Genomic DNA, 115343 nt, shown 5'->3' on the forward strand with positions numbered 1-115343 from the left:
ATCCATATGTAATGGATATGCTAATTCCATGATCCATATATTTGATATTTGGAGCATCGCAAACTAGGTTCGGATCGAACACGACAAGAAACGGAGCCGATGCGGCGATGGACGCAGCACCCGCCACCCTCACCACCAAGCACGAGGCACCTGATGTCGGCGAGCTGTTCACGGGTTTCTTCATCCTCGGATTGACCGGCTTCGGCGGCGTGCTGCCGCTGGCGCGCCACATGATGGTGGAGAAGCGCGGCTGGCTCTCCAGTGCCGAGTTCACCGACCTGCTCGGGCTCTGCCAGTTCCTGCCCGGCGGCAACATCATCAACATGTCGGTCGCGGTCGGTTTGAAGTTTCGCGGCATTCCCGGCGCGCTGGCGTCGATCCTCGGCCTGATCGCGGTGCCGACCGCGGTCGTGATCGGGCTCGGCGTGATCTACAGCCAATTCGCCAACGACCCCGTGGTGCGCCATCTGTTCGGCGGGCTTGCCGCCGCCGCGGCCGGGCTGCTGATCTCCACCGCGATCAAGATCGCCTGGCCGCTGCGGCGCGATGTCGTCGGCCTGTTGATCGTCACGCTCGGCGTGCTGGCGATCGCGGTGTTGCGGCTGCCGCTGCTGCCGACGCTGCTGACGCTGGCGCCGCTCAGCATCTTCCTCAGGTCGAGGCAGGCGTCATGACCGCAACCCTCGTCACGCTCGCACTGATCTTCGCCGAACTCTCGCTGCTCGCTTTCGGCGGCGGCAACACCATCCTGCCGGAGATGCAGCGCCAGGTGGTCGACGTCCATCACTGGATGAGCGCCCAGGAATTCGGCGCGCTGTTCGCGCTGGCGCAGGCCGCACCCGGACCGAACATGATGGTGGTGCCGCTGGTCGGCTGGCATGTCGCGGGCTTCTCGGGCGTGCTGGTGACCTCGCTCGCCAAGTTCGGGCCGTCGTCGCTGGTCACCGGCTTCGCGCTGCAACTCTGGGAACGCTTCAAGGACCGGCCGTGGCGGAAGACCGTGCAGGCCGGGCTCGTTCCGGTCACCGCCGGCCTCGTCGCCGCCAGCGCCATCGTCATCACCCACACGTCCGTCTCGAGCTGGGGCACCATCCTGATCGCAGCCGGCGTCGCGATCGCGACCACCACGACCCGCATCCATCCGCTGCTCGCGCTCGCCGCCGGTGCCGTGCTCGGCCTGTCCGGCATCGGCCAGCCGTGACGCGCGACGCATGCGCGCTTTCGCCGCAATGGATGCGGCGTCGCGAGCCGCTATGTTGATGGTGCCATGATCGACATGTTGAGCATCGACACCCGAATTGCGCGCCTCGGCTTGCGCGCCGGACGTCTGCACGCAGGCAATTAGCCGGCCGGCGATCGCGCGCCGTCCGGATTCTCGACATCACCCAAATCATTTCAGCCCGTCGCGTCGCGCGAGACCTCCGCGCGCCGGCATTTGCCGCGTCTTCGATCAACAGCAAGGTCAAGTCATCATGACCCGACACATTCAGAACAGTTTTGCCGCCCCGGCATTGCCGCCGATCGTGATCACCGCGAGCGAAGCGCATCGCCTCAGCGCGCTGGCCGATTCCAGCATGGCGGTGTTTCCCCGCGTGGCCCAGTTCCTCGCGCGCGAGACCGACCGGGCGCAGGTCGTCGCCGACGACGCCGACCTGCATGACGTGGTCCGCATGGGCTCGCTCGTGCGCTACCGCGACGACGAGACCGGCGACGTCAGGGAAGTCGTGCTGGTGTATCCACACGAAGCGGACATCGCGCTGCGCCGCATCTCGGTGCTGACGCCGGTCGGCGCCGCGCTGATCGGATTGTCGGTGGGACAGACGATCGATTTTGAGACGCCGAGCCACCAGACCCGCGCGGTGACGATCCTTGCCGTGACGCATCAGGGTTAGCAGCGCGGCCTCGCGATCCTCGACACGAACGGCGTAAGGGAGCCACCAGCGGACGGGCTCCCTCCCCCCTTGCGGGGGAGGGTTGGGGAGAGGGGTGTCACACGGCGAACTCTTTCAATTTGAAGGACGCGACCAGCGTTGCGATAGCGGGCACACAGATCCATCATCTCGCCCGGAGCCACCCCTCTCCCCACCCTCCCCCGCAAGGGGGGAGGGAGCCTGACGAGTTTGCTCACCTCACGAAAGTAGGTCGCGATATGCGTGCGCTATGCGAACGCTCGCCGACCGCACCTCACGCCGCCAGGTGGCAGCCCTGCCCCATCTCCAGCCCGTGCCTGCGCCCGCGGGCGATGCCCTCGGCGATCGCTTTCACGACGAGTTCGGCATCGTCGGGCGAGAGGTGGTCGAGCGGCTGCCACGCCCGCAGGATGTCGCGGGCGCGATCGAGGTCCCCATAAATTCCCAAGGGAAGAAGCGGCTTGATCGACATGTCGGTGGCTCCCAACCGCAAATCTGGCGCGAGCCTATCCCAGCGGGACAGGCCGAGCCATGCGTTCGAGAGCTGCGATAGCGTGTTTCGCTGATCGCCGATGCATGGCGAGGGCGCGTGCCGCCCCCGCCATCAACGTGGCTACTCCGCGCCGGAGCCGCCCTGCACGATCTTCTCGTTCAGCTTCTGATCGACGGTCTCGACAGTGCGATCGATCTCGGCGCTGGGGTTACCGAGCTGATGCGAGATCAGCTTCACCAGGAGGTCGACGCGTTCGATGAACGGCGCGCCGGCCGCGACCGCGCGGGCCGCCGATGACGGCTTGAGCAGGCTTTCCGCCGCCTTGGCGTATTTCGCGAACGGCACCTGATCGGCCGGGTCGGCGCCGAGCTTGCGCGCAATGCCGTCGACATGGTCATAGATCGCCTGCGAGCGCGAGAGATCGCTGTGCACGGCATCGCGGATCGATTGCGGCTCGGTCGGCGTGATGCAGCGATAATTGCCGGTCAGCAGCATCGACCACTTGGCGAGCGGCACGAACAGCGACGAGAACACTTTCAGCTTCACCGGCACGTCCTGGCCGTCGAGCGTCACCGCATCGATGTCGGCTTCAAGCTCGCGCAGCACCTTGTTGTGCTTGTCGTCGGCGAAGGCGGAGGCCTTGAAGTTGGTCGGCAGGCCGACATGCAGCACGTTGGCCTTCTCCTCCGGCGGACGGAACGCCTGCGGATCCGGCGAGCACAGCGTCACCAGGCCCGGCTCGAAGCGCTCCCACACCTGCGCGTTGGTGTAGGCCTCCTCGAGGTCCATGCCGGCGAGCGCGGGAATCCGCTTCAGATAGGGCAGCGGCGGCATGTTCATGATCGACAGGCACGGCAGCTTCGCCGCCGCGATCTTGATCATCAGCACGCGCACCGTGTGGTTGGTGTATTGCGGCTCCTGCATGGCGAGACCGACCATGTCGTAGCGCGACACGTCGACATCGGCGGGCGTCACGGCGTCGAGCTTGCCCGGCAGGTCGCGCGAGAAGATCGAGCGATGCTCCTTCTCGTCGCGCAGCTTGATGCGGACCTCGGTGCCCTCGCGGTTGATCAGGTCGGCAGTGTTCTTGCGGCACACCAGCGAGACGTTGTGACCCGCCATCAAGAGCTTGGTCCCCAGCAGCGAGCCGTAGGAAGCTCCAAGGATCAGAATGTTGCGCGCCATGCTCTCTCCAAAAGACTGCTGGTGTATGGTATGCCACCGTCTATCGCAGATCGACAAGCGGCTGCCAAGGGGATTATCTCGGGTGCGGAATTTCGTTCCGCGATCAGGAAGGGCATTCGAGCTTGCAAGTCGCCGCCGACCCGACCGATCGGGCTGAAGAAATCCTCCTCTCAGCTTCCCGGCTGTTTGCCCGCCACTCCTATGCAAACGTGACGATGGAGCAGGTCGCGGCCTCGGTTCGGGCCGTGCCGGGCGCGCTGTACCACTATTTCCGCGACAAGGAAGATCTGATCTTCCACTGCTATCTGCGGGGGCTGGCGATCTACCGGCACGAGATCGAAGCCGCCGCCGAACCCGGCATCGATGGGCTCGAGATCATCAGGCGCTTCGTGCGCGGCCGGCTGCGGCCCGAAGGCCAGCGCATGATCCTGTTCACCGACATCGATGCGCTTGCCGCGCCCTACGGCAGCGAAGTCCATGCCAGGCGCTGGCAGAATGCCGCGCTGCTGGCGGACATTCTGGATCGTGGCGTGGCGGATGGCTCGATCGCCTGCGACGAACCGCTGCTCACCGCGGTGGCGCTGATCTCCATCCTGGACTGGGTGCCGTTCTGGCTGTCGGAACGCGACTACTACACGCGCCAGCAGGCGATCGATGCCATCGACGACATCATCACGCACGGCGTCTACCGGCGCGAGATCGCTGTTCCCGAGATGCCCGAACCGCTCAGCCTCGCGCCATTCCTCGAGTCGCGCGCGAGCTTGAACAAGCGGGCGGCGAAGTTCGACAGGATGCTTTCGATCGCTTCCGACAGCTTCAATCGAAGGGGCGCGTCGGGCACGTCGCTCGAGAGCATCGCTGCGGATGCGGGCATGACCCGCGCCGGGATCTACTATCACTTCAGCGAGAAAGAGAGCCTGCTGCTGGCCTGTCTGCGACGCGGGCTCGCCGGCGAGATCGCCATTCGCGAGCATCTGCAAGAGCAGAGCCTCGGGGCTTTCGAGCACACCGTTCAGCGGCTTCGCCTGCTGCTGATGCTGCACGACACGCCCTGCGGCCCCAAGGCGACCTACCACAACATCAACTATCTCAACGACGCTGACCGGAAGGAATATGTCTCACAGGTGCTGGCGACGATCCGGCAAAGCCAGAACAGCTATCAGGGCTGGATCGACGAGGGCCGCATCCGCCGCATCGATACATATTTCTCGGAGCGGATTTTGACCGGCATGGGGCATTGGTATCCGATTTGGTTCAAGACCAGGCGTGACTGGTCTGCCGTCGAGATCGCCGATCATTTCGCGCGACTCTTCCTCCTGGGCCTCAAGCCGCGCCGGCATCCGGCTTGAATCGCCAATTCGCGTCCAGCCGCTATAATGTCTCCGGCCTCACGAGGCCCGGGACGACGCCGGTTCCAAATGGCGACCGGCGGACGCCTCAGCCAAAAGTTTACTTCCGGTTCAAATCTGCGCCGGATCTCATGGCATCTCGAAAGCTTTATAGCCTATAACATTATAATACCTCCTGCTAAAACTTGACGCAGTATTCAAAGCGAAAGTTGCGGAGGCTCGGCAATTGAGGCTAAGAGACGGCCTCGATCGCTGAAGATCAAGAAACACAAGCAAGGGAGAAACCAGGATGCGTAAGCTGATCGTTGCTGCCACGGCAGCACTGACGGTGTTGGGAGGCGCGGCGTCCGCGCAGGAAACCATCAAGATCGGCTATATCGATCCGCTCTCCGGTGGCGGCGCGAGCGTTGGCGAGGGCGGCCTGAAGACGTTTCAGTACCTCGCCGACGAGTTGAACGCCAAGGGCGGCATCCTCGGCCACAAGGTCGAGATCGTCCCGCTCGACAACAAGACCAATCCGCAGGAAAGCCTGGTGCAGGCGCAGAAGGCGGTCGACGCCGGCGTCCACTACATCACGCAGGGCAACGGCTCGTCGGTCGGTGCCGCGCTGGAAGACTTCGTCACCAAGCACAATTCGCGCAACCCCGGCAAGGAAGTGCTCTACTTCAACTACGCCGCGGTCGATCCGAGCATGACCAACGAGAAGTGCAGCTACTGGCATTTCCGCTGGGACGCGAACTCGGACATCAAGATGGAAGCGCTGACCAACTACATGAAGGGCCAGCCGTCCATCAAGAAGGTCTATCTGATCAACATGGACTATTCGTTCGGCCAGTCGGTACGCACTGCTGCGCGCAAGATGCTGGGTGAAAAGCGGCCGGATATCCAGGTCGTCGGCGACGAACTGCACCCGATGCTCAAGGTCACCGACTTCTCGCCCTACATCGCCAAGATCAAGGCGTCGGGTGCCGACACCGTCGTGACCGGCAACTGGGGCCAGGACTTCGCACTGCTGTTGAAGGCGGCGGCCGACGCCGGCCTCAAGGTCAACTGGTACACCTATTATGCCGGCGGCGCCGGCGGACCGACCGCGATCAAGCAGACCGGCCTCGAGAACCAGGTGTTCCAGATCAGCGAAGGCGTCCCGAACTCCGGCAACAAGGCGGCGATGGACTTCGAGAAGGACTTCCGCGCCAAGACCGGCATTTCCGTCTGGTATCCGCGCGCGGTCAACGAGATGCGGATGTTCAAGGCGGCCGCCGAGAAGGCCAACTCGATCGACCCGGTGAAGGTCGCAGCCGCGCTCGAAGGCATGAAGTTCGACGTGTTCGACGGCGGCGAAGGCTTCATGCGCAAGGACGACCACCAGTTCTTCCAGCCGATCTACATCTCCTCGTTCGGCTCGCTGGCCGACAAGGCCAAGGAGCCGTTCGACGAGGAGAACACCGGCTGGGGCTGGCATATCGTCTCCAAGATCGAGACCGATCAGACGATGCTTCCGACCACCTGCAACATGAAGCGGCCCTGATCGGCCACTTGCGTCGCGCCTCCGCAACCTGCGACGGTGCGGAGGCGCTCGTCGGCCGCCGGCGCGCTCGATGCCGGCACCATTTCGTTCAGTAGGTCTTCACGTGAATCCTTCGGGTCTCAAACAGGTGCCCCGTGGCTGAATTGATCGTCATCTCGACGCTCAACGGCGTCTTGTTCGGCATGCTGCTGTTCCTGCTGTCCAGCGGCCTTACCGTCATCTTCAGCATGATGGGTGTGCTGAACTTCGCACATGCCAGCTTCTATATGCTCGGCGCGTTCTTCGGCTATCAGCTGACGCGCTGGATCGGATTCTGGCCCGCTTTGGTGCTGGCGCCGCTGCTGGTCGGCGCGGTCGGCATGGCGGTCGAACGCTACGGCCTGCGCAACACCCACAAGCACGGCCATGTCGCCGAGCTGCTGCTGACCTTCGGGCTTGCGTTCGCGATCGAAGAGATCGTCTCGATGATCTGGGGCAAGAGCCCGGTCGACTACCGCGTCCCGGCAGTGCTCGATTTCCCCGCCTTCACCATCTTCTCCACCAACTACCCCGCCTACAAGATCTTCATGCTGGTCGTGTCGGTGGTGATCTTCATCGCGCTGCTGGTCACGCTGAAGCGCACGCGGGTCGGCCTCATCGTGCAGGCTGCGCTGACGCATCCGAGCATGGTCGGCCATCTCGGCCACAATGTCGGCCGCGTCTTCATGCTGGTGTTCGGCGTCGGCAGCGCGCTGGCGGGCCTTGCCGGCGTCATCGCCGGTCCCTCGCTGGTGACGCAGTCCGACATGGCCGCGCTGCTCGGCCCGATCCTGTTCGTCGTCATCGTGTTCGGCGGCCTCGGCTCGCTGCCCGGCGCCTTCATCGCCTCGCTGTTGATCGGGCTGATCCAGACCTTTGCGGTCGCGCTCAACGGCTCGCTCGCCAGCGTGTTCGGCCCGCTCGATCCGAGTCTCGGCCCCTCGCCGCTCACCGACATCTGGAACGTCACGATCGCGCAGATCGCGCCGATCCTGCCCTATCTGCTGCTGGTGCTGGTGCTGATCTTCCGCCCGATGGGCCTGCTGGGGACGCGCGAGTCATGACCAACGCTCCCACGCCCTCCCTCGCCGCGGCCAAGCAGGAGCCCGGCAGCGCCCTCGGCTTCTATGGCGTCTGGCTGCTCGCGGCCATAGCGCTGATCGTGCTGCCGCTGATCTTCTCGTCCGGCGGCTCGCTGACTTCGTTCTGCCTGATCGGCATCGCGATCATCTTCGCGCTGTCCTACAACATCCTGCTCGGCCAGACCGGGCTATTGTCGTTCGGCCACGCGGTGCAGTACGGCCTCGGCGGCTTCCTTGCCGTGCACGTCATGAACGCGGTCGCGAGCCACAATTGGCCGATCCCGTTGCCGGTGATCCCGCTGGTCGGCGGCATCGGCGGCATGGCCTTCGCGCTTTTGGTCGGCTGGGTCATGACCAAGCGCGCCGGCACCGTGTTTGCGATGATCTCGCTCGGCATCGGCGAACTGGTCGCCTCGTCGTCGCTGATCCTGCGCAGCGTGTTCGGCGGCGAATCCGGCATCACCACCGACCGCACCTCGCTGATGCCGATGTTCGGCTGGACCTTCGGGCCGCAGATCCAGGTCTACTATCTGATCGCGTTCTGGGTACTGGTCTCGGCAATCGCGATGTACGCGCTGACCCGCACCCCGCTCGGCCGCATCTGCAACGCAGTGCGCGACAATCCTGAGCGCGTCGAGTTCATCGGCTACGATCCGCATGTGGTGCGCTATCTCGCCTACATGTTCGCGGGCTTCTTCGCCGGCATCGCCGGCGGCTTGACCGCGATCAATTTCGAGATCGCGAACTCCGCCTATCTCGGCGCGACGCAATCGGGCCTCGTGCTGTTCTCCGCCTTCATCGGCGGCACCGCCTATTTCTTCGGTCCGATCTTAGGCGCCATCCTGGTGACCTATCTGCAACTCGGGCTGACCAGCGTCACCTCGGTCTGGCAGCTCTATTTCGGCGTCATCTTCATCGGCATCGTGATGTTCGCGCCCGGCGGCATCGCCGGCATCCTGATGAAGCATCGTCCGCTGATCCGCGCCGGCACCCTCGGTACCGTGATCCCGTCCTATCTGGTCGCGGCGATCCCGACGCTGGCGTTTGCGCTCGGCATCATCCTGACCATCGAAACCGTCGCGCGCTTTTCGGGCGGCGACGTCATCAACCTGCTCGGCATCCCCTTCGTCGCAACCGCGCCGACGACCTGGGCGGCCGCCGCGGTTCTGGTGGTCGGCGGCTTCCTGGTCGCGCGCATCACCTGGCGGCGTGTCGCGGAAGCCTGGGACCGCGCCGCGACGGTGGCCCGTGATCGGGGGTATCTCGCATGACCGCTGCCATCCAAGTCAACGCCGTCGAGAAGAGCTTCGGCAATGTCCAGATCATCCGCGACCTCAATCTGAACGTCGCCAAGGGCGAGCGTCACGCCATCATCGGCCCGAACGGCGCCGGCAAGTCGACGACGTTCAATTTGATCAGCGGCCACATCAAGCCGACCTCGGGCGAGATCCGCCTCAACGGCGAGGTGACCTCGGGCCTGCGGCCGTTCGAGATCAACCGGCGCGGGCTGTCGCGCTCGTTCCAGGTCACCAACGTGTTCGCCCGCATGACGGTGTGGGAGAACGTCCGCTGCGCGGTGCTGTGGGCGACCGGTCACCGCTATGCGTTCTGGAAGAACGTCGACAACCTGCCCGAGGTGAGGCAGCGCACCGCGCAGATCCTCGACGACATCCATCTCAGCCATCGCCGCGACGTGCCGGCGGGCCTGCTCACCTATGCCGAGCAGCGCGAGCTCGAGATCGGCATCACGATCGCCGGCGGCGCCAGCGTCATCATGCTGGACGAGCCGACCGCGGGCATGAGCCACGCCGAGACCGAGCGCGCCGTGGCGCTGATCCGCCGCCTCACCGAGGGCCGCACCCTCGTCATCGTCGAGCACGACATGAGCGTGGTGTTCGGCCTCGCCGACCGCATCTCGGTGCTGGTCTACGGCCACATCATCGCCTCCGGGACGCCCGAGGAAATCCGCGGCAACCCGAAGGTCAAGGAAGCCTATCTCGGCGAGGAGGTCGACTGATGCTCGAGGTCAGGAATCTTCACGCCTATTACGGCAAGAGCCACATCCTGCAGGGCGTCGATCTCGACATCGCCGCCGGCGAAGTGGTCAGCCTGCTCGGGCGCAACGGCGTCGGCCGCTCGACCACCGTCAAGGCGATCATGGGCGAGGTGCCGCCGCAGGGCACCATCCGCTTCAAGGGCCAGGATATCGCCGGCCTGCCGAGCCACAAGATCGCCCGCCTCGGGCTCGGCTATGTGCCCGAGCATCGCGACATCTTCCCGAGCCTGACGGTGCGCCAGAACCTGATCCTCGGCATCAAGGACCCGCGCCGCCCCGGCAAATGGCGGCTGCAGGAGATGCTCGACATGTTCCCCAACCTCGCCCGCCGCGCCGACACGCCGGCCGGCGTGCTGTCGGGCGGCGAGAAGCAGATGCTGACCACCTGCCGCACGCTGCTCGGCGACCCCGAATTGATGATGATCGACGAGCCGACCGAAGGTCTGGCGCCGCTGATCGTGCAGCAGGTCGGCGAGCTGATCGCGCGGATCGCCAAGGCCGGCGTCGCCATCCTGCTGGTCGAGCAGAAGCTGTCGATCGCGATGAAGATCTCGAACCGGGTCTACATCATGGGCCACGGCCGCGTCGTGTTCGAAGGCACCCCGGAGCAACTCAAGAATAACGCCGCCATCCGCGAGGAATGGCTGGAGGTGTGAGGCGGCGCTGCGTGGCTACGCAGACGTCGCGTGCTCGATCAGCTCGGGGCGGCTCCGCCGGATCCCCTTCGCGCGAAGCGAACGCCGCGCGGTGAATCCCCGAAGCGGGCCCGGAACAAGCGATTGAAGTGCGAAACATCCGAGAAACCGACCTCCAGCGCGATATCGGAGATTCGCCGGCGGCCGGCGTGAGGGCGGGTCAGCAGCAGGAGCGCCCGCTGAAGGCGCAACTCGTTCAAGCGCTCGGTGAACGATGATCCCGATGACGCCATCAGGCGCTGCAGATAGCGGGGCGAGATGCCCTGGCAATGCGCGACCGATTGCACGCTGAGCCCGGGCTCCTGAAAGTGGATCGCGATGTAGTCGATTGCCGCATCATGCCGCGCGGCCACGACGGCACTCGCGCTGCTCTCGCCCAATGCCGGGCACTCGCCGATTGCGAGCGCGACCAGATCATGGATGTGGGCCACGACCGCATGACGAAGCTTGGGGGCAATCAGTGCTTTCGTCCTGAATACCGACTTCAGATATGCCGTGAACAGCCGGAATGCTTCCGCCTGGTGCCAGATCGGCCGCATGACCAGGCCTTCCACATTCGTCACGCGCTGCGCAAGCGCCTCGCGCGGCACGGCCAGACCGAATTGCAATCCTTCGACATAAGTCACGCTGACGGGCTCGGAATGCAGAATGGCGATGGCATCGCTGGCGCGAAGCTCGACGTCCTGGCCGCGCTGCGAAGGCCTGCTCCTGCCGGACGAGCAGAAGATGATGCCGACGGAGTCATCGCCATCGGCAAGGTTGGACCGCAGACGGTTGAAACGCATCGACGTGCCCTTCAGCGCGAGCGTCCGCAAACCCTGGACCGCGTGCAGCGACGCATCGGCCTGGAACGGAACCTCCGTTAGCGGTTCGATATCGGCGTGCACGATGCATCGTGCAAAATGCTCGCGCCATAGCGGGACCCGGATACGCTCCGGATGGTCGCGCGTCGAAAATTGATACGAGGCAAAATCGGCTGCGTCCGTAGCCATGGGGACCTCCAGCCTTCACAAAACATCAGAACGGAATGTTGCGGCACGCCACAATCAGTCTCTGCATTTTGCAAATGACGCACCGACCTTCGCTCGATCCGTGCGCATGAGTCCAAGAAGCCATGCTATCGGTCTGCTAGTCTCACTTGCCTGTGATTGTGCTGATGTGAACTGGTTCACTCGGTGATCAGAATATTACGGATATAGTGATTGCGAAAGTCGCGGCGATTTTTCTCCTTTAAGAGGAGGCGGCCGTGACGGCTCTATCTATAATTGCTGCCATCGGACTGAGTTTGGATATTCCTAGCAACGTGCAAAGCGCAAATCAGCTTCACGAACTTGCTGGAGATCGGTCGAACTCAAGGAGCCGCAGGCAGGCAAGTCAGTTTGAAATCGAATTTATTTTGCTGCCATAGCGACATCGCTGGCAGAGTTCATCGGACATAAACTAACCGCGGCACCGCTTTTGCCGCCGGTCGAAATGGTCGAAATCTGTCACGTGGGAAGTCAACCTCGGTGATCAAGAAGGCGTTCGATCATGTCCACCATATTCGACATGCTTTATCATGAGTACTGTCGTGCCCGCCTCGCCGAAATGCGGAAGCAGCTTTTGATACCGGTCATCGGCGAGATCTCGCGGACGCCGTCGGAAGACAGCGATCTTGCCGGCCCCCGTGATTGCGACTGCCCGACGAAAGCGTCGCCAACGCTCGGGTAGCCGGAGCACATCCCAAGAGTTGACCCAGGAATTGACCCAAGAGTTGGCCGGAGGCTGATCCGGCACGCGCGCGCCTCGGAGCATCCGGGCGCCTCATAAGCCAATGCCCGATGAGGCCGCGCGCACGCCGGACAGATCGACAAATGCATGATCGAACGCACTGCTCGAAGCGATTGATCGGCGAAATTCCGCCGGAGTTCAGATCGACCGGCCGCGATCCGCGCATCGACGTCTGTCGCGGGATCGCGTTGTGGTGGATCTTTCTCGATCATGTTCCAAATAACGTCGCAAGCTGGCTGACGCTGCGCAACTACGGCTTCTGCGATGCCGCCGAAATATTCATGTTCATCTCGGGCGTCACCTGCGCGCTGGCTTACGGCAGGGCATGTCAGCGCGAAGGCTGGAGCGGCATGATCGGCCGCTCGCTGCGGCGGGGATGGGACATCTATGCCGCCTTCCTGCTGCTTACGCTCGGTTGCATCGTCCTCGTCTACCTCGCGGGCAGCGCCGCCGACGAGAGCAATACGCGGATTTTCTTCGAGCATCCGGGCGAGGCGCTCGCCCACGCCGCGATCCTGCAATACCGCCCGGTCAACACCGATGTCCTGCCGGTCTTCGTGGTGTGTCACGTCCTGTTCGCACCGCTGTTGTGGCTGCTGCTGCGCGCGCCAAACGTGACGCTCGGCCTTTCGTTGTTGCTTTATGCACTGGTGCACATCTTCGGATGGCGGGTCCCTGCCTGGCCCGACGGCGCCTGGTTCTTCAATCCACTGGCCTGGCAGCTTCTGATCGTGCTGGGCGCATGGTACGTCATCGAGGGGCAGAAGATCCGAACATGGCTGACGTCGCGCCCTGCCCTGGTTCTGTCCGTGCTCTATCTGGCGTTCAGCCTGGTCCTTGCGCGCGGCCAGGACATCAAGCCGCTGGTCCCGCAGGCCCTGACGGACCTGCTATTGCCATTGGACAAATCGAATCTGAGTCCGTTGCGATTGCTGCATTTCCTGGCTCTCGCGATCGTGGCGTTGCAGCTCGTCCCCCAAGGCTGGAGGGGACTATCGACACCAGTGCTGCGCGGCGCGCGGAGCTGTGGCGAGAATTCACTGCCGATCTTCTGTCTCGGCGTCGTGCTGGCGCTCGTCAGCCAATTCGATCTGTTCGACGTATCGAACAGGCCTTCGATGCAAATCGCGCTCAGTCTTGCGGGCGTCCTGATCATGATCGTGTTCGCGACGCTCCTGAACGCGCTCAGTTCCAAGCGAGAGCGGCAGCCTCTGGCGAACGCAGCCGAAATTTCCGCCTCCGGTACCAGCCGGAACGTTCAGGATGACCCACGCAAGACCGCCCTTGATCCGCCTCTGAACGCGCACAACGTCCGCCTCCGCGCCATCATCGCGCGCTAGGCGGACTACGCCTCCGAATCGGGTCTACATCATGGGCCGCGGCCGCGTCGTGTTAGAGGGCACCCCGAGCAACTCGAGTCCATCGCCGCCATCCGCGAGGAATGGCTGGAAGTGTGAAGCGAGGCGGCCGGCCGGGCTGGAAGCCTCTTTCTCCATCACAGCGCTGGATCGACCTATTGATCTCTCGGCTCGTCGAAATACTGGCCGAGCAGCCGGTAGGCCCAGAAGGCCTCGTCATTCTCGGCACTCTTGCGCAATTGCTCCGGCGTGAAGCCGGTGTAGCGGCGCATCTGTCTGATCATGTGCGGCTGATCGGCAAACCCCGACGCAGCCGCGAGCCCGGCCCAGTCAACTTCACCGTCCTGGATGGCCTCGTGCAGCTTGGCATAGAGTTGCTCGGTGTGACCGAGGCCGTGCAGGTCCCGCTGGCTGGCCCCGGTCCATGATTTGACCCGCCGTGCGATTTGCCGCGCGCTGCGTCCGAGGTCGGTTAGCGCGGCCCTGACCGCGAGGCTTCTGCTCCAATCCTTCGTCCATCGCATCGGCCTGGCGCCAACAGGGCGCGCATTTGCCCACGTGACCGCGATCTCGTCCTTGAATGCCGAGAGCGCTGTTTCGGCTCCTCCGCCCTGAACGGCATCGAGGAAGTTGCGGCAAAGCGACAGCATCGGCGGTGGCAGCACCTGCTCTGCTGGCGCCGTGCGCCCGGTGAATGGGCTCAAGTCGAGCCCGGTCATCGCAGAGAATGCGTCAGGGTAGAATGCGATCGTAATCGCATAGGTCTCGCCGGGATTCCAGGTGACGACCGGCCCGAGCTGCGTCCCGGAGAAAGCAAGTGTGGGCATCACCGTTCCCGTCCAGGGTCCGGCTGAGCGATCAGGTGCCAGTCACCGGCGAGCACCCAGGTCAACGAGCAGAGCGGCGCCGCCGGGAAGAAATTGAATCTTTGGGTCCGATCCAGCGCGACGCCCTGCGTATCCCGAATGATCGTGTAGAACACGCACCCCGCGATCGGAGGCCCCGGCCATACGATCCGAGAGCTGGTCGTCGCAGTCACTGCAGAGCTTCCCGGTATTCCTGACATCGTTCGCGCATGTCCGAACCGTTCAATACACGACCAGTCGCCATCTGGCACGTTGAAAGCAATCGGGAATTATCCAAGAACCCGCCTCCATGAAGGGCAGGCTCAGATGGAATCGGCCGGCAATGATACGTCCTTCCTTGAAATCAACAACGAGCTTGCGGACAGGGGATTTTTCGTCACCTCAGTAGACGAGATGATTACGTGGGCGCGCACGGGGGCGGTCTATTGGGTGACCTTCGGACTTGCCTGCTGTGCCGTCGAAATGATGCACGTCATGATGCCGCGCTATGATATGGAGCGCTTCGGTTGCTTCCCGCGGGCTTCGCCTCGGCAAAGCGATCTGATGATCGTCGCCGGCACGCTCACCAACAAGATGGCGCCCGCGCTGCGCAAGGTCTACGATCAGATGCCGGAGCCGCGCTATGTGATCTCGATGGGATCGTGCGCCAATGGTGGCGGCTACTATCATTACTCATACTCGGCGGTGCGCGGCTGCGACCGCATCGTGCCCGTCGATATCTACGTGCCCGGCTGCCCGCCGACGGCGGAAGCGCTGCTATACGGCGTGATGCTGTTGCAGAAAAAGATTCGACGGACCGGCACCATTGGGCGCTAAATTCCCGGCGCCGAACCTGCACCGCAAGAACGGCGGACGGCCGGCACCGGCGCAACGACGATTGGATCTGGAGTTCGCATGAACGTTGTTGAATGCGACGTACCATCCGGCAGCCTGCTCGGTCGCGAGGTTGTCGAGCACGCTTATTTCCGTGACGGCTACCGGACGCCACTAAGCCGCATCGAGCTTGACGTCATCGCTATCTTCTTCGGCATTTTCGCGCATCATCCATTGTGGATGAAGCTGCTCCTGATCGTCCGCAACAAGGCCGCCTCGCTTGCTGGCCTGGACGTACCGACCGCGTCGGAAATCTTCCATGTCGAAATGAAGGACCGCTACGCCGTCGGCGGCAAGATCGGCGTTTGGCCGATCTTTGCGCTGAGCGAGAATGAAATCGTCGCCGGCCGCAACAACAAGCACATGGACTTCAGACTGTCGGTCCTCAAGGTGCTCGACGGCGACAGACCCAGCGTGGTCGTCTCAACCATCTGCACGGTCCATCATTGGTCCGGAAAAGTGTATCTTTTCTTCGTCGCTCCGTTTCACAAATATGGCGTCCGCAAGCTGATGGCGAACGCATCAATGGCTGGGAGGCTGTGACGTGCCTCTGACCTGGATGAGACAATGGCTGCTGTTCATCGACCTGACCTGAGCGATATTCACCCGGGCGACTGGGTCGATCGCCGATTGCCGTCCACCTGGCGGCCATTCGCACGACTGGCAAGGCTGGATCGCCCCGTCGGAATATGGCTGACGCTCTTCCCTTGCTGGGCTGCGCTGATCCAGGCCTCGCACGATTTCCCGGATCCGCGCCAGCTGGTCATCTTCTCCCTTGGCGCCCTGCTGATGAGAAGCGCCGGTGCCACGATCAATGACATTGCCGATCGCAAGTTTGACGGCCACGTCGAGCGGACTCGCTTTCGCCCCTTGGCCAGCGGTCAGATCGGCACACCACATGCCTTTGTCTTTCTCGTCGTTCAGCTCGCACTTGCGGCGTGTCTGCTGTTCTTTCTGACCCCGTACGCGCGGCTCGTCGCGGTCTGCGTTCTGCCGCTCGTGTTCATCTATCCGCTGTGCAAGCGTTTCACCCATTGGCCGCAGGCTGTGCTGGGTGCGGCGTTCAATTGGGGAATGCTGATGGCGTGGGCTCAGGTCGCAGGACATGTCCCGGCAGGAGCCGTGCTGATGTGGATCGGAGCCATCGCGTGGCAGATTGGTTACGATACCGTCTATGCCTATGTCGACGTGAAGGACGATACCCGCCTCGGCTTGAAATCGACGGCAATTCTGTTCGGCCGGCATGGCAAGGCCTGCATCGGCCTATTCTACGGCCTGACGGTCATGGCCTGGTCGATCGGAGGCTGGCTGGTCGGCATGTCGACGCCTTACGCCGTTGGAATGCTGGTGATCGCCGCGCATCTGGCCTGGCAGACCCGGCAGCTGGACCTTGCCCGACCCGAGGTCAGCTTCCGGCTGTTCCTGTCGAACATTCTAACCGGAGCGCTTCTGGCCTGCGCGGCATTCTGCGGAGCATGATATGAAGCATCCGCCCCCACGTCAGTCCGTCGACGACGCGGCGCTATTGACGAATCATGTGAGTGATCCGCGCACCGCCGTAGGGAAATGTCGTTCGTGGGTCCCAAATGCCGGATCTCATGCAGGCATGAAACACGTGAACGCAGAGGCTCTCCGACCCGAACGGTCCGTACTCGTGGCGGTAGCTGACGCACCTTTCGCGCTGGTCACTGCATGTACGCGGACCGAGATCCGCCTGCGCCGCATTGGCAGCGACGCTGGAGAACAACAAGGCTGCCGAGACGCCCAGCGCCTTCAAGAATACAGTCAATTGGCCCACGATACTTTCTCCATGCACCGAACCGCTCCCAGCGACATTAGCTGCGAAGGACTGCTCGATGCAACGGCCGCGTGCGGCCGTGGATAGAAGCAACCGCGCACAACCACCGCCGGGCTACCCCGGCCGGAGCAACGCCACGACATCCCCGGCGCGCAGCGTCTGGCCGGGCTTGACCGGCACCGACGCGATGCGGCCCGCCGCAGGCGCGAGCACAGAGATCTCCATCTTCATGGATTCGATGATCGCAAGTACATCGCCGGCTGCGACCGCAGCGCCCTCCTCGACCAGGATCTTCCAGATGTTACCGGGCACTTCGGAGAACGCCCCGATCTGGCCATCGGGAATGCCAGTCGTGACGGCGCCCGCGTCGAGCGTCTCCGCCGGTGCCTCGTCGAGCTTCATCTCGCGCCAACGCTGACGCTCGGCATCGAACGCCGCCTGCTGCGTCGCCTTGAACGCGGCGATCGACGGCTGCGCCGCCGCCAATGTCTTCGCATAGTCGGCATAGGAGAACTCGCCCTCGTCGATCCTGATGTCGTATTGCCCGTGCGGGAACGCGGCGCGTGCGTCCAAGAGCTCGTCGGCATCGACCGGGAAGAAGCGGATCTTGTCGAAGAACCGCAGCAGCCAGGGATGGCCGGGCTTGAAGACGGGCGTGGTGCGCCAGCTGTTCCAGACCTGGATGGTACGGCCGAACAGCTGGTAGCCGCCCGGCCCTTCCATGCCGTAGATGCACATATAGGCGCCGCCGATCCCGACCGCGTTCTCCGGCGTCCAGGTCCGTGCCGGGTTGTACTTCGTGGTCACCAGCCGGTGCCGCGGATCGAGCGGGGTTGCCACCGGCGCACCGAGATAGACGTCGCCGAGGCCGAGCACGAAGTAGTCGGCATCGAACACGATGCGGCGGACATCGTCCTCGCTGCCGAGCCCGTTGATGCGCCGGATGAACGCGACATTCGACGGACACCACGGGGCATCTGATCGCACCAGCTCCTGATATTTGCGCATCGCCAATTCGGCCTGCGGATCGCGCCAGGACAGCGGCAGATGCACGGTGCGGCTCGGCACCCGCATTGCGTCGACATCAGGCAATTCGCGTTCGATCCTGCGCAGCACGTCGAGTAGCTTGCCGCGCGACAGCGCGGTCCCGTCATAATGAATCTGCAACGAGCGGATGCCCGGCGTCAGATCGATCAGGCCGCCGAGCTTCGCCTCCTCCAGCGCCTGCGCCAGCACATGCACGCGCAGCCGCAGCGCGATATCGAGCTCCATCGGGCCATATTCGACCAGGAGGTTGTCGTCGCCGGCGCGGCGATAGACCACCGGGATCGGGCCATCGTCATGCCGTCCGACAACCGCCGAGCCGAGTTCCGGCGCCTTCAGCACCGTGGGCCCGGCAACCGGATCGTCGCGCGTCACCGGCACGAAGCGGACGGTGTCGCCGGGCCGGAGCTGGCCGACTTTCCAGAGCTCGTCGCGCGCGACCACCGCCGGACAGACGAAGCCGCCGAGGCTCGGCCCGTCGGGCCCGAGAATGATCGGCATGTCGCCGGTGAAGTCGATCGAGCCGACCGCATAGGCGTTGTCATGGATGTTGGACGGATGCAGCCCGGCCTCGCCGCCGTCGCTCCGCGCCCAACGCGGCTTCGGCCCGATCAGCCGCACGCCGGTGCGCGCGCTGTTGAAATGCACCTCATAGCTCGAGGCGAACAGCGTCTCGATGTCCTCATCGAGGAAGAAATCCGGCGCGCCATGCGGGCCATAGACCACGCCGATCTGCCACGCCGAGGTGAGCGGCGCGCGCTCGTCCTCGGTGGCGCGCCGCGGCGCGGTAAGGTCGGGTCGTTCAGAACCGATATGCAGCACGTCGCCCGCCTTCAGCGAACCCGTCGCATGGCCGCCGAAGGCGCCGAGCGCGAACACCGCGCGCGAGCCGAGGATCTCCGGCACGTCGAAACCGCCGCGCACCGCAAGATAGGTGCGCTGGCCGGGGCCCTTGATGCTGCCGATGGCGAGCGTCTGTCCTGCCCGCACCGCGACCGGTTCGTCATACCTGATCTCGTCGCCGTCGAGCGACGCCTTCATCTGCGCGCCCACGAGCGCGACGATCGCATCGGTGTTGAAGCGCAAGGTCGGCCCGTTGACCGTCAGTTCCAGCGCGGTTGTTACTTCGGGATTTCCGACCACGCGGTTGGCAAGGCGGAACGACCGTTCGTCCATCGGGCCGCTTGGCGGCACGCCGACATGCCAGAGGTGCAGACGGCCGGGCAATTCCTGCACGCCGCTCTGGGCGCCCGGCGCGACGACATCGATGGTGCGGGGGCGATAGCCGAACGCGCCAAGCACGCTGGTTGCGACCTGCCCGCTCCGGAACACGTCCGACGCCGCGATCGCACGCAGATAATCGAGATTGGTCTCGATGCCCGCGACGACCGTCTCATCCAGCGCCTTGGACAGCCGCGCGATCGCGACGTCGCGTGTCTCGGCCGACACGATGATCTTGGCCAGCATCGGATCGTAGAACGGCGACACCTCGGTGCCGGTCTCGATCCAGCCATCGATCCGCGCGTCCGGCGAAAAGCTGACCTGCGTCAGCCGGCCCGCGCTCGGGCGAAAGCCGGCGCCGGGATTCTCGGCATAGAGCCGCACCTCGATCGCTGCACCCTTTGGCGTGAGCGCGCCCGCAGCGCCCAGCACGTCCTCGCCGGCCGCCTGCCGGATCATCCATTCGACGAGGTCGACGCCGGTGACCTGCTCGGTGACGGGATGCTCGACCTGGAGGCGGGTGTTGACCTCAAGGAAATAAAAGTCCTCGCGCTCGACGTCGTAGATGAACTCTACCGTCCCTGCGGATTCGTAAGCCACCGCCTTACCGAGCGACACGGCGGCCGTATGCAGCCGCTGCCTGATGTCGGCAGTGAGTCCCGGCGCGGGCGTCTCCTCGAAGACTTTCTGGTTGCGCCGCTGCAGCGAGCAGTCGCGTTCGCCGAGCGCAACCACGTCGCCCTTGCCGTCACCGAAGATCTGCACCTCGATGTGGCGGGCCCGGGCGACGAACCGTTCGAGATACACCCGGGCATCGCCGAAGCTCGCCCGCGCCGTGCGCTGCACCGATTCAAAGCGTTCGCGCAGCGTCGCCATGTCGTGGCAGAGCTGCATGCCGATGCCGCCGCCGCCCGCCGTGCTCTTCAGCATCACCGGAAAGCCGATCATCTCGGCCTGTCGCACCGCCTCGTCGATGGTCTCCAGCAGGCCGGAGCCCGGCAGCAGCGGCACGCCGCTCCGCTCGGCGATCTCACGCGCCTTGTGCTTGAGGCCGAAGGCGTCGAGATGCTCCGGCCGCGGCCCGATGAACCTGATGCCGTGCTCAGCGAGCCGCTCGGCAAAGCGGCGGTTCTCCGACAGGAAGCCATAGCCGGGATGCACGGCCTCTGCGCCGGTCGCAAGGCACGCCGCCATGATCGCATCGACGTTGAGGTAGCTCTCGGCGGCGGCCGCAGGGCCGATGCGCAGCGCCTCGTCGGCCTCCAGCACCGGCCGGGTGAAGCGGTCGGCATCGGAATAGACTGCCACCGAAGAGATGCCCATGCGCCGCAATGTTCGGCCGATCCGCCCGGCGATCTCGCCGCGGTTGGCAATCAGGACCTTTCTGAACATGCCTCACGCCTCCGGCTCGAAGATCGCGACCTGTACCGGCGTCGGGAAGAAGCCGTTGCAGGGATTGTTGATCTGCGGGCAGTTCGAGATCAGGCAGAGCACGTCCATCTCGGCGACCAGCTCGATCGCGTCGCCAGGCCTGGAGACGCCGTCAACCACGGTGAAATTGCCGGCGGGATCGATAGGCACGTTCATGAAGAAGTTGAGGTTCGGCACGATGTCGCGCTTCGACAGCCCGTATTTCGCGGCTTCGATCACAAAGTTCTCGCGGCAGGCGTGCTGGTAGCGGGTCTGGTGCCCGAACCGCACCGTGTTGCTCTCGCAGGAGCAGGCGCCCGCCGAGGTGTCGTGCAGGCCGCAGCTGTCGGCGGTGACGCGCAGCATCACGCGGCCTTCATTGGACATGATCCTGGTGCCGAGCCCGACATAGGCCGAGCCCTGCGCGTGCAGCGTATCCTGGCCGCTGTAACGCTCGCCGAGATCACCGGCACAATAGAACAGCGTATCGACCGCCTGCTGGCCGTGGGTGTCCGTGATCCGCAGCGTCTGCCCTTTGCGGATGATCGCGGACCATGGCTGGCGCGCGGGAATTTCGACGTCGAGGACGATACGGCCGCGGGCCTGAACGGATTGCGTGGTCATTGCACCGCTCCTTCGCTGATCTCGCCGAAATACAGCGCGTTGTTCTCGAAGGCGCGGATCGCTTCCGCGGTCGCGGTGCGGCACAGATCATCCGCGGCAGGCGTGTCTGCGCGATAACGCACGATCTCTACGTCGGCCTGCGGGTAGGTCTCCGCGGGATCGAGCGGATGCGGACAGTTCGACAGCGCGACCAGCAAATCCATCTCGGCCCGCAGGTCAACGAAGTCGCCTTGTGCGCGGCGTTGCCCGCACCAGACGAACCTTCCGTCCGAATCGATCGCAACCGGTGCAAAGAAGCCGACGCAGGGATGCACGTCGCGGCGATCGAGCCCGAGCTTGGCCGCGGCAAGAATGAAGTTCTCACGCGTGTTGCGGAGACTACCGTCGCCGTAGTTCGCCCGGTTGGTCGCCGCGGTCGAGCCGCCGACCACGGCGTCATGCGCGGCGCTGGTGTCCTCGGTGATGGCGAGCAGCGCGCGCCCCATGTCCGACAGCAGCACGCGGCCCTTTTGCAGCCGCGCCGCCCACTGCACCTTGATGGTGTCGGCGTGGTTGAGCCGCTCGGCGGTGTCGGCGCTGTTCCAGGCGAGCAGGCTGACCGTGGAGGCCCCTGATGTGTTGACGATGCGCAGCGTATCGCCGCGGTTCAGCCGCGTGGTCCAGTACCAGCCGGCCGGAATCACCTCGCGATGAATGATCGCATCGGCAGAAATCGGCGCGGCGTCGCGCGCGGTCGGCGACGGCAGCGCCCGCGGCGCGTGCTCCAGCCCGGCGGCCTTCAGCTCATTGTAGCGTCGGGTATGCGCCGCGACCTCGGCCTTCTGTTCCTCTGTGAGGATCATGGTTGCTCCTTCAAGACGAGAGCGCCGGGCCGTCCCGGCTGATGCTCCTTGCCTGACCGGGTCGTCCCGATCGGAGCCGGTTGAACTGGCGACCGCAGCTCGGCGCTGCGGCGCGGAAAAATCTCGAGGTCGCGCGATATGGTGGCGCCGTAGCGCTCACGCTCCTCGGGCCGGTTGCGCTGACGTTCCAGCGCGATCACGCGCGTCGCGAGCCCGAAGGCCTCGCTGAGGTCATGCGTCACCATTACGACCGTGAGATGGGTCTCGTTCCAGAGCCGCTTCATCAACAGATGGATGTCGGCGCGGATACCCGGATCGAGCGCGCCGAACGGCTCGTCGAGCAGCAGGATTTTCGGGCCGCGCATGATCGCCTGCGCCAGCGCGAGGCGCTGCTGCATGCCGCCTGATAGCGCGGATGGATATTTGCTCTCCTGACCGGCGAGCCCGACCTCCGCGAGCAGCTTCATCGCCTCATCGGCGGCGGCGCGCCGCGCGGCGCCGAACAGGCGGCCGGTGAATCTGGCGTCGCGCAGCTCGCGGCCGAGCATCACGTTTTGCAGCACAGTCAGATGCGGAAACACCGAGTAGCGCTGAAACACCACGCCGCGATCGGCGTCCGGCTCGCCGGGCAGCGGCTTGCCGTCGACCAGGATTTGGCCGCGCGTCGGCTGCTCCTCGCCGAGCAGCATGCGGAGCAGCGTGGTCTTGCCGCAGCCGGACGGGCCGACCAGCGCGATGAAGGCGCGCGGCTCGACCTCCATCGTGATGCGCTCCAGCACGATGTGGTCGCCATATTCCTTCCACACGTCGTCGAAACGGATCGCGCTCATTCCGCCCTCACCGAGGCAAACCAGGGAAACGCCTTGCGTTGCAGGACGCGCAGGCCGACATCGATCAGGAACGCCAGCAGCGTGATCCAGGCGACGTAGGGAATGATGACGTCCATCGCGAGATAGCGGCGCACCAGGAAGATCCGGTAACCGAGCCCGGAATCGGAGGCGATCGCCTCGGCCGCGATCAGGAACAGCCATGCGGGCCCGAGCTGCAGCCGCAGCACGTCGATCAGCCGCGGCAGGGTTTGCGGCATCGCGATACGCAGCGCGATCTGCCAGGTCGAGGCGCCGAGCGTCTGCGCCTTGACGATCTGCTCACGCGGCAGTTCCTGCACCTTCATGGCGAGATCGCGGATCATGCAGGGCAGCGTCCCGATCACGATCAGCGCGATCTTCGAATTCTCCCCGAGCCCCATCACGATGAACAGGATCGGCAACAGTGCCAGCGGCGGCACCATCGAGGTCACTGAGACAAAGGGCCCGAGCAGTGCATTGGCGCCCGGCAGCAGCCCGATCACGATGCCGAGCACCAGCGCGGCCACCGTCGAAATCGCCAGCGCCGACCCCAGCCGTCCCAGGCTGGCGACGGTGTCGGAGGCCATCAGATAGCCGCCGGTGCGCGGGTCGACCTCGAACGCCATCTGCTTGACCGCCTGCACCATGCTCGGCAGCGCCGGCAGCAGCTTGTCGTTCGGGTTTTGCGCGAGCCGTGCGCCGGAGCCGACGAAATAGGCGATTGCGACCAAGAGGAACGGCAGCGCGAGCAGATAGAATCGCGTCTGCCGTCCCGGCCGTATGTTCACAAGTCGCATCGTCGGCTCCTGCGTGAGGCGTCGTGCTGCGGTCAGAGCTTGCCTTTGGCGGCTTCGTCCATGTAGGTCGGGTCGAAGCGCAGCTTGACGTTCGCCTTGTCGCCCAGCACCGACTTGTCGGCGAGCTCGATGCCGACGGCGTCGGCCGATTTCGCGCCCTTGCCGAGCAGGTCCTTCTCGAACAGGAATTTGCGCACCCGATCCATCGTCGCCCCGACCGTCTTGCTGCGCGTAAACGCTTCGGCGTCGGTTGCCTTGTCGAACAGTTTTGTGGTCGAGAGCTGGCTGTCGAAGCCGGCGAGATCGGTGCCGGAGGCCTTGGCCATCGCTTCTTTTGCAACCTTGGCAGCAGGATCGTTCGCCGTCATTTTCGACAGCGTCTCGTACCAGATGCCGACCAGCGCCTTGGCGAAATCCGGATTGTCCTTGGCGACCGCGGTGTTCACCACCATCAGGTCCATGATCTCGCCGGGGATCTGCGAGGAGTCGAACACCTTCCTGGCGTCGGGCGAACCGAGGATTTCCGTCACGATCGGATTCCAGGTCACGACCGCATTGACGTCTGATGTCTTGTAGGCGGCCGCGATATCGGCATCCGACGTGTTGACGACCTTGACGTCCTTCTCGCTCAGCTTGGAGGTCTCGAGCGCCCGCGCCAGCAGATAATGCGACACGGAGAATTCGACCAGATTGACCGTCTGCCCCTTGATCGCGGCGAGATCGGCCTTGTTCTTCAGGATCACGGCGTCGTTGCCGTTGGAGAAGTCACCCATCACGACCGCTGTGGTGTCGACGCCGCCGGCGGCGGGAATCGAGAGCGCGTCCATGTTGGTGATGGTGACGGCATCATAGCCGCCGGCGGTGTACTGGTTGATCGATTCGACGTAGTCGTTGAACTGCTTGACCTCGATCGCGATGCCGTATTTGTCGGCCCACTTCTTGACGATGCCGGTGTCGGCCGCATAGCCCCACGGCATCCACCCGACATAGATCGACCAGGCGACCTTGAAGCTCTTCTTCGGCGCGGCGTCGGCCGCAGGTGCGGCCGCGAGCACGACCGCACAGCCGATGACAACAGAGCGAAGGAATAAAGAGAACTTGTTCATTGCCGATCCCTCTTGCGAAACTTCACAAAAAGGGACTGGCGAAAAGACCATCGCTCCGCCAATCCCTTGGCTGACGAGGTCTCCCGGGCTTTTATCCCGCCGTGCACCTGCGGGGATGTCTCCCCCGCAAGCGGCTGCTCTCGGACCAGCATCTTGCGCGGCAAGATCGGAACCCTAGCGGCCAACTCAGCGCCTTTGATGCACGAGGCGTGCCACGGCACCGGCGTTTGAATCTCATAGGATTTTTGACCGCGCGTCGTTCGACGGCAAAGGCGCTTTGCTCAAAAACTGCGCAGGCCTGCCCACAAATGGCTCTGTCATTTCGCCGACGTCGTCAGCAGGATGACGTCGAGGGGGATGTTCGATGCGCAAGCTCTTGAGTGTCCTGTGCGCCGGCCTTTGGCGCGGGCTGCACGGCCGTTACGGCCAGACGCCGACATGCGATGTCGGCGGAGCAAGGAGGCCGTAGCACCGGTTAAGTCGTCACGGTGTTGACCGCGAGGCTTTCCTTGTAAGCCGGCCGTGCGGTGACACGGTCGAGATAGGGCGTCGCGACGTCGCAGACGCCGACCCCGTAATCGATCGCCCACACCAGGCAGGTCGTCAGCAGGATGTCCGCGCTGGTGAACTGATCACCCATCAGATATTTGCGGCCATCCGACAGCGCGACTTCGACGTGCCTGAGCTGCTGGCGGAAATACTCCGCGGCCTTGCCGACCACGTCGGGCGCATGGCCGTAGATGTGCGCGAGGCCCTGGAGGCCGTGGCGGCGCATCACGTAGAGGCTGGTCGAGTCCAGCTCAGCCACGATGAAGAAGCACCATTCCAGCCACCGCGCGAAATCGCGCGCTGCAACCGGCACCAGCGAGACATCGGGATTGGAGTAGGTGCGCGCCAGATAGGCGACGATCGCGGCGCTCTCCCCGATGGTGAAGTCGCCATCCTGCAGCAGCGGTATCTTCTGGCGCGGGTTCAGTTCGGTGTATTCAGGTGTCTTGGTCTCGCCCGAGCGCGGCAGGATCGGCCTGCAGCGATAGTCCAGTCCGAGTTCGTGCAGCGCCCAATGGGCCCGGATCGTCCGCGATGTCCCCACGCCCCACAGCGTCAAAGTCTCCGGCATGGCATCACCATTTCTCGACCGACGGCCGCAGATCGAGTTCATGACTCCAGCCGTCGCGGCTCTGCTGATGCACGAACCAATAGGCCTCGGCGATCGAGGATGTCTTCGTCAGGGAATCCGGCGCGATCTCCGACGCGTCGATACCCCTGTCGGCCATCCGCTGGTGAATGGCCGGGCTGTCGACACCGGCATCGATCAGGAGATGGGCGACATGGATGTTCTTCGGTCCCAATTCGCGCGCCATCGCCTGGGCGACCGCCCGCAGGCCGAACTTCGCGGATGCAAAGGCGGCAAAGCCGCTGCCGCCCCGCACGCTCGCAGTCGCACCGGTGAACAGCATGGTGCCGCTTCCATGCCGCAGCATGTGTCGCGTCGCCTCGCGTCCGACCAGGAAGCCGGCCATGCAGGCGAGCTCCCAGGCCTTGAAGAACAGTTTTTCGCTGGTCTCGTGCAGGTCCTTCTTGACGTTCGAGCCCGCATTGAACAGGCAGACCTCGATCGGTCCGACCTCGCGCTCGACCCGCTCGCACAGCTCCTGCACTTCGGTCTCGCGCCGCGCATCGACCGCGAATGCGTGCACCTTGCGTCCGGCGCGGGTCAGCTCCTCGACCAGGGCGCCGGATTTCGCCGGATCGCGCCGCGCGATGCAGACGGAGTAGCCGCCGGCCGAGAACCGCCGCGCGACCGCGGCGCCGATCGCATCGCCCGCGCCAACCAGCAAGGCAGTCTTGTTCATCTCGGCCATAGGACATCTCCCACCGACGGCGGTTTTCAGTTCGACAATCGTGACGTTGCGCGGCGCGGCCGTTCAGACCGCGCGCACGGCCTTCTGCGCGATCATCGCTTCGATGTCGCCCTCGCCGTAGCCGAGATCGCGCAGCACCTGCCGCGTATGCTGGCCGATGCGCGGCGCCGGGCCGCCGATCGCCGCAGTGTCGACCTCGAAGCGCGCCGCGGGCTTCGGCTGCCGCACGGTGCCGACCCCGGGCTGCTCCAGCTCGGCGATCAGCCCGCGGGCCACCACCTGCTCATTGGCGATGATCTCGCCGCGCCGCAGGATCGGCGCACACGGCACGTCAGCCGCGTCGAGCCGCGCCAGCCATTCGGCGGTGGTGTGCCTGCCGATATAGTCCTGCATCTTCTTGATGCGCGCGGTTGCATTGACCGAGCGTGAGGCCGGCGTCGCAAAACGCTCGTCCGCAGCAAGCTCCGGATCGCCGGTCGCCTTGCAGAAACCCTGCCATTCGGAATCGGAGATCGTGCCGCAGGTGAGGTAGCCGTCCGAGGTCTGGAACACGAGATCGGGACGATCGTTCGGATCCGACGCGGTCTGTTCCCGGCCGACCACGGTGTATTGCATCATGCTCTCCGGCCACAGATAGGCGATCATCGCGTCGAGCATCGCCACCTGGATGTGCTGGCCGCGGCCGGATTTCTCGCGGGCATACAGCGCCGCCGTGATCGCCTGCGCGGCATAGACCGCCGTCGTCTTGTCGGCGACGATGGTCCGGATCATCTGCGGGCGGTTGGTGACCGGCTGCGCCTGCACGTCGCAGAAGCCCGACAACGCCTGCACGATGGGGTCATAGACCCGCTTCTTGGCATAAGGTCCGTCCTCGCCGACGCCGCTGATCGAGACATAGATCAGCCGCGGATTGTTCTTGCGCACCTCGTCCGGACCGAGCCCGAGACGTTCCATCGTGCCGGGCCGGAAATTCTGCACCAGCACGTCGGCCTCTCGAACCAGCTTGCCCAGCACGTCGCGGCCGGCATCGGTCTTCATGTCGATCGAGAGCGAGCGCTTGCCGCGGTTCGACGAGATGAACAAGGCCGAGAACTCGCCGGTCTTGTCGACATTGGCCCGGCTGCGGCGGGTGATGTCACCGCCGATCGGCTCGACCTTCAGAACATCCGCGCCCTGGTCGGCCAGAAACATCGTCGCGAACGGGCCTGAGACGACCCCGGTCAGATCGAGTACGCGAACTCCCGCCAATGGCCCAGCCATGCTTGTTTCCTTCTCCGATGCGCGGACGCTACCAATCCCCGAGCGCAACCGGCTTACGACGGTGCAGCCATCGGCGCTTGCGGGAAATCGCCGCGACTTGCGGAAAAGCGCCGAAACTCAGGCCCGGCGCTGCTGCCGGAACACAGATGGGCTGACGCCTGTTGCCTGCCGGAACGCCGAGGAGAAATGCTGGGCGTGGCTGAAGCCCGACGCCAGCGCAATGCTCGTCAGGCTCTCGTCGGTCTCGCCGAGGCTTCGCTTGGCCGCTTCGATGCGCAGGCCGAGCACATAGCGATGCGGGCTCGTACCGGTGCTTTCCTGGAAGGCGCGCAGGAAATGCCGCTTGCTCAGGCCGGCGACATCCGACAGCGCCGACAGCGAAATCGTCTCGCCGAGATTCGCGCGGACGAACTCCTCGATCCTCCGCAGCTTGAGCGCCGGCAATCCGCCGCGGCTCACTGGCTTCACCGGCTCCGCGCCGCGCGACAGCCGCGCCAGATGCGCCAGCGCCTGGCTGGCCCAGCCCTCGGCAAACAGGTCGAACAGATTGTCGGGCGTCGCGGCCTCCTCGCTGAGTTCGGCGAGCCCGCGGCAAAGCTGGGCATGCCCGAACGCAATCGCCGGCCGTTCGATCAAACCGTTGAGGCGGCTCTGCACGAACGTTGGATCGAGGAACACGACAACATAGTCGAACGCGGGCCCGACTGACCATTCGCCCTGGATCTCGGTGCCGGCCGGAAACAGCGCGAGGTTTGCCGCTTCGGAGAACTCATGCTCGACCGGCCGGCCGTTGATGGTGGCCCGCAACCGCGAGCAGCCGTTGCGGAACCAGAACAAGGTCAGCTCGGGCTGGCGGAAGTGCCAGTTCATCCGTGGCCGGGAGGTCCGGCTGAGCAGCTCGACCCTGATCGGCTTTGACCTGGCGATAACGGAAGACACAAGTTCACCGCCGACGTGGCGGACAAACCGCTCCGGACGCACTTCCTCCATGGGACATCTCCTCCGCGTTTGGCACGGATGGTAAGTTCCAAATCAGAATTGACTATCCGACGGCGAAAATCCAGCCCTTTGTCGGCTGATCGCCAAGATGTTAGCGGGCGGATGCAGGGAACAACGGCGCGAACCCGATCACGGGCACCGGTATCACCATCGAAGACGGCGACGTTTACCCGGCGACGCGCAGCGCGGTCACCGCGACGCAGGCATTGCCGAACGGAATCAGCACCACCTGCGCGCCGTTCGGCAGTGCGATGGTCGCGAGTTCACCGAGCGCGCCGCTTTGCCCGCTCAGCTTGGCGAGTTCGGCGGAAACCGTCGCGCAGTTTTCCGCCCGCGGCGTCACCCGCACCAGATTGCCCTCGCAGGACGATCCGACCGGTGCGGCAAACACGACGCCGGCGGCCTGCTGAGCAGGATTGCCCTGGCTGGGCTGGTTGGGTGCGAGCGCGACCAGCGACTGCACCGAATGCGAATTGCCGGCCTTGGCGTCCCACTGCGACTGCGCGGTGTAGTTGGAATTGGTCGCGAGCCCACGGCCGAGCGTGCCGAACAGATTGGCGCAGGTGACGATGTTGGCCTGCCGCGCCTGATCGTCGAACACGGTCGGCTGTTGCCCGGCCTGCTGCGGCGGAACGGATGCCGCGGCGGCAGGCGGCGTCTGCGCCTCTGGACGCTTGTGCGGCTGCGGCTTCGCAGCGGCGGCGGGCTTCTTCACTGGCGCCGGCGCGGCCGGCTGCAACGGCACCGGCTGCGTCTGCTGGGCGTAGACCACGACGCCGGCGGCACCGAGCGCGGCCACCACGACCGCGACAAAGATCAGTCCAAGGGTGCGCCGCATCGACCATCCGTCCTTTTCACTTCGCGCTTCAGTTTCGAGCCGGATCCCGGAATTCCACATCCGCATCTCCGACCCCGTTTCATTTCAGTTTCGCCAGCACGCCTGACAGTCCGTCGAGCGGCGCTTCCAGCACGACCGGCCCTTGCGGGAGCTGATAGGACACGCGGCACGGTGTCGCCGCGCGGATGTGCCGGCGGAGCACATTGCCGATCGCGATCGTGGCGAAGCAGAAATTGCCGTCGCAGCGATCGGTCCGCGCGACGATGCGGTCCACACTGTCACCCATGGCGAGTTCGATCTGCGCACCGACGCCGGCGGCCGCGGGAATGCGCATCGCCATCAGCGGCTTGCCGTCGGCGGTCGCGATCAGCGACCAGTTGAAGGCGACCGCGCCCTGTGCGTTGACGATCGTTTGCGTGACGTTGCAGACCCGGCGCTTCGACTTGAGAATCTCGTCGCAGATCAGGGTCCAGTTCTTGAACGGCTGGATCATCCGCCTGAACTCGCCGAGCATCTCGCCTTCCGGCACCACGACGTCCGACGGCTTCACGGTGTAGGCGGGTGCCGGCGCTGGCTGCGCGGCGGCGCTTGCCGCCGCCCCGAGCCAGATCGCCAAAGCCAGACACGCCAGCCGCCTCGTCGCCGTCAGGGTCAATTGAGCGTCAGGCTCACGCCGGCGCTGAAGCCCCAGTCGCTGCCGGCGGTGGTCGCCGCCGCGTTGGTGCGCAGCTTGCCGTTCTCGCTGGTGTAGCCGAGGCCGAAGGCGAGCGCGCCCTGGCTGCGCCAGACGCCGCCGCCGGCCGAGGCGCTGACCTTGCCGGGCCGGTCGTCATAGCGCAGCGACGCAGCGGCCATGCCGATCGCCGCCGCACGCCAGGCGTCCTGCCGCACCTCGCCGATCTGGCCGTTGAGCTGCTGGAACGCGCTGTTGAGCTGGTTGACGTTGACCGCGTCGGTGCCGAGGACGCCGGGCGCCACGTTGCTGATGGTGACCGGCGCGCCGTTGCCGCTGTTCAGCGTCAGCTTGTTGGTGGTGCCGCCGGAGCCGTCGCTGTCGTAGCGGATCGAGCTGTTGGCAAGCGCCTGGAGCTGGCTGACATTGACCGCATCGGTCGCAGCCGAGCCGGCGGCGACATTGGTGACGCGGCGTTCGGCGCCGGACGAGCCGACCGACACTTCGCCGGTCGCGACGCCCGCGACCGTCTTGCCGACGACAGGCGTATAGGCCGCATCGCTCAGATTGGCCGTGGTGGTGGCGTTGGCGCCGAGCGCCAGCGAGTTGGCCGCCGTTGCCTTGGCGCCGGCGCCGATCGCGACCGAATTGTCGGCCGAGGCGGCCGAGCCGTTGCCCATCGAGATCGCATTGGCGCCGCTCGCGACCGATTGCGGTCCGATCGCGACGCTCTCAGCACCGGTCGCAATCGAATCCGCCGCGGTCGAATTGGCGTGGAAATATTTGACGCCGCCGCCGCCGGTCGAGATGTTGTTGACGGTGGTGTAGAGAGCGGCGAGCGAGGTGTTGGTGGCCCACAGCTGTGAGCCGTTGATCGCGTCCGTCGAAGTCGAACTGATCTGGCCCGCGGCGACATTGGTGATGGTGCGCTCATTGCCGGCGCTGCCGACGCTGACAGTCGATGTCGGATTCGTGCCGGCGAAATTGTAGGTGGTGCCGGCGATCGTGGTGTTTGATGTCTTGACCACCGCCGAGGTGGTCGAGTTGGCGCCGAGCGCGACGTCGCCGGCCTGCGCCGAGGCATTGGCGTTCGGACCGAGCGCGACGCTGGTCGGGTTGGAGGTCTGGGCTCCCGCACCGATCGACACCGACTGGATGCCATTGGCAACCGAGTTGGTTCCGAACGCGATCGAATCGGCGAAGTTGGACAGCGAGTTCTGGCCGATCGCGATGCCGCCGGGCGCGGTTTGCTGCACGGTTGCGCCAAAGCCCATGCCGATGCCGTTGTCGCCATTGACCACGGTCTGCGGTCCCACCGCGACCGAATTATTGCCGACCGCGAGCGAGTCGGCGAGCGTCGAATTGGCGTGGAAATATTTCGTGGTCGTGGTCGCGAACGACGACAACGCACCGGTCAGCTGCCGCACCGTGACGGCGTCGGTCGACTGGGTGCCGTCGGCCACGTTGGTGATCTGCCGATAGCTGGTCGCATTGCCGACCGACACCGCACCGAGCAGCGTGAGGTCGGTGGTGTTGTAGGGGATGACGGTGCCGCCGATCGTGCCGGAGGCCGGCGCGACCGCGCGGTTGGAGATCGAGCCCGAACCGATCGCGACGCCGTCGGCGACGGTAGCCTGGGTGTTGAAGCCGAGCGCGGTGGAATTCGCCGCCGTTGCCGACGCGGCAACGCCCACCGCCATCGAATTGGTCCCGGTCGCACCGTTGTTGTTGTAGTTGGCCTGCTGGGTGCCGCCGTCATTGACGCCGTAATAATGCGTCAGGCCGTTGCTGACCACGGTCGAGAGGCTGTCGATCGCCGAGGTGGCGGCGAACAGCTGCGAGCCGTTGATCGCATCGGTCGAGCCGTTGCTGATCCGGCCTGCGGCGACATTGGTGATGGTGCGCTCGTTGCCGACCGAGCCGACGCTGACCGTCGAGCCGGGCGTGGTGCCGGCGAAGGCGTAATTGGTCGTGCCGATGGTGATGCCTGATGTGCCGACCGCGGCGGCGGTGACGCTGCCGAAGCCGAGCGCGACCGCGTTTGCGTTCGAGGCGTTGGCGTTGGCGCCGAGCGCGAGCGCATTCGCGGCACCGGCGCTCGAATTGACACCGAGCGCGGCCGCCTGAAAGCCCGCCGTAGCCGCGTTCTGGCCGATCGCCGTGCTGGAGTCGGCCGAGGCCTGGGCATTGGGGCCGACCGCGGTGCTGTATTGGCCTGTCGCCTTGGATATGAATCCGAGCGCGACGCTGTCGAGTGCCGATGCGGTGGAGGAGTTGCCTACGGCGATGGCGTTCGCGCCGGTCGCCGTCGACACCGGTCCAACCGCAATCGAATCGGTCCCAACAGCAGAAGAATCGGCCAGCGTCGAATTGGCGTGGAAATATTTGATGCCGCCGCCGGTATTGATGTTGTTGACGGTGGTGGCGAGGCCGTCGACGGCCTGGTTGGTGGCCCAGAGCTGCGAGCCGTTGATGGCGTCGGTCGAGGCGTTGCTGATCCGGCCCGCCGCGACATTGGTGATGGTGCGCTCGGCGCCCGGCGCACCGACGCTGACGGTCGAGTTCGCCGCTGTGCCGGCGAAGTTGTAGGTGGTGCCGTTGATGACCGTGCTCGGCGTATTGACCGCGGCGGCGGTCACGCTCCCGAAGCCGAGCGCGACGGCGCCCGCATTGCTGGCGTTGGCATTGGCGCCAAGCGCGAGCGAATTCGTAGCGCCGGCACTCGAATTGACACCGAGAGCGGTCGCCTGAAAGTCGGCTGCCGCCGCATTCTGGCCGATCGCGGTGCTGGATCCACCTGAAGCCGTCGCATTCGGGCCGACCGCGGTGCTGTAAGTGCCCGTCGCCTTGGCGATGTATCCCAAAGCTACTGCGTCGAGCGCCGACGCAGTAGAGGCGTTGCCGACGGCGACGGCATTGTCGGCGCCGGCGGCCGAGGAGTTGCCAACTGCGACGGCGCTGGTGCCGGACGCCGCAGCACTCACGCCGGCTGCAAGCGCATTCGCTCCCGTCGCGCCGAGGTTGTTGTAATTGGTATCGGTGCCCGGGCTGATGCTGTTGACGCTGAAGTCGTGATGGGCACTCGCAGTGATCTGGCCCGAGAGCGTGTTGGCGACGCTGTAGAGCTGCGAGCCGTTGATGGCGTCCGTGCTCGACGTGCTGATCCGCCCGGCCGCGACGTTGGTGATGGTGCGTTCGGCGCCGACCGCACCGACGCTGACCGTCGAGCCCGGCGTGGTGCCGGCGAAACCCGAATAGGTGATCCCGTTGATCACCGCGTTGGACGTACGGACCGCCGCGGTCGTCAAGCTGCCGGAGCCGAGCGCGACATCGCCAGATTTTGCCGCCGCCGTGGCGCCGTCGCCGAGTGCGATATTGCCGGCAAGACCGGCCGCACCGGCGGTGGAGCCGTTGCCGAGCGCCACCGAGCCCTGCCCGATCGCCTTGTTGTTGTTGCCGATCGCAACCGCACCGTTGGCCTGGTTGGCGGCGGTGGCGCTGGCCGTGCCATCACTGTTGGCGATGTTGTTCGCACCGCCGGTGAAGGCGCCGGTGCCGCTGGCGTAGCTCGGATCGCCGATCGTCACCGCACCATTTCCATAAGCGACGTTGTTCGCACCGATGGAGACCGCCTGGCCGCCGGTGGCCGTCGAATTGGTGCCGACCGCAATCGCATTGGCGGCATTGGCCACCGCATTGGTGCCGACGGCGATGGCGCTCGTGGCGCTGGCAGCCGCCTGCCCGCCGACCGCGATCGCATTGTCCGCTGACGCATTGGCGCCAGCGGTCGCGTTGCCGCCGAGAGCCAGCGAGCCCGCGCCCGAGGCGGTCACTCGCGTTGCCGCGCTGGTCCCGCCGGACCCAAGCGCGGTCGCATTGTTGCCGGTGGCTTGGGCCAGATAGCCAGACGCGAGCGAACTCGCACCACTGGCATTGGCTCCGGCGCCTGTGGCGATCGAAAAAGTGCCGCTGGATGCCGCATTATTGCCGAGCGCGATGCCGCTGGTCGCCGCATTATTGACGATCGCGCCCGATCCGATTGCGACCGAGCCTCCGGTAGCCTGCGCCTGCGCCTGGTTGCCCACCGCGACGGAGAAATCGGCCGACGCGATGGCGAGGTTTCCCCCGGCGAATGAGCCGCTGCCAGACGCGGCGGCTTGCTTGCCAATGGCGGTGGCGTTGACGGCGCTCGCGACGGACCCCCAGCCTCCAGCAAATCCGTAGTTGGCACTGGCCGTGGAGCTCACACCGACCGCAGTAGAGTTCCCGGCCGAGGCAACGGCGAAGGTGCCCAAGGCGCTGGCGCCGGCTGAGGTGGCACTGGCATTGACGCCGATCGCAACCGAATTGACGTTGTTCGAGACCGTGTTGGAGCCCAGCGCGATCGCACCGCCGGTGCCCGACGCCTGCGCATTCCGCCCGATTGCCACCGTGTATTGTCCCGACGAGCTGGCAAGGTACCCTTGGGCAATCGAGTACACACTGCTTGCGGTCGCGCCGTTTCCGATCGCGGTCGACTGATCCCCGGTCGCGCTGGCGGAGGTGCCGAACGCGCTCGAGCCGGTCCCGCTTGCAGTGGCTGTGGTGCCGACAGCGGTGGACCATGGCCCGGTTGAGTTCGTGCCGGTGCCGATCGCAATGGCCTCGAAGCTGAAGCCGGCGGGCGCGACCCCGCTCGCATTCGAGGCAGCGCCGATCGCGATCGGAGAGCCTTGGCCGGTCGCGTTCGCCTTGGCGTTGGCACCCATCGCGACCGCCGAGCCGGACGAGGACGTCGCCGATGCATTGGTGCCGACTGCCGTTGCGCCGCCGCCTGAGGCAGCGCTACCGGTTCCGGCGTTGTAATTCTGTGCGCTCGCGGCCGAAGTGCCGGCGACCATGATTGCGAGCGCGGCGCCTGCAATACCCAGCGAGCCGAGCCCAAGCCGGTCGCGCTTCATGCCCAGCATCCGATGCGCCTGTCGCAGCACCGCCAGCAACCGGCGCCGCAGCGAGCGGCTGTCCGCGTCACCTGACGCGACCCAGCTCCGCACGAAGCCGGTGCGGCCTTGACGCTTCAGCAATGCGATTGGAGTCTGTGCGACAACCATGGTGCGCCCCCTTTGTGACATCTTGTCCAGACGTCCGGGGTACCGCGCCGCTGCAGACCGAATGCGGACCCGTCGGGCTCGCATGTAGAGAAATCAGGAGCGCGCGATGCGCACTCGGCTTCCGGTCTTGGTCGATGATCTCCAGCGTTCAGCAAGCGCGCTATGCCACCCAGCGCTTGCTCGACCACCCCACCATCGTTGCCCCGAGTCGTCATAAAGGAAAATGATAGACACATATTTGACAACGTCACTCAGCAGGCCGTCCAAATAGATGGCAGATCGTCTCACAAGTTGAACGATCATTAAGACACACGGTGCGCGGACGTGGTTATATGAATCCGACCGTGCACAACGCGTGTCCCACCCGCACATCTTTGCCATCGGGTGATTCGCGGAAGAGCTCAACCTGCGCTCGAACTGCGGCGCGCCTGTTCGCGCATCTCGCGCGGGCTGACGCCGAACTCGCGCCGGAATGCGCGGGTGAAATCGGACGCGAGCTTGAAGCCGTGGCGATAGGCGACATCCTGCACCCGCCGGTCGGGACTGCCGACGAGTTCGGCATACGCCGCATGCAGGCGCTTGCGCATGATGTAGCCGGCCACGCCGCCGACGCTTTCGAATGCCCGGTATAAGTTTGATCGCGAGATCTTCAACTTTTGCGCGATTCGATCCGGCGTCAGATCGAAGTCGCCGAGATGCGCCTTTATATAAAGACGCGCACGCTCGAACAGCACCGACTCGATCGCGCCGCGCGCCTGCTCCAGCCGATCCGACGACAGCTGAATGCAGGCCGCAATCATCTGCGCGGTCGCCCGCCCCGCCTGCCTCAACTCTTCCGGGGACATCAGGACCAGGCGGGTTTCGAGCCGGTCCAGATAATCGGTCAACAGCTCGATCAGATTGCCCGAGAGCAGGATGGTGCTGACCTCGCTGAGCTGATCTGCGACGCCTGCGAACGACCTGCGCGGCAACGCCAGCACCAGCCCATCATAATTCGTGATGCTGCCGCGAAAATCGTCGTCGAGCGCGATCAGGAACATCGCGCCCGGCCCGGCCTGCAATCGCCGGTCGGCGGTTTCGAAGGCGGCTTCACCGGAGCGCACCCGGAACAGCCACCAGATGTCGACCGGCGCGCCCTGCGACGGCTCGGCCGCACGCGCGAAATTTTGCGCGGCAAAGCGGCCCGACGTGAAGACGACATCGGCCATGTTGCAGGTCAGGTACTCCACCTCGAAGCCCTGCGCAGGACTGTGGCCCTCGGGCGGCGCGACGTCGACCAGCGAGGCCATGCGCGTCTTCCAGACCTCGAATTGCTCCGACGGCGGATAGGACCGTGTCGTAAAACGACGCGGTGCCGCCGGGGCGATATCCCTGATGTTCCGGGGTTCACGTGGCAAGGGAACTTGTTCCAGGAGCTTCGCTGCGCTCACCGGCATATTGTCGTCTTGTTGCATGTACTCTCGTGCCCCGTTGTCGCAAACGACGAGCGTCATCTCAACGGAGGCGCATTCCCAAGGTTGCGTCGCCGGCCGCTTGCGGGCAGGCGAATTTTCGGCGGACAAGGAAGCTGCATTTTTCGATGCGGACATGACCCGCTTACGCCGGCCGCTCCTGATAGGGCCGACGGGTCCTGCGGCAGTCGTGCTCACACATGGCGTTCATCATTGTCGCGTCGCGCCGCATTCGGCGCGGAAGCCCCGTCACCGAGTCGGCCTGGCTGATCTAGATAACAATCTGTGTGAGAACCAGACAGACGGCAACGAGCGTCGCGCGGAAATCCAAAATTGCTTTCATGCGATGCGATCGGGCAACGCATCATCACAAAGTCTTCGGAAGATTTTCTCGATCTCCGCGCTGAAGCGGGATGAATGTCACAAGAAGGATGCGACCTAAGCACGGTAGATGACATATCGATAATGCCCTGCACCGATTCTCACTGGCAACGCGAGGACGCCTGCCTAATCATGCGGCAATTCACCGCGAGAGAAGTGAATGCAATCCGTGCAAACGGAAAACACCCACGGCGCACGGCCTACATGCCGTTGCACATTGTCGCATTCACATATCAGGGTCGAGATGACGAAAGTCACAACGCCTCATCACATCCCTGATGAAAGAAGCGTTCGAGCGGCGGCACGAGCCGGATCATGGACATCGAGACATCACGTCAAGCAAGATCAGTTTCGCTGAGCGGCCATCCCGCGTTGTCTAAGCCTTGCGTTGCCCGAGCCGGTCGAGCCATGCCGCAAAGCGCGGATGCCTGGCGAACCGGCCCTGCACGGCTGTCAGTTCTTGTTGAAAGACCGGCAGCGAGAGAACCCGTTCGATATCGGGCTCCCTGATCTTCCAGATCCCCGGCGGAATGAAGCCATGTACATAGAGTTCATAAAGCTCGTAGATCGAGTAGATGACTTCATGCACGATCCGGCGCTCTTCGAGCGACATCTCGATGGTGCCGGCAGCTCCCTCGTCGTGGAACGCGGCCATCGGCAGGCGGCGGCGCAGATCGGAAATGCGATCGGAGTATCTGAGGAAAATATCGGCACCGAGGCGCCGGTTGTTGGTATGGAGCGCAGTGTAGATCGCCGTGACGCCAACGATAATGGTCCCGAGCGTCATGAACTTCAGGATATGATCGAGCACCGTGGTTTCTCCCCTCTGCCGCGTCGCAAGGCCGTGAGCACACTCTGACACGCAGCTTGATGGAAGGCACGCGCCGGCCCCGCTTCGGGGCGCCGTGCCAATTGACCCGCTGGCGAGCGAGCCTTGAATCAACCTTGGCCGACCGCACGGTCAGGGGGCGGGACACCTCAAGTAAACCTCAAGAAAAGAGCCCCGCCATGCGGCGGGGCTCTTGCTCGAATATCCCATTTCCGATCCGAACATCCTATTTGCGATCGGAGTTTTGCGCCGGCGCCTGCGTGCCCTAGCCTGCGCCTCTCTTCATGATTCTGTTCTGCATTGCTAATTCCTCCTGAAATTTGGCGGCCATTCAGTGCGCGAAAGTTGATGCCAATGGCTGGCGCTCGCTCCGGCCGCTTTCCAACAAAGCCCGGCGAGATGCGCGGCACTGGCGTGCGCGCTATTCACCGGTGAACCTGCCTTCTGAGGAAACAGCGTCGCCGCCCGTGCCGTTCCTAGACGCATGCGCGACGCGACATCCCGCACCAGGGAACCGCGACAGGATCCCGCTCAAGGAACCGATTGCCGCCTCCGCGCAGGCGCGCGGCGATCAGCAACCATTGCCACCCGGCCCCGTTGACCGATTGGGCAATCACTGGTCGAGGAGGAATCTCATGAGGAAGACAGCCCTTGTTCTCGCAACAGTCGGTGCGCTTGGGGTGGGCGCCATCGCAGCCCCGGCGCCCGCCGAAGCGCGGTGGGGACACGGAGGGTGGGGAGGATGGGGTCCCGCGCTCGCAGGCGGATTGATTGCCGGCGCAGTCGTCGGCGGCCTCGCCTCGTCAGCCTATGGCTACCCCGGCTATGGCTACGGCTACCCCGGTTACGGCTATGGCTACGGCTACGCACCCGCCTACTATGCGCCCGGTTACGCTTACGATGACGACTACTATGGCGCGCCGTATCGTTGGGGCGGCGGATACACCACGACATATTATAGCGCCTACAGGCCGGCCTATTACGGCTACCGCTATCGTCACGTGGTGCGGCCGGCCTACGCCTATTATCGCGGGCCATATCCGCGCTGGCATCACCGTTGGCACCATCGCTGGCATCATTGGTGAGACGGGTCGAAGCTCACCGAATTGCGCGCGGGCATGGCTCATGCCCGCGGCCGTTTCGTCCAGCGTGATGACGCTTGGCGCCACCGACGACGGCGACATCGCGGCCGGCGACGCCGCGAGCCTGCCAAGGCCTGGAACCATTGGGTCGTCGATCACTCGTCGAACCGCGAGCGTTCCGAATTTCCATGCGTCGGAACCCCGGTAATTTTACCGTCGACGAAAGTCTCAATAAATGGACTGTGCGCCCCTCGTAGATTTGTAACCATCTTGCAAATCGTTATCGCGCAAAAGTCGCGCACCGCCTTCACGCAACCTCTTGCAGACTCCACACTGGCTACCGTCGCCGGATATTACAGTGCCGATTGGGGACAGGGAGATGGTTGGACTGCGGCCGAATATTTCAATACGGCTTGGGGCCGCGATCAGGGAACAACGCAGGGACCAGCATTCGGGCGTTGAGGTTGATCCCCTGGTTCCGTCGATCGGAACAAACTCCGAGGTCGAGCGCCTTCGCGGCGTCATTGCACGCCTGATGCATACGGCGGCGCATGACCAGCTGACCGGACTTCCGACGCGCAGCCTGCTGCTTGAACGACTGGATCGTGAATTGGCGCGCGAGGCCGATGACGGCGCGCGCATCGCGGTTCTGTTCGTCGATCTCGACAATTTCAAGCTCGTCAACGATTCACTCGGCCACAGCAGCGGCGACAAGGTGCTGACCGAGATGGCCCGGCGCATCGTTGCATGTCTTGATCCGGACGATACGGCGAGCCGGTTCGGCGGCGACGAGATGGTGATCCTGCATCCGCGTGCCTCGGACTCCTCCGGAGCGGCGCTCGGCAGACGGATCCTTGCCGCCCTGGCCGAGCCGATCCTGCTCTCCGGCAAGGAAGTCGTGGTCTCGGCAAGCGTCGGGCTCGCGCACTGCACGCCGGGCACCAAGTGCGCCGAGCAATTGCTCCGCGAGGCGGACACCGCGCTCTACGCGGCGAAGGTCCGCGGCCGGGCGCGGCTGGCGGAGTTCAACGACGAGCTGCATGCCCGCGCCGAGAAGCGCGTCCAGATCGAATCCGATCTGCGGGCGGCGCTGCGGGAGTCACAGCTGTTTGTCGAGTATCAGCCGCAGGTCCGCTTGAAGGACGGATGCGTCGTCGGTGTCGAGGCGCTGGTGCGCTGGCGGCATCCCGAACGCGGCATCATCTCGCCCGCCGACTTCATTCCCGTCGCCGAGGAATGCGGGCTCATCGTCAAGATCGGTCGGCAGGTACTGCGGGAATCCTGCCGCCAGCTCGCCGAGTGGACCAGGCAGATGCCGGGCTGCCGGCTGGCCATGACCGTCAACGTGTCGCCGCGGGAGATCGCGGAGCCGACTTTCATCGACGAGCTCAGCCAGGTTCTCGCCTCGACCAATGTCGATCCGACCGCCTTGTGCCTCGAAATCACCGAAAGCGTCATGATGAGCGCACCTGAGGAGGTCGTTCGGGTTCTCGATCAGATCCGGCAGCTTGGTGTGTTCGTCGCGATCGACGATTTCGGGACCGAACACTCGTCGCTGTCGCGGCTGCGCGACATGCCGGCCGAAGTCTTGAAGATCGACCGCAGCTTCATCGACGGTCTCAGCAGCGAGCCCGGCGATACCGCGATCGTGTCGTCGATCCTGAGCCTGGCCTACGCGATGGGCAAGCACACCATCGCCGAGGGCGTGGAACGGAGCGAGCAGGCCGCCATGCTGCTCCGCATGGGATGCGACGTCGCGCAAGGCTATTTCTTTTCGCGGCCGGTTGCGGCCGAACAGATCGCGCCGATGCTGAGCAAGGCACTCTGGCACCCGAGTTCGGGACGCGCGCTGCACGCCGCGCAGCCCGTGGAAGGACCGGTGCGGCGCGGCCATCATTATTTCATCGATGAATTCCTTGATCACATCGGGGCGCCGATGGGCACCAAGGCCACGGTGTCGCGATGATGTACGCGGTCATCGGCCTCAGCAATCTGGCGATCGGGCTGGCCTACGCGGGCCTCGGACTGTTGTCGGCCTGGGAAACGGTCAGCCTGCATCGTTACCGGGGCTGGTCGCGCTTCGGCATCGGATTTTCGATGATGGCCGCGAGCTGCGGCCCGCATCATCTGGTGCACGGCTTCCAGGTGCTGCAAGGCGAAAGCGTGTCCTGGTCGATGTTCGCCGTCACCCTGCTCGGGCTGCCGGCGGGACTGACCTTTGTGTTCCTGCGGTTCGAGACCATGTTGGGCGGCCAGGGCGAGCGCTTGATCGCCCTCTCGCCGCATCGCGCGATGTTGCTGGTCGGCGGCTTCGCCATCACCGCGGGCTGGCTCGCGGCCTGGGCGATGGCCGAGCCCGGCGCAAACGTCCCCTTCCTCTGCACATCGGCCGATCTTGCCGCGCGCGTGACGGCTCCAAGCACATGGATCAACGTCGCGTCGGTTACGTTCTTCGCCAACGTGTTCGTGACCGTGACCTACGGCCTGGTCGGCTGGTATCTCGGTGACCATCAGGTGCGCCGCCATCTTGCGACCGGCGTCTGGTCGCTGTCCGGTGCTGCGCTGACGGGTGTGTTCTTCAGCTGCGGACTGATCCACCTCATCGATGCCACGACACAGGGCAGCGGCTCGATGCTCGTGTTCGACCTGATCGGTATTCCCGCCTCGGTCTACTTCCTGTGGGTCGTCGAGCAGCTGCACAGCGATTCCGTGCTGGACTGGAATCGGCGTCCGCTGGTCGGCGCCGCGGCCGCGCCGGCGCGGCCCTCACCCTGGAGCGGCAGCAACGTGCAGCCTTGACCGGCCTTGTTGTTGCCGAGGCTCTTGAGCTTAGGGGTCCGTCACTCGCTTGGTTCAGGCCGCCGCGAATTGTCCGGCGGCGTCATGACCACGACGAACAACATGTTGATCAGCACCCAGATCGAAAGCAGGCTCAGAGCGGTGTGCACGGTGGCATCCAATGAAGCGGGAGGCGTCGATCAACCGACGCCGTAGCCAACGGGGTAGCAGCACCAACGACGAAATGCGACGCGTAGTAGCCCGGGCGTGATTCTACGGGGTATCATCGGGCCTGCGCGCGCCTCGCGCGAACCACGAGCGGTCCATATGTCGCCGTTGCCTTGGAGAGCAGGCAGTCCGCGTGGCGGAACTGCAAGGCGCGCTGCCGGATCGCTAACGCGCGAAACCAGACAGTCTATCCATCTGGTGCCAATCAGGCATACCCCAAACGGGTCATTCAGGCACCGAACGCCGCCTCCGCGATGACTGGGCCCATGCGCCGCGCGTGGGTTGTCTCACACCGCTGCGAGACGGTAGCGTTGTGGATGCGGTCCATTCGCGTGGTGCCGCGTTCAAGGGCACTGCTGATCACAGCGCCAAAACTTCCAAGTGAAAACTTGACCCCGGCGCTTCCCGCTGGGGTCTTTTCTTTTTGATCGGCGCGCCTCCGCAATCCGCGCGCGCCCGTCACGTGGCGGCTGGTCGCGACGCGGAAGAGATCGCAAATCGCTCAGACATGAGGCTTCTCGGCCTTGTCGGAAGCGGCCTTGTCGGTTGCGCCGCCTTCAGCCATTGCCTCGACAGCCTCGATCACACGCCACCGCTCCGCTCGATCCTTGATCGAGCGAAATGCTCGCAGCAGCCGGAAAATATCTGCGGCGTCTCGAGCGAGTTGCTCCTTCGTCAAAATGAATCCTCGTGATCGGTCTCGCGGAATGCTCACTCCGCAGCCGGCTGAAAAAACGCCGCTGGCAGTTCTGGAAATTGAGACATGATCAGGCGAAAAAGCCCGCTATGCAAGTCTCGCCATACCAGCCGCACGAATGCGAGCGGCTCAGATCGCGCCGGCGATGAGGAGGACGTTGTTGATGACGGGCGTGGAGCAGAACGCCGCGACAAGGGCGATATTGAAAACGTTCTTGCTGCGCCAGAGCAGCGCCATGACGACAAACGTCAGGCCCAGTTTCGGTATCATCCACCAGGCTCCGAACCATGTCTGAGCCATGTGCATGAACGGATTCGCTTCATTGAAGCCGAGTTCAAGAATCTTGTTGGTGGTCGCGAGATCGGCGCATCCGAGCAGCAGCACGAAGAGCACCAGCAATACCTTAACGAAATTCATTTCAGCCTCTCGGTACGGACCGCCGGACTGTCAAAGAGGCCCTACGTAACACCGATTCATTAATTGTTCGTTCGGCCGGCAGATTGCAACGGAGGACGGCTGGATAGGTTCCATGCAGCCTGATCTCACCATGATTCCTGCGCATGCAGATCGCGATTCAAACCGTGTCGCGAGAGCGCGGATGTTGGACTCGCAAGCCCGTGCAACACATTCGGTGTCGTCCCGGCGCAGGCTTGGAGGGAGTCATGGCCTAGCGGAGAGGTGTCTGCGCAACTGCGCATCCGGTGAGCCGCGGCCTCCCGGCTCAAACACTGCCGTCTCTGGAATGCTGGATCACCCGCATGCACGGGTGATGACATCGAACCAGGTTTGACAGGCCCGCCGACGCCCCGTTGGGCTTCGGTGCCGTCGTCCGTCTTCGCTTTCACTTCGTTCAAGCTACGCCGGACACGCTTCGCTGGCGGTCTCCGGCGTGGCTGCGCCACGCGAAGCCACGATAGTGATGAGGCCTGGCTTGCCGAGCCGAAGCTCGCGGCCACAGCCCGCCTTCGCCCTTTGGGCTTCGGCGCGGCATCCTTCTCTCGCTGCGCGAGCGAAGGATGGTGGGTGCGACAGGGATCGAACCTGTGACCCCTACCATGTCAAGGTAGTGCTCTCCCGCTGAGCTACGCACCCAAAGCCATGTTTGGATCGGGACCCTATAACGGACCGCGGCGGGGCAGGCAAGGATACAAAGTGAAGGTTTTTTGGCGAATCAGGCCGCCAGCAACTTGTTCACTTCGCTAACCAATTCCCTGAGGTGCACCGGCTTGGCCAGCACCTTGGCGTTTTTCGGCGCCTCCGAATCGGAATTGAGGGCCACGGCGGCGAAGCCGGTGATGAACATGATCTTGATGTCGGGATCGAGTTCCGAGGCGCGGCGTGCCAGCTCGATGCCGTCCATCTCGGGCATCACGATGTCGGTGAGCAGCATTTCGAACGGCTCCTCGCGCAGCCGCTGGTAGGCCGACATGCCGTTGTCGTGCGGCGAGACCTTGAAACCGGCGTTTTCGAGCGCCTTGACCAGGAAGCGGCGCATATCAGTGTCGTCTTCGGCGAGAAGAATTTTCGGCATGGCAGGAATCGTCGAATCCGGCTGGAGGATCAGTCCGAGCAGTAAGCCCGACAGACAGTAAATTTCGAGTGAAATTGGCGTCAAGCCTGAGGCGGCGGGCGCCGGCTATTTGTGGACCTTACCACGCGTCGGATCGATCGGGTGCGGCATTTCCTGCTCTTAAGACGCGTTCCAGCGGAAACCGCGCTCTTTTCACTTGGCAGAATGATCGCGATTACCGACAATGCCCGCCCATAAATCTCCGCTTTTCCGGCAGAATCAGTTCTTGCGGGGCAAGGCGGACGCAAGGGACGGCGCCAAGGGAATGACCGAATTTGCTGGCGAGTTGTCGCCCCCGTTCGAGATCGTTGAGCCGCAGGCTTGGCGCGCGCCGATCATCTTCAATTCCCCGCATTCGGGCTCGGTCTATCCTGCCGAATTCCTCGAGGCGTCGCGAATCGATGTGGCCGCGCTGCGCCGCTCCGAAGACTCTTTCATGGACGAGTTGATCGCAGGCCTCAGCGATCGCGGCTTCCCGATCGTCCGGGTCAACTTCCCGCGCTCCTATGTCGACGTGAACCGCGAGCCCTATGAGCTCGACCCGCGGATGTTCACCGGGCGGCTGCCGAGCTTTGCCAACACGCGCTCGATGCGGGTGGCCGGCGGGCTGGGCACCATCCCGCGCGTGGTCGGCGACGGCCAGGAGATCTACCGCGAGCGGCTCGACGTCGACGAGGCGCTGCGGCGGATCGAGGTGCTCTACAAGCCCTATCACCGCGCGCTGCGCCGGCTGATCAACAAGGCGCACCAGGCGTTCGGCGCCGTGATCGTGGTCGACTGCCACTCGATGCCGTCGGTCGGCGTGTCGCGCGACGAGCCGCGCCGCCCCGACGTCGTGATCGGCGACCGCTACGGCACGAGCTGCGCGCCGCTGCTGCCCGACCTGGTCGAGGAGATCCTGAGCTCGCTCGGCTATTCGATCGGCCGCAACAAGCCCTATGCCGGTGGCTTCATCACCGAGCATTACGGCAATCCGGCAAGCGGCCTGCACACCGTGCAGATCGAGCTGAACCGCGCGGTCTATATGGATGAGCGGCGCCGCGAGCGCGGGCCGCGCTTCGCCCAGGTGGCGGCAGACTTTGCGACGCTGGCTGATGCGCTCGCGAAAATTCCCTTCGGAGATCTCGGCCCGTTCCAGGCGGCCGCGGAGTAGCCGCGTCTTTGGACCGGTGCCGTGGTGACCGGCGAAGTCGTGAACGGCGAATTCAATTGGTGGCGCAGCGAGCGCTGGAATTGGATTCCAGGTTCATGCGTGGAAACGTTGAGCCAAGGAAAGGCCAAGGAAGGGCTAAGCAAGCGCCAAGAAAAAAGGGCCGCTTGAATGAACAAGCGGCCCAAGTCTAGGGAGGAAACGCCCAAGGAGGGCAGCGATAGCGCGAGGCGCTACCGCACCGCAACAATATGCGACCGCGCTGCACAAAACGCAAGAACTTTCGAAACATTTCCTGCGTATTTGTTAGTAGGCTGTCGAATTTGTCACAGGCCAACTCGGTAAAATTAGTTACAGCAAAATCAAATAGTTACACGAGAAAACGGTAACGGCCGGCGCTTTGCGCATAGCTTGTATACCAGAACTCGCAACTTCGTGATCCGCTCTGGAGCCTGGGAGGCTTTCGAATCCGAAGCCAAACGAAAGTCCGGAACCCGACATCGGGGCGGGATAACACTCCGTTAACCGTGCGCGCTGCATCGGATTGAGCTAGAGCGTTTTCAAGCGAAGTGGATACCGGTTCGCGCAAAGAAAACGCGTCAAACAGAGATCTCGAGCCTCGTTCCGATTTCATCGAAACGGAAAAGGCTCTAGGCAAGAGCGTATCCGGTTTCTACCGCGTCGTTTGCGCATTTCAGGGACATGCCGTGACGGTCATCGACTTTACCGCCTTCATCGGCCGCCTCGCGACCGCGTCCGGCGAAACCATCCTGCCCTTCTTCCGCACCTCGCTCTCGGTCGACAACAAGAGCTCGAACGATTTCGATCCGGTCACCGAGGCCGACCGGGCGGCGGAAGCGGTGATGCGGCGGCTGATCAAGTCGAACTTCCCCCAGCACGGCATCGTCGGCGAGGAATTCGGCACCGAGCGCGAGGACGCCGACTACGTCTGGGTGCTCGATCCGATCGACGGCACGAAGTCCTTCATCGCCGGCTTTCCGATCTGGGGCACGCTGATCGCGCTGCTGCACAAAGGTACGCCGGTATTCGGCATGATGCACCAGCCCTATATCGGCGAGCGCTTCTCCGGCGACAACGGCTCGGCGCATTACTCGGGCCCGTCAGGCGAGCGGCGGCTCTCGGTGCGGCGCTGCGCCTCGTTGAAGGAGGCAACCGTCTTCACCACGAGCCCGCTGCTGATGAATCCGGATGACCGCGCCCGCTTCGGCCGCATCGAGAATGCGACGCGGCTGTCGCGCTATGGCGGCGACTGCTATTCCTACTGCATGCTCGCGGCCGGCCATCTCGACCTCGTGGTCGAGACCGAGCTGAAACCCTACGACATTGCCGGCCTGATCCCGATCATCACCGGTGCCGGCGGCATCGTGACCACCTGGGACGGCAAGCCGGCGCAAGGCGGCGGCCGCATCATCGCAGCCGGCGACCCGCGCGTGCATGAAGCCGCGATGAAGCTGCTGAACGCCTGATCTTGACTTGCCGCGCGACTGATCCGCGCCCATCCTGACGACAACGAGAAAAGTCAGGGATGGGCGCACATGACGACTAGCGGCGGGCTGCTGGCAGCCCTTCTCCTGCTTCTCGTGCCCGTTGCGGCTTCCTCCCAGGAGTTCCCGGCCAAGCCGATCCGGCTGATCGTGCCGTTCCCTCCCGGCGGGCCGAACGACATCATCGCGCGGGTGATCGGGCAGAAGATGTCGGAACTGGTGAAGCAGCCCATTATGATCGACAATCGCGCCGGCCAGGGCGGCGTGCTCGGCACCGACGCGGTCGCGAAGGCGGCGCCCGACGGCTACACGGTCGCGATTGCCAGCGCCGGCGCGCTGGCGATCAGCCCGAGCATGGAGAAGGTCGCCTACGACACGCTGAAGGATCTCGCGCCGGTGACGCTGGTCGCGACGGTGCCGGAGATGCTGGTGGTCGCAACCGACGTGCCGGCAAGGAACATGAGCGAACTGGTCGCGCTCGCCAAAGCCCAGCCGGGCAAGCTCAACTTCGCCTCCTCCGGCCCCGGCAGCCTGCCGCATCTGGCCTGCGAATTGTTCAAGCTGACGGCGAAGATCGACATCGTGCACGTGCCCTATCGCGGCGCGGCGCCTGCGGTGAACGACCTTCTGGGGCAGCAGGTGCAGATGACCTTCCTCGACCTGCCGGTGATCCTGCCGCAGATCAAGGCGGGCGCGCTGCGGCCGATCGCACTCGGCGGCCGCGCCGACGGCGCCCGACGTGCCGACCACGGCGGAGGCCGGCATGCCCGACCTGATCATCGAGAACTGGTACGGCATGGTCGCGCCCGCCGGAACGCCGCCGGCGATCGTCGCGAAGCTGAACAAGCTCGCCACCGATGCGATGGCTGATCCGGCGGTCAAGGCCAAGCTCGCCGAGCAGGGCCTGACGCTGGTCGGCGACACGCCGGAGCATTTCCGCGACTTCGTCGCCGCCGACATCAAGAAATGGGCGAAGGTGATCCAGGACGCCGGCGTGGTGACGACGAAGTGAGCATGCCGTCAGCGCTGCGCTTCGGCGCGGAGATATTCCACGAGCTGCTTGGCCGCGCGCGGCAGCGCCTTGAAGCTGCGGGCGCAGATCGTCAGCCTCCGATTGGCCCAGGAATCGCGAATCCGGATCGTCGTGATCGGCATCGCCGATGCACAGCGGCGCGCCGCGGTTTCCGGGATCACCGCGATGCCGACATCGGCGGCGACCATCTGGCAGATGGCGTCGAAGCCGCGCAGGCGGGCGCGAAAGCGCAGCCGCGCACCGAGCTTTGCCGCGTGGCGGGAAATATGAACCTGCAGCGCCGACGTTGCCGTGAGGCCGACGAAGTCGCGGCCGACCACTTCCTGGAAGTCGATCTGGCGCCGGCCGCCGAGATCGCTGCGCCGCGACGCCACCAGCATCAAGCGGTCCTCGCTGAACAGAAACCGTTCGACGCTGTCGGGCAGCGCGTGTTCCGCAGCGAAGCCGAGATCGGCGGCGCCGCTGGCGATCGCGGTCGCGATGTCGGTGCTCTCGCGCTCCTCGACATCGACGCTGATATCGGGATGCTCGTGCAGGAACGCGGCCAGCGCGCGCGGCAGATGCTCCGACAGGCCCGAGGTGTTGGCGAGCAGCAGCACGTTGGCGCGCACGCCGCTGGCATAGGCGGCAAGATCGCTCTGCAACGCCTCGACATTGTGCATCACGATGCGGGCATGGCCGAGCAGGCTCTCTCCCGCCGCGGTCAATTCGACGCCGCGGCGGCCGCGCTTGAGCAGCGCGACGCCGAGCGCCTCCTCGAGGCCCTTGATTCGCTCGCTCGCCGAGGCGAGCGCCATGTTGGCGCGCGCCGCGCCCTGCGTGATACTGCGCGCATCCGATACCGCGATGAACAATTGCAAATCGATCAGGTCGAACCGCATGATTTTTCCCGCCCCATACCTTCGGGCAACCCGAAGGCTAACTCCGTAACCTCCAGATTGTGCCGAACGCATCGATCGGTCAATGTGCAGCCATGCTCGACCATCTCCTGATCTTCATCGCCTTCGCCTTCCTGCTCGCCGGCTTCGTCAAGGGCACACTCGGCCTCGGTCTGCCGACGGTCGCGATGGGGCTGCTCGCAACCACGATGGCGCCGGGCCAGGCGATTGCGATCGTGATCGTGCCGGCGATCGTCACCAATATCTGGCAGACCTTCGTCGGCCCCTATCTGCGCGACATCCTCAAGCGGCTGTGGCCGCTGATGCTCGGCACCGTCGCCGGGATCTGGATCAATGCCGGACTCTTGACCGGGCCTTACGCGGCCTACGGCACCGTCGTGCTCGGCGTGCTGCTGGTGATCTACGCGATCGTCGGCCTGAGCAGGTTCAACTTCAAGGTCGCGCGGCGCGACGAGAAATGGGTCGGCGGCATCGTCGGCGTCATCACCGGACTGATCTCGGCCGCAACCGGCGTTCAGGTCATCCCCTCGATGCCGTTCATGCAGGCGATCGGCATGGAGAGGGACGAACTGGTGCAGGCGCTCGGCGTCTTCTTCACCACCGCGACCCTGGCACTTGCCTTCAACCTCACGGCCTCGGGCCTGCTGACGGCGGCCACCGCGCTGCCCGGCGCGGTCGCGATGGTGGCATCGTTCACCGGCATGTTCATCGGCCAGGCGGTCCGCACACGGATGCAGCCCGATGTCTTCCGCCGCTGGTTCCTGATCTCGATGATCCTGCTCGGTATCTATCTCGCCGGCAGCGCGCTGCTCAAGATCCACGGCTAGATTTTTGTTTGACGCGTTTTCTTCACGCGAACCGGTTGGCCACTTCGCTCGAAAACGCTCCAGTAAAAGCTAGCGCGCTTCCAGCATCGCGACGCGAACGCCGAGATAGATGAAGAGCGCGCCGAGCGAGCGATTGATCCAGGCGATCACGCCGGCCGATTGCCGGATGCGGCTGGCAGCCCGCGCCGCAAAGGCCGCGAGACCGAGGCACCACAGCGTGCCGCAGGTGATGAAGATCAGCCCGAGCACAAGGAAGGCCAGGGCCTTGTGGGCTGAGTCCGCCGCCACGAATTGCGGCAGGAACGCCAGGAAGAACAGCGCCACCTTGGGATTGAGGATATTGGTCAGCGCGCCCTGCCAGAACACGCGCGAGATCGAGGTCGTATCGCCCTGCCCCGCGATCTCGGCAATCGGCTTGGCGCGCGTCAGCAGCATCTGCAGGCCGGTCAGCACCAGATAGGCCGCGCCGATCAGCTTGACGGCGAGGAAGGCGGTCGAGGACGCCATCAGCAACGCCGACAGTCCGATCGCCGCACCCATCACGTGAACCAGGCAGCCGCAGCTGATACCGATTGCCGCAGCGGCGCCGCCGCGCCATCCGAGCTGAATCGTGCGCCCAATGATATAGGCGGTATCCGGCCCCGGCGTGATGTTGAGCAGCAGGCCGGACAGGACGAAGAGCCAAAGTTCGTGAATTCCCAGCATGTCAGCGACATTAACCTATGTAAGTAACCGTCCGGAAAGGACCATCAGCCAGACCTGCGCCATCCCAGCGACACACGAATTCAGTAGAGAAACGGCTCTACGATCCGTTGGTCGCATGCCAATTCCTGCTACTATGCATTATAGGTGCCTGCAAACCGAGCTTCCGCCGGACCCGGCCTGTCTTGTAAGTATCGGATTCGGTCACATTGGCTAGGTGGCCATTCCAGGGCACAGGAGACATGGAAAGACGGCTCGCTGCCATTCTTTGCGCTGATATCGCCGGCTATTCCCGCATGATGGGGGTCGACGAGGCGGGGACGCATGCCTCGTTCAAGGCGCACCGCAGCGCGATCTACCCCATCATCCTCAACCATGGCGGCCGAATCGTCAAAAACACCGGCGATGGCTTCCTCTTGGAATTCCCCAGCATCATCGGCGCGATCGAAGCCGCCGTTGCGATGCAGACCCTGATGGCCGAGCGCAACGAACATCTGCCGGCCGACCGCGCCATGCATTTCCGGATGGGCGTCCACATGGGCGACGTCATGGCCGACGAGGACGAGGTGTTCGGCGACGACGTCAACATCGCCGTCCGGCTCGAGACGGTCGCGGTGCCCGGCGGCATCGCGGTATCGGACAAGGCCCGCACCGAGGCCGGGCGGCGGCTTGCCGTCAGCCTGGTCGATGCCGGTCCGCACCGCTTCAAGAACATCACCGAGCCGGTCAATGTCTGGACCTGGGCGCCGGCCGGCTCCGACAAGCAGGAGCAGGTCCCGGAGGACGGGCCGCATCTGCCGGGGCAATACCGGACCGCGATCGTCGGCGTGCTGCCGTTCGACAATCTGAGCGGCAGCGCCGACGAATATTTCTCGGACGGCCTGACCGAGGACCTGATCCACGCGCTGTCGCTGCAATCCTTCTACCGGGTGCTGAGCCGCAACTCGACCTTCGCCTACAAGGGCAAGAACCTCTCGACGCGTTTGATCGCGCGCGAGATCGACGCGACCTATCTGATCCAGGGCTCGGTGCGCCGCGCCGGCAACAAGATCCGCGTCACCGCCGAGCTGATCGCGCCCGAGAAGGGCGAGCAGCTGTGGACCGGCCGCTACGACCGCGACATGGGCGACCTGTTCGCGATGCAGGACGAGATCACTGCGAACCTCTCCGCCGCCGTCGCGCAGGAGATTTACCGCGCCGAGGCCTCGGCGCCGGCGCGCTCGCCGAACTCCGAGCTGACGGCGTGGGACCGCTTCCTCAAGGGTCTGTCGCACTACTATCACCAGACCAAGGACGATTGCGAAACCGCCATCGCACTGTTCAAGGAGGCGATCGAGCTCGATCCCGCGCTGTCGATCGCGCGGGCCTATCTCGCGCTGATCCAGATCCAGAGCGTGCAGTTCGGCTGGATCCCGAGCACGCGCGACCTGTGGGCCTCGTCGGTCAGCCTGGCCGAGAGCAGCGTGCGGCTCGACCCGCGCTCCTCGTTCGCATTCTCGCTGCTGGCCTATCTGCACGCGATGCAGGGCCACTACGAAGCCGCGATGGACGCCATCAAGCGGGCGATCGAGCTCAACCCCTACGACATGGGCGCGCGCGGCGTGCTCGGCATCTGCCACATGGTGATCGGCGATCACCGTCAGGCGGTCGAATTGTTCTCGACGGCAGTCCAGCGCGGCAACAGCGATCCGCGCTACCAATGGGCCGCGCTGAACGCCTTCAGCCATTATCTGCTCGGGCAATACGACGCGTCGCTGTCGTGGTCGCGCGAGGGACTCTATCTCAACCCGAACCACCTGCAGTGCCTTGCGGTGCGCACCGCGGCGCTCGCCCAGCTCGGCCGCGCCGACGAGGCCGCGCAGGCCGCCGAGGCGCTGCTCGCCAACCATCCCGAACTGACGGTCGAACGGCACCTGCGCAATTTCCACTGGAAGAACCCCGCCGACATCGCGCATTACCGCGACGGCCTCTTGAAAGCCGGCCTCCCCTTCGGCAAACTCGCTCTGGTTGCATCCTCATCGAAATTCGCCGTCGACTCCTGAGCGAATTCATCCACCGGTAATGGATGCTTTCTAAGCTGAAGCTTTTCAGGATGTGGTTTGATGTCCGATACGGCTGCAAGCGAGGCGCCCGCCCCGCAGATTTCCGAGAACAATCCCTGCCCGTTCCTGCGCGCACTGGTCGCCGGCAACTATGTCGGCGGGCATCTCGTGCCGTTGCCGGAACTGACCGGGACGATCGGGCGCGCCACCGGCAAGACGGGGTTCGAGGGGTTCTCCGCGCGGGCGAAGATCTTCATGGTCGCGCAGATGGCCAACGGGATCGGTCCGTTCAGCCTGGTGCGCAGCCTGTTGCAGGGCGCGATCCTCGACGAATTGCGCAACGGCCCGCTCGACAAGCACGGCGCCGGCTCGCGCATCCTCGACCAGCATGCGGTGGTGCACGAGGACGAGATCGCGCGGCTTGCGACCTTCGGCCAGGACTACAAGGCGCCCGACGGCAGCGTCGAACGCGGGCTGTCGGCCGCCGAAATCAAGACCTTCATGGCGGCAAACTTCCAGCGCGCCAAGGACGAGCATCCGCCGTCCTACGGCATCCTGCACTGCTATTATCCGCTTCTGATGCTCGGCGAGTGGCCGGTGCTGCTCGACATCATGGGCAAGGGCGAAGGCAAGGACCGCTATCTCAGCGTCGCCGAGGTCAGGACGCTGTTCGTCGAGAAGCGTTTTCCGGACCGCATCGTCGCGCTGCTCAACGGCTGAGCCCAAATCCTTTTGAGGAATGGGGTTCGCGCTAATACCTGTTTACTTGAACAGCGGCGTGCCCGGCACGAAGGCGTCGAACGCCGCCCAGAATTGCCCGCGGTAGCGATCCTGCTCCTGCAGGATCTCGTGCTTGGAGCCGGCGATCACCAGATGCGAGCCGGCGCGCAAATGATACGCAAACTCCTCGATCGCGGCCGTCGACACCACCTCGTCATTGCTCGCCGCCAGCATCAGGATCGGCTGCCGGATTTCGGACGGATATGACATGCCGCGGAAGGTGCGCATCGCGGTGAACGCGGTGTCGGCCCAGGCGATCGTCGGCGCCGCGATGCCGAGCGTCGGGTCTTCGTCCAGGATCGCGGCGTTGCGGGCGTGGCGCACCGGATCGCTGGTCACGGGATTGCCGATGAAGGGCGCAAGACCCACCAGTTCGCTGCTGCCGCCCGGCACGTAGTTGCCGCCCTGCCCGGTCCAACGCATGATCCGAAGCAGCGCGCTCGGAAAGAACGAGACGCGCTTGCGCGGCAGGTCGATCATCGGCGCCGACAGCACCATACGGTCGAACCAGCGCTTGCCGGCATGCGCGACCCGCAGCATGACCGCACCGCCCATCGAATGCGCCAGCGCGAAATAGGGCGGCGGGCAATCCGGCAGCACCACCTGCTGCACGAAGGCTTCGACGTCGATCTCGTAGTCGGCGAAGTCGCGCACATAGCCCTTGCGGGGATCGCGCAGCCGGCGCGAGGAATGACCTTGCCCGCGCCAATCGATCATCGCCACGGCAAAGCCGCGGTCGCGCAGATCGCGCACCGTCTCGAAATACTTCTCGATCATCTCGCCGCGGCCGCCGAACACACAAACGGTACCCTTGCGGCCGCGCGGCGGCGCCCAGCGCGCAAAGCGCAGCTCGGCGCCGTCGGATGTCTTGATGGTGCCACTGACAACGTCGTCCGGAACCGGATTGGCGGGAATCGAGACGAGCGTCATGAAGGAGACCGGACTGGTGAGACAGGATGGAGACCAAGGGCGCCTGCGCCAAAAAAGCGACGCGGCTTCCGCCTCTTGAACGCGACATGACCCCTCCCATATCACCTCAGTACAGGCCGCTACCAGTGTTTCGGACCCGGAACACGAGGCTGCACACATCTAAGCCCGGCCCGATGGCGGGCGGGTAACTGAAACAGTCGCTCATTGGAGGACTACCCTATGCGTAGCTACGACCTCACTCCGTTCTACCGTTCCACCGTCGGCTTCGACCGCCTCTTCAACCTGCTCGATCAGGTGACCTCGGACGGCAGCCCCGGCTATCCCCCCTACAACATCGAGCGCACCGGCGAGAATGCGTACCGGATCAGCGTTGCGGTCTCCGGCTTCTCGCAGGCCGAGCTTTCGATCGTCGCAAAGGAGAACACGCTGACGATCAAGGGCGAGAAATCCGCCAACGAGAACTCCGGCAACGGCTCCGAAGTACTCTATCGCGGCATCGCCTCCCGCGCCTTCGAGCGCGTCTTCCAGCTTGCCGACTTCGTGCAGGTGAAGAACGCCTCGCTCGAGAACGGCCTGCTCCACGTCGATCTCGTGCGCGAGATTCCCGAGGCCAAGAAGCCCCGCAGTATTCCGATCGGCGGCGGCGAGAAGGCCCCGCAGGTGGTTGACGGCTCGGCGAAGGTCGCGGCCTAAGGAACGCCCCCCGCGTCAGCAGATATTGGCTGCACGCGAAAACGCCCCGGGAAACCGGGGCGTTTTTTGTGGGCTTCGTAGCCCGGATGGAGCGAAGCGCAATCCGGGGGCCGTACTGCCGGTCAGGAGAGATTCCCGGATTTCGCTGCGCTCCATCCGGGCTACGGACCTCACTCCAATCCCTGTACCTTCGGCATCTCCTGCGTCGGCAGGAGCGCAGGCGCAGGCGCCGCCGGCGCTGGAGCGGCCTGCCCCACGGTCGGGACCTCGGCCCGCTGAACGGGCTGTGGCGCGGCCGCTTGGGTCTCGGCCGGCTTCGGTGCCCCTGCGGTCTGCTCGGCCGGCGCGGGGGCTGCCGCCTGGGTGGGCGACGCGGCGGTCGGCGGGACGGCAGCCTGAACTGCCGCAGCAGGGGTCGTCGGAGCGGCGGCCTGGGTGGCCGGGGCCGGAGCCGGTGCCAGACCTTGTGCAGATTTGGCCGAGAGCGGGCTCCGCTTCGGCACCGGCACGCGGCTTGCGACATGGGGGATCGGGGCCGGCGGCCGCGGCACCCTCGCCTGGATCGGCCGCGGCATCGGCCCGACCGGGCCGTAGGTCGCGCTCATCTCCTCCTCGTAATTGTCGCCGAGCCGGTAGGCCGGGGTGAAACGGATGATGTGCCCGTCGCGGGCGTCGATCACCAGCCGGCCATCGTCGCCGCCCCGGTCGATCACCGAGATCGTGTAGACGAAGCCGCGCTGCTGGGGCGCGCCGAGCGGCAGATAGCCGTTCTCGCGCAGCACGGTGTAGACCTCGACCGGCGGCAACAGGCTCGGGACCCGGCCAAACCGCGGCGGCGGCGGAACCTCGGGCATGGCGGCGTAGGGTCCGTCCATGTCGGACACCCTGACGAAAGCCGGGCTGCTGATCCGGGCGGACGTCGCCAGCTGGGCCTGGGCCGAGGCTGCGCTGAGCGCGAGGGCGGCGGCTGCAACCGAACCTGTGAACAACTTCATCGCCGTAACTCCTGTCTGCCCCGCCCTGGGAGCGTTCCCGCTCTCTTGCCGGCTTGCCCGGGGCAAAACTTCAGTTTCAAATTCGGCGGTCCTTGGTCGCTCCTTGGGCCAGATCACGGCGTGTTTGCTTCGAATCGGGGGCGCCGCGCAGCCCGCCGAGCCGTTCGATCCAAGCATGCGGGCGAGGACTTCCTCGCGCTTGTGTGATAGACAAAAATTTGGCAAGGTCGAAGTTAGGACAGTAAAGCTGTCTCAATTTCGAGGCCATCCCGGCATAGGGATTGCAACGAGAACCTTCGCGAGGAGGACCTCGGCGCCCCGAGCTCCGAGAATGCTGCAGGCAGGGCCGTCCCCTAGGGGACGTTGAAACGCCCGTCGTCTGAATTTAGGAAAATGCGGCTCGCGGCGGACGAGCGGTGGCCCGGTGGGTGCCGCAACGTCCAAGGTGCGCCAAATACGGTGAGGCCCCTTACGCAAGGGAGAGGACACATGAGCGGGTCGGAATTCGAGCGCGAAAACATCGTGGCAGGAACGCTGTCGGCGACCGCGGACTCGAAAGCCGCCGAACCCGCGCGTGAGCTCCATACTCCTGAGCTCCATACCTGGCGCCCTGAGGCCGAAGGCCTCTACGATCTGAGCCTGGAAAAGGATTCCTGCGGCGTCGGCTTCATCGCCAACATCAAGGGCCAGAAGTCGCACCAGATCGTCTCCGACGCGCTGAGCATCCTGTGCAATCTCGAGCATCGCGGCGCGGTCGGCGCCGACCCGCGCGCCGGTGACGGCGCCGGCATCCTGGTGCAGATCCCGCACGCCTTCTTCGTGCGCAAGACCGCGGAGCTCGGCTTCAAGCTGCCGCAGCCCGGCGAATACGCCATCGGCGCGCTGTTCATGCCGCGCGATGCCGCGTGGCGGAACGTGATCAAGAGCATCATCGCCGACGAGATCAAGAACGAGGGCTTCAAGCTGCTCGGCTGGCGCGACGTGCCGAGCGACAACTCCTCGCTCGGCGTCACCGTGAAGCCGACCGAGCCCTACCACATGCAGGTCTTCATCGGCCGCAACGGCGGGGCCAAGAGCGAGGACGATTTCGAGCGCCGGCTCTATATCCTGCGCAAGTCGATCTCGCAGGCGATCTATCAGCGCCGCGACCGCGGCATGGCGGGCTATTACCCGTGCTCGTTCTCGTGCCGCACCGTGATCTACAAGGGCATGTTCCTGGCCGACCAGCTCGGCAAGTACTATCCCGACCTGCATGAAGCCGACTTCGACAGCGCGCTGGCACTGGTGCATCAGCGCTTCTCGACCAACACCTTCCCGACCTGGTCGCTGGCGCATCCCTACCGGATGATCGCCCATAACGGCGAAATCAACACGCTGCGCGGCAACGTCAACTGGATGGCGGCGCGGCAGGCCTCGGTGCATTCGGAGCTCTACGGCAAGGACATCAGCCGGCTCTGGCCGATCTCCTATGAAGGCCAGAGCGACACCGCCTGCTTCGACAACGCGCTCGAATTCCTGGTGCAGGGCGGTTACTCGCTGCCGCATGCCGTGATGATGATGATTCCGGAAGCGTGGGCCGGCAATCCGCTGATGGATGAGCAGCGCCGCGCCTTCTACGAATATCATGCCGCGCTGATGGAGCCGTGGGACGGCCCGGCCGCGATCGCCTTCACCGACGGCCGCAAGATCGGCGCCACGCTCGACCGCAACGGCCTGCGCCCGGCGCGCTATCTCGTCACCAAGGACGACCGCATCGTGATGGCGTCCGAAATGGGCGTGCTGAAGATTCCGGAGGACCAGATCGTCACCAAGTGGCGGCTGCAACCCGGCAAGATGCTGCTCGTCGACCTCGAGCAGGGCCGCCTGATTCCCGACGACGAGATCAAGGCCGACCTCGCCAAGAGCCACCCCTACAGCGACTGGCTGCATCGCACCCAGATCCAGCTCGAGGAGCTGCCGGATGCGGCGGCCAAGGGCGTGCGCTCCAACCTGCCGCTGCTCGATCGGCAGCAGGCGTTCGGCTACAGCCAGGAAGACATCAACATCCTGATGACGCCGATGGCGTCGACCGGCGAGGAAGCCGCGGGCTCGATGGGCAACGACACGCCGATCTCGGCGCTGTCGGACAAGCCGAAGCAGCTGTTCACCTACTTCAAGCAGAACTTCGCGCAGGTGACCAACCCGCCGATCGATCCGATCCGCGAGGAAATCGTCATGAGCCTCGTATCGATCATCGGGCCGCGGCCGAACCTGTTCGACCTGCAGGGCGTCGCCTCGACCAAGCGCCTCGAGGTGCGGCAGCCGATCCTGACCGACGCGGATCTGGAGAAGATCCGCTCGATCTCCGACGTCGCCGAGACCCATTTCAAGTCGCGCACGCTCGACACCACCTTCCACGCCGGCTTCGGCGCGGCGGGCATGGAGCAGGTGCTCGACGAACTCTGCGCGCGCGCCGAGGGCGCGGTGCGCGAGGGCATCAACATCATCATCCTGTCGGACCGCATGACCGGCACCGACCGGATCCCGATCCCGTCGCTGCTGGCCTGCGCCGCCGTGCATCACCATCTGATCCGCACCGGCCTGCGCACCTCGGTCGGCCTCGTGGTGGAATCCGGCGAGCCGCGCGAAGTGCATCACTTCGCCTGCCTCGCCGGCTACGGCGCCGAAGCGATCAACCCCTATCTCGCGTTCGAAACCATCCTCGCGATGAAGGACCGCCTGCCCGGCGCGCTCGACGACTACGAGATCGTCAAGCGCTACATCAAGTCGATCGGCAAGGGCCTGCTCAAGGTGATGTCCAAGATGGGCATCTCGACCTACCAGTCCTATTGCGGCGCGCAGATCTTCGACGCAGTCGGCCTCAAGGCGGACTTCGTCGCCAAGTATTTCGCCGGCACCCACACCCGCATCGAGGGCGTCGGCCTCGGCGAGATCGCCGAGGAGACGGTGCGGCGCCACAACGACGCGTTCGGTGACGGCCAGATCTACAAGACCGCGCTCGATGTCGGCGGCGAATATGCCTACCGCACCCGCGGCGAGGACCATGCCTGGACCGCGGAATCGGTCTCGACCCTGCAGCATGCCGTGCGCGGCAATTCGCAGGAGCGCTACCGCGCGTTCGCCAAGATCCTCAACGAGCAGTCCGAGCGTCTCTTGACGCTGCGCGGCCTGTTCCGGATCAAGAGCGCCGAGGACGACAAGCGCAAGCCGGTCAAGCTCGAGGACGTCGAGCCGGCCAAGGACATCGTCAAGCGGTTCTCGACGGGTGCGATGTCGTTCGGCTCGATCTCGCGCGAGGCGCACACCACGCTCGCGATCGCGATGAACCGGATCGGCGGCAAGTCGAACACCGGCGAAGGCGGCGAAGAGTCGGACCGCTTCAAGCCGCTGCCCAACGGCGACTCGATGCGCTCGGCGATCAAGCAGGTCGCCTCGGGCCGGTTCGGCGTGACGACGGAATACCTCGTCAACTCCGACATGATGCAGATCAAGATGGCGCAGGGTGCCAAGCCCGGCGAAGGCGGCCAGCTGCCCGGCCACAAGGTCGACGCGACGATCGCGCGCGTCCGGCATTCGACGCCTGGCGTCGGCCTGATCTCTCCGCCGCCGCACCACGACATCTACTCGATCGAAGACCTCGCCCAGCTGATCTACGACCTCAAGAACGTCAATCCCGACGGCCAAGTCTCGGTCAAGCTGGTGTCCGAAGTCGGCGTCGGCACGGTTGCCGCCGGCGTCGCCAAGGCACGCGCCGACCACGTCACCATCGCGGGCTTCGAGGGCGGCACCGGTGCTTCGCCCTTGACCTCGATCAAGCATGCCGGCTCGCCGTGGGAGATCGGACTTGCCGAAACCCACCAGACGCTGGTGCGCCAGCGGCTGCGCAGCCGCATCGCGGTGCAGGTCGACGGCGGCTTCCGCACCGGCCGTGACGTCGTGATCGGCGCGCTGCTCGGCGCCGACGAGTTCGGCTTCGCCACCGCGCCCCTGATTGCGGCGGGCTGCATCATGATGCGCAAGTGCCATCTCAACACCTGCCCGGTCGGCGTCGCGACCCAGGACCCGGTGCTGCGCAAGCGCTTCACCGGCCAGCCCGAGCACGTCATCAACTACTTCTTCTTCGTCGCCGAGGAAGTGCGCGAGATCATGGCGCAGCTCGGCTTCAAGAAGTTCGACGACATGGTCGGCCAGGTCCAGATGCTGGACCAGACCGCGCTGGTCTCGCACTGGAAGGCCAAGGGCCTCGATTTCTCCAAGCTGTTCGTGCGGCAGAAGGAGGAGAAGGGCCAGACGATCTATCACTCGGAGAGCCAGAACCATCATCTGGAAGCCGTGCTCGACCGCCGGCTGATCGAGCAGGCGCAGGCTGCCCTCGATCGCGGCGCGCCGGTCAAGATCGAGGAAGAGATCAACAACACCGACCGTTCCGCGGGCGCGATGCTGTCGGGCGCGGTGGCCAAGATCTACGGCCATGCCGGCCTGCCGCTCGACACCATCCATGTCGGCCTGAAGGGCACGGCGGGACAGGCGTTCGGCGCCTGGCTCGCCAAGGGCGTCACCTTCGAGCTCGAGGGTGAAGGCAACGACTATGTCGGCAAGGGACTCTCGGGCGGTTGCATCATCGTCAAGCCGCCGAGGATATCCGGCATCGTGCCGGAAGAATCGATCATCGTCGGCAACACCGTGATGTACGGCGCGATCGCGGGCGAGTGCTACTTCCGCGGCATCGCCGGCGAGCGCTTCGCGGTGCGCAATTCCGGCGCGGTCGCAGTCGTCGAAGGCGCCGGCGATCATTGCTGCGAATACATGACCGGCGGCATCGTGGTGGTGCTCGGCAAGACCGGGCGCAACTTCGCGGCCGGCATGTCCGGCGGCATCGCCTATGTGCTGGACGAGACCGGCGACTTCGACAGGCTCTGCAACCTGTCGATGGTCGAGCTCGAGCCGGTGCTGTCGGAGGAGATGATCAACGCCGACACCTATCACCACTCCGGCGATCTCGAGGCGCATGGCCGGGTCGACGTGTTCCAGAACCTGCTCGACTCCGACGTGGAGCGCCTGCATGTCCTGATCACGCGCCACGCCAAGCTGACCGGCTCGAAGAAGGCGGCGGAGATCCTCGCCAACTGGAAGGCCTGGCTGCCCAAGTTCCGCAAGGTGATGCCGGTCGAGTACCGCCGCGCGCTGAAGGAAATGAAGGCCAACGCCGACGCCGAACCGAAGATCGCGATCGGCGCGTAATATCACCAGGCGTCATTCCGGGCCGCGCCAGGCGCGACCCCGGAATTGCGCAAAACCACTTCGAGACTTCGGGTCTGCGCCCCGCGGCGCAGCCCGGAACGACGGACAACTGAGATGCAGGGGCATCGGGTTTCAATGGGTAAGATCACAGGTTTTCTCGAGATCGAGCGGCATGACCGCAAGTACGAGCCGGTCTCCGATCGGCTCAAGAACTTCAACGAGTTCGTCATTCCGCTGAGCGAGAAGGACACGCGCGATCAGGCCGCGCGCTGCATGAATTGCGGCATCCCCTATTGCCACGGCACCGGTTCGACCGCGCCGGGCACGCCCGGCTGCCCGGTCAACAACCAGATCCCCGATTTCAACGACCTCGTCTATCAGGGCAACTGGGAAGAAGCCTCGCGCAACCTGCACTCGACCAACAATTTCCCCGAGTTCACCGGCCGGATCTGCCCGGCGCCGTGCGAGGCGTCCTGCACGCTGAACATCGACGACAACCCGGTGACCATCAAGACGATCGAATGCGCGATCGTCGATCGCGCCTGGGACAATGGCTGGCTGAAGCCCGAAATCGCTCCCCAGAAAACCGGCAAGAAGGTCGCCGTGATCGGCTCGGGCCCCGCCGGCATGGCCGCAGCGCAGCAGCTCGCGCGCGCCGGCCATGAGGTGCATGTCTACGAGAAGTTCGCCAAGGCCGGCGGCCTGCTCCGCTACGGCATTCCCGACTTCAAGATGGAAAAGAACGTCATCGACCGTCGCGTGGCGCAGATGGAAGCCGAAGGTGTCACCTTCCATTACGGCAAGGCGGTCGGCGGAAGCACCCCCGGCGCGATCGATCCGCAGGAGCTCGCCAAGCAGTATGACGCGGTGGCGCTGACCGGGGGCGCGGAAGCCCCGCGCGACCTGCCGATCCCCGGCCGCGACCTCGCCGGTATCCACTTCGCGATGGACTTCCTGCCGCAGCAGAACCGCCGCGTCTCCGGTGAGCCGCTGAACGGCGCCGCCGACATCCTCGCTGGCGGCAAGCATGTCGTCGTGATCGGCGGCGGCGACACCGGATCGGACTGCATCGGCACCTCGTTCCGCCAGGGCGCGAAGTCGGTGACCCAGCTCGAGATCATGCCGGCGCCGCCCGAGCACGAGAACAAGGGCGTGACCTGGCCGAACTGGCCGCTGAAGATGCGGACGTCGTCGAGCCAGGCCGAAGGCGCGGTGCGCGAATACGCCGTGCTGACCACCAAGTTCGAAGGCAAGGACGGCAAGGTCACGAAGCTGCATTGCGTCAAGGTCGACGACAAGTTCAAGCCGCTGCCCGGCACCGAGTTCACGCTCGACGCCGAACTCGTGCTGCTGGCGATGGGCTTCGTGCATCCGGTGCACGAGGGCCTGCTCAAGACGCTCGGCGTCGACCTCGACCAGCGCGGCAACGTCCGTGCCTCCCTGCACGACTACCAGACCTCGCGCGCAAAAATCTTCTCGGCCGGCGACATGCGCCGCGGCCAGTCGCTCGTGGTCTGGGCGATCCGCGAAGGCCGCCAGTGCGCGCGCTCGATCGATAGCTTCCTGATGGGCAAGACGGACCTGCCGGGGTAAGTGCCCCGGCCGTTTCGGCAAGTCATACCCACACACTGAACTGTCATCGCCCGCGAAAGCGGGCGATCCAGTATTCCAGAGACGTCAGAGATCAAACGGAGAAGCCGCTGCGTACTGGATGCCCCGCCTCCCCGGGCATAACGACCGATGGCTGATGGAACTACAGCGAACTCCGTGTCACGCATTCCCGCATTGTCTTACCCATCACGTTGACGTTCCGGCACACGGCACCGGAGCCGGGAATCTCCGGATTATCGCAATCGTTGTGGCACACCCGCATTCCGTTCTCGGTGTGCCAACCGACCGACGGGTCCCGCGAGTCGCGATTGTAAACGGTCGCGGGCCGCCCACTGCGCTTCAGCGTGTCGGACATGAAGCGGTAGCCGAAACCGCGCATGCAATCCTTGAAGGTCTCGGGAATATAACCCTGATCCGGTTCGCCCAGACGCCGATTGCAGGCGCTCACGGCGGCCATGCCGACGGCATTCGGCCGCTTGTGTCCGTGCGGCCTGATGGTGTCGTACCACCTGACCGTGAGTTGATCGGCGTGGGCCTGAACGACTGCGCTCATTAGCAATGCGGCAACGATGATGATGCGTTTCATGTCACTCTCCAGCTCTGCAGAGAGTGGTGGGTCCCGACGCGGGCCTGGTTCAAGACCGGCGGATTACAAGTTGGCAACAAGGCGCTGCCGACGTCCGGTCCGGGCGGCGGAAGGGAGGGGGAACTAGTTCTGCACCCGCACGCCGAGCATCACGACCGTCGATGCCGAGCTCTGTCCCGGCTGGTTCGAATCCAGCCAGTCGCGGCGCACGGTGCCCTTGATCCAGAGGCTGCGGGTCATCTTGTAGATCAGATCGGCGGACACCGAGTAGATCGTGTCGGTGCGGTTGTCGCCCTGGTAGTCGAGCGTGCCGTAGGTGAACTTGCCGATGCCGGTCAGCCAGCGGCGGAAGTCGTGGTCGACCTCGACGGTGTAGGTGCGCGACAGCACGCCGGAGGTGCCGGGCAGCGTGGTCTCGCCGAGCTGGGTGTCGGAATAGAATTTGGCCGTGGTCAGCGGCGTCGCGGTCCAGGTCAGCGATGCCGTGGTGAGCAGGCCTTCGAGCCGGCTGAGCCGCGGGTCGACATAGTCGCGCGCCGCATAGCCGATCGAGATCTCGCCGAACAGCAGCCGCGTGAACTCGAACGACGTACCGATCTTGGCATAACCGCCCGACGAATTGCGCGCGTAGCCGTTGCGGTCGAGATAGAGATCGTGGAAGCGGCTGTCGCCCTCCACCTCGACGAACGGCTTCACGGCCGGGTTCAGCTCATAGCTGAAGCGGCCGACGCCGCCATATTGCGTGAAGTTGCGATCGTCGTTCGACGACGAGGTGCCGTCGGTGAGCTTCGACCATTGGTAATCGGTGCGGTCGACAGTGCCACCCAGCGAGACCTGCATGCGGTTGAAATTCTGGTCGATGCCGAAAGTGCCGCCGACCGTGGTGTAGATCGGATATCTGGCGAGGCCGGCCTGCACGTTCGGGCTGCCGGGATTGTCGGTCGAGACCAGCAAACGGGCCTGTCCCAGCAGATGCGTGTCTCGGGAGACATCGAGACGGCCGTCGATATGGCCGGTGAAATTCGGGCGGTCGACATCGAGCGGCGCCGACAGCGGCGTGCCATCAATCGGCGTCAGCTGGGAGCCATAACCGGTGAATGAGCCGCGCAGATCGGCGACGACGGCGTGACGCTCCCAGTCCGACACCGCGAGGAATTCCGGCGCCACCATGTAGAACGCCTTGCCCTGCGGCGAGTTCAGCCGGCCCGGATTGGTGTCGTAGCCGGCCATCACCTCGACCGCGGTCTTGACCATGAACGAGCCGGCGTAGTCGCCGACCGCGCCGAACGGATCGTCGTCGATCTTGAGCCGCTTGCGCGGCGGCTGGCCGACGATGGTACCGGCCATTGCCGGCGGCAGCGGCGGCTTGTTGGCGGTGTCCGACGGCGGGATCGACAGCCGCAACTGCCCGGCCGCGGTCAGCGGCGGCGACGTGGGCACCGGCGAGCCCGGTCCCGGCGGCGGCTTCGGCTTGGCCTGGCCCGGATAATATTTCGGCTTCACGCGCTTGCGGTTCAGCGAGTCATAGCCCGACGTCGCAGCACCGTTGGCGGCGGGCAGCCCATAGGTCGGGACCTGTCCGATCCGCGTCGTGGTTGACGTCGATGACGACGAAGACGGACGCCGGGCGGGATCGGCGTCGGGCAACCGCAGGCCGTTGAGCGGATCGAGGGCTTCGGCCGTGGTCCGGCGCAGCGGCGAATCCGGGTTGATCACCTGGCTCTGCCGGTTCGGGCTGAACAGATCAGGCGTCACCGTCTGGGCGGCGGCGAGCCCCGAGGTCGCAGTCAGCACAAGGCATGGCAAAACCACGCGAACGAAACGTCCGCGCCGATTTGGGCCGCTTGCTGGCCGCCGCCACACGATGGAAATACTCCAACGAATTCATGCGCTTGACGTACGCATTCCACCGGGTGGCGGAAAACGTCCTTAATGGAGTTAAAACAATTATGGTTAATGAGCCGTTGAGGATCCGCGCCCGCGCGTCGCATCGCGGAATCGAACGTGCTAAGGGAGACGCCCGGGTGCAAAACCCCTCCCCTGGAATCCGTAATGGCCAAACCGAAACCGCTGATGACCAAATCATCCGGCCCCGATGACGGCGCCGTTCAGTCGGCGCTCCGCACCCTCGATGCCGAAGCCAGCGGCGTCGCTGCGCTGTCGGCTGCGCTCAAGTCCGACCTCGGCGCGCCGTTCACGGCGGCATCCGAACTGATCGGCAAGGCCAAGGGGCGGCTGATCGTGACCGGGCTTGGCAAGTCGGGCCATATCGGCCGCAAGATCGCGGCGACCTTCGCCTCGACCGGCACGCCTGCGTTCTTTGTGCACGCGGCGGAAGCGAGCCATGGCGATCTCGGCATGATCACCGTCGACGACGTGATCCTGGCGCTGTCATGGTCCGGCGAGCAGCCGGAGATGCGCAACCTGATCGCCTATGCCGCGCGCTTCGGCATTCCGCTGATCGCGATGACCGCCGACAAGGATTCGACGCTGAGCAAGGCCGCCGACGTGCAGCTGACGCTGCCGAAGGCCCGCGAGGCCTGCCCGCACAATCTGGCGCCGACCACGTCCTCGCTGATGATGCTGGCGCTCGGCGATGCGCTGGCGATCGCGCTGCTCGAGGGCCGCGGCTTCACCTCGACCGATTTCAGCGTGCTGCATCCGGGCGGCAAGCTCGGCGCGCTCTTGAAATATGCCCGCGACCTGATGCACAGCGGCGACGCGTTGCCGCTGAAGCCGCTCGGCACCAGGATGTCGGATGCGCTGGTCGAGATGACCTCCAAGGGCTTTGGCTGTGTCGGCATCGTCGACCGCCATGGCCATCTCGCCGGCATCGTCACCGACGGCGACTTGCGCCGGCAGCTGACGCGCCCCGACTTGCTGACGCTTTCCGTCGACGAGGTCATGACCAGGACCCCGAAGACGATCAACCGCGACACGCTGGCCGGCGAAGCGCTCGAGCTGCTCAACGCCTCGAAGATCACGACGCTGATCGTGACCGACGCCAAGAAGCCGGTCGGCATCATCCATCTGCACGACCTGCTGCGCGCAGGCGTGGCGTAACCTTTCACGGCGTCATTCCCCGCTGCGCAATTGCGCATCGGGGAATGACGATTACCCCGGAAACCGCGCCGCCGTCGCCTCCAGCGGCAGGGCCAACGCGTTGGCGAGGTAGGAGACCGTGCGGTAGAAGCCGCACAACAGGATGATCTCCAGCACCTGATCGTCATCATAATGCGCCGACAACGCGGCGTATTCCGGCTCGCTCAGCGTCGCGCGGGCATGCAGCGCGTCGACCGCCGCGATCATCGCCTGTTCGGCCGGCGACCAGCAATCGGCATCGGCCGCACCGTGCACGGTGGCGTGGACCTGCCGCTCGGATAGCCCAGCGGCAGCGCCGAACGCCGCGACATGCACGCCCCATTCATATTCGCAGGCGTTGAGCGCGCAGGTGCGGTCGATCACGATCTCGCGCGCCCGCAACGGCAGCGGCCCGCGATCCAGCAAGCCCCCGCCGCGGAATTTCTCCCAGGCGCGCGGATGGGCCGCCATCGTGCGGAACAGCACAAGTGGCGGCTTGCCGCGCATGATGCGGTCGAAATGCTGTTGAACGTCCGCCGCATAAGGCGGATCGAGCGGCGCGATGCGTGACATGGGCTGATCTCGTTGCTACATTTAATGTAGCGATACGCTACAATATCTGTAGCATGACGCAAGAGAGATTCGAGAGGGAGCAGCGACATGCCGAAGCAGGTTCCGGCGACGAGACCCGGCGTCCGCGGCTCGCGGTCCGGCCGCCCGATCATGGCGCTGCTCGATCTGCTGGGGCGGCGCTGGACGCTTCGCATCGTCTGGGAGCTGCGCGAGGGGGCGCTGACCTCGCGCGCGCTCCGCACCGCCTGCGACGAAGCCTCACCGACCATCCTGCAGACGCGATTGACCGAGCTGCGCGAGGCCGGCTTCATCGAGCTGACGGAGGATGGTTATGGCCTCACCGCGCTCGGACGGGAGCTGTTCCAGACCTTCACGCCGCTCAATCGTTTCGCGGAGCGGTGGAGCAAGCGTTGATCCTCCCTCTCTCACCGTTCTTTAGGGGAGGGTTGGGGTGAAGACGCCAGAAAACCTCGGACGATTCATATCGTGAGAACGAGTATGATTGAAAAGCAGCAACAAACTCGCTGTCGTTCCTGCGAACGCAGGGACGACAAGAGATGAGCGCTAGACCGCGGCCACCGTCAGGCTGGCGCCGTCGGCTCGGACCACCTTCACCCGGCTGCCGGCCGGCGCATCGGGGCCGGCGACGCGCCAGACCGTGTCGTCGATCCGCACCGTGCCGGAGCCGTCGACGATCGGCTTCTCCAGCGTGAATTCGCGGCCGACCAGGGCTTCGTTGCGGCGGTTGAGGAACGGATTGGATTTGCTTGCGGCGGTCGCGCCCCTGGCGAAATGCCGCCAGGCCGGCACCGCCAGCGCGGCGAACACCGCGAACATCAAAAGCTGCATCTGCCAGGACGGCGTGAAGACGAACGACAGCAGGCCGACCAAGAGCGCCGCGAGCCCGAGCCAGAACAGGAACACCCCGGGCGCCGCAAGCTCCAGCGCCATCAGGATGACGCCGAAGATCAGCCAGTTCCAGGTACCCAATGTCGAAAACATCTCGGCCATGACGACCTCTCAACAGTCAAAAGCCCCTCTCCCCTTGTGGGAGAGGGATTGGGGTTGAGGGTTAGCAGTCCCTCCGCGGAGAGAGACCCCTCACCCGGATCGCTGACGCGATCCGACCTCTCCCACATGGGGAGAGGTGCAGGGAGTGTGCGGCACCGATCATCGTCGATCTCTACCGCTGCGACGGCACCGGCGGTGGCGGCGTCGGGCCGGCCGGCGGCACCGAGCCGCCACGCCGCGCCGCAGCCGTGGCGGACGCCGCGCTCTCGCCAAAGGTGGCGCGAGCGATCTCGCCGATGCCGGCGAGCGAGCCCAGCACGCTCGAGGTTTCGATCGGCAGCATCAGGACCTTCTGGTTCGGTGACTCCGCGAGCTGGCCGAACGCCTTGATGTATTTGTCGGCGATGAAGTAGTTCAGCGCGGCGACGTCGCCCTTGGCGATCGACTCCGACACCATCTGGGTCGCCTTGGCCTCGGCCTCGGCGAGCCGCTCGCGCGCCTCGGCGTCGCGGAAGGCGGCCTCGCGGCGGCCCTCGGCCTGCAGGATCTGGCCCTGCTTGGCGCCCTCGGCGCGCAGGATTTCCGATTGCCGCTGGCCCTCGGCCTGCAAAATGTCGGCGCGCTTGACGCGCTCGGCCTTCATCTGCCGGCCCATCGCCTCGACGAGGTCGGCCGGCGGCACGATGTCCTTGATCTCGATGCGGTTGACCTTGACGCCCCAGGGCGACACCGCGGCGTCGACCACGCGCAGCAGCCGCTCGTTGATTTCGTCGCGATGCGACAGCACCTGGTCCAGATCCATCGAGCCCATCACCGAGCGGATGTTGGTCATGGTCAGCACGGTGATCGCCTGGTTCAGGTTGGCGACCTCGTAGCTCGCTTTGGCCGCATCGAACACCTGGTAGAACGCGACGCCGTCCACCGTGACGGTGGCGTTGTCCTTGGTGATCACCTCCTGCTCGGGGATGTTGATCACCTGCTCCATCATGTTGATCTTGCGTCCGATGCGATCGAAATACGGCACGATCAGATTGAGGCCGGGCGACAGCGTGCGGGTGTATTTGCCGAACCGCTCGATGGTCCAGTCATAACCCTGCGGGACGGTCTTGATCCCGGCGAACAGCGTAACGATGACGAGAAGAACGAGCGCGATCGCGAAAACGTCGAAACCAGTCATAAAGTCCTCCAGTGCCGGCGAGACCGTCGCCAGGCGCGGTCGTGCATTGGTCGGCAGGACCGCTGCGCCGGTTCAGCCGGCTGTCGGTCTCCCTAGCACATCGGAAGCTGCTGTGAGACTACCAGATGGAGATGAATAGCAGTCTCCGGTGTCACTGATCGTTAACAATCAGCTTCAGCCTCGTTAGATCAGGCCCCGTCAGAGCCAGCTTCGCTAGATCCAACCCTGAAGCTCGCGCAGCACGAGCTGGCGGATCACGTCCATGCCGCCGTCGCTGTCGTTGAGGCAGGGGATCGCCGCGAACTGCTCGCCGCCATTGTGCCGGAAGATCTCGGCATTCTCCTGCGCGATCTCCTCCAGCGTCTCCAGGCAATCGGCGGAGAAGCCGGGCGTGACCACGGCCATTCGCCGCACGCCGTCCTTGGCCAGCTTCTCGACCGTCTTGTCGGTATAGGGCTGCAGCCACTCGGCATTGCCGAAGCGGGACTGGAAGGTGAGGATCAGCCGCGAAGGATCGAGCCCGAGCCGCTTGCGCAGCGCGTTGGTCGTGGCGATGCACTGCGCCTGATAGGGATCGCCTTTGTCGACATACTCCTTCGGCATGCCGTGGAACGAGGCGAGGATGACCTCGGGCTGGAACGGCAATGTCGCGAGATGCGTATTGATCGAGACCGCGAGCGCCTCGATGTAATCGGGGTCGTCGTAATAAGGCGGCGTCACCCGCAGGATCGGCTGCGCGCGCATGGCGGCCAGCACGCGAAACGCCTCGTCGCAGACGGTCGCCGAGGTCGCGGCGGAATATTGCGGATAGAGCGGCACCACCAAGAGCCGGCCGCAGCCCTGCGCCGCCAGCGCCTCGATGCGCTCCTTGATCGACGGGTTGCCGTAGCGCATCGCCCAGTCGACCACGACGTGGTCGTGATCGGCGATCGCCTCCGCGAGCTTGTCGGCCTGCGACCGCGTGATGGTCTTCAGCGGCGACTCGTTCTTCTCGGTGTTCCAGATCTTCAGATAGTCGCGCGCCTTGCGGGCCGGGCGGACGCGCAGAATGATGCCGTTGAGGATCAGCTTCCAGACCAGGCCCTGATCCTCGATCACCCGCGGATCGGATAGAAACTCCTTGAGATAGACCCGCACGCCGGCGGCATCGGCCGTATCCGGCGTGCCGAGATTGACCAGCAGCACGCCGACGCGTTCCGGCTTCGGCGCCGCGGCAGGCTTCGCGCTCTCGAAGGGGATCACCGTGCTCATGCTGGCCTTGCGCTTGAAATCCTTCGCTTGGGGGCTTTGGGCTTCGCGCGTTGCTCCAACCTTGTCAAGCCGAGTGCGGGTTGGCTACGTTCCCGGCCGGAATATGGGAGGAACCATGACGATCGCCGAATGGTGCGTCTTCGGGACGCTGATGCTCTCGCTCCTGACGATCGTGTCGGTGAAGTGGACGAGCTTCCGCAGCTTTGACAATGCCGCGCCGCGCGATCCCGGCTTCTACGACGACCCGATCCGCTCGCGGGCACTCGGCGCCCACCAGAACGGCATCGAGGCCTTCCCGTTCTTCGCCTTCGCCGTGCTGCTCGCCGAATACCGCGTCGGCCCGCTGCGGCTGATCGACGAGCTCGCCGTGCTGTTCCTGATCGTGCGGATCGCCTACGTCTTCACCTATATCGGCAACCGCCCGACCCTTCGCTCGATCCTCTGGAGCATCGGTTTCGCGATCAACATCGCGATCTTCTTCCTGCCGGCGATCAGGGGATATCTGACGAGCTGAGCCCCAACCCCAACTCAACTCTCTCCCCGCCTCCGTTCTTACGTGAGGTGAGTACGCCGGTCAGGCTCCCTCTCCCCTTGCGGGAAAGGGTGGGGAGAGGGGTGGCCCCGGGTGAGATGTACGAGGGCGAGCAAAGCTCCATCAGCCAACATCTCGCTCGCCGCCTGGCAAGCGCTCGCACCGAACAAGCAGCGGAGCAAGCGGCACCCCTCTCCCTAACCCTCTCCCGCAGGGGGAGAGGGAACCCTCGCAGCGATGCGTCCCTCACTCAGGCGACCTCTCCCGCAAGCGGGGGGAGGTGACCTTACAAACACGTCGCCCGCTCGGCCGCGACATAGCCGAACAGCAGTCCGAGCCCGAACAGCAGCACGAGGCCCGCGGCGGCGAATTCGAGGCCGCGCATGATGACCATGCCGCCGCCGTCGCGGGCTGCGCTCAGCCGCTCGGCGACACCGCGCGCCGACACCGCAACCAGCGCGATCGCCGCCACCGTGATCGCGGTGCCGAGCCCCATCACGAAGGTCGCGGCGATGCCGGCCCAGAACAGGCCCTGCGCCAGCGCGAACACCAGGACCAGGATCGCACCCGAGCACGGCCGGATCCCGACCGTGAGGATTGCACCGAGCCCCCGCCGCCAGCCGCCGGGACCGGCAAGCTCGGCCGGCGTCGGGCCGTGCGAATGGCCGCAATGCTCGTCATGGACGTGGTCCGCGTCATGACCGTGATCGTGGCCGTGATGATGATCGTGGTCATCATGAGCGTGACGATGATGGTGATCATGTCCATGGTCGTGGTGAGCGTGGTCGTGATGGTCGTGATCGTGCCGATGCGCGCCGGCCATCGCCAACGCCGGACGCGGCACCTGCAACGCGCGAAAGAAGCCGCCGCCCTTGACCCAGACCAGCCGGGCGCCGAACGCCGCGATCAGGGCGTAGCTGGCGATCTCGATCGCCTTCTCCGCCCCGCACATCGTCTTCGCCGTCGCGTTGAGCAGCCAGGCGCAGACCCCGACGATCGCGACCGCGACCAGCGACTGCATCAGCGCCGAGGCGAACGAGAGCACGATGCCACGCCGCGCGGTCTCGCGATTGGCGACCATGTAGGACGAGATCACCGCCTTGCCGTGGCCGGGGCCGGCGGCATGGAAGATCCCGTAGGCGAACGAAATCGCAAGCAGCGTCCAGACTGCCGAGCCGTCGGATTTCGCGGCGCGGATCGCCTGCGAGATCTCGCGATAAAACTCCGACTGCTTGGCCAAGAGCCAGCCGACGATGCCGCCCTGCGGCTCGGCCGCGCGCGGCGCGCCGAACGGATTCTGCGCCAGCAGCGCATGAACTGCGCCATCCAGCAGCATGAATGCCGCAAGCACGGCGATGCCGCGCATCACGCGGGAGGCGATCGGCGTCATGGGCAATCCACCGTGATCTTGTTGGCGAACATCATGCCGAAATTGGCGTTGCCGCCGTCGAGGAAGTTCTGCTCGCCGAGCTTTTGCGCGGCGGCGGAGCCGTCGTTCGGCCGTTCAAACTGCATCTTGCAGTCGGAAGCGGCGCCGACCAGCTTGACCGGCTCCTTCTCGGCGAACTGGAAGTCGATGAAATAGGTCGGGTCGAACACTTCGAGCGCAAGCTGCTTGGCCTTGAACGGCGTCTTCACCGGCAGCGTGAAGTGCAGCGTCAGCGCCGAGTCCTTGTATTCGAGGAAATAGTCGACCGGCTCGGTGAACTTCTGCTTCTTGCCGTCGCCCTTGGCGAAGGTGAAGTAGGCGTATTCCTTCAGCGACTCGACATTGGTCTGCGCCAGCGGCGCCAACTCCTCGCGGCTGTAGGCACCCTTCACCTTGGTCTCGAGCCCCTGCAGCGCATAGGTCGAGAACATGTCGTCGAAGGTCCAGGCGTGGCGGACCCCGGTGATGGTGCCGTCGGGCGCGTAGATCACTTCGCTCCGGGCGACGATCCAGACATGCGGATGGGCCCAGGCCTCCGCCGTGCCGAGCACGACGGACACCACGAGCACAAGCCAGGCGATCGGCCGGCTGAGGGACGGCCGCACCTTCAGGCCGCCTCTGGCGTCTCGAGCAGGCCGCGCCGGCGCAGCAGCGCATCCGGCTCGGGCTCGCGGCCGCGGAAGGCGACATAGGCCTCCTCCGGATCGCGCGAGCCGCCCGACGAATAGATGTCGTCATGCAGCCGCTTGGCGGTGGCGGGATCGAAGATGTCGCCGGCCTCCTCGAACGCCCCGAACGCGTCGGCGTCCATCACCTCCGACCACATGTAGCTGTAATAGCCGGAGGCATAATGGTCGCCGGAGAAGATGTGGCCGAACTGGGTCGGCCGGTGCCGCAGCGAGATCTCGGCGGGCATGCCGATCTTCTCCAGCTCCTTCTGCTCGAAGGCGCGGACGTCCCAGCTCGCCGCCGCCGGCTGGGTGTGGAATTCGAGGTCGACCAGCGCCGAGGAGACGAACTCCACGGTGGCAAAGCCCTGGTTGAACTTGCGCGCGGCGAGGAAGCGCTTGAGCAGGTCGTCCGGCAGCGCCTCTCCGGTCTGGTAGTGGCGGGCGAAGCGCTGCAGCACCTCGGGCCGCTCCTGCCAGTGCTCGTAGAGCTGCGAGGGTAGCTCGACGAAGTCGGTGAAAACAGACGTGCCCGACAGTGACGGATAGGTCACATTGGAGAGCATGCCGTGCAGGCCGTGACCGAACTCGTGGAACAGGGTCCGCGCGTCGTCGGGCGACAGCAGCGACGGCGCGCCGTCGGCGCCCTTGGCGAAGTTACAGACATTGATGACCAGCGGCGCGACGTCGCCGTCGAGCTTCTGCTGGTCACGCAGCGAGGTCATCCAGGCGCCGGAGCGCTTCGAGGACCGCGCGAAGTAGTCGCCGTAGAACAGCGCCTTGTGCTGGCCGTCGCGGCCCTTGACCTCCCAGACCCGCACATCCGGGTGCCAGACCGGCACGTCCTTGCGCTCCTCGAAGGTGACGCCGAACAGGCGGGTGGCACAGTCGAAGGCGGAATCGATCATGTGATCGAGCACCAGATAGGGCTTGATCGCGGAATCGTCGAAATTGGCTTTGGCCTGACGCAGCTTCTCGGCGTAGTAGCGCCAGTCCCAGGACGCCAAGGTGAAATTGCCGCCTTCCTCGGTGATCAGCGCCTGCAATGCGTCGCGGTCGGCGAGCGCCCGCGCCCGCGCCGGCTTCCAGACCCGCTCCAGCAGGCCGCGCACCGCCTCCGGCGTCTTGGCCATGGAATCCTCGAGGCGATAGGCGGCGTAGGTCGAAAAGCCCAGGATCTTCGCGGTCTCCTCGCGCAGCCTGAGGATCTCGACGATGGTCGCGTTGTTGTCGTTGGCGTTGCCATTGTCGCCGCGGGCGGTGAAGGCCTTGTAGACCTTCTCGCGCAGGTCGCGCCGCTGCGAGCTCTGCAGGAACGGCTCGACCGAGGAGCGCGACAGCGTCACGATCGCCTTGCCCGGCATGCCGCGCTCTTCCGCCGCAGCCTTAGCCGCCGCCACAAATGTGTCGGAGAGGCCGGCGCGGTCGCCCTCGCCGAGCTCCATGGACCACTCCTGCTCGTCGCCGAGCAGATGGTGGCTGAACGAGGTGCCGAGATGGGCGAGGCGCTCGTTGATCTCCGCCATGCGGGCCTTGGCGGCATCGTCGAGCCCGGCCCCGGAGCGGTGGAAGCGGGTGTAGGTGCGCTCCAAGAGCCGCATCTGCTCGCCGGTGAGGCCGAGCGAGGCGCGCTTCTCGTGCAGCATGGCGATGCGGCCAAACAGCACAGCGTTCATCATGATCGGATTCCAGTGCCGCGCCATTCGGGGCGACACTTCCTTGTCGATCTCCAGGATCGCAGGGTTGGAATGGGCCGAGACCAGGTCGTAGAACACGGCCGAGATCTTCGACAGCAGCTTGCCGGAGCGCTCCAGCGCCGTGATGGTGTTGTCGAAGTCGGGCAGCGCCGGATCATGGGTGATCGCAGCCACTTCCGCCGAATGGTCGGCGAAGGCCTGCTCAAAGGCGGGGAGGAAATGCTCCGGCTTGATCTCGGCGAAGGGCGGCGTCTCGAGCGGCGTCTGCCATGCCTTCAGGAGGGGGTTGGCGAGAGCTTCTGCGCTGGTTTCTGACATCGAATATCCCGTTTTTCGCCTTGAAAATGCGGCCCAATCTATATCACGCGATACGGCATTTTTGGGCCTTTTGCGCTTGATAGATGGGCACTTTTCGGAGAGATTGCGCCCCCTGAACAGGACCTATTTCATGACCATGCAGCCCTCTTCCTCAGGTAACCGCACCATCGCCTGGCCGAGCGTCATCACCGTGATCTCGGCGGCGATCCTGATCGGCGCGGAAGTGTTCGGCGCAGCGTTCGCCGGCGGCTGGGCGCTCGCGATCCTGCTCGGGCTCAACGACACCGGCGCGCACATCCTGCAGGCGGTGCTGTTCGGCGTCGGCGTCCTGATCATGATCGCCTTCATCCGCGGCGCGCAGCGCGTCGAGCCGTTCACGCGCCGCGCGTGAGTTCAAGCGATTCAAGAAAGCGCTGCGGCGCAGGGCTAAAACGCGCACGCTTCGTTAGTCATTCTTAACAGCCGTTCATTTTCAACGCGTGCTGCGCGCGAGATCGCAAGCACGCGTTAGGGAAATTTGTCGCGATCTCAAAAAAATTCTTGCACCGCGAAGTCAAAAGACTTATTTCCTGCCTTGCCCAATTTCGCACGTGCCTGTGGTCGTGTGTCAGTCGGTAGGTATCCGGACAAGAGGCCGGACAGCCGCCAAGGGGTGGAAGAACCGAGGGTCGCTTACGTCCGAGAGGACACGAGGCGGCCAGCATCTCTCTCCAGGGATGCCGCGTTGAAGGTCTCGCCACTCTTTGCAACCGTGACTGGCAGCCGGAGGCGAACCGGCGCACCCCGCTCTCCACGGGGGACGCGACTTAAAGCAACGACGGATCGGGCTTTTTTGGTCTCTACCGGCGGTCCAACGCCGGCGCGGGCTACTGAAAAGGCTTGTCCTTCATTGCCAGGTGAGCGGGCGGGAAACTCTCCCAACCAATCCACGGCAGCACAGTCTGGTTTGAGTCTCGTGGCTTCATTGCGCCTCCATCGCGCGATGTGGCCGGAGCGCTCTCACCCGACGTCACGTTGATGCGGACCCCGTCGCTGGGGCCGTTGGAGAGTGCCATGACTGAACGTATCCAGGAATTCCTGCGCAACCGCCGCCAGGATGGTCTCGACAACGAGCCGTGCCTCGTCGTCGACCTCGAAGTCGTGCGCGACAATTACCAGACGTTTGCCAAGGCGCTGCCGGACAGCCGCGTGTTCTACGCTGTCAAGGCCAACCCGGCGCCCGAAGTGCTGTCGCTGCTGGCTTCGCTCGGCTCGTGCTTCGACACCGCGACCGTCGCGGAGATCGAGATGGCGCTGGCCGCCGGTGCGACGCCGGACCGCATCTCCTATGGCAACACGATCAAGAAGGAGCGCGACATCGCGCGTGCCTTCGCGCTCGGCATTCGCCTGTTCGCAGTCGACTGCGCCGCCGAGGTCGAGAAGGTCGCCCGCGCTGCTCCCGGCGCCAAGGTGTTCTGCCGCATCCTGTATGATTGCGCCGGCGCCGAGTGGCCGCTGTCGCGCAAGTTCGGCTGCGATCCCGAGATGGCGGTCGAGGTGCTCGACCTCGCCAAGCGTCTTGGGCTGGAGCCGTGCGGCATCTCGTTCCATGTCGGCTCGCAGCAGCGCAAGGTGAAGGCGTGGGACCGTGCGCTCGCGATGGCGTCGACCGTGTTCCGTGACTGCGCCGAGCGCGGCATCAACCTCACCATGGTCAACATGGGCGGCGGCTTCCCGACCAAGTATCTCAAGGACGTTCCGCCGGTGCTGCAATATGGCCGGTCGATCTTCCGCGCGCTGCGCAAGCATTTCGGCAACCAGATCCCGGAGACGATCATCGAGCCGGGCCGCGGCATGGTCGGCAATGCGGGAATCATCGAGACCGAAGTCGTTCTGATCTCGAAGAAGAGCGACGAGGACGAGGTGCGCTGGGTCTATCTCGACATTGGCAAGTTCGGCGGTCTCGCCGAGACGATGGACGAGTCGATCCGCTACGCCATCCGCACCCCGCATGACGGGGCGGACATGACGCCGTGCGTGCTCGCGGGCCCGACCTGCGATAGCGCCGACGTGCTGTACGAGAAGCTGCCGTATCCGCTCCCGGTGACGCTCGAGATCGGCGACAAGCTGCTGATCGAAGGCACCGGCGCCTATACGTCGACCTACTCGTCGGTGGCGTTCAACGGCATTCCGCCGCTGCGGACCTACCACATCTAAGCCGCCTCCTGATCGAGGCCTGACTAAACCGGGAGCCGGCCCCGCCGGCTCCTTCCCGATCATTTTTGATTTTTCTGAACGACGCTTGCCGCGGCGTACGCCATGCCGTTGCAAGCGGGGACTGACGTGCCATGACTGCAAAACGGAACACCCCCGTTGCCCTCATCCGACAAGCCGCCCCGTTCGCGATCCGTGCGGAGCGTGCCTCGGACGTCGTCGCGCGCGAAGCGCTGCTGGATGCCTGCTTTGGCGAGAACCGCCATACGCGCACCTGCCAGCGCCTGCGCGACGGACGCGCGCCCGCGCAAGGCCTGAGCCTTGCGGCCGTGCGCCAGGACGGCCGGTTGGTTGGAACCGTGCGGCTGTGGCACGTCAGCGCGGGGGGCCGCAGCGCGCTGATGCTGGGGCCGCTGGCAGTCGATGACGGCTGCCGCGGCCTCAGCGTCGGCGCCGCGCTGATGCGGCGTGCGCTGGCGGTCGCCAAGGGGCGTGGCCATGGCGCGGTGATCCTGCTCGGCGATGCGCCCTACTACGCCCGTTTCGGCTTCACCGCCGCCAAGACCGGCGAGCTGTCGCTGCCGGGCGCCTTCGAGCGCGAGCGGCTGCTCGGCCTCGAGCTGGTCGAGGGCGCGCTGGACGGCGCCTGGGGCATGATCACGCCGACCGGCGCGGCGCTGCCCGAGGCCAAGGAATCCCAGAAGGCACCCCGGATCCGGAAGGCACCGCTCGCCGTGCCGCACGCGGCGTAAGGCGGGCGCCATGGCAGAGAACCTTCCCGCAATCGATGGCGCGCGCCCGCGTTGGCGCGGCCTCGTCACCACGGTGATGCTGGTCCTGATCTCGGTGATGATCGTCCGGGACATCCTGATCCGGCGCTGGACCGCCACGCCGCCGTCGCCGCCGGACACCACGCAGCAGTCCCACTAAAGCGCGATGAGATTGGGTTGAATCGTCATCGCGCTTAAGCTCCTTGTTTGAGCATGATCTTTTCGGGAAACCGCTTCACACTTTTCCGGATCATGCTCTAGCGCCGGCCGCGAGGCCAAAATCGCAGGTCCAATCCAAGGGGTTGCGCGGGCGGCAAAAATGCCCGTAAACCCCGCGCAACGCCATTTTCAGTCGAGGTCCAGCATGTCCCGCCGCCTGATTTCCACCGGCTCGCCGTTCGAGAAGACCGCCGGCTACAGCCGCGCCGTGATCGACGGCGACTTCGCCTTCGTCGCGGGAACCACCGGCTACGACTACACGACCATGACCATGCCTGATGATGTCACGAGCCAGTCACGGAACTGCTTCAAGACCATCGAGGCCGCCCTCAACGAGGGCGGCTTCACGATGGCCGACATCGTCCGCGCGACCTACTACCTCACTGACATCGGTGACGCGGATGCCCATTTCGCGGTCTGCGGCGAGGTTCTCGGCGACATTCGCCCGGCTGCAACGCTGCTGATCGTCGCGGGACTCTACAAGCCCGAGATGAAGGTCGAAATCGAAGTTACCGCAAAGCGACGCAACCCCTGATCCACTCTATCCGCCGCTCGGCGCTCTCCTGGAGAAAATGATGAGCCCCTCCTCGCAGATCTACGCGAAAATCACCGGCCCCATTGTCATGATCGGCTTCGGCTCGATCGGCAAAGGCACCTTGCCGATGATCGAGCGGCATCTCGATTACGACAAGTCGCGCATCACCGTGATCGATCCCAAGGACGAGGGCCGCAAGGCGCATTGCGAGAAGCAGAACGTCAAGTTCATCCAGAAGGCCGTGACCAAGGATAATTATCGCGAGCTGCTGACCCCGCTGCTCACCGAAGGCGGCGGCCAGGGCTTCTGCGTCAATCTCTCGGTCGATACCGGCTCCACCGACATCATGGAGCTCTGCAACGAGGTCGGCGCGCTCTATATCGACACGGTCAACGAGCCCTGGCTCGGCTTCTATTTCGATGCCTCGAAGGGCCCGGAAGCGCGCTCCAACTACGCGCTGCGCGAAGTGACGCTGGCCGCCAAGAAGGCGCGCCCTGCGGGCTCGACGACGGCCGTCTCCTGCTGCGGCGCCAATCCCGGCATGGTCTCGTTCTTCGTCAAGCAGGCGCTGCTCAACGTCGCCGCCGATCTGAAGCTCAATGCGCCCCGGCCGAAGACCAAGGCCGAGTGGGCGGACCTGATGCGGCAGGCCGGCATCAAGGGCATCCACATCGCCGAACGCGACACCCAGCGCGCCAAGTCGCCGAAGGAGCCCGACGTCTTCGTCAACACCTGGTCGGTGGAGGGCTTCCTGTCGGAAGGCGTGCAGCCGTCCGAACTCGGCTGGGGCACCCATGAGAAATGGATGCCCGAGAATGCGCACACCCACGAAGCCGGCTGCGGCGCGGCGATCTATCTGATGCAGCCCGGCGCCAACACGCGGGTGCGGACCTGGTGCCCGACCCGCGGCGCGCAGTACGGCTTCCTCGTCACCCACAACGAGTCGATCTCGATCTCCGATTACTTCACGGTGCGCGACGCATCGGGCAAGGCGATCTACCGGCCGACCTGCCACTATGCCTATCACCCGTGCGACGACGCCGTGCTGTCGCTGCATGAGATGTTCGGCCGCGCGGCGAAGATGCAGGAAAAGCATCACATCCTCGACGAGAACGAGATCGTCGACGGCATCGACGAGCTCGGCGTGCTGCTGTTCGGCCATGACAACAATGCCTACTGGTACGGCTCGCAGCTCTCGATCGAAGAGACCCGCGAACTCGCGCCCTACCAGAACGCCACCGGCCTGCAGGTGACCTCCGCCGTGCTCGGCGGCATGGTGTGGGCGCTGGAGAACCCGAACGAAGGCATTGTCGAAGCCGACGAGATGGATTTCGACCGTCTGCTGGAGATCCAGCTGCCGTATCTCGGCCCGGTGAAGGGTTTCTACACCGACTGGACCCCGCTGACGGATCGTCCGGGATTGTTCCCGGAAGACATCGACACCAGCGATCCCTGGCAGTTCAAGAACATCCTGGTGCGCTGACAAGCGCACCTTTCGCCTCCCACGATTGCCTTTCGGCTTATGGCCTTCGGCCGGCCGCGGTGCTAGCGAACCGGCCGGCCGCAAGCCATCTGGGAGGAACGCATGAAATACCTTGCCTGCATCGCGGGAACCGTTGGCGTCCTGATCGCGTCCAACGCCCTGGCGGCGGATACCGGGCAGTTGCCCTGCAAAACCACGCAGGAGTGCAACGAGAACGCTGCCAAAATCGGCGCCAATGCGCCGAGCGACGCGCTGCCCTCGACCAGCAAGACCGACGCCGCCGAGGACCAGTTCTACTGGCTCAACAAGATCAACAAGGCCTCCACAGTCATGCTGGTGGAGGAAGACATCTTCCCGAAGGACGTCGGCCAGCTGATCGCCAAGGGCGTCGACTACACGATCCGTCAGGCCCAGCAGCCGGACGGCAAGCGCCCGAGCGACGTCCTCCAGATCGAGAAGATCATGACCGACAAGGTCGGCGAGGAGGCCTCCGTCATCCACGCCGGGCGCAGCCGTCAGGACATGTACGCGACCTATCGCGCGGCCAAACTGCGCAACCAGACGCTCGATTTTGCCGAGGCGTTGCTCGGCTTGCGGGCCAGGCTGCTCGCCAAGGCGGCCAGCAATCTCGACGCATTGATGCCCGGCTATACCAACGGCGTGCAGGCGGTGCCGATCACCTACGGTCATTACCTGCTGGCCTATGAGGAATCGTTCCAGCGCGACCAGCAGCGCATCAGCGACGCCTGGGGCCGGCTCAACCTCAGCCCGATGGGCGTCGGCGTCATGTCCGACTCGATCTGGCCGCTGAACCGCACACGCCTCGCCCAGCTGCTCGGCTTTGACGGCATCGTCGAGAATTCGATGGACGCCAATCAGGTCATCCCGTTCGACAACCAGCTCGAGGCCACCGCGATCGCCAACTCCGCCGCGATTCGGATCGGCGTGATGATGCAGGACCTGCATACGCAGTACGCCGAGGTGCGGCCGTGGCTGTTGCTGCAGGAAGGCTCGACCTACACCAGCAGTTCGATGCCGCAGAAGCGCAATCCGGGCCTGATCATGCAGGCGAGGATCGCTGCGTCGGACGTGGTGGGGCTGTCGGGGGCGGTGTCGATCCGCGCGCACAACGTCATGTCGGGCATGGTCGATTCCAAGTCCCAGTCCGAGGACATCGGCCTGTTCCCACGTGCCATCAAGATGGTCAGCGCCACCGACCGGGTGTTCGATGCGATCGTGGTCAACAAGGCGCGCGCCAGGGAGGAGCTGGAGAGCGACTGGACCTCGACGATGAACCTCGCCGAGCTGTTACTGCAGGCGCACCAGATTCCGTTCCGCGTCGGGCACGGTTTTGCGTCGCAAATGGTCAGCTATGCGCGGCCGCTGGATCTCACGCCCAAGACCATTCCCTTCAGCGAAGTGACCGACCTGTTCGCCAAGACGCTCGCCAAGTTCAACATGCCGGCGCGGCCGTTCCCGATGAGCGAGGCTGAATTCAGGGAAGTGATGTCGCCGGAATGGATCGTGACGCACACCAAGGGCGTGGGCGGGCCGCAGCCTGACGAGACCGCGCGCATGCTCAAGCAGGCCCAACAGCGGCTCGATGCCGACAAGGCCTGGCTTGCCGCGCAGCGCGACAAGCTCGCGAAGGCCGACGCCGCGCTCGATCAGAGCTTTGCGGCGCTGCTGCCAAAGGACAACGCGCAGTAGCTTTCGGCGCAACGGGGCGCGCGTCATGGCGCGCCCCGTCGCCGCATCACCTCGCCATGTAGTCGAATGCGACCGACCCGAGGCCGAGCGTCAGGTCCACCTTGTAGTGCAGCGCCGACACCACCTCACGCACCGGCAGGCGGGCGACGTCGCACAGCGCGTGCGGAAACAGGCCGAGCGCGGCTGGGCCGGTCCATGCCTCCTTCAACGTGATGTCGTCGAGATGGAAGCGCACCAGCTCGCAGATCCGCGCGCTGCCGTCGACATGCGGGATGATCTTCAAGATGAAGTTCGGCGCCTTCATCGCGTTCAGGACCGTGTCGTGGTCGACCTTGCGGTACTTGTAGCCCATGGTGGCGGAGGCGCAGAGCACCGAGCCGTAATGCAGCGAGCCGACCAGGACGTCGCTTTCGACCGCGATCTTGGGTTTCGCGAGTTTCTTCGGAAATCCCCACAGCTCGCGGCCGCCCGCAATCGGGGCCTCGTCATCGAGATACATCGCGTGGGTGTAGGCCCCGAGTTCGCCCTTGAAGCGGACCGGGATCACCTGCCCGGTCTCGGTGTAGTCGCCGAAGCCGGTCGAGTCCGGCATGCGGATGAATTCATACTTCACGACAGGCTCGGCGACCTCGAGCGGCTCCGGCACCACGGCCTGGAGCGCTTCAAGGTCGGTCTTGTAGGTGATGATGAAATATTCGCGGTCGTAGAACCGATACGGCCCCGGCGGAAACGACGGGTTGGTGAGCGGCATCGAATAGGCGGTGCGCCGGACGTCCTCGATCTTCATGGAAGGCCCCATCTGTCGTTGGCGAGACGACGGATTATGACGGGCGGGGGCGACGGAGGCGAGACCGTATAATCGGCAGCATCAGTCAAATGCGCGTCACAATGCGGGCCGGTGGGGCGGCTATTTCTTCTCGATCGGCGGCGCGGTCTTCTCGGCGGGCGCCGGCGGCAAGACCGGCTTGGCGCCGGCCTTCTGCGCCTCATCGTCGGGACGCGCGGGCTGCGGCGCCGGCGTGGTCGGCCGCTCGCCGCCCGGCTTCGACTCGGCCGGCGTGTTGGTCTTCTGCGGCTCCGGTGACGGCTGCAGCGGCTGGGTCGCCTGCGCGATCTCCTGCGGCGGGGCCGCGTTGATCGCATGCAGCGACAGCACCGCGATCGCAATGCCCGCCGCCACCAATGTGGAGGCGATCAGCATGTCTTTCCGCAGCCTGGTCCGATCCACAGCCATCTCGTTCACCCGCGCATTGTCAGCGAGGTCAACGATCCCGCCACGGCATGGTTCCTGAGCGCAGCCCGTGGGAACCTGGTCTCAATCCGTGGTGCTGATTTCCCAGGTCGCGTGCCGCACGCCTGGCTGGTGCTGCAGGTCGACCACCACGGCGTTGAGCTCATTGGGCTCGACCGCGGTCGAGACCAGCGTCGCCACGATCTCCAGGAAATCGTCGCCGGCTTCGACCACGTCGACATCGGCGACCGGATAGTTCGCGGCCTCGAGCTTCTCGACCAGTTGGTCGCGCATGTCGGGCAGCGCCTCGGGGGTGACCGCGAGCTTGAAGTAGTAGGTCGCCTCCGAGGCCTTCTCGTTCAGCGGAATGCGGTTGATGGCATTGACCAGCGGACGCAGCAGCGTGTTGCCGGCGATCACGAATACGGTCAGCGCCGCCGCCTGCGCCACGAGGTCAGCGCCGGCGCAGGAGCCGACCGCGGCCGAGGCCCACAGCGTCGCCGCGGTGTTGAGGCCGCGCACGTCCATACCCTGCTTCATGATGACGCCGGCGCCGAGGAAGCCGATCCCCGACACCACATAGGCGATCACCCGCACCGCGCCGTCGGCCCCCGCCAGATGCATCGCGAGGTCGACGAAGGCGGCGGCCCCGACCGCGACCAGCACATTGGTGCGCAGCCCCGCGGTGCGCTGCCGGTACTGCCGCTCGGCGCCGATCAGCGTGCCGAGCACGAAGGCTGCCGTCAGGCTGATCAGCGTGTCGAGGAAGTCGGCAAGCTGGAATGTGGTGAGAAATCGCATGGCGCTGCCCCGGCGCGTGGCTCTTCTTTTGACACGTTTTCTTCACGCGAACCGGTACCCACTTCGCTCGAAAACGCTGCGTCTGCCGCGATCTCTTACATTTCCAGGATGCCCGCGTCACCATCTTCCGTGCCGAAAGCAAGCAGCGTGCCCTTGGCATTCCATCCCAGCGCAGACACCGCCGCACCGGTATTCCGTCGCACCAGGATCTCGGCGCCGTCCTCGAGCCGGACGATCAGCACCGTGCCGTCGGCATAGCCGACCGCCATGATGTCGTTCTTCGGATGGCAGGCGACGACAGCGACCCGCGCCGGCATCGGCGCCAGCATCGCCGGCTCCTTGCCCATCGGGCCGTCCTTGCTGGTGAAGGGCCAGACGATCACGGTATCGGCGCCCGAGGTCGCGAGCCCTTTGCCGCCGACGCTCCATGACATCGAGCGCACACGGCCGGGATAGCCGCTCATCCGCATATGCCTGTTGTCGGCGAGCCGCCAGCCATGCATCGCGGCCTCATGCATCGCCGTGACCAGGAACTTGTTGTCCGGACTGAAGGACACCGCGAGATGAGAGCCGGCCCATTCCAGGAATTCCGGATTCGCCGCCATGTTGGGGAACCACAGCGTCACGCCGCCGTAATGCGCGATCGCAAGCCGCAGGCCCTTCGGCGCGAAGGCCAGCCCGCCGACGGTCGACGGCACCTCGAAGGTCTTCTCCTCGCCCTTCGGATTGCGCACAAAGGCGGTCTTGCCGGCCGACCACGCCAGCGTGCCGTCGCTGTGCAAAGCGACATTGTCGATCCAGCGCCGCTTGGCGTCGGTCGCGATGACAGACGTCTCGCCCTTGGCATCGATCGCGATCAGCTTGCCGTCGTCACCGCCGGTGACGAGCCGCTTGCCGTCGGAGACCGCGCACAGGATCGCGCCGAAATGCGTCTCGGTCCGCGTGATCTCGCCGTCGGCGGTCGCGATCGCAACGCTCTCCTCGGCGCCGACAAAGAATGCGCGGTCGCCGAGGAAATGCACCGAGCCGACCGCCGCGCCGAGCGGCAGCGGCTTGACGCGGTCGGTGATCGACACGATGGAAGAAGGGGCCTCGCCCGGATCGAACTCTTTCATCACGTGGTGATGCACTGCTCGAAGCCGTCGCGGATCGCCTGCTCCGGCAATTCGCGACCGATGAACACGACACGGCTTTCGCGCTTCTCGCCGTCCTTCCATTTCCGCTGATGGTCGCCCTCCAGCATCATGTGGACGCCCTGGAACACGTAGCGGTCGTCATCGCCGGTGAAGGCGAGGATGCCCTTCGAGCGCAGGATCTTCTGGCCCTCGGTGGCGACGAGGTTTTGCAGCCATGGCATGAACTTGGTCGGATCGAGCGGCTTCTCCGAGCGCAGCGACAGCGATTGCATGTCCTCGTCGTGATAGTGCTTCAACCCGCCATGGCCATGGTCGTGATCATGATGATGGTGGTGGTCATGATCATGATGGTGATGATCGTGATCATGGTCGTGATCGTCGCCGGCCTCGAGGAAATCGGGCTCGATCTCCAGGATGCGGTCGAGGTCGAACGCGCCGCGCTCCAGCACGTCGGTCAAGCCGACCTGGCAACGCTCGGTGCGGTGCAGCTTGGCGTAGGGATTGATGCCACGGATGCGGGCCTCGACCTCGGCGAGCTCGGGCTTGGAGACCAGGTCGGTCTTGTTCAGCACGATGACGTCGGCGAACGCGATCTGGTTCTTGGCTTCCGGCGCATCCTTGAGGCGGTCGCTCAGCCATTTGGCGTCGGCAACCGTCACCACCGCGTCGAGCCGGGCGTTCTTCTGCACGTCCTCGTCGACGAAGAAAGTCTGCGCGACCGGCGCCGGATCGGCAAGGCCGGTGGTCTCGACGATGATGGCGTCGAATTTGCCCTTGCGCTTCATCAACCCATCCATGATGCGGACGAGGTCGCCGCGTACCGTGCAGCAGACGCAGCCATTGTTCATCTCGAACACTTCCTCATCGGCGCCGATGATGAGGTCGTTGTCGATGCCGATCTCGCCGAATTCGTTGACGATGACGGCGTACTTCTTGCCGTGGTTTTCCGACAGGATGCGGTTCAACAGCGTGGTCTTGCCGGCGCCGAGATAGCCCGTCAGCACGGTCACTGGAATTTTTTGCGAAGCTTCAGCCATAACAACTCCGGGAACTTGGGATCGCGCTCAATCCCCGGCAGGGAGGCCCCTGCCCCTAGTTGGCGAGCGCGCTGGTCAGGGCCTTTATATTGTGCCTGACCATATCAATGTAAGTGGGTGCTTGGCCCTTTTCGCCCGTCAAACTGTCCGAATAAAGCGTCCCGCCGACCCTGGCGCCGGTCTCGGCCGCGATCCGCTCGATCAGCCGGGGATCGCTGATATTTTCGAGAAAAACTGCCGGAATTTTCGCATCCCTGATCTGGGCGATGATGGCGGCGATATCGCGCGCGCTGGGCTCGGAATCGGTGGAGACGGACTGCGGCGAGAAGAACGTGACCCCGTAGGCATCGGCGAAATAGCCGAAGGCGCCATGGGTCGAGATCACCTTGCGCCGCGCCTCCGGCACGCGTCCCACCGCATCGTGCACCTCGCGGTCGAGCGCCTCGAGCTTGGCCAGATAGGCGTCGGCATTGGCCTTGAAGACGGCTGCACGGTCAGGGGCCACGGCGATCAGCCCGTCGCGAATATTGACGACATAGATCTTGGCATTGGCGACCGATTGCCAGGCATGCGGATCGTCATGGCCGCCCATCTTCCGCGGCATGATGCCCTTGGTGGCCACCGCGACCGGCGCCTTGCTGCCCGACGCCTGCAGCAGCCGCGGCATCCAGCCCTCGAAGCCGAGACCATTGATGACCAGGAGCCTGGCGTCGGCGACCTTCTTGGCGTCCGCCGGCGTCGGCGCGTAGACATGCGCGTCGCCATCGGGCCCGACCAGCGCCGTCACGTCGACGTCGTTGCCGCCGACATTGCGCACCATGTCGGCGAGGATCGAGAAGCTCGCGACGACGTTGATGCGATCGGCGGCGCGCGCCGGTCCGCTCGCCAGCACCAGCGCCAGACAGATCAACCCAAACAATCGCCGCATCGTCGTCATGCCTCGAGATGGCGGCCGGGAAACAGCTGGCGCACCAGGCCGCTGACATTGCCGAACAAGAGCGACACAATATAGAGCCCCGCCGCAACCAGGATGATCGCGGGGCCGGATGGAATCCGGGTCTGGTATGACAGCACCAGCCCGGCATAGCCCGACAGCATCGCGCTCGCGACCGCGATGCAGATCATGGTGGTGATGTCGCGCGACCAGAACCGCGCAATGCCCGCGGGCAGGATCATCAGCCCGACGCCAAGCAGCGTGCCGAGCGCGTGGAAGCCGTTGACGAGATTGACCACGACCAGCGCCAGGAAGGCGAGATGCGCCGGCGCACCGGCCCGGCTCACGGTGCGCAGGAACACCGGATCGACGCATTCGATCACCAGCGGGCGATAGATCACCGCAAGCACCAGCAGCGTGAGGGTGGCGTTGAAGGCGATCACCAGCAGCGTCTGGTCGTCCATCGCCAGGATGTTGCCGAACAGCACGTGCAGCAGGTCGATATTGGTGCCCTTGATGGAGACGATGGTGACGCCGAGCGCGAGCGAGACGAGATAGAAGGTCGCAAGCGAGGCGTCCTCCTTCAATTCGGTGGTGCGGGCGACGAGGCCCGCGAGCAGCGCCACGGCAAAGCCCGCGATCAGGCCGCCGGTCGTCATCGCGAACAGATTGAGCCCGGACAGCAGGAAGCCGATCGCAGCCCCCGGCAGGATCGCATGCGCCATGGCGTCGCCGACCAGGCTCATCCGCCGCAGCATCAGGAACACGCCGATCGGCGCGCCGCCGAGCGACAGCGCGATCACAGCCGCGAGCGCGCGGCGCATGAACTCGAATTCGGTGAAGGGCGTAATCAGCGCGTCTGTCAGCATCGGCGTCAGGCAGCCCGCGAGCGTGAATCGTCGGCGCAGGCCGCGGCACTGTCGTCGAAGGCCTCGCACATCCGCATCGCGACCATCAGATTGTCCGCCGTCAGCGTCTCTGCGGTCGGTCCCCATTCCACCGGGCCGCGCGCCAAGAGCAGCGTTTCCGGGAAATTGTTGCGCACCATGTCGAGGTCGTGCAGTGCCGCCAGCACGGTGCGGCCTTCGCCGTTCCAGCGCTTCACCAGCGTCAGCAGGTCGGCGGTGGTCTTGGCATCGATGGCGTTGAAGGGTTCGTCGAGTACGATCAGGCGGGCATCCTGCAACAGCACGCGCGCGAACAGCATGCGCTGGGTCTGGCCGCCGGACAGCGTGCCGATCGGGCGGTTCTCGAAGCCGTTGAGGCCGACCGCGGCGAGCGCCGCCAGGATCTTGCCGCGCGCGGCCCTGCCGATGCCGCCGAAGAAGCCGGTCGAGCGCCACAGCCCGGTGCCGACGAAATCGAACACCGAGATCGGGAAGGTCCGGTCGATGTCGGCGGATTGCGGCAGATAGGCGATGTCGCGGTGATCCAGCCCGTCGAGATCGATCACGCCCGACAGCGGCTTGAGCACGCCGGCGATGCCGCGCAGCAGGGTCGACTTGCCGGCGCCGTTCGGGCCGATCACGGCGAGCAGCGCGCCGGCCTCGACCGCGCCATTGAGATGATGCACCGCCGGGTGGCGGTCATAGCCGAGGGTGACGTCGCGGAAGGTAACAAGAGCAGCCACGGGTCTCACCTCATTGCCAGCCAGACGACGGCCCACAGGCAGGCGCTGACCGCAAGCGCGGCGAGCAGCCGGGCCGGCACGGGCATGCGCAGGATCGACCAGTGCGCGGCCTGCGCCGGATGCGCGTGCGGGCCGTGGCTATGGGGATGCGCGTGGCCGTGATGGTGGTGGTCGTGGGTGTGCGTATGTGCCATGGGGAAATTGTTATATTATAACATAACGCGAGTCTACAAACGGGGAACTCATAAAGGGGAACTCATGGCCGATCCGCAAAACCGGGAGAGATTTGAGCTGCGCCGGCAGAGTGATGGCCTGGTCTACGTCTTTGTCCGGAAAACCCGCCCCGACGGAACCGTCGGCTACCAGCGCCAGGACCATGATCGAGGCGAGGATCTCTGGATCGAGCCCCGCGCGGACTGGGGCTGGGTGGCGTGGGATCCGGCAAGCCAGTCCTGCACCGGCCGCCCCTGGAACGTGCTGCCGGCCGCCCAGGGCGACCATCCGCCGGAAGGCGACTGGGTGAGCCGGAAGGGGCCGAAGTCGTATGTGTATAGCCTGGTGTATGTGCCCTCCTCGTGATGCCTGAGGCGCCGGAGCGTGGGCAGTTCTCTCCGCCGTCGTCCTGGCGAAAGCCAGGACCCATAACCACCGCATTGATTGTGAACGGGATCGTGGACCCCGCGTCGCGCGACAACGAGCTCTTGGGGTAATGGGTCCTGGCTTTCGCCAGGACGACGATGGGGATGGTTGTCGATTGAAGATGCGAAACTCTCGGTGTCATCACCCGCGAAGGCGGGTCCCGTCTTCGCCAAGGCTTCCACGAGGCCATGAGCCCGGGCCGCGCCGAGGCGCTAGGGAGGCGGCAAGCCGGACGATGACAGCGGAGTGGGTGCACAACTCTCCCCGCTTGTCGTCCCTGCGAAAGCAGGGACCCATACACCGCGGCGGATGTGGTGAAGGGACTCGTCGTACCAGCATCGTTCAACGATGGCCATTCGTGGTGATGGGTCCCTGCTTTCGCGGGGACGACATCGAATATGTTGCGCAGTCCGTGAGAGTCATGCATCCGCATTCTCGCGACATGATTTGTCCGAGGCTTGCTCTTCGTTCCGCCACTCTGGAAGCAGAGGGCGCAGGGAAAGCCGGGTGCCGATCGCACCCATGGGTCCCGCGTAATGAAAAACGCGGGAGGTAGGACCACAGGTGTAACCGGAAACATCCCGGCTTTCCCTGCGCGATGGGTTACGGCTTACTTCGTGCTCTCCCCGGCGAGACTTGGCTTGTTTGTCACCGCCCTTCGCGAGAACGCTGCGCGTTCCCGCTAGGAGACACCTGCCACTAGGGCGTCAGGACCACACGACTTCACCGTCCGCCTCAGTCACGCGTCGTCGGTCGTGACCTCGGCGTCCACCGCATCTCACCGCAACACTCCTGACGATGCGCAGCGCCCCTCGATCGGGTGAGACGGGCGAACCATACACCGATCTGAACTTCTGATAAAGCGAAATATTTTGGTCTGAGGTGATTGACAGGTTTTTGCTGAGTTGCCCGACGGATTGCCTTGTAGCAGGTGCCGCGATCGCAACGTCCTTGCGGATCGTCCGGCGCGGGGTTGGCAGGAGCGCATCGACCTGCTGACACCACGGTGTCAGCAGGTTTGGCGTAGGTACCGCTTGTCTGGACGCAACCCCGGGCAGGGAGCAAGCACGCGATGCACGACCGCTCGTCCGAGATCGCACCGCAACGGTCGAACCTGATCACGTTCGTTCTTGGCCTCGGCGCATTCCTGATCCTGTTCGATGTGACCTCGGTCGTGGTCGCGATGCCGGGCATTGCTGGGGATCTCGGGTTTGCCGTTGCCGGCTCCGCCTGGGTCATCGACGCCTACAGCCTTGCCCTTACCGGCACGCTATTGGCATCAGGCGCGCTCACGGATCGGTTTGGTCGCCGGCGCGCGATGCTTGGCGGCAACATCGTGTTTCTGCTGGCATCGATCGGCTGCGGCGCGGCAGCGAGCGGCCCCTTGCTGCTTGCTGCACGCGTGCTGCAAGGTATCGGTGCGGCGTTCCTGAGCACGGGCGCTGCTGCGCTGGTTGCCGGCGCATTCCCGCATCCGCCTCAGCGGGCGCGGGCCTTCGGCACCATCGGGATGATCTCGGGCGTCGCCATGGCTCTTGGTCCAACGCTCGGCGGCCTGCTCGCCGCCTGGTTCGGCTGGCGCTGGATCTTCTATACCAATATTCCTTTTTGCCTGACGCTGGCCTTCGCGGTGCCGCGGGTCGTTGCCGAGACGCATGAGCCCGGCGGACGCCCGCTCGATCCGCCGGGTATCGTGCTGTTGACGCTATCGCTGGGTCTCGCGATCGACGCGCTCTTGAGGCATGACGCAGCATTGAGCCTCAGAGCGGCCGGCCTGATCGCAAGCGCGGCGGCTGCATCCGCCTTCGTCTGGCAACAGTGGCGCAGTCTCAATCCGGTGCTCGACCCGCGCGTGTTCGCGGCGGCGCCGATGATCGGGGTCGGCGCGTCGCTGACCGCTATCCAGTTTGGCTACTGGGCGGTGCTGGTCTATCTGCCGCTGTTCCTGAGCACGGGCGTGCATGTCAGCATGGAAGCGGCGGGCGTGGCGCTGCTGGCGGCGACACTACCGATGCTGCTGGTGCCTTTGCTGGGCGGACGCTTCGTCACCCAATGGGGCTGGCGCCGCTTCTTCACCGTCGCCTTCGGCATCATCGCTTCCGGAGACGCGTTGCTCGTGATCGCTGCGCTATCCGCCGACGCCGCCCTGCGCAGCATCGCGACTATCGCCGGCATGCTGACGATCGGCATTGGAGCTGCGCTGGCCAACCCGCAATTGGGCAGCGTCGCGCTGGCTCTCGCGCCGCCTGCGCAGGCCGGCATGACGTCCGCGATGACAATGATCGTGCGTCAGGCCGGCTTCGCCATCAGCATCGCCGCGCTGGGAGCGACACTCGCGACAACGGATTCAATGTCGGCGTTCGCGCCTCCTTTCGTCCTCGCGGCGTTCGGCGCCATCGCCGGCGTGGTCGCCGCCGCCACCCTGTTTCCCGCTGCGGAGACCTCGGCGTCGGAAAGCGGGACGCGTCAAGAGTAATTCTGAAAATCAGGATACTGGCAGCCGCAGTTCCGCGAAGCACCATATTGTTAACGCCTGCCCGGCATCATTTCCGCCTTCGGCCGTTTCATGGACGCATGTCGGATGGACTGGAAGGCGTACGCATCGATGCAAGCCGACCCCGCAGCCGCGCTGTCGGAAGCACAGCGCCGCGTGGCCGTCTGCGCCGAACGACGTGATGACGGCCTCGCCCTCGGCGGCCTTGGTCTCCAGCGGCTTCCCGACGGCATCTCGGCGCTGACGTGGCTGCGGCATCTGGACCTCTACGGCTGCGGCATCACGGATTTTTCGCCGCTCGCAACGCTGTCGAACCTGGAATCATTGCAGATCGGATCGATGAAGTGTCCGTTTCCCGGGCTCGACTTCATGTCGGGCTGGACCAGGCTGCAAGCACTCGAGATCCTCACGCCGTCCGTGGTGGACCTGAGGCCCGCAGCCGCTTGCGCGTCGCTGAAGCGCCTGAACGTCTGGTGCACCCAGGGCCGGATCGACCTGCTCAACCTGGATGCGCTCGCAACGCTGCAAGGTCTGGAATTCCTGTCGCTCAATGGTGTGCAGTCCGAACGCCTCGACGTGATCGGGCAATGGACCGGATTGAGGGTCGTTCTGCTGTACGGAACCAGTCTGACCACGCTGACGGGCTTTGAGACTCTGCATCAATTGAAGAGCCTGAGTGTCACCGAAACGTCGGTATCCGACCTCTCGCCGCTCGCGGGCCTGACGGCGCTGGAGGAGCTGAACCTTCGCGACACCGAGGTCAGCGATCTGTCACCGCTGGCCGGCCTGCCTTCGCTCAACAGCATCGACATCTCGAACACACAGGTGTCCGATCTGTCGCCGCTGCAACGGCTGGCCAGATGTCAGCGCGAATTCGATCAGATGAAGCGCGCGGAGAATCGGTTCTGGGTCTTCAAAGGGCTCGAGAGCCTTAAGATAGCGCGCAGCAAGGTCAGCGACATTTCCGCCGTCGGACATCTCGACGGGATCAGACATTTCGATCTCAGCGAGACCGATGTCTCCTCGATCGCTCCCTTGCACGCCTGCAAGGCATTGTGGAGCCTGGATCTGGCGGGGACCGCGGTCACGGACCTCGGACGCCCAGGCTCGCTATCCCAGCTTCAATCCATCAACGCATCGAAAACGCAGATCGCGAACCTGCAAGCACTCGAACCGGCGTCCTCGCTGCAGACGCTGAATATCGCCGAAACAAACGTCTCCGACCTGACACCGATCCGGCGCGCCCATGAATGTCGGTCGCTGAATCTGCGCGCGTCGCAGGTGGTTGATATCAGCCAGATCATCGATACCGGCAAGAACCAGGCCGACCACCGCTACTCTCATGAGGCGCTGGATTTCCGCGATACGCCGGCCTCGCGCGCCAGCGAGCGATGTGCCGAGCTCGCCGCGCTGGCGGAGACGAGTCCCGGGACATGCTTCCTTGAAACCAAACGCCATCTGCGAGAGCTGGCGTCTCCCAGCGCGCTAGCGCCACGGCGCGGATTTTGGAGCGCATTGATCGAGCGTCGCCCGCGCGCCTGATCTTCTGCCGGGCCGCGGCGAGCGGCAGGCGTACGGAAGCGAGATCGAGGTCGAGTAGCCTACGGCATCAACATGGCGATCGCCATGATGATGACCGGGCTCAACCCCATCAGCACGACAAACACGCTGTAAAGTAGGTTGCTCATAACGCCGCCCCTACGTTGGAAGGGGAAGCTACACCTGCAGGGACTCGGCAGGCCAGTGCAGTTTGTGCCAGCAGCCGACCTTTCGGAGAATTAGCCAGCTATTTCAGACAAATGACCGAAAAAGCTCCGCAGTGCTCCGGACGCATCGTATCTCAAGCAGACAACAGGGCGACGAGCGCCACCACCGCCAACGCGGTCGCGACACACCCTGCGATCATGATCCAGTCCTGATGCTTGGCCATGCCGGACAGGCTCATCCCGGCGATTTCCTGCGGCGTTGACCTAGGTCAACCGGGCAAAATCATTCGTCGGCCGCCGAGGTGGATCTGAACGCAAGCAGTCTCACGCCTCGCGCGCGTAACTCTTCAACCTTGCTTCCAGCACGGCGATCACCTGATCGCGGACCGGGTCGCGGGAGCCTTTCAGCCAGGCGGCGGCGAGCGGCAGGCGGCCGGCGCTGCTGCCGCGCTTGAGCCTGAGCGGAACGAAGCGCACGCCCGGGATCGCCATCCGCGCGGTCCAGCGCGGCACGATGGCAACGCCGAGCCGTGCCGCGACCATGTTCACGATGGTCTGCTTCTCGTCGGCGATCTCCTGGATGCGCGGCGTCAGTCCGGCCTCGTCGAACAGCTTTGTCGTGAGGTCGTGGCTATGCGGCCGCGAGCGGCGCTCCGGCACGATCAAGGGCTGATCGGCGATGTCGGGCAGCACGATCTGCTTGCGCCGCGCCAGCGCATGCTTGTGCGACAACGCCACCACGGCGGTTTCCTGCAACAGCGGGACAAACTCGATGCGGCGGTCGGGCCGCTCCGGCGGGCGCACGAAGGCGAGGTCGAGCGCGCCCGAGAGCAGCTTTGGCAAGAGCCGGATGGTCTTCTCCTCGAGCAGTTGCACGGCGACGTCGGGATGGGCGGCGCGAACGTCGCGCAGCAGCGGCGGCAGCAGGCCGGCCGCGGCGCTGTCGATCGCGCCGATCCGGAAGCGCCGCGCCTGCGGCTTGCGCAGCCGGCGGCGAAAGCCGTTCTCGATCGCCTCGGCGCGGCCGAGCAGCGCGCGGCCCTCGCGCAGCAGGGTGGCCCCCTCCTCGGTCAGCGACACCGCACGCGTGGTGCGGGCGAACAGCCGCACCCCGAGATCCTCTTCGAGGAGCTTGATGTGGCGCCCCAGCGCCGACGGCATCATCTGCAGCCGCTGCGCGGCACGGCCGAAATGCAGTTCCTCGGCGGCCGCGACGAAGCAACGGAGCTGGTGCAGTTCCAAGACGGGTTTACTCCAATGACACTTGCCGTCATTGCGAGGAGCGAAGCGACGAAGCAATCCATCCTTCCGCACACGCGGTGACAATGGATTGCTTCGCTTCGCTCGCAATGACGGAACCAGAATTATATCATTTTTTTGTATAAACCGGCGCACCTTGAAGCGGAAGGGCGCGGCCTTCTAGGCTTTCCGGTGGTGCGGCGAAACGCGCCGTTCCAACAACAAGACGAACCCGGGGAAGCCCATGGAAAGCCAGCTTGGCACGCGCGTGTTGCGCAAGATCTCACTGCGCATCGTGCCGTTCATCATGCTGCTGTACTTCGTGGCCTTCATCGACCGCGTCAATATCGGCTTCGCCTCGCTGACCATGAACAAGGACATCGGCCTCTCGCCGACGGTCTACGGTTTCGGCGCCGGTATCTTCTTCTGGGGCTACTTCCTGTTCGAGGTGCCCTCCAACATCATCCTGCACAAGATCGGCGCACGGATCTGGATCGCGCGCGTCATGATCACCTGGGGTATCGTTTCGGCGGCGATGGCGCTGGTACAGGGCGCGACCAGCTTCTATGTGCTGCGCTTCCTGCTCGGCGCGGCCGAAGCCGGCTTCTTCCCCGGCATCATCCTCTATCTGTCCTACTGGTTCCCGGCGCGGCAGCGCGCCGCCGTCACCGCGCTGTTCATGGCCGCGGCGCCGCTCTCGACCGTGCTCGGCTCGCCGGTCTCGGGCGCGCTGCTGGAGATGGACGGCATGCTCGGCTTCAAGGGCTGGCAATGGCTGTTCGTGCTCGAAGCCGTGCCTGCCGTGCTGCTCGGCTTCGTCGTGCTCGGCTTCCTCACCGACCGCCCGGAGCAGGCCCGATGGCTCGCCGACGACGAGCGCGCCTGGCTGGTCAAGACCATGAAGGCCGAGACCGACGGCAAGGCCGCGACCGCGAGCCACAGCATCTGGCGCGGGTTGGCCGATCCGCGCGTGCTGGCGCTGGCGCTGGTCTATTTCGGCACCTCGGCCGGGCTCTACACGCTTGGTGTGTGGGCGCCGCAGATCATCAAGCAGTTCGGCCTGTCGTCGATCCAGGTCGGCTTCCTCAACGCAGTACCGGCGACCATCGCGGTGATCGCGATGGTGCTGTGGGCGCGGCATTCCGACCGCACCGGCGAGCGCACCTGGCACGTGGTGCTGGCCTGCCTGATGGCGGCGGCGGGACTTGCGCTGGCCGGGATGTGGACCGGGCTTGTTGCCGTGATCGCCGCGCTGACGCTGGTCAATATCGGCATCTCCTCGTCGAAGCCGCCGCTGTGGAGCATGCCGACCATGTTCCTGTCGGGCTCGGCCGCCGCGGCCGGGATCGCCACCATCAACTCGATCGGCAATCTCGGCGGCTTCGTCGGGCCGGCGATGATCGGCTGGATCAAGGACCGCACCGGCAGTTTCGAGGGCGGCCTGTATTTCGTCGCCGGCCTCCTGGTGCTGTCCGCCGTGCTCACGCTGCTGCTGTCGCGTGCGCAAGGCGCGCCGGCTGCGGCCGAACCGCACCCCAATCCCATGCAAACCCGCTAACGACAGATCCGGAGACAAATCATGCGTACCCATTCCATCGCCGCCATCCCCGCCGACGGCATCGGCCCCGAAGTGATCTCCGCGGGCGTCCGCGTGCTGCAGGCGCTGGCCAAGCGCTCGGGCGACATCAGCTTCAACGTCAAGACCTTCGATTGGGGCTCGGACTATTACAAGAAGCACGGCGTGATGATGCCGGCCGACGGGCTCGCCGATCTGAAAAACTTCGACGCGATCTATTTCGGCGCGGTCGGCGCGCCCGACGTGCCCGACCACATCACGCTGTGGGGCCTGCGTCTGCCGATCTGCCAGGGTTTTGACCAGTACGCCAATGTGCGGCCGACCAAGATCCTGCCCGGCGTCGCCTCGCCGCTGCGCAATGTCGGCGTCGGCGATCTCGACTGGGTGATCGTGCGCGAGAATTCCGAGGGCGAATATGCCGGGATGGGCGGCCGCGCCCACAGGGGCCTGCCGGAGGAAGTCGGTACCGAGGTCGCGGTCTTCACCCGCGTCGGCGTGACGCGGATCATGCGCTACGCATTCCAGCTCGCGCAGTCGCGGCCGCGCAAGTTCCTGACCGTGGTGACCAAGTCGAACGCGCAGCGCCACGGCATGGTGATGTGGGACGAGATCGCCGCCGAAGTGGCGAAGGACTTTCCTGACGTGACCTGGGACAAGATGCTGGTCGACGCCATGACGGTGCGGATGACGCTCAATCCGAAGAGCCTCGACACCATCGTGGCGACCAACCTGCACGCCGACATCCTGTCGGATCTCGCAGGTGCCCTGGCCGGCAGCCTCGGCGTGGCGCCGACCGGCAACATCGACCCGCAGCGCCGCTTCCCTTCGATGTTCGAGCCGATCCACGGCTCGGCCTTCGACATCACCGGCAAGGGCATCGCCAACCCGGTGGCGACCTTCTGGACCGGTGCGCAGATGCTCGAGCATCTCGGCGAAAAGGACGCCGCCGCGCGCCTGATGGCGGCCGTCGAGAAAGTCTGCGCGGCCGGCGTGCTGACGCCCGATGTCGGCGGCAAGGCGACGACGAAGGAAGTGACGGACGCCGTGATCGACGCGATCCATGGGTCGAATGTGTGAGGAGCGGTTGCGTCGCCACATGATGCAGTGAGGCGAGCACGCCGGCAGGGCTCCCTCCCCCCTTGCGGGGGAGGGTCGGGGAGAGGGGTACCGCTTGCTCTGCTCTCCATTAGAAACGGCGATGCACGCTACGCAGGTTGATGCAGCGCTGTCTCCTCTCGCATCGTGCCCGGGGCCACCCCTCTCCCCACCCTCTCCCGCAAGGGGAGAGGGAGCCTGACGAAGGTGCTCACCTGACGAAGGAAGCAGTACGCCCGCCACCGATACCGCAACCGGGGACAGAACCGTGCTACCCGATCTGACCAGACGACGCTTTGTGACCGCTGGAGGACTATCGATCATGGCCGCGATGACGGGGATGCAGCCGGCAAGGGCCGCGACGTGGCGCGATGAGATCCGCGCCATCGCGTTCGACGTGCAGGGGACCTGCGTCGACTTCTATCAGCCGATCCTGCGTGCCGGGCAGACCGTCAACGCCGCGAAGGGGCTTGCGCTCGACTGGGCAAAGCTCTCGGGCGAATGGCGCGATCTCTATCGGGTCGCGCTCGACGAGGTGATCGCCGGCAAGCGGCCATGGATCCGGGTCGACCGCATCTATCGCGAGGCGCTCGACGTGCTGCTCGATCGCCACGGGCTGTCGGAGGCTTTTTCCAAAGACGAGCGCGACGAGTTGAATACGGTGTGGAGCAAGCTCGACGCCTGGCCCGACAGCGTCGAAGGCCTTGCCCGCCTGCGCAGCCGCTTCGTGACCTCGACATTGTCGAATGCCGGCATGGCCGCCGTGGTGGCGGTGGTCAAGCACGCCGGGCTGCCGTTCGACGCCCTGCTGACCGCGGAGCTCGCACACAGCTACAAGCCCTCACCCGCGGTGTATCAGCTCGCCGTCGACTATCTCGGTTATCCCGCCGACACGATCCTGATGGTCGCCTGCCACAAATACGACCTGAAGGCCGCCCGCGCCTTCGGCATGCGCACCGCGTTCGTCGCCCGCCCGCTGGAGTTCGGGCCTGCGGCGAAGGTCGACGTCGCGCCGGAATCCTGGTTCGACCTCCACGTCGACAACTTTACGCAGCTCGCCGACGCGCTCGTGCCGGCGTGACGATGCGCGGGCCCGATCCATGGGTCGAATGTGCAGCGGCGTTCGGATCGCCGCATCGCAGTGAGGCGAGCACACTGGTAGGGCTCCCTCCCCGCTTGCGGGGGAGGGTTGGGGAGAGGGGTACCGCTTGCTCCGCTGCTGATTGATGGCGGACAATATCTTCGCAGGTAGACGTCCGTTGATACAGTCGAACCGACGTCTCGCTTCTCGCCCGGGGCCACCCCTCTCCCGCAAGGGGAGAGGGAGCCTGAGAGGTGCGCGCACCTTACGCAGACGCGCCCGCTTCCGCGCAATTGGTCAGCCGCGCCGGCACGCCGACGGCGGTGCAGCCGGCGGGCACGTCCGACGTCACCAGCGCGCCGGCGCCGATCTTGGCGAAATCGCCGATTGAGAGATTGCCGATCACGGTCGCGCCCGCACTCAGGAATACGCCGTGACCGATCTTCGGTGCGCGGCGCGGATCATCCTGATGCCGCGCGATGGTGACGTTCTGCAAAATCGTGACCTCGTCGCCGATTTCGGCCAGCGCGCCGATGATGATGCCGGTGCCGTGATCGAGGAAAACCGCCGTTCCGATCCGGGCCGACGGATGAATGCTGATCTGCAACTGATCCGCCGTCGCGCTCTGCATCAGTAGTGCAAGGTCGGGCCGATCCTGGCGCCACAGCCAGTTCGAGACGCGCCAGGCTTGCAGCGCGACATAACCCTTGAAGTTCAGGAGCGGCGGCAGCAAGCCCGTGATCGCCGGGTCGCGGCGCACGATCGCTGTGAGATCGATGGCGGCGGCATCGACGAGCGCGGGCTCGGCTGCATAGGCCTCGCGCGCGGTCCGCATGAACTGCGCGCGATCGGCATCGGTGCGGCAGATAGCACGGCCAATCAGGAAAGCGAGCGCGCCGCCGAGGTCGCCCTGATCGAGGATGAAGGCGGCCGACGCTTCGAGGAACGGATCGGCAGCGATTGCGGTTTCCGCCTCGCGCCGGATCGCAAGCCAGAGGTCGTCGGAACTCATTGTCGCTTCTGCCGTCATGGTCTTCGCCTCATCGTCCGGCGATAGAGTGGGCACGTCCAACACAAAATGCAAACCGCCCGCTTGCTCATCGCAAACGGGCGGCTCAGGGCCATCAGGTTCTATGGGGGCACATCGCCTGAAGGCTAGCGTTTGCCTCGCGTGATCAGCCTTGCAGGATTAGCTTTGCAGGATCAGCTCTGCGGCGGCTGGTCGTTCGGCGGGGTCGGACGGGTCTTGTGCTGCGCCATGAAGGCGTCGAACTCTTCCTTGTCCTTGGCGTGGCGCAGGCGATCGAGGAAGTTCTTGAACTCGACCTGCTCTTCCTCGAGGCGGCGCAGCGTATCCTGGCGGTACTCGTCGAAGGCGCGGTTGCCGCTGGAGGGCGGGCCGAAGCCGCCGAACGGGAAGCCGCGGCGCTCCATGCGGCTCTTCATCCGCTCCATCTTGTCCTGCATGCGCTCCATCTTGTTCTGCCAGCGATCCATGTCGTTGTGACTCCAACAGGCCATTTTTCTGCTCCCGAGTGTGAAAAAGAGAAGGGCGAGGCCGATCGGCCACCAGATCATGAAGCCGAGGATGATCCCGGCGATCTTCAGGGGATGCCACGGCGTCGCGTAGAAGTAGGGACGGTAGGGCTCTTCAACGGGGCCGCGCCAGCGATTGACATCAGCGGTGTAGGCCATTTCCTTCTCCATCACGGCATGACGCCGTTGTGAATGTAAATAACATTTACATAGGTAGCCGATCCCTTGGGAAAGTCAAGCAGCGCGGATGACGCACCCCTCGGATTATTTTTTGCTCGGCGGTTGAACCTTATTTCGGCTTGCCCCACGGGCCGGACTTCTCGCCGGCCGGCGGTTCGTCGCCGGCCGCGGTTCCCGGCCTGCGGTCGGTGCGGAAGCCGAGGCCGCGCAGATAGATCAACACCTCGGCCTCGAGCAGATCCTCCGGCGACATCGGCAGCTTGCGCCGCGCCGCATCGCCGCGGCCGAACAGCGAGGCGACGCCGTGCGACATCGACCAGATGTGCAGCGCCATCATCATCGCCGGCGGACGCGGCATGCCCGGCGGCGCCAGCGCCGCGAGCCGCTCGGCGGCGGCGCGGATGATCGCAAAGGCACGCTCGCTCGCGGCCATCAGGGTCGGATTCGAGTCGACTGGCAGGCCGGATTCGAACATCGCGGAATAGAACGCGGGCTCCTCACGCGCGAAGGCGAGATAGGCCTTGCCGACCCGCTCGAACGCCGTGACGGTATCCGGACGGCCGTCGTCCCAGGCCTGGGTCAGCAACGACTCGAATTGCTCGAAGCCGCGCTGCGCGATGCTGGCGATCAGCTCATCACGGTCGCGGAAGTGGCGGTATGGTGCGGCGGGGCTGACGCCGGCCATGCGCGCGGCATCGGCGAAGGTAAAGCCGGCCGGCCCCTTCTTCGAGATCAGGTCGAGGGCTGCCTGCAGCAACGCCTCTTTGAGATTGCCGTGATGATAGCCGCGCTCGGCGCGGCCTTGGTCCTTGCGCCAGCTCATGTGAACGGCTTTTACATGAGCCGGCGGTAAAGGTCACTAGCGGGCAGACCGCGCGGTCATCAAGATTAACGGACCGCCGGCCCCGCGCCGTCGCGGGCTGCTTTGCCAGGCTATCAGGCGGGATGCGCGACTAGGCCGGGACGTAGGTCAGCCTGATCGTGTTCTGGCCCAGCCGCTCGCTCGCCACGAGGCGGAGCGGCCCCCGGGGGCCGGTGAAGAACGGCTTGCCGCGACCCGGCACGACGGGCCGGAGGTAGATTTGATACTCGTCGATCAGGCCGAGTTCGGTCAGCCTTCCGGCGAGTTCGGGTCCGGCGACTTCGATCTCGCCGTCGAGCCGCGCCTTCAGCCCGCGCACCGCCGCCTCGAGATCCCCCTCGACGAGATGAGCGTTGGGTCCGACCGACGTCAGCGTGCGCGACACGACCCACTTCGGCCGGCTCCGCCACACCGCCGCATACTCGCGCTCGTCCGCATCCCACTCGGGAAGGTCATCGTCCCAATAGCGCATCACCTCGTACATGCGGCGGCCATACAGCATGCCGGTCGCGCCGCGCACCTGCTCGATGAAATGACGAAACAGCCCAGGCTCTGGCGGCATTGGCTGATCGTGATCGACATAGCCGTCGAGCGACTGGTTCAATCCGAAGACGAGCTTCGCCATGGCGCGATATCTCCAGCCAGGGTTTTCAGATTGGATTGGGCCGGCAGGACCGGAGAGCGACGCCGCTCTCGGGCCGGGACGGGGCTCTCTCCGCTTGTCGCATCCGTGGAGAGAGCCCCACCGGGATCGCATCGAAGATGCGATCCGACCTAAGAGCGAGCTTCGCTCGTCTCGACCCCGCGAGCGGGAGAGGTTCAGGGAATCATCGGCGCTGTCCCGGCGCGCGGGGCACTAGCGCCTGGGCACTATCGGCCCGGGCACTATCGGCCGGGGATCGGCAGCACCGGCATGATCTCAACGGCTTCGCCTGGGAAGATCGAGAAGTGCGGGTGGTTCTCGAACAGCTTGGCCGCGGCCTCATGCGAGGGCGCACGCACCACGGTGAAGCCGGTGAGCTGATTGGTGATGTCTGCGGTACCGCCCTCGCCGACCTTCTTGGTCTTGCCGAGCGGTCCGCCCATCTCGACGATCACGTCGTGGTGCTTCTCGACCCAGGCGCCCCACGCGGCCATGCCCTGCTGTTCCTTGGCACGGCGCTCAGTCTCGGGCATCGCGTTCCAGGCCGCCATCCGCGCGCCGTCCTTGCTGCCGAGATAGACGGCGAGGAAAGTGTTGGTGCTCATCGTACTTCTCCGTTGTGCTCGTAGGTGGTTTGACGATCGGTGGTTGGTGCGCTGACGCCATGCGGCGGCAGCGCTGGTTGCGAAATTCAGCGCAGCGCCTTGCCCCAGCCGCCCTGCGGATGCTCGAAGGTTGCAGCCGCCTGCTGCACTTCCTCGGAGAAATCGCCCATCTCCTGCACCTGGCGGATCTCGATCATCTCGTTGGCGGTGGCCGGGCACTTGCTGGCCCATTCGATCGCTTCGGCGCGCGAGGCGACCTCGATCATCCAGAAGCCGCCGATCACTTCCTTGGCCTCGGTGAACGGACCGTCGATCACGACAGGGATGCCGGTATCGAACTTGACGCGCGCGCCCGAAGCCGGCGGATGCAGGCCTTCCAGCGTGATCAGCACGCCGGCGTCCTTCAGCGCCTGATTGTACCGCATCATCGCGGCGACCCGTTCGGGGTCGAGCTCGAGCTTGGCCGGCGCGGACTCATAGCCGAGCGGGATCATCAGCATCATGAAACGCATTGGTCGGATTTCCTTGCCTGTTGAATCACTCGCAATCTTCACCCTCGTCATTCCGGGAAGCCCCACACGACGCCGACCCGGACTCCATGACTTGCGACCGTGATCATGTGTTCCGGGCGCGTCGCCCGTGCGATATCGCGGAATGACAACGGGTGTCACTTCTTGCCTGCCTGCGCGCGCAGGCGCTCGCCCCGTTCGCGCAGCTCCGGTGTCAGCGCCTCGCCGAAATCTTCCGGCGCAAACATCTGACGGATCTCGATCTCGGAGCCGCTATCGAACGGCGCGCGCTTCATCCAGTCGATCGCCTCATCGAGCGACTTGGTCTCGATCAGCCAGAAGCCACAAACCAGATCGCCGCTGAGGCCAAACGGTCCGCGCGACACGGTGCTCTGCCCGCCGGCATATTTGACGCGCGCGCCCTTGCTGGTCGGATGCAGCCCTTCGCCGGCCTGCATCACGCCGGCCTTGACCATCTCCTCGTTGAACGTGCCCATCGCGGCGAGCAGCTCGGTGCTCGGCATCACGCCGGCCTCGGTATCTCCGTTCCCTTTCACGATCACCATGAATTTCATCGTCCTGCTCCGTTGTCTTGTTCAGCGCTTCGCCGGTATCGCCGGTGCTCGTCTCAAGGACGACGCCGGGCTTGCCACGCCGACAGATCGAATGAAATTATTTCGGAGGTCATTGCACCGCGCGCCACAGCCTTCAGCGCTCCTGCCGGACGAGTTCGCCGTCCTGATGCGATGGGCCGAAATAGACGTCGACGCGCGACACCTTGTCGCCATCGAACACGAAGAACTCGGTGTTGCGAAAGCTCTTGCCGTCCTTCGCCACGCAACGATAGGTGACGAAGGCCTCGGCGCCATCGACCATGATGCGTTCGATCTCGTGGCGGCCGATCCAGCCCGAGTCGCGCCAGCATTCGGCGAAATAGCGCATCTTGTCGATGTTCTCGCCATACGGGGTGCTGAAGCGGAAATCCTCCGCGAATGCCGCTTCGACCGCCGCGCGGTCATTGGCGAGATAGGCAGCGAAGAGCCCGCGGATGATCTCCGCCCTGTTGCCAGCTGCAGCCATGTCGTCTCCACATGCATCGCCCGGGCCTCCGGAGCGAGGAACGCTCCAGAACCCGGGCCTCAGGGAGATGACGAATGGGACGGCGCGAACGCGACATCGCGCCGAAGTTTATTTTCTGGAACCGGACCAGCGGCCAGGTTCCGGCCCGGTTCAGCTTCCCTTTCAGCTTTCCTTTTCAGCCTTCCTTGGGGAACATGCCGAAATAGGGCTCGGCCTCCTTGAGCACACGCGCGAAGGATGGCCGCGCCTGCAGCCGTGCGAGATAGGCCGCGAGATGCCGATGGCCGTCGGCGAATGGCTCGACCTTGTTGCCGTAGAACAGCGCCGGCGCGGCGGCGCAGTCGGCCAGCGAGAATTGCCCGCCCATCATCCAGCCGCCATGCGCGAGCTGCTGGTCGAGAATGCCATAGGAGGTGCGGAGCTGCGCCCGCGCCTCGGCGACGCCGTGCGGGTCCTTGCTGTCGGCAGGCCGCAGCCGGTCGCCGACGATCCGCTGCGTTGGCAAATGGACATAGAGATCGAGGAAGCGGTCGCGCAGCCGGGTCTGCAGCGCGAGGTCCGGGTCGTCCGAGATCAACCTGGCGGTGCCAGGATAGTGCCGGTCGAGATATTCGATGACGATGCTCGATTCCGGCACCGTCTCTCCCCGCCTCTCGTCGCGGAGCACCGGAAAGCGGCCGATCGGCGACAGCGCGAGCAGGGCTGCGCGCTGCGCGGGGTCGCCGAGATTGACCAGGTTTAGCGTGAACGGCGCGCCGTTCTCATACAGCGCGACCAGCGCCTTCCAGCAGAACGAGGACAGCGGGTGGTAATGCAACATCAGTGACATCGGAACTCCATGATCGAACCAGTGCCCGCAGGACGAAGCCGAGGCCGCCCTGCCGACATATCGTGCGGCGATTATTTTGCTTGCGCCGATTCAGGATCGACGCGACGCGCGCTCGTTGACCATGCGAATCGACGTGCCGGATCGATTCGCAAAAGCCGTCAGCGATATCAGTGTTCGTAATAGGTCTATCAGCGTTACTGAAGAAGGCCGCTTCCAATCATCCGCATCAGACGAAAGTTCGCATCGATTTTCGTCCGTAGGATTACGGTGAACATCGCATACCGACTATGGATGATAACGTGCAGATCGGAAAATTGCTTCGCAAGTTGAAATAGATGCATGCGTGCAATGGCGCGCTATGCAGTTCGTGCCACGCGTGCGCGGAGCGCAGGCTTTACCGATGCTAAACGGCTCGCTGCAACCTTTCCGTGAGTTGCAGCAATCCGCTTTTCCCTCATCCCGTTTCATTATGTGAACCTTCACGGAGCCCTGATGTTCAGTTTCAGCAACAAGGCCAAGATCGACAACGCGCTGGCGCAGGCCGCAGCGATCGGCAAGTCGCAGGCGGTGATCGAGTTCAAGCTCGACGGCACCATCGTCGACGCCAACGAGAACTTCCTGAATGCGATGGGCTACGCGCTCGACGAGATCAAGGGCAAGCACCACAGCATGTTCGTCGATGCGGCCACGCGCGACAGCCACGACTATCGCGACTTCTGGGCGCGGCTGAACCGCGGCGAATACCAGGCCGCGCAGTACAAGCGCGTCGCCAAGGGCGGCCGCGAGATCTGGATCCAGGCCTCCTACAACCCGATCATGGACAGGAACGGCAAGCCGGTCGGCGTCGTCAAATTCGCCACCGACATCACCACGCAGAAGATCCACAGCATGGAAGACGCCGGCAAGATCGCCGCGATCGGCCGCGCGCAGGCGGTGATCGAGTTCAACATGGACGGCACCATCGTCAACGCCAACGAGAACTTCCTCGGCGCGATGGGCTATTCGCTCGCCGAGATCCAGGGCAAGCATCACAGCATCTTCATGCCGCCGGCCGACCGCGACAGCCCGGCCTATCGCGATTTCTGGGCGCGGCTGAACCGCGGCGAGTTCGCGAGCGGCGAATTCAAGCGCATCGGCAAGGGCGGCAACGAAATCTGGATCCTCGCCACCTACAATCCGATCCTCGACGACCGCGGCAAGCCGTTCAAGGTCGTCAAGTTCGCGACCGACGTCACCCAGCAGAAGCTGAAAGCCGCGGACAATGACGGCCAGATCGACGCGATCGGCAAGTCGCAGGCGGTGATCGAGTTCAACATGGACGGCACGATCCGCGTTGCCAACCAGAACTTCCTCGCCGCGATGGGCTATTCGCTGTCCGAGATCCAGGGCAAGCATCACAGCATGTTCGTCGAGCCCACCGAGGCGAGTTCGTTGGGCTACCGCGAGTTCTGGGGGGCGCTGAACCGCGGCGAGTTCCAGGCCGCCGAATACAAGCGCATCGGCAAGGGCGGCCGCGAGATCTGGATCCAGGCGTCCTATAACCCGATCCTCGACCTCAACGGCAAGCCCTACAAGGTGGTGAAATACGCCACCGACATCACCGCGCAGGCGATCGGCCGCAAGAAGGCCGACAGCGCGCGCGGCCTGATCGAGGCGGTCGCCGCCGGCAGCGAGGAGATGAGCGCCTCGATCCGCGAGATCTCGGAAACCATGACCAAGTCGAAGCAGAACGCTGCGGTTGCCACCGGCCGGGTCGAGGCCGCCGACGGCCAGGCGCAGAAGCTCAATGCCGCAGCGCAGGCGATGAGCGGTATCGTCGAGATGATCTCGAGCATCACCGGGCAGATCAACCTGCTCGCGCTCAATGCCACGATCGAATCGGCGCGGGCGGGCGAAGCCGGACGCGGCTTCGCGGTGGTGGCCTCCGAGGTGAAGAGCCTTGCCAACCAGGCCAAGCAGGCGACCGACACGATCTCCTCGGAAATCGATGCGCTGAACTCGATCGCCGCCGAAGTGGTCACCTCGCTGTCCGAGATCAAGGCTGCGATCGCCGGCGTCAACGAGTACATCACCTCCACCGCCGCCGCGGTCGAGGAGCAGAGCATCGTGACGCAGGACATGTCGACCAACATGCAGCGCGCCTCCGCCGAGCTCGCGGCGTAGGTTGCGGTGCGATCCTCGAAGGATGGACGGCCCGGGCTGGGGGCCGTGCATCCTTCGAGACGCCCGCTTTGCGGGCTCCTCAGGATGACGGGGAGAGATCACCCCGCTCGGCTCCAGCTCTTGCTGTGCCACCACGACGGCGTGCCAACTTACTGATGGTCATCCAGTCCGATCGTATCAAAGCCTGTTTCTTCTTGCGGCTCCAACCCTTGATCTGGCGCTCCGCAGCGATGCCATCCGTAATGCGATCGAAATGTTCAGACCATACCAAGACAACCGGTCGCCGGTTGAACGTGTAGCCGGGATAAGCACCGGCGTTGTGCTGGTCGATCCGAGGGGCAAGGTCGTCGCCGGTGGCACTGCCGACGTAGAACGAGTCATCGGCACAGCGAAGCATGTAGACGTAGATGCCCATCGTGATGATTCCGCGCGATGTCGTTCAAGCAAGAATGAAGCAACTTCCATCGCGGTCAAGAGCGGATAGGACTAGCAGTCCCGTCATCCTGAGGTGCGAGCCTGGCGGTGCACTTGCACCGCTGGGGGAGCCTCGAAGGATGTACGGCCCGGCTGGTCGCCGTGCACCCTTCGAGGCTCGCTCCGCTCGCACCTCAGGGTGACGGAGAAACAGCTCCCGTTGACATCGCCGGGTAAAGGTCGCAGACGGTCGGGACTTCCTGCCCGAACCGATGGACCTGCCGATGTCTCCCTCTGCACAAAAAGTCGCACTCGTGACCGGCGCCGCGCGTGGCATTGGGCTTGCCGCGGCGAAGCGCTTTCTCGCCGACGGCTGGCGCGTTGCGCTACTTGATATCGAGGGCGCGCTGCTGGAGAGCGCGGTCGCCGCATTGAAACAGCCCGACAGCACGCTGGCGCTGACTTGCGACGTGTCGGATGCAGCCGGTGTGACGAAAGCGCTCGCCGCGACCGCGAGCCGCTTCGGCCGGCTCGACGCGCTAGTCAACAACGCCGGCACGGCCGTGTTCGCGCCGGTGCTGGAGACGTCGGACGCCGACTGGAGCCGGATCATGGCGGTCAATCTCACCGGCCCGTTCCTGTGCACCAAGGCGGCCGCGCCCCTGATGCGCGAGCATGGCGGCGGCGCGATCGTCAACATCACCTCGATCTCGGCGGTGCGCGCCTCGACGCTGCGCTCGGCCTACGGCACCAGCAAGGCCGGCCTCGCGCACCTCACCAAGCAGCTCGCGGTCGAGCTCGCCTCGCTCGGCATCCGCGTCAACGGCGTAGCGCCCGGGCCGGTCGAGACCGCGATGGCGAAAGCCGTGCATACGCCGGAGATCCGCGCCGACTATCACGACGCGATCCCGCTCAACCGCTATGGGCTGGAAGAGGAGCTGGCGGAGGCGATCTTCTTCCTGTGCTCGGATCGCGCCAGCTACATCACCGGCCAGATCCTCGCCGTCGACGGCGGCTTCGATGCCGCCGGCATCGGCCTGCCGACCCTGCGCGGCCAACGGCGGAATGGGTGAACACTTCCGAGCCGAAGGACGCACCATCACCGTCACCCTGAGGTGGCCGCTTCTTCAGCGGCCCTCGAAGGGTCGACGGCCCGGCCGGTGGCCGATTCACCCTTCGAGGCTCGCCCAGCGGCGCAATTGCGCCGCAAGGCTCGCACCTCCAGCGACAAAGGCGAAGCCTTTGCGCGGGGGTGACGGGACAAAGAGCTGCGCAACGGCTAGCGCTCGTTCACCGCAACGACGCGCCACGCATTTTCCAACCGATCGATCCGCGTCAGCGACAGCGGATCGATGACGAAGCGCAGCGCAAGCTCCGGTGCCAGTTCGAGCGCGATCGCGAGCACTGCGCGGATAGTGCCGGAATGCACCACCAGCACGACATCGCCGGCCGGCAGGCGTGCAAGCCCAGATCGCGCCCGCGCGATCTGATCGGCAAAGCTTTCGCCGCCCGGCGGCCGGTTGGTCCCCGGCGAATTCCAGAACGCGCGGTAGGCTTCCGCGCCGAGCTCTTGCTCGATCTCACTGTGGCGACGTCCGGTCCAGTCGCCGAAATCCTGCTCGCGAAAGGCGTCGTCCTCGCTCGCCGCAAGGCCAAGCCGTGCCGCGGTCTCGCGCGTCCGCCGCGCGGGACTGCAAACTACAAGAGCGCCGCGCGGCAGCCGCACCTGCAAGTCCGCGAAGGCCGCGGCATCGCCGAGATCGGCCGGCGCATCCGAAGCGTGGATGACGCCGCGCGGACCATCGACCGGCGCGTGGCGGATCAGCCAGAGATGCGTTTCGCCATCCATCTTCCGCTCATTCTGTTCTGACGCGTTTTCTTCACGCGAACCGGTATCCACTTCGCTTGAAGACGCTCTAACCCAACCGCGTCGCAAGCAGCACCAGGATCGCGGTCTCCGCGACCTGCTCGGCGCCGCCGAGCACATCGCCGGTCTGGCCGCCGATCTGCCGCTTTGCCAACAGCGCCATGATTAATGCGCTCATGCCGGCCGCGATCGCCGCCAGCAGCGCACTGCTGAAGGGCAGCGCGAGGATTGCGATCACCAGCGCGATACCGGCCGCGACCAGGGCAATCGTACCATCGGGCCGGCCGGCATTGGCCGCGAGCCCGTCAGTGCGCGCGTAGGGCAGACTGATCGCGATCCATGGCAGCACGCCGCGGCCGAGCGCATGCGCCGCGATCAGGCCCTGCACCACCATGCCATTGGGAAGCGCAGCCAGCGCCGCGAGCCTGGTTGCAAAACTCACGACCAGCGCCAGCGCGCCATAGGTGCCGAGCCGGCTGTCGCGCATGATGTCGAGCTTGGCCGCGACATCGCGACCGCCGCCGAACCCGTCGGCGACATCGGCGAGCCCGTCCTCATGCAGCGCGCCGGTCAGCAGCGCGCCGCCGCCGAGCGCGAGCGCCGCCGCGGCGAGATCCGGCACGCCGATCGCCCGCAGCAGGAGACAGAACAGGCCGATCACAGCCCCGATGGCGGCCCCGACCAGGGGGAACAGCCGCTGCGCCCGCGCAAAGCTCTCCGGCCGCGCGCCATCCGGATGCGGCATCGGCAGGCGGGTCAGAAAGGCGGTGGCGGTCCTGAGGTCGTCGAGCCATTGATTCATGGTGAAGGCCTGGAAATTGGGCTAAAGCGCGATGAGATCGGACTCAATCTCATCGCGCTTTAGCTTCTTGTTAGGGCATGATCTCCGCGCAAACGCCAGGCGTTTGTCGCGAGGGAAAACCGCTTCACAGCTTTCCGGATCATGCTTTAGCTTGCGGCCCGCTCGACGAGGGAATCGCATGCAGTTCAGTACTCTAGACGACATCCGCAGCTTTTGTCGCGACCTGCCCAAGGGCGACGAGGCCAGCGCTGCGGCCGCCACGCTGCGCCAGCAGAGCCTGACCAAGCCGCCGGGCAGCCTCGGCCGGCTGGAGGACGTCGCGATCTGGCTGGCGCGCTGGCAGGGCCGCGAGATCCCCCGGCTCGACCAGGTCACGATCGCCGTGTTCGCCGGCAATCACGGTATCGCCGAGCGCGGCGTCTCCGCATTCCCGTCCGAGGTCACTGCGCAGATGGTGGCGAACTTTGCCGCAGGCGGCGCTGCGATCAACCAGATCGCGAAGCTGGCCGGCGCCGAGCTGCGCGTCGAGCCGCTCGAGCTGGCGCGGCCGACCCGCGATTTCACGATGGCGCCGGCGATGGACGGCGCCGACTTCCTGGTTGCGCTCGACACCGGCTGGCGCACGGTGCCGGAGCAATGTGACTTGCTGGTGGTCGGCGAGATGGGCATCGCCAACACCACGGTGGCCGCGACGCTGTGCGCGGCGTTGATGGGCGGGCGCGGCGCGCGCTGGGCCGGTCGCGGCACCGGCGTCGATGATGCCGGCCTGCTACGCAAGCGCACCACGATCGATACCGCGCTCAAAATCCATCGCAACCTGCTCGAGGATCCCCTCGCCGTCGCGGTTGCGCTCGGCGGGCGCGAGCTCGCAGCCATCTTCGGTGCCGTGCTGGCGGCGCGCGCACGATCGATCCCGGTGCTGCTCGACGGCTTCGTCGCGACCTCGGCGGTGCTGCCGCTGGCGCGGCTTGCGCCCGACAGCCTTGCGCATTGCCGCGCCGGGCATGTGTCGGCCGAGCTCGGCCACCGCGAATTGCTGCGCGAGCTCGCGCTCGCCCCGCTGCTCGATCTCGAGATGCGGCTCGGCGAAGCCTCCGGCGCAGGCGTTGCCATCCTGCTGCTGCGCGCCGCGCTCGCCTGTCACGGCGGCATGGCGACCTTTGCCGAGGCTGGTGTCTCCGGCGCAGGCTGACAAACTGTCGCCGCATGCGCTAGCGTAACTGGGCCGGGAAGACGTCAACGGAAGGAACTGCCGCATGCGCATCGGGGCAATCTGGACGATCTCGACGATCCTGGGAGTGGCAGCGCTGTTTGCCGGTATCTCCGGCGCGCAGGCAGATGTTCGTATCCTTGCCAGCCCCGGCGGCGAGGTTGGCCCGTTTCTCGAATTGTTCGACAGGGTGCGCGAATCCGGCGAGCGCGTCGTGATTGACGGGCCCTGCCTGTCGGCCTGCACGCTGGTGCTCTCGATGGTGCCGGGCGACCGCATCTGCGTGACGCGGCGCGCCGTACTCGGCTTCCACGCCGCGCGTTCGATCGATCGGCGCGGCCGGACCTATGCGGAGCCGGAAGCATCCGAGGCGGTGCTGGAAGCCTATCCGGCGCCGGTGCGCGGCTGGATCGTGCGCCGCGGCGGTCTGACCTCGCGCCTGCTGCTGCTGCGCGGCCGCGAGCTCGCGGCGATCTATCCGCGGTGCAGGTAGCGTGCGTGGACCGACGGTGGGTTACGCTTCGCTAACCCACCCTACAGTTGGCCACTAGCTTGTTCCGTCACCCTGAGGTGCGAGCGCAGCGAGCCTCGAAGGGTCGACGGCCGCCAGCCGGGCCATCTATCCTTCGAGGCTCGCCGAAGAGGCTCGCACCTCAGGATGACGGTGATAGAGCGAGAGTGCCGGCGACAGACTGGAGGCAGTCCGCCCTCACATCTGCTGCGGGCAGTTCACCATCCAGGGGATGCCGAACTGATCGACGCACATGCCGAAGCCGTTGGAGAAGAAGGTCTTGCCGAACGGCATGGTGACCGTGCCGCCTTCGGACAACGCCTTGAAGCGGCGCTCGGCCTCGGCCGGATCCTCGACCTGCAGCGCGACATGAAAGCCCTGCGGCTTCTGGAAATGGCCGGGCGGGGCGTCGGAGGCCATGATGATCTCGCCGTCGATCGTGAGGCGAGCGTGCATGATCTTGTCCTTCCAGCCGGGCGGCGTCTGCATCTCCGCATTGCCCTCGCCGTAGGGGAAGGTCTCCTCGATCCGCGCACCGAGAACCTTCTGGTAGAAATTCAGCGCGGCGCCGCAATTGCCGTCGTAGGAGAGATAGGGGTTGACCTGCATCGCATGCTCCCTGGGTCAATTCTGGGTTGACGCGTCCTCTACCCGCGAACCGGTAACCACTTCGCTCGAAAACGCGCTATTTCTCAGTCAGCTTCTTCAGATTGGCGAGACCGGCTTCGAAATCCCTGCCGATCATGTGATCCAGGTTCATGAACACCTGCATCACCTTCGACATGAAGACGGCCGGACCATACATGGTCCATGTGACGCTGGTCGCATCTCCCTGCGGCAGCATTGTGAACTCGGCGGTGTTGTGGCCCTCGAACGGCTTGATGAAGTCGAGCTTGATGACGACCTTCGACGGCGCGGCAGACTGCAATATCTCCATGCGGCCGGCGCCGACATTCTTGTTGCCGTCCCAGGCATAGGCCGCCCCCTGGCCGCGCCCGGCGCCGCTATAGATGCGCTTCATGGCCGGATCCCGGTTCTCGTAGGGCGACCAGACCGTCCATTGATGGAAATCGTCGATCAACGGAAAAATCCGCTCGGCCGGCGCATTGATACTGATCGCGCGGGTGACCCGCAGCGTGCTCGGCTTGGTCGCCGCGAGGAAGAGGATGACGGCAATCGCGACCGCAAGGATGACGGCGATGATGGCAATGGTCTCGAACATGATGGTCTCCGGAAGGATGAATTGACGAACTTAGCGGCGGAACGGCAGCAGCGCGCGCAGATTGCCGTCGCGCAGATAGAGCCCGCCCCACAGCAGCAGGCCGAGATACAGCCCGAACAGCGTATGGGTGAACAGCGGGCTGCCGATCCGCACATGGGAGGCGATCGCGCCGCCGAGATAGCCGGTGAGCAGGATGGCGCCGAGGATCGAGGTCGGCGGCACCGAGTACAACAGCGTGCAGACGATGGTGATGATGCCGAGGCTGCGCGCCAGCGCATCGCTGGCACCGAAGCCCATCCTGTCCATGGTCTCGGTGACGACGGACACAGGCACCAGCTTGATCGCGCCATCGAACAGCAGGAAGAGGACGACAACGCCGCTCATCACACGGCCGGTGATGCGGGCGGGCTTCGAGACTTCGGTGTCGACGATCGTCGGCATGACAGGCTCCGTAACGCTTGGTGATGCTCTCTGCCTTCATGACGAACGGCGGGGTACGGAGCCGACAACCCCGGTGAATAATTTTTGGATGTCGTCGCAGTGCATGATCGAAGCTCCCGGTGCGGGAGCTTGAATCACGGGCATCCGGCCCGATTCAACGACGTATGCCTTCCGAGAGGCCCTGGCGGCCCCTCGCCCTCAGTCGCCTTGCGTGAAGAAGGCATCCTCGGTGGGCAGCGAGGGCGGTCCGTGTGCCGCCCCCTTGACCGACGCGAACGCATCGACAAGGAACAGGGACTTGGCGCTCTCCTTGGCGAGCTGCGTGATGCGGGACTGCAACTCCGCAACCTTCTGAGGATTGCTCTCGGCCAGATTGGTCTTTTCCGACGGGTCCTGCGGGATATTGTACAGCTCGACCGCGGCAGGAAGCGGGGTGCGCCAGATCAGCTTCCAGTCGCCTGCGCGCACACCGCCGCGAAACGGCTCGATGTTGTAGACCACCTCGTGCCGCGGCGAGGGAACGCCCCTGCTGATGGTTGCCCAGACATCCAGCCCATCGAGCGGCTTCCCCTTGTTTCCATTGCCGAGGTTGGCGCCGGCGAGGCCGGCGAGCGTCGGGAACATGTCGACGACGTGCATCATGTCCCCAACTTCGCCGGCCTTGATCTGCCCGGGCCAGTTCGCGAATGCGACGACGCGCGTCCCGCCCTCGTACAACATGCCCTTTCCGCCGCGGTAAGGACCGTTGTCGGCCGGCAGCTTCAGCTTCGACACGTCCGAATCCCCGGCAAGCAGCGCGGTCTGGTTGCCGCCATTGTCGCTCATGAAAACGATCAGGGTGTTCTCGCGCATCTTCTTCCGTTCGAGCGCTGCGACCAGCTTGCCGATCTCGTCGTCCATGCAAGTGATCATGGCGGCGTAGGTGCGCCGTGTCGGATCTTCGATGTGCCGGTACCTGTCGATGTAGTCCTTCGGAGCCTGGTAGGGCGAGTGGGGCGCGGTAAAGGCCAGATAGAGAAAAAGCGGCGTTTTCGGATCATGGGCGTTGACTTGCGCGACCGCATCGACGCCCCACAATTGTGTGACGTAGCCCGGCTCGTTCACCGGCTTGTCGTTGCGATACCAGTCGCGCACATCTCCCGACAAATGGGTGAAGTAATCGACCTCGCCCACCATCGATCCATAGTGATAATCGAACCCGCGTTGGCGCGGCCAGAACTTGCGGTCGGCATGGCCGAGGTGCCACTTGCCGACCATGGCCGTCCTGTAGCCCGCTTCCTTGAGCGCCTGCGGCAGCAGCCATTCGTCGGTCGACAGTCCGTATTTGGCGGGGGTCGGAATCACCAGGGTCTGCAGGCCGTAGCGGCACGGATAACGGCCGGTCATCAATGCGGCGCGCGTCGGGGTGCACATCGGCTGGACGTAGAATTGCTCGAGCCGGGCCCCGTCCTGCGCGAGCTTGTCGATGTTCGGGGTCTTGATATCGGAGCCGTGAAATCCGACGTCCTTCCATCCGAGATCATCGGCGACGATGTAGACGATGTGCGGGCGCGGCGCGGCCGATTGCGCGGCGGCCGGCGTGAGGCTCGCGGGCGCAATCGAGGCCAACGACAGC

At 65.0% G+C, this 115343-nt stretch carries 107 protein-coding genes, 1 tRNA gene, 1 pseudogene and 1 riboswitch (1 of these 110 only partly in view); of the genes and pseudogenes, 46 read left to right on the plus strand and 63 right to left on the minus strand.

From position 1 onward, the window contains the following. Positions 1–107: 107 nt before the first annotated feature. The 3 genes from BI327_RS30875 (at position 108) to rnk (ending at position 1892) form a co-directional block, all read left to right on the plus strand. Positions 108–674, plus strand: coding sequence for a chromate transporter (locus BI327_RS30875; protein ID WP_076865040.1), 567 nt, complete (start codon positions 108–110; stop codon positions 672–674). Further along, a complete protein-coding gene (locus tag BI327_RS30880) occupies positions 671–1201 on the plus strand; it encodes a chromate transporter (RefSeq protein ID WP_076865041.1) in 531 nt (176 codons plus the stop codon). The genes BI327_RS30875 and BI327_RS30880 overlap by 4 nt, the downstream gene beginning before the upstream one ends. Positions 1202–1472: 271 nt before the next feature. Then, entirely contained in the window at positions 1473–1892 is a 420-nt protein-coding gene (rnk, locus tag BI327_RS30885) for a nucleoside diphosphate kinase regulator (protein WP_076865042.1), read from the plus strand. A 292-nt stretch (positions 1893–2184) separates the two neighbouring features. Here the strand turns inward: rnk and BI327_RS30890 are convergent, their stop codons facing one another. Then, on the minus strand, positions 2185–2382 hold the full coding sequence (locus BI327_RS30890; RefSeq protein WP_076865043.1) for a hypothetical protein: 198 nt from the start codon (positions 2380–2382) through the stop codon (positions 2185–2187). Positions 2383–2523: 141 nt separating this feature from the next. Beyond that, a complete protein-coding gene (locus tag BI327_RS30895) occupies positions 2524–3588 on the minus strand; it encodes a ketopantoate reductase family protein (protein WP_076865044.1) in 1065 nt (354 codons plus the stop codon). Positions 3589–3710: 122 nt separating this feature from the next. Here BI327_RS30895 and BI327_RS30900 point away from each other — a divergent pair, with 122 nt between their 5' ends. The 6 genes from BI327_RS30900 to BI327_RS30925 all read left to right on the plus strand — a co-directional run bounded on the left by BI327_RS30900 (position 3711) and on the right by BI327_RS30925 (position 10277). Further along, positions 3711–4937 (plus strand): TetR/AcrR family transcriptional regulator, encoded by a 1227-nt coding sequence (locus BI327_RS30900; RefSeq protein ID WP_076865045.1) that lies wholly within the window; start codon positions 3711–3713, stop codon positions 4935–4937. Positions 4938–5226: 289 nt separating this feature from the next. Next, positions 5227–6465, plus strand: a complete 1239-nt coding sequence (locus BI327_RS30905) for a branched-chain amino acid ABC transporter substrate-binding protein (RefSeq protein WP_076865046.1) — start codon at positions 5227–5229, stop codon at positions 6463–6465. 134 nt (positions 6466–6599) lie between these two features. Next, a complete protein-coding gene (locus tag BI327_RS30910) occupies positions 6600–7547 on the plus strand; it encodes a branched-chain amino acid ABC transporter permease (RefSeq protein WP_076865047.1) in 948 nt (315 codons plus the stop codon). After that, positions 7544–8836 (plus strand): branched-chain amino acid ABC transporter permease, encoded by a 1293-nt coding sequence (locus tag BI327_RS30915; protein ID WP_076865048.1) that lies wholly within the window; start codon positions 7544–7546, stop codon positions 8834–8836. The genes BI327_RS30910 and BI327_RS30915 overlap by 4 nt, the downstream gene beginning before the upstream one ends. After that, entirely contained in the window at positions 8833–9582 is a 750-nt protein-coding gene (locus tag BI327_RS30920) for an ABC transporter ATP-binding protein (protein WP_076865049.1), read from the plus strand. The genes BI327_RS30915 and BI327_RS30920 overlap by 4 nt, the downstream gene beginning before the upstream one ends. After that, positions 9582–10277, plus strand: coding sequence for an ABC transporter ATP-binding protein (locus BI327_RS30925; protein ID WP_021078467.1), 696 nt, complete (start codon positions 9582–9584; stop codon positions 10275–10277). The genes BI327_RS30920 and BI327_RS30925 overlap by 1 nt, the downstream gene beginning before the upstream one ends. 38 nt (positions 10278–10315) lie before the next feature. Here BI327_RS30925 and BI327_RS30930 read toward each other — a convergent pair whose 3' ends face one another. Then, positions 10316–11308, minus strand: a complete 993-nt coding sequence (locus BI327_RS30930; protein WP_076865050.1) for a helix-turn-helix domain-containing protein — start codon at positions 11306–11308, stop codon at positions 10316–10318. 538 nt (positions 11309–11846) lie between these two features. Here BI327_RS30930 and BI327_RS30935 point away from each other — a divergent pair. Together BI327_RS30935 and BI327_RS30940 are read left to right on the plus strand one after the other, a co-directional pair. Further along, positions 11847–12026, plus strand: coding sequence for a hypothetical protein (locus BI327_RS30935; protein ID WP_076865051.1), 180 nt, complete (start codon positions 11847–11849; stop codon positions 12024–12026). Positions 12027–12169: 143 nt separating this feature from the next. Beyond that, the gene (locus tag BI327_RS30940) at positions 12170–13426 is read left to right on the plus strand and encodes an OpgC family protein (protein ID WP_076865052.1); all 1257 of its coding nucleotides are present in this window, start codon (positions 12170–12172) and stop codon (positions 13424–13426) included. A gap of 173 nt (positions 13427–13599) precedes the next feature. Here BI327_RS30940 and BI327_RS30945 read toward each other — a convergent pair whose 3' ends face one another. Continuing rightward, on the minus strand, positions 13600–14271 hold the full coding sequence (locus tag BI327_RS30945; RefSeq protein WP_076865053.1) for a helix-turn-helix domain-containing protein: 672 nt from the start codon (positions 14269–14271) through the stop codon (positions 13600–13602). Beyond that, positions 14271–14426, minus strand: coding sequence for a hypothetical protein (locus BI327_RS42460; RefSeq protein ID WP_159450496.1), 156 nt, complete (start codon positions 14424–14426; stop codon positions 14271–14273). Before BI327_RS42460 ends, BI327_RS30945 begins: the two co-directional genes overlap by 1 nt. Before the next feature lie 190 nt (positions 14427–14616). Between BI327_RS42460 and BI327_RS30950 the strand changes: the two genes are divergently transcribed. The 3 genes from BI327_RS30950 (at position 14617) to ubiA (ending at position 16662) form a co-directional block, all read left to right on the plus strand. Continuing rightward, positions 14617–15126, plus strand: a complete 510-nt coding sequence (locus BI327_RS30950; protein ID WP_083742272.1) for a NuoB/complex I 20 kDa subunit family protein — start codon at positions 14617–14619, stop codon at positions 15124–15126. 78 nt (positions 15127–15204) lie between these two features. Further along, entirely contained in the window at positions 15205–15726 is a 522-nt protein-coding gene (locus BI327_RS30955) for a DUF2867 domain-containing protein (RefSeq protein ID WP_076865054.1), read from the plus strand. Between the two features lie 24 nt (positions 15727–15750). Continuing rightward, positions 15751–16662, plus strand: a complete 912-nt coding sequence (gene ubiA / locus BI327_RS30960) for a 4-hydroxybenzoate octaprenyltransferase (RefSeq protein WP_076865055.1) — start codon at positions 15751–15753, stop codon at positions 16660–16662. Positions 16663–17095: 433 nt separating this feature from the next. Here the strand turns inward: ubiA and uca are convergent, their stop codons facing one another. The 15 genes from uca to BI327_RS31040 form a co-directional block, all read right to left on the minus strand. Beyond that, positions 17096–20638 (minus strand): urea carboxylase, encoded by a 3543-nt coding sequence (gene uca / locus BI327_RS30965; protein WP_076865056.1) that lies wholly within the window; start codon positions 20636–20638, stop codon positions 17096–17098. Positions 20639–20641: 3 nt separating this feature from the next. After that, positions 20642–21280: an urea amidolyase associated protein UAAP2 gene (locus tag BI327_RS30970; RefSeq protein WP_076865057.1), complete on the minus strand. Its 639-nt coding sequence runs from the start codon at positions 21278–21280 to the stop codon at positions 20642–20644. Then, positions 21277–22122 carry an urea amidolyase associated protein UAAP1 gene (locus BI327_RS30975; RefSeq protein ID WP_076865484.1) on the minus strand — a complete coding sequence of 282 codons (846 nt, stop codon included), beginning with the start codon at positions 22120–22122 and terminating at the stop codon, positions 21277–21279. The genes BI327_RS30970 and BI327_RS30975 overlap by 4 nt, the downstream gene beginning before the upstream one ends. Beyond that, positions 22119–22952 carry an ABC transporter ATP-binding protein gene (locus BI327_RS30980; protein WP_143271715.1) on the minus strand — a complete coding sequence of 278 codons (834 nt, stop codon included), beginning with the start codon at positions 22950–22952 and terminating at the stop codon, positions 22119–22121. Before BI327_RS30980 ends, BI327_RS30975 begins: the two co-directional genes overlap by 4 nt. Further along, positions 22949–23767, minus strand: coding sequence for an ABC transporter permease (locus BI327_RS30985; RefSeq protein ID WP_076865058.1), 819 nt, complete (start codon positions 23765–23767; stop codon positions 22949–22951). Before BI327_RS30985 ends, BI327_RS30980 begins: the two co-directional genes overlap by 4 nt. 32 nt (positions 23768–23799) lie before the next feature. Continuing rightward, on the minus strand, positions 23800–24873 hold the full coding sequence (locus BI327_RS30990) for a putative urea ABC transporter substrate-binding protein (protein WP_076865059.1): 1074 nt from the start codon (positions 24871–24873) through the stop codon (positions 23800–23802). Positions 24874–24951: 78 nt separating this feature from the next. After that, positions 24952–25062, minus strand: a riboswitch (guanidine-I (ykkC/yxkD leader). A gap of 286 nt (positions 25063–25348) precedes the next feature. Beyond that, positions 25349–25993 carry a glutathione S-transferase family protein gene (locus BI327_RS31000; RefSeq protein ID WP_076865061.1) on the minus strand — a complete coding sequence of 215 codons (645 nt, stop codon included), beginning with the start codon at positions 25991–25993 and terminating at the stop codon, positions 25349–25351. A 4-nt stretch (positions 25994–25997) separates the two neighbouring features. Beyond that, positions 25998–26738 (minus strand): SDR family NAD(P)-dependent oxidoreductase, encoded by a 741-nt coding sequence (locus tag BI327_RS31005; protein ID WP_076865062.1) that lies wholly within the window; start codon positions 26736–26738, stop codon positions 25998–26000. A gap of 63 nt (positions 26739–26801) precedes the next feature. Beyond that, positions 26802–27998, minus strand: a complete 1197-nt coding sequence (locus BI327_RS31010) for a CaiB/BaiF CoA transferase family protein (RefSeq protein WP_076865063.1) — start codon at positions 27996–27998, stop codon at positions 26802–26804. 117 nt (positions 27999–28115) lie between these two features. Beyond that, positions 28116–28988 (minus strand): AraC family transcriptional regulator, encoded by an 873-nt coding sequence (locus BI327_RS31015; protein WP_076865064.1) that lies wholly within the window; start codon positions 28986–28988, stop codon positions 28116–28118. A gap of 175 nt (positions 28989–29163) precedes the next feature. Next, entirely contained in the window at positions 29164–29835 is a 672-nt protein-coding gene (locus tag BI327_RS31020) for a hypothetical protein (RefSeq protein ID WP_143271716.1), read from the minus strand. Between the two features lie 79 nt (positions 29836–29914). Then, the gene (locus BI327_RS31025) at positions 29915–30490 is read right to left on the minus strand and encodes an invasion associated locus B family protein (protein WP_083742273.1); all 576 of its coding nucleotides are present in this window, start codon (positions 30488–30490) and stop codon (positions 29915–29917) included. Beyond that, positions 30487–35598 carry a beta strand repeat-containing protein gene (locus BI327_RS43595; protein ID WP_076865066.1) on the minus strand — a complete coding sequence of 1704 codons (5112 nt, stop codon included), beginning with the start codon at positions 35596–35598 and terminating at the stop codon, positions 30487–30489. Before BI327_RS43595 ends, BI327_RS31025 begins: the two co-directional genes overlap by 4 nt. Before the next feature lie 401 nt (positions 35599–35999). Beyond that, on the minus strand, positions 36000–36995 hold the full coding sequence (locus tag BI327_RS31035) for a helix-turn-helix domain-containing protein (protein ID WP_245334990.1): 996 nt from the start codon (positions 36993–36995) through the stop codon (positions 36000–36002). Positions 36996–37806: 811 nt separating this feature from the next. Continuing rightward, complete coding sequence (locus BI327_RS31040) at positions 37807–38241, minus strand: hypothetical protein (RefSeq protein WP_076865068.1); 435 nt, start codon at positions 38239–38241, stop codon at positions 37807–37809. 653 nt (positions 38242–38894) lie between these two features. Here BI327_RS31040 and BI327_RS31045 point away from each other — a divergent pair. From BI327_RS31045 to BI327_RS31055, 3 genes are all read left to right on the plus strand, one after another. Then, complete coding sequence (locus tag BI327_RS31045; protein ID WP_076865069.1) at positions 38895–39344, plus strand: hypothetical protein; 450 nt, start codon at positions 38895–38897, stop codon at positions 39342–39344. A 376-nt stretch (positions 39345–39720) separates the two neighbouring features. Further along, complete coding sequence (locus BI327_RS31050) at positions 39721–41307, plus strand: putative bifunctional diguanylate cyclase/phosphodiesterase (protein WP_083742274.1); 1587 nt, start codon at positions 39721–39723, stop codon at positions 41305–41307. Next, positions 41304–42140 (plus strand): hypothetical protein, encoded by an 837-nt coding sequence (locus BI327_RS31055; RefSeq protein WP_143271718.1) that lies wholly within the window; start codon positions 41304–41306, stop codon positions 42138–42140. Before BI327_RS31050 ends, BI327_RS31055 begins: the two co-directional genes overlap by 4 nt. A gap of 709 nt (positions 42141–42849) precedes the next feature. On the opposite strand, the gene BI327_RS42990 is transcribed toward BI327_RS31055, so the two are convergent. The 4 genes from BI327_RS42990 to cpdR all read right to left on the minus strand — a co-directional run bounded on the left by BI327_RS42990 (position 42850) and on the right by cpdR (position 44575). Beyond that, positions 42850–43026: a hypothetical protein gene (locus BI327_RS42990; RefSeq protein ID WP_210191239.1), complete on the minus strand. Its 177-nt coding sequence runs from the start codon at positions 43024–43026 to the stop codon at positions 42850–42852. A 147-nt stretch (positions 43027–43173) separates the two neighbouring features. Further along, entirely contained in the window at positions 43174–43461 is a 288-nt protein-coding gene (locus tag BI327_RS31060) for a DUF5658 family protein (RefSeq protein ID WP_174683066.1), read from the minus strand. A 600-nt stretch (positions 43462–44061) separates the two neighbouring features. Then, positions 44062–44136: transfer RNA gene (locus BI327_RS31065), tRNA-Val, on the minus strand. 79 nt (positions 44137–44215) lie between these two features. Further along, a complete protein-coding gene (cpdR, locus tag BI327_RS31070; RefSeq protein WP_016843340.1) occupies positions 44216–44575 on the minus strand; it encodes a cell cycle two-component system response regulator CpdR in 360 nt (119 codons plus the stop codon). 304 nt (positions 44576–44879) lie between these two features. Between cpdR and BI327_RS31075 the strand changes: the two genes are divergently transcribed. The 3 genes and pseudogenes from BI327_RS31075 (at position 44880) to BI327_RS31085 (ending at position 48281) form a co-directional block, all read left to right on the plus strand. Further along, entirely contained in the window at positions 44880–45767 is an 888-nt protein-coding gene (locus BI327_RS31075; protein ID WP_076865487.1) for an N-formylglutamate amidohydrolase, read from the plus strand. Positions 45768–46471: 704 nt separating this feature from the next. Then, positions 46472–47251 (plus strand): histidinol-phosphatase, encoded by a 780-nt coding sequence (gene hisN / locus BI327_RS31080; RefSeq protein WP_076865072.1) that lies wholly within the window; start codon positions 46472–46474, stop codon positions 47249–47251. Between the two features lie 69 nt (positions 47252–47320). Beyond that, positions 47321–48281, plus strand: a pseudogene (locus BI327_RS31085) (tripartite tricarboxylate transporter substrate binding protein). An 8-nt stretch (positions 48282–48289) separates the two neighbouring features. Here the strand turns inward: BI327_RS31085 and BI327_RS31090 are convergent. Further along, the gene (locus tag BI327_RS31090) at positions 48290–49183 is read right to left on the minus strand and encodes a LysR family transcriptional regulator (protein ID WP_076865073.1); all 894 of its coding nucleotides are present in this window, start codon (positions 49181–49183) and stop codon (positions 48290–48292) included. Between the two features lie 92 nt (positions 49184–49275). On the opposite strand from BI327_RS31090, the gene BI327_RS31095 reads away from it, so the two are divergent. Beyond that, positions 49276–50028 (plus strand): sulfite exporter TauE/SafE family protein, encoded by a 753-nt coding sequence (locus BI327_RS31095; RefSeq protein ID WP_076865074.1) that lies wholly within the window; start codon positions 49276–49278, stop codon positions 50026–50028. Positions 50029–50097: 69 nt separating this feature from the next. On the opposite strand, the gene BI327_RS31100 is transcribed toward BI327_RS31095, so the two are convergent. Then, the gene (locus BI327_RS31100; RefSeq protein ID WP_076865075.1) at positions 50098–50733 is read right to left on the minus strand and encodes a LysE family translocator; all 636 of its coding nucleotides are present in this window, start codon (positions 50731–50733) and stop codon (positions 50098–50100) included. Between the two features lie 239 nt (positions 50734–50972). Between BI327_RS31100 and BI327_RS31105 the strand changes: the two genes are divergently transcribed. Next, positions 50973–52772 (plus strand): adenylate/guanylate cyclase domain-containing protein, encoded by a 1800-nt coding sequence (locus BI327_RS31105; RefSeq protein ID WP_076865076.1) that lies wholly within the window; start codon positions 50973–50975, stop codon positions 52770–52772. A 60-nt stretch (positions 52773–52832) separates the two neighbouring features. Further along, the gene (locus BI327_RS31110; RefSeq protein ID WP_076865077.1) at positions 52833–53492 is read left to right on the plus strand and encodes a hypothetical protein; all 660 of its coding nucleotides are present in this window, start codon (positions 52833–52835) and stop codon (positions 53490–53492) included. A 42-nt stretch (positions 53493–53534) separates the two neighbouring features. Here BI327_RS31110 and BI327_RS31115 read toward each other — a convergent pair whose 3' ends face one another. Continuing rightward, entirely contained in the window at positions 53535–54482 is a 948-nt protein-coding gene (locus tag BI327_RS31115) for an alpha/beta hydrolase (protein ID WP_076865078.1), read from the minus strand. Between the two features lie 219 nt (positions 54483–54701). Here BI327_RS31115 and BI327_RS31120 point away from each other — a divergent pair, with 219 nt between their 5' ends. Continuing rightward, positions 54702–55175 (plus strand): Hsp20 family protein, encoded by a 474-nt coding sequence (locus BI327_RS31120; RefSeq protein WP_024584810.1) that lies wholly within the window; start codon positions 54702–54704, stop codon positions 55173–55175. Positions 55176–55345: 170 nt separating this feature from the next. Here BI327_RS31120 and BI327_RS31125 read toward each other — a convergent pair whose 3' ends face one another. Next, positions 55346–56170: a hypothetical protein gene (locus BI327_RS31125; RefSeq protein WP_076865079.1), complete on the minus strand. Its 825-nt coding sequence runs from the start codon at positions 56168–56170 to the stop codon at positions 55346–55348. 489 nt (positions 56171–56659) lie between these two features. Here BI327_RS31125 and gltB point away from each other — a divergent pair, with 489 nt between their 5' ends. Next, positions 56660–61411: a glutamate synthase large subunit gene (gene gltB / locus BI327_RS31130; protein WP_076865080.1), complete on the plus strand. Its 4752-nt coding sequence runs from the start codon at positions 56660–56662 to the stop codon at positions 61409–61411. A 135-nt stretch (positions 61412–61546) separates the two neighbouring features. Then, entirely contained in the window at positions 61547–63004 is a 1458-nt protein-coding gene (locus BI327_RS31135; protein WP_076865081.1) for a glutamate synthase subunit beta, read from the plus strand. Positions 63005–63164: 160 nt separating this feature from the next. Here BI327_RS31135 and BI327_RS31140 read toward each other — a convergent pair whose 3' ends face one another. Further along, entirely contained in the window at positions 63165–63608 is a 444-nt protein-coding gene (locus BI327_RS31140) for a hypothetical protein (protein WP_143271719.1), read from the minus strand. Positions 63609–63731: 123 nt separating this feature from the next. Then, entirely contained in the window at positions 63732–65414 is a 1683-nt protein-coding gene (locus tag BI327_RS31145) for an outer membrane beta-barrel protein (protein ID WP_083742275.1), read from the minus strand. Positions 65415–65660: 246 nt separating this feature from the next. On the opposite strand from BI327_RS31145, the gene BI327_RS31150 reads away from it, so the two are divergent. Further along, positions 65661–66671 carry a KpsF/GutQ family sugar-phosphate isomerase gene (locus BI327_RS31150; protein ID WP_076865084.1) on the plus strand — a complete coding sequence of 337 codons (1011 nt, stop codon included), beginning with the start codon at positions 65661–65663 and terminating at the stop codon, positions 66669–66671. Positions 66672–66722: 51 nt separating this feature from the next. Here BI327_RS31150 and BI327_RS31155 read toward each other — a convergent pair whose 3' ends face one another. Next, complete coding sequence (locus BI327_RS31155) at positions 66723–67262, minus strand: carboxymuconolactone decarboxylase family protein (RefSeq protein WP_076865085.1); 540 nt, start codon at positions 67260–67262, stop codon at positions 66723–66725. Between the two features lie 87 nt (positions 67263–67349). Here BI327_RS31155 and BI327_RS31160 point away from each other — a divergent pair, with 87 nt between their 5' ends. Next, on the plus strand, positions 67350–67676 hold the full coding sequence (locus tag BI327_RS31160) for a winged helix-turn-helix transcriptional regulator (RefSeq protein WP_076865086.1): 327 nt from the start codon (positions 67350–67352) through the stop codon (positions 67674–67676). Positions 67677–67826: 150 nt separating this feature from the next. Here BI327_RS31160 and BI327_RS31165 read toward each other — a convergent pair whose 3' ends face one another. The 3 genes from BI327_RS31165 to hemH form a co-directional block, all read right to left on the minus strand. Beyond that, positions 67827–68273 carry an NfeD family protein gene (locus BI327_RS31165; protein WP_076865087.1) on the minus strand — a complete coding sequence of 149 codons (447 nt, stop codon included), beginning with the start codon at positions 68271–68273 and terminating at the stop codon, positions 67827–67829. Between the two features lie 172 nt (positions 68274–68445). Further along, positions 68446–69450 carry an SPFH domain-containing protein gene (locus tag BI327_RS31170; protein WP_076865088.1) on the minus strand — a complete coding sequence of 335 codons (1005 nt, stop codon included), beginning with the start codon at positions 69448–69450 and terminating at the stop codon, positions 68446–68448. A gap of 213 nt (positions 69451–69663) precedes the next feature. Then, positions 69664–70701 (minus strand): ferrochelatase, encoded by a 1038-nt coding sequence (gene hemH, locus BI327_RS31175; RefSeq protein ID WP_076865089.1) that lies wholly within the window; start codon positions 70699–70701, stop codon positions 69664–69666. Between the two features lie 115 nt (positions 70702–70816). Between hemH and BI327_RS31180 the strand changes: the two genes are divergently transcribed. Next, positions 70817–71215 (plus strand): MAPEG family protein, encoded by a 399-nt coding sequence (locus BI327_RS31180; RefSeq protein WP_076865090.1) that lies wholly within the window; start codon positions 70817–70819, stop codon positions 71213–71215. A gap of 304 nt (positions 71216–71519) precedes the next feature. Here the strand turns inward: BI327_RS31180 and BI327_RS31185 are convergent, their stop codons facing one another. The 3 genes from BI327_RS31185 to BI327_RS31195 are packed head-to-tail and all read right to left on the minus strand — an operon-like array spanning position 71520 to position 75345. After that, the gene (locus BI327_RS31185) at positions 71520–72629 is read right to left on the minus strand and encodes a nickel/cobalt transporter (RefSeq protein WP_076865091.1); all 1110 of its coding nucleotides are present in this window, start codon (positions 72627–72629) and stop codon (positions 71520–71522) included. Beyond that, a complete protein-coding gene (locus BI327_RS31190; protein ID WP_076865488.1) occupies positions 72620–73243 on the minus strand; it encodes a DUF1007 family protein in 624 nt (207 codons plus the stop codon). The genes BI327_RS31185 and BI327_RS31190 overlap by 10 nt, the downstream gene beginning before the upstream one ends. Before the next feature lie 26 nt (positions 73244–73269). Next, positions 73270–75345: a M3 family metallopeptidase gene (locus BI327_RS31195; protein ID WP_076865092.1), complete on the minus strand. Its 2076-nt coding sequence runs from the start codon at positions 75343–75345 to the stop codon at positions 73270–73272. A gap of 130 nt (positions 75346–75475) precedes the next feature. Between BI327_RS31195 and BI327_RS31200 the strand changes: the two genes are divergently transcribed. The 7 genes from BI327_RS31200 to BI327_RS31225 all read left to right on the plus strand — a co-directional run bounded on the left by BI327_RS31200 (position 75476) and on the right by BI327_RS31225 (position 82255). Beyond that, positions 75476–75736 carry a hypothetical protein gene (locus tag BI327_RS31200; RefSeq protein WP_394329898.1) on the plus strand — a complete coding sequence of 87 codons (261 nt, stop codon included), beginning with the start codon at positions 75476–75478 and terminating at the stop codon, positions 75734–75736. 662 nt (positions 75737–76398) lie between these two features. Beyond that, positions 76399–77541: a type III PLP-dependent enzyme gene (locus BI327_RS31205; RefSeq protein ID WP_076865093.1), complete on the plus strand. Its 1143-nt coding sequence runs from the start codon at positions 76399–76401 to the stop codon at positions 77539–77541. 131 nt (positions 77542–77672) lie between these two features. Beyond that, positions 77673–78290: a GNAT family N-acetyltransferase gene (locus BI327_RS31210; protein ID WP_076865094.1), complete on the plus strand. Its 618-nt coding sequence runs from the start codon at positions 77673–77675 to the stop codon at positions 78288–78290. Positions 78291–78300: 10 nt separating this feature from the next. Further along, positions 78301–78468: a hypothetical protein gene (locus BI327_RS42820; RefSeq protein WP_167386921.1), complete on the plus strand. Its 168-nt coding sequence runs from the start codon at positions 78301–78303 to the stop codon at positions 78466–78468. Positions 78469–78672: 204 nt separating this feature from the next. Next, positions 78673–79062 carry a RidA family protein gene (locus tag BI327_RS31215; RefSeq protein WP_076865095.1) on the plus strand — a complete coding sequence of 130 codons (390 nt, stop codon included), beginning with the start codon at positions 78673–78675 and terminating at the stop codon, positions 79060–79062. Positions 79063–79102: 40 nt separating this feature from the next. After that, positions 79103–80545 carry a homospermidine synthase gene (locus BI327_RS31220; protein WP_089025648.1) on the plus strand — a complete coding sequence of 481 codons (1443 nt, stop codon included), beginning with the start codon at positions 79103–79105 and terminating at the stop codon, positions 80543–80545. A 102-nt stretch (positions 80546–80647) separates the two neighbouring features. Beyond that, positions 80648–82255, plus strand: a complete 1608-nt coding sequence (locus tag BI327_RS31225) for a lyase family protein (RefSeq protein WP_076865097.1) — start codon at positions 80648–80650, stop codon at positions 82253–82255. Between the two features lie 46 nt (positions 82256–82301). On the opposite strand, the gene BI327_RS31230 is transcribed toward BI327_RS31225, so the two are convergent. The 9 genes from BI327_RS31230 to BI327_RS31270 all read right to left on the minus strand — a co-directional run bounded on the left by BI327_RS31230 (position 82302) and on the right by BI327_RS31270 (position 89218). Then, positions 82302–83042 (minus strand): acetoacetate decarboxylase, encoded by a 741-nt coding sequence (locus BI327_RS31230; protein ID WP_076865098.1) that lies wholly within the window; start codon positions 83040–83042, stop codon positions 82302–82304. 120 nt (positions 83043–83162) lie between these two features. After that, positions 83163–83489, minus strand: a complete 327-nt coding sequence (locus tag BI327_RS31235; RefSeq protein ID WP_076865490.1) for a hypothetical protein — start codon at positions 83487–83489, stop codon at positions 83163–83165. A gap of 81 nt (positions 83490–83570) precedes the next feature. After that, on the minus strand, positions 83571–84287 hold the full coding sequence (locus BI327_RS31240) for an MgtC/SapB family protein (RefSeq protein WP_076865099.1): 717 nt from the start codon (positions 84285–84287) through the stop codon (positions 83571–83573). Positions 84288–84382: 95 nt separating this feature from the next. Beyond that, entirely contained in the window at positions 84383–85402 is a 1020-nt protein-coding gene (locus BI327_RS31245) for a WD40 repeat domain-containing protein (RefSeq protein WP_076865100.1), read from the minus strand. Next, the gene (locus tag BI327_RS31250) at positions 85402–86460 is read right to left on the minus strand and encodes a CobW family GTP-binding protein (protein WP_050423500.1); all 1059 of its coding nucleotides are present in this window, start codon (positions 86458–86460) and stop codon (positions 85402–85404) included. The genes BI327_RS31245 and BI327_RS31250 overlap by 1 nt, the downstream gene beginning before the upstream one ends. A 55-nt stretch (positions 86461–86515) precedes the next feature. After that, positions 86516–87388: a metal ABC transporter substrate-binding protein gene (locus BI327_RS31255; protein ID WP_076865491.1), complete on the minus strand. Its 873-nt coding sequence runs from the start codon at positions 87386–87388 to the stop codon at positions 86516–86518. 5 nt (positions 87389–87393) lie between these two features. Further along, entirely contained in the window at positions 87394–88263 is an 870-nt protein-coding gene (locus BI327_RS31260; RefSeq protein ID WP_076865101.1) for a metal ABC transporter permease, read from the minus strand. A gap of 5 nt (positions 88264–88268) precedes the next feature. Then, positions 88269–89024, minus strand: a complete 756-nt coding sequence (locus BI327_RS31265; protein ID WP_076865102.1) for a metal ABC transporter ATP-binding protein — start codon at positions 89022–89024, stop codon at positions 88269–88271. A gap of 5 nt (positions 89025–89029) precedes the next feature. Continuing rightward, a complete protein-coding gene (locus BI327_RS31270) occupies positions 89030–89218 on the minus strand; it encodes a hypothetical protein (protein ID WP_076865103.1) in 189 nt (62 codons plus the stop codon). Positions 89219–89282: 64 nt separating this feature from the next. Here BI327_RS31270 and BI327_RS31275 point away from each other — a divergent pair, with 64 nt between their 5' ends. The 3 genes from BI327_RS31275 to BI327_RS31285 all read left to right on the plus strand — a co-directional run bounded on the left by BI327_RS31275 (position 89283) and on the right by BI327_RS31285 (position 93699). Beyond that, positions 89283–89603 (plus strand): hypothetical protein, encoded by a 321-nt coding sequence (locus BI327_RS31275; protein ID WP_076865104.1) that lies wholly within the window; start codon positions 89283–89285, stop codon positions 89601–89603. 1132 nt (positions 89604–90735) lie between these two features. Continuing rightward, positions 90736–92139 carry an MFS transporter gene (locus BI327_RS31280; protein ID WP_076865105.1) on the plus strand — a complete coding sequence of 468 codons (1404 nt, stop codon included), beginning with the start codon at positions 90736–90738 and terminating at the stop codon, positions 92137–92139. A gap of 105 nt (positions 92140–92244) precedes the next feature. Further along, a complete protein-coding gene (locus BI327_RS31285; protein WP_076865106.1) occupies positions 92245–93699 on the plus strand; it encodes a leucine-rich repeat domain-containing protein in 1455 nt (484 codons plus the stop codon). A 488-nt stretch (positions 93700–94187) separates the two neighbouring features. Here BI327_RS31285 and BI327_RS31290 read toward each other — a convergent pair whose 3' ends face one another. Next, on the minus strand, positions 94188–95105 hold the full coding sequence (locus tag BI327_RS31290; protein WP_076865107.1) for a LysR family transcriptional regulator: 918 nt from the start codon (positions 95103–95105) through the stop codon (positions 94188–94190). 241 nt (positions 95106–95346) lie between these two features. On the opposite strand from BI327_RS31290, the gene BI327_RS31295 reads away from it, so the two are divergent. The 3 genes from BI327_RS31295 (at position 95347) to BI327_RS31305 (ending at position 98854) form a co-directional block, all read left to right on the plus strand. Beyond that, entirely contained in the window at positions 95347–96660 is a 1314-nt protein-coding gene (locus tag BI327_RS31295; protein WP_076865108.1) for a D-galactonate transporter, read from the plus strand. Between the two features lie 21 nt (positions 96661–96681). Continuing rightward, positions 96682–97755 (plus strand): tartrate dehydrogenase, encoded by a 1074-nt coding sequence (locus BI327_RS31300; RefSeq protein WP_076865109.1) that lies wholly within the window; start codon positions 96682–96684, stop codon positions 97753–97755. Positions 97756–98095: 340 nt separating this feature from the next. Then, on the plus strand, positions 98096–98854 hold the full coding sequence (locus BI327_RS31305; protein ID WP_245334991.1) for a haloacid dehalogenase type II: 759 nt from the start codon (positions 98096–98098) through the stop codon (positions 98852–98854). 265 nt (positions 98855–99119) lie between these two features. On the opposite strand, the gene BI327_RS31310 is transcribed toward BI327_RS31305, so the two are convergent. From BI327_RS31310 to BI327_RS31350, 9 genes are all read right to left on the minus strand, one after another. Further along, positions 99120–99866, minus strand: coding sequence for a serine O-acetyltransferase (locus BI327_RS31310; RefSeq protein ID WP_083742277.1), 747 nt, complete (start codon positions 99864–99866; stop codon positions 99120–99122). A gap of 191 nt (positions 99867–100057) precedes the next feature. After that, positions 100058–100549, minus strand: coding sequence for a DUF2852 domain-containing protein (locus BI327_RS31315; RefSeq protein ID WP_021080144.1), 492 nt, complete (start codon positions 100547–100549; stop codon positions 100058–100060). Between the two features lie 130 nt (positions 100550–100679). Next, complete coding sequence (locus BI327_RS31320) at positions 100680–101393, minus strand: TetR/AcrR family transcriptional regulator (RefSeq protein ID WP_076865110.1); 714 nt, start codon at positions 101391–101393, stop codon at positions 100680–100682. Positions 101394–101523: 130 nt separating this feature from the next. Further along, positions 101524–102057 (minus strand): dihydrofolate reductase family protein, encoded by a 534-nt coding sequence (locus BI327_RS31325; protein ID WP_076865111.1) that lies wholly within the window; start codon positions 102055–102057, stop codon positions 101524–101526. Positions 102058–102317: 260 nt separating this feature from the next. Beyond that, entirely contained in the window at positions 102318–102680 is a 363-nt protein-coding gene (locus BI327_RS31330; RefSeq protein WP_076865112.1) for a YciI family protein, read from the minus strand. 86 nt (positions 102681–102766) lie between these two features. Then, on the minus strand, positions 102767–103192 hold the full coding sequence (locus BI327_RS31335) for a YciI family protein (RefSeq protein WP_076865113.1): 426 nt from the start codon (positions 103190–103192) through the stop codon (positions 102767–102769). A 155-nt stretch (positions 103193–103347) separates the two neighbouring features. Next, positions 103348–103764: a YciI family protein gene (locus BI327_RS31340; RefSeq protein ID WP_076865114.1), complete on the minus strand. Its 417-nt coding sequence runs from the start codon at positions 103762–103764 to the stop codon at positions 103348–103350. A gap of 133 nt (positions 103765–103897) precedes the next feature. Next, entirely contained in the window at positions 103898–104269 is a 372-nt protein-coding gene (locus BI327_RS31345; protein WP_076865115.1) for a nuclear transport factor 2 family protein, read from the minus strand. A 175-nt stretch (positions 104270–104444) separates the two neighbouring features. Further along, positions 104445–105098 (minus strand): glutathione S-transferase family protein, encoded by a 654-nt coding sequence (locus BI327_RS31350; RefSeq protein ID WP_076865116.1) that lies wholly within the window; start codon positions 105096–105098, stop codon positions 104445–104447. Positions 105099–105590: 492 nt separating this feature from the next. Here BI327_RS31350 and BI327_RS31355 point away from each other — a divergent pair, with 492 nt between their 5' ends. Then, positions 105591–107261 carry a methyl-accepting chemotaxis protein gene (locus BI327_RS31355; RefSeq protein WP_076865117.1) on the plus strand — a complete coding sequence of 557 codons (1671 nt, stop codon included), beginning with the start codon at positions 105591–105593 and terminating at the stop codon, positions 107259–107261. Positions 107262–107340: 79 nt separating this feature from the next. On the opposite strand, the gene BI327_RS31360 is transcribed toward BI327_RS31355, so the two are convergent. After that, on the minus strand, positions 107341–107676 hold the full coding sequence (locus BI327_RS31360) for a GIY-YIG nuclease family protein (RefSeq protein WP_076865118.1): 336 nt from the start codon (positions 107674–107676) through the stop codon (positions 107341–107343). A gap of 283 nt (positions 107677–107959) precedes the next feature. Between BI327_RS31360 and BI327_RS31365 the strand changes: the two genes are divergently transcribed. Further along, positions 107960–108748: an SDR family NAD(P)-dependent oxidoreductase gene (locus BI327_RS31365; protein WP_076865494.1), complete on the plus strand. Its 789-nt coding sequence runs from the start codon at positions 107960–107962 to the stop codon at positions 108746–108748. A 206-nt stretch (positions 108749–108954) separates the two neighbouring features. Here the strand turns inward: BI327_RS31365 and BI327_RS31370 are convergent, their stop codons facing one another. Together BI327_RS31370 and cobS are read right to left on the minus strand one after the other, a co-directional pair. Further along, positions 108955–109524, minus strand: coding sequence for a histidine phosphatase family protein (locus tag BI327_RS31370; protein ID WP_076865119.1), 570 nt, complete (start codon positions 109522–109524; stop codon positions 108955–108957). 67 nt (positions 109525–109591) lie between these two features. Further along, entirely contained in the window at positions 109592–110344 is a 753-nt protein-coding gene (gene cobS / locus BI327_RS31375; protein WP_076865120.1) for an adenosylcobinamide-GDP ribazoletransferase, read from the minus strand. 178 nt (positions 110345–110522) lie between these two features. On the opposite strand from cobS, the gene cobT reads away from it, so the two are divergent. Further along, positions 110523–111536 (plus strand): nicotinate-nucleotide--dimethylbenzimidazole phosphoribosyltransferase, encoded by a 1014-nt coding sequence (gene cobT / locus BI327_RS31380; RefSeq protein ID WP_076865121.1) that lies wholly within the window; start codon positions 110523–110525, stop codon positions 111534–111536. A 64-nt stretch (positions 111537–111600) separates the two neighbouring features. Beyond that, positions 111601–112047, plus strand: coding sequence for a hypothetical protein (locus BI327_RS31385; RefSeq protein WP_076865122.1), 447 nt, complete (start codon positions 111601–111603; stop codon positions 112045–112047). Between the two features lie 216 nt (positions 112048–112263). Here BI327_RS31385 and BI327_RS31390 read toward each other — a convergent pair whose 3' ends face one another. The 4 genes from BI327_RS31390 to BI327_RS31405 all read right to left on the minus strand — a co-directional run. After that, positions 112264–112674: a VOC family protein gene (locus BI327_RS31390; RefSeq protein WP_074131674.1), complete on the minus strand. Its 411-nt coding sequence runs from the start codon at positions 112672–112674 to the stop codon at positions 112264–112266. Positions 112675–112750: 76 nt separating this feature from the next. Then, positions 112751–113287, minus strand: a complete 537-nt coding sequence (locus BI327_RS31395) for an SRPBCC family protein (RefSeq protein ID WP_076865123.1) — start codon at positions 113285–113287, stop codon at positions 112751–112753. Between the two features lie 30 nt (positions 113288–113317). Further along, the gene (locus tag BI327_RS31400; RefSeq protein WP_076865124.1) at positions 113318–113728 is read right to left on the minus strand and encodes a DoxX family protein; all 411 of its coding nucleotides are present in this window, start codon (positions 113726–113728) and stop codon (positions 113318–113320) included. A gap of 198 nt (positions 113729–113926) precedes the next feature. Further along, positions 113927–115343, minus strand: the 3' portion of a protein-coding gene (locus tag BI327_RS31405; RefSeq protein ID WP_245334992.1) for an arylsulfatase B. It continues 26 nt past the right edge of the window; 1417 of the gene's 1443 nt are visible here — the last part of the coding sequence; its start codon lies beyond the right edge, outside the window; it ends in the stop codon at positions 113927–113929.

The sequence above is a fragment of the Bradyrhizobium mercantei genome, assembly GCF_001982635.1.
Classification (GTDB): Bacteria; Pseudomonadota; Alphaproteobacteria; order Rhizobiales; family Xanthobacteraceae; genus Bradyrhizobium; species Bradyrhizobium mercantei.

Bases quoted from the DNA above. Each gene is read 5' to 3' on its own strand.
- BI327_RS30950 (WP_083742272.1), top strand. From the start codon at position 14,617: ATGGAATCGGCCGGCAATGATACGTCCTTCCTTGAAATCAACAACGAG.
- cpdR (WP_016843340.1), bottom strand. From the start codon at position 44,575: ATGCCGAAAATTCTTCTCGCCGAAGACGACACTGATATGCGCCGCTTC.
- BI327_RS30880 (WP_076865041.1), top strand. From the start codon at position 671: ATGACCGCAACCCTCGTCACGCTCGCACTGATCTTCGCCGAACTCTCG.
- BI327_RS31335 (WP_076865113.1), bottom strand. From the start codon at position 103,192: ATGCGTTTCATGATGCTGATGATCCCGCTCGGCTATGAGTCCGCGCCG.
- BI327_RS31340 (WP_076865114.1), bottom strand. From the start codon at position 103,764: ATGAAATTCATGGTGATCGTGAAAGGGAACGGAGATACCGAGGCCGGC.
- BI327_RS30975 (WP_076865484.1), bottom strand. From the start codon at position 22,122: ATGATCCTCACAGAGGAACAGAAGGCCGAGGTCGCGGCGCATACCCGA.
- BI327_RS31345 (WP_076865115.1), bottom strand. From the start codon at position 104,269: ATGGCTGCAGCTGGCAACAGGGCGGAGATCATCCGCGGGCTCTTCGCT.
- BI327_RS31045 (WP_076865069.1), top strand. From the start codon at position 38,895: ATGAGGAAGACAGCCCTTGTTCTCGCAACAGTCGGTGCGCTTGGGGTG.
- BI327_RS30920 (WP_076865049.1), top strand. From the start codon at position 8,833: ATGACCGCTGCCATCCAAGTCAACGCCGTCGAGAAGAGCTTCGGCAAT.
- BI327_RS31140 (WP_143271719.1), bottom strand. From the start codon at position 63,608: ATGAAACGCATCATCATCGTTGCCGCATTGCTAATGAGCGCAGTCGTT.
- BI327_RS31280 (WP_076865105.1), top strand. From the start codon at position 90,736: ATGCACGACCGCTCGTCCGAGATCGCACCGCAACGGTCGAACCTGATC.
- BI327_RS31210 (WP_076865094.1), top strand. From the start codon at position 77,673: ATGACTGCAAAACGGAACACCCCCGTTGCCCTCATCCGACAAGCCGCC.
- ubiA (WP_076865055.1), top strand. From the start codon at position 15,751: ATGGCTGCTGTTCATCGACCTGACCTGAGCGATATTCACCCGGGCGAC.
- BI327_RS31015 (WP_076865064.1), bottom strand. From the start codon at position 28,988: ATGGAGGAAGTGCGTCCGGAGCGGTTTGTCCGCCACGTCGGCGGTGAA.
- BI327_RS30915 (WP_076865048.1), top strand. From the start codon at position 7,544: ATGACCAACGCTCCCACGCCCTCCCTCGCCGCGGCCAAGCAGGAGCCC.
- BI327_RS31395 (WP_076865123.1), bottom strand. From the start codon at position 113,287: ATGTTCGAGACCATTGCCATCATCGCCGTCATCCTTGCGGTCGCGATT.
- BI327_RS31400 (WP_076865124.1), bottom strand. From the start codon at position 113,728: ATGCCGACGATCGTCGACACCGAAGTCTCGAAGCCCGCCCGCATCACC.
- BI327_RS31200 (WP_394329898.1), top strand. From the start codon at position 75,476: ATGACCATGCAGCCCTCTTCCTCAGGTAACCGCACCATCGCCTGGCCG.
- BI327_RS31240 (WP_076865099.1), bottom strand. From the start codon at position 84,287: ATGCGATTTCTCACCACATTCCAGCTTGCCGACTTCCTCGACACGCTG.
- BI327_RS31235 (WP_076865490.1), bottom strand. From the start codon at position 83,489: ATGGCTGTGGATCGGACCAGGCTGCGGAAAGACATGCTGATCGCCTCC.
- BI327_RS31010 (WP_076865063.1), bottom strand. From the start codon at position 27,998: ATGGCTGGGCCATTGGCGGGAGTTCGCGTACTCGATCTGACCGGGGTC.
- cobS (WP_076865120.1), bottom strand. From the start codon at position 110,344: ATGAATCAATGGCTCGACGACCTCAGGACCGCCACCGCCTTTCTGACC.
- BI327_RS31390 (WP_074131674.1), bottom strand. From the start codon at position 112,674: ATGCAGGTCAACCCCTATCTCTCCTACGACGGCAATTGCGGCGCCGCG.
- BI327_RS31355 (WP_076865117.1), top strand. From the start codon at position 105,591: ATGTTCAGTTTCAGCAACAAGGCCAAGATCGACAACGCGCTGGCGCAG.
- gltB (WP_076865080.1), top strand. From the start codon at position 56,660: ATGAGCGGGTCGGAATTCGAGCGCGAAAACATCGTGGCAGGAACGCTG.
- BI327_RS31125 (WP_076865079.1), bottom strand. From the start codon at position 56,170: ATGAAGTTGTTCACAGGTTCGGTTGCAGCCGCCGCCCTCGCGCTCAGC.
- BI327_RS30875 (WP_076865040.1), top strand. From the start codon at position 108: ATGGACGCAGCACCCGCCACCCTCACCACCAAGCACGAGGCACCTGAT.
- BI327_RS31100 (WP_076865075.1), bottom strand. From the start codon at position 50,733: ATGCTGGGAATTCACGAACTTTGGCTCTTCGTCCTGTCCGGCCTGCTG.
- BI327_RS31060 (WP_174683066.1), bottom strand. From the start codon at position 43,461: ATGAATTTCGTTAAGGTATTGCTGGTGCTCTTCGTGCTGCTGCTCGGA.
- cobT (WP_076865121.1), top strand. From the start codon at position 110,523: ATGCAGTTCAGTACTCTAGACGACATCCGCAGCTTTTGTCGCGACCTG.
- BI327_RS31090 (WP_076865073.1), bottom strand. From the start codon at position 49,183: ATGCGGTTCGACCTGATCGATTTGCAATTGTTCATCGCGGTATCGGAT.
- BI327_RS31225 (WP_076865097.1), top strand. From the start codon at position 80,648: ATGAAATACCTTGCCTGCATCGCGGGAACCGTTGGCGTCCTGATCGCG.
- BI327_RS31165 (WP_076865087.1), bottom strand. From the start codon at position 68,273: ATGGCCGAGATGTTTTCGACATTGGGTACCTGGAACTGGCTGATCTTC.
- BI327_RS30925 (WP_021078467.1), top strand. From the start codon at position 9,582: ATGCTCGAGGTCAGGAATCTTCACGCCTATTACGGCAAGAGCCACATC.
- BI327_RS30990 (WP_076865059.1), bottom strand. From the start codon at position 24,873: ATGAACAAGTTCTCTTTATTCCTTCGCTCTGTTGTCATCGGCTGTGCG.
- BI327_RS30905 (WP_076865046.1), top strand. From the start codon at position 5,227: ATGCGTAAGCTGATCGTTGCTGCCACGGCAGCACTGACGGTGTTGGGA.
- BI327_RS31365 (WP_076865494.1), top strand. From the start codon at position 107,960: ATGTCTCCCTCTGCACAAAAAGTCGCACTCGTGACCGGCGCCGCGCGT.
- BI327_RS31150 (WP_076865084.1), top strand. From the start codon at position 65,661: ATGGCCAAACCGAAACCGCTGATGACCAAATCATCCGGCCCCGATGAC.
- BI327_RS30935 (WP_076865051.1), top strand. From the start codon at position 11,847: ATGTCCACCATATTCGACATGCTTTATCATGAGTACTGTCGTGCCCGC.
- BI327_RS31270 (WP_076865103.1), bottom strand. From the start codon at position 89,218: ATGGCACATACGCACACCCACGACCACCACCATCACGGCCACGCGCAT.
- BI327_RS31075 (WP_076865487.1), top strand. From the start codon at position 44,880: ATGACCGAATTTGCTGGCGAGTTGTCGCCCCCGTTCGAGATCGTTGAG.
- BI327_RS31310 (WP_083742277.1), bottom strand. From the start codon at position 99,866: ATGAGTTCCGACGACCTCTGGCTTGCGATCCGGCGCGAGGCGGAAACC.
- BI327_RS30890 (WP_076865043.1), bottom strand. From the start codon at position 2,382: ATGTCGATCAAGCCGCTTCTTCCCTTGGGAATTTATGGGGACCTCGAT.
- BI327_RS31325 (WP_076865111.1), bottom strand. From the start codon at position 102,057: ATGGCGAAGCTCGTCTTCGGATTGAACCAGTCGCTCGACGGCTATGTC.
- BI327_RS31155 (WP_076865085.1), bottom strand. From the start codon at position 67,262: ATGTCACGCATCGCGCCGCTCGATCCGCCTTATGCGGCGGACGTTCAA.
- BI327_RS31095 (WP_076865074.1), top strand. From the start codon at position 49,276: ATGCTCGACCATCTCCTGATCTTCATCGCCTTCGCCTTCCTGCTCGCC.
- BI327_RS31055 (WP_143271718.1), top strand. From the start codon at position 41,304: ATGATGTACGCGGTCATCGGCCTCAGCAATCTGGCGATCGGGCTGGCC.
- BI327_RS30980 (WP_143271715.1), bottom strand. From the start codon at position 22,952: ATGAGCGCGATCCGTTTCGACGACGTGTGGAAGGAATATGGCGACCAC.
- BI327_RS31315 (WP_021080144.1), bottom strand. From the start codon at position 100,549: ATGGCCTACACCGCTGATGTCAATCGCTGGCGCGGCCCCGTTGAAGAG.
- BI327_RS31350 (WP_076865116.1), bottom strand. From the start codon at position 105,098: ATGTCACTGATGTTGCATTACCACCCGCTGTCCTCGTTCTGCTGGAAG.
- BI327_RS30895 (WP_076865044.1), bottom strand. From the start codon at position 3,588: ATGGCGCGCAACATTCTGATCCTTGGAGCTTCCTACGGCTCGCTGCTG.
- BI327_RS31300 (WP_076865109.1), top strand. From the start codon at position 96,682: ATGCGTACCCATTCCATCGCCGCCATCCCCGCCGACGGCATCGGCCCC.
- BI327_RS31330 (WP_076865112.1), bottom strand. From the start codon at position 102,680: ATGAGCACCAACACTTTCCTCGCCGTCTATCTCGGCAGCAAGGACGGC.
- BI327_RS31195 (WP_076865092.1), bottom strand. From the start codon at position 75,345: ATGTCAGAAACCAGCGCAGAAGCTCTCGCCAACCCCCTCCTGAAGGCA.
- BI327_RS30940 (WP_076865052.1), top strand. From the start codon at position 12,170: ATGCATGATCGAACGCACTGCTCGAAGCGATTGATCGGCGAAATTCCG.
- uca (WP_076865056.1), bottom strand. From the start codon at position 20,638: ATGTTCAGAAAGGTCCTGATTGCCAACCGCGGCGAGATCGCCGGGCGG.
- BI327_RS31305 (WP_245334991.1), top strand. From the start codon at position 98,096: ATGGCCGCGATGACGGGGATGCAGCCGGCAAGGGCCGCGACGTGGCGC.
- BI327_RS31295 (WP_076865108.1), top strand. From the start codon at position 95,347: ATGGAAAGCCAGCTTGGCACGCGCGTGTTGCGCAAGATCTCACTGCGC.
- BI327_RS31110 (WP_076865077.1), top strand. From the start codon at position 52,833: ATGTCCGATACGGCTGCAAGCGAGGCGCCCGCCCCGCAGATTTCCGAG.
- BI327_RS31215 (WP_076865095.1), top strand. From the start codon at position 78,673: ATGTCCCGCCGCCTGATTTCCACCGGCTCGCCGTTCGAGAAGACCGCC.
- BI327_RS30955 (WP_076865054.1), top strand. From the start codon at position 15,205: ATGAACGTTGTTGAATGCGACGTACCATCCGGCAGCCTGCTCGGTCGC.
- BI327_RS31205 (WP_076865093.1), top strand. From the start codon at position 76,399: ATGACTGAACGTATCCAGGAATTCCTGCGCAACCGCCGCCAGGATGGT.
- BI327_RS30970 (WP_076865057.1), bottom strand. From the start codon at position 21,280: ATGACCACGCAATCCGTTCAGGCCCGCGGCCGTATCGTCCTCGACGTC.
- BI327_RS31020 (WP_143271716.1), bottom strand. From the start codon at position 29,835: ATGCGGCGCACCCTTGGACTGATCTTTGTCGCGGTCGTGGTGGCCGCG.
- BI327_RS31115 (WP_076865078.1), bottom strand. From the start codon at position 54,482: ATGACGCTCGTCTCGATTCCCGCCAATCCGGTTCCGGACGACGTTGTC.
- BI327_RS31260 (WP_076865101.1), bottom strand. From the start codon at position 88,263: ATGCTGACAGACGCGCTGATTACGCCCTTCACCGAATTCGAGTTCATG.
- BI327_RS31005 (WP_076865062.1), bottom strand. From the start codon at position 26,738: ATGGCCGAGATGAACAAGACTGCCTTGCTGGTTGGCGCGGGCGATGCG.
- BI327_RS31220 (WP_089025648.1), top strand. From the start codon at position 79,103: ATGAGCCCCTCCTCGCAGATCTACGCGAAAATCACCGGCCCCATTGTC.
- BI327_RS31255 (WP_076865491.1), bottom strand. From the start codon at position 87,388: ATGCGGCGATTGTTTGGGTTGATCTGTCTGGCGCTGGTGCTGGCGAGC.
- BI327_RS31050 (WP_083742274.1), top strand. From the start codon at position 39,721: ATGGTTGGACTGCGGCCGAATATTTCAATACGGCTTGGGGCCGCGATC.
- BI327_RS30930 (WP_076865050.1), bottom strand. From the start codon at position 11,308: ATGGCTACGGACGCAGCCGATTTTGCCTCGTATCAATTTTCGACGCGC.
- BI327_RS31320 (WP_076865110.1), bottom strand. From the start codon at position 101,393: ATGAGCTGGCGCAAGGACCAAGGCCGCGCCGAGCGCGGCTATCATCAC.
- BI327_RS31120 (WP_024584810.1), top strand. From the start codon at position 54,702: ATGCGTAGCTACGACCTCACTCCGTTCTACCGTTCCACCGTCGGCTTC.
- BI327_RS43595 (WP_076865066.1), bottom strand. From the start codon at position 35,598: ATGGTTGTCGCACAGACTCCAATCGCATTGCTGAAGCGTCAAGGCCGC.
- BI327_RS30985 (WP_076865058.1), bottom strand. From the start codon at position 23,767: ATGCGACTTGTGAACATACGGCCGGGACGGCAGACGCGATTCTATCTG.
- hemH (WP_076865089.1), bottom strand. From the start codon at position 70,701: ATGAGCACGGTGATCCCCTTCGAGAGCGCGAAGCCTGCCGCGGCGCCG.
- BI327_RS31360 (WP_076865118.1), bottom strand. From the start codon at position 107,676: ATGGGCATCTACGTCTACATGCTTCGCTGTGCCGATGACTCGTTCTAC.
- BI327_RS31135 (WP_076865081.1), top strand. From the start codon at position 61,547: ATGGGTAAGATCACAGGTTTTCTCGAGATCGAGCGGCATGACCGCAAG.
- BI327_RS31180 (WP_076865090.1), top strand. From the start codon at position 70,817: ATGACGATCGCCGAATGGTGCGTCTTCGGGACGCTGATGCTCTCGCTC.
- BI327_RS30945 (WP_076865053.1), bottom strand. From the start codon at position 14,271: ATGCCCACACTTGCTTTCTCCGGGACGCAGCTCGGGCCGGTCGTCACC.
- BI327_RS31385 (WP_076865122.1), top strand. From the start codon at position 111,601: ATGCGCATCGGGGCAATCTGGACGATCTCGACGATCCTGGGAGTGGCA.
- BI327_RS31105 (WP_076865076.1), top strand. From the start codon at position 50,973: ATGGAAAGACGGCTCGCTGCCATTCTTTGCGCTGATATCGCCGGCTAT.
- BI327_RS31245 (WP_076865100.1), bottom strand. From the start codon at position 85,402: ATGAAAGAGTTCGATCCGGGCGAGGCCCCTTCTTCCATCGTGTCGATC.
- BI327_RS31160 (WP_076865086.1), top strand. From the start codon at position 67,350: ATGCCGAAGCAGGTTCCGGCGACGAGACCCGGCGTCCGCGGCTCGCGG.
- BI327_RS42820 (WP_167386921.1), top strand. From the start codon at position 78,301: ATGGCAGAGAACCTTCCCGCAATCGATGGCGCGCGCCCGCGTTGGCGC.
- BI327_RS31230 (WP_076865098.1), bottom strand. From the start codon at position 83,042: ATGAAGATCGAGGACGTCCGGCGCACCGCCTATTCGATGCCGCTCACC.
- BI327_RS31370 (WP_076865119.1), bottom strand. From the start codon at position 109,524: ATGGATGGCGAAACGCATCTCTGGCTGATCCGCCACGCGCCGGTCGAT.
- rnk (WP_076865042.1), top strand. From the start codon at position 1,473: ATGACCCGACACATTCAGAACAGTTTTGCCGCCCCGGCATTGCCGCCG.
- BI327_RS31250 (WP_050423500.1), bottom strand. From the start codon at position 86,460: ATGGCTGAAGCTTCGCAAAAAATTCCAGTGACCGTGCTGACGGGCTAT.
- BI327_RS31000 (WP_076865061.1), bottom strand. From the start codon at position 25,993: ATGCCGGAGACTTTGACGCTGTGGGGCGTGGGGACATCGCGGACGATC.
- BI327_RS31285 (WP_076865106.1), top strand. From the start codon at position 92,245: ATGGACTGGAAGGCGTACGCATCGATGCAAGCCGACCCCGCAGCCGCG.
- BI327_RS31275 (WP_076865104.1), top strand. From the start codon at position 89,283: ATGGCCGATCCGCAAAACCGGGAGAGATTTGAGCTGCGCCGGCAGAGT.
- BI327_RS31170 (WP_076865088.1), bottom strand. From the start codon at position 69,450: ATGACTGGTTTCGACGTTTTCGCGATCGCGCTCGTTCTTCTCGTCATC.